106 protein-coding genes and 1 tRNA gene (2 of these 107 cut by a window edge) are annotated in these 115,343 nt (G+C 65.9%); 73 read left to right on the top strand and 34 right to left on the bottom strand.

What is annotated here, in order from left to right; genetic code table 11:
• Positions 1 to 153 carry the 5' portion of a 3-phosphoshikimate 1-carboxyvinyltransferase gene (gene aroA / locus CCK87_RS07750; RefSeq protein ID WP_086460835.1) on the bottom strand. It extends 1,221 nt beyond the left edge of the window, so the window shows 153 of its 1,374 coding nt (coding positions 1–153); its start codon is at positions 151 to 153; its stop codon lies beyond the left edge, outside the window.
• Positions 154 to 356: 203 nt separating this feature from the next.
• Between aroA and CCK87_RS07745 the strand changes: the two genes are divergently transcribed.
• The gene (locus CCK87_RS07745; protein WP_170927189.1) at positions 357 to 977 is read left to right on the top strand and encodes a sigma-70 family RNA polymerase sigma factor; all 621 of its coding nucleotides are present in this window, start codon (positions 357 to 359) and stop codon (positions 975 to 977) included.
• On the top strand, positions 974 to 1,216 hold the full coding sequence (locus CCK87_RS07740; RefSeq protein ID WP_055780631.1) for a zf-HC2 domain-containing protein: 243 nt from the start codon (positions 974 to 976) through the stop codon (positions 1,214 to 1,216). The genes CCK87_RS07745 and CCK87_RS07740 overlap by 4 nt, the downstream gene beginning before the upstream one ends.
• Positions 1,217 to 1,268: 52 nt before the next feature.
• Here the strand turns inward: CCK87_RS07740 and CCK87_RS07735 are convergent, their stop codons facing one another.
• Positions 1,269 to 5,096 carry a multifunctional oxoglutarate decarboxylase/oxoglutarate dehydrogenase thiamine pyrophosphate-binding subunit/dihydrolipoyllysine-residue succinyltransferase subunit gene (locus CCK87_RS07735; protein ID WP_170927188.1) on the bottom strand — a complete coding sequence of 1,276 codons (3,828 nt, stop codon included), beginning with the start codon at positions 5,094 to 5,096 and terminating at the stop codon, positions 1,269 to 1,271.
• Between the two features lie 190 nt (positions 5,097 to 5,286).
• Here CCK87_RS07735 and CCK87_RS07730 point away from each other — a divergent pair, with 190 nt between their 5' ends.
• The 3 genes from CCK87_RS07730 (at position 5,287) to CCK87_RS07720 (ending at position 9,226) form a co-directional block, all read left to right on the top strand.
• On the top strand, positions 5,287 to 6,726 hold the full coding sequence (locus tag CCK87_RS07730) for a GuaB1 family IMP dehydrogenase-related protein (protein WP_086460833.1): 1,440 nt from the start codon (positions 5,287 to 5,289) through the stop codon (positions 6,724 to 6,726).
• A 120-nt stretch (positions 6,727 to 6,846) separates the two neighbouring features.
• Positions 6,847 to 8,196 (top strand): hemolysin family protein, encoded by a 1,350-nt coding sequence (locus CCK87_RS07725; RefSeq protein WP_086460832.1) that lies wholly within the window; start codon positions 6,847 to 6,849, stop codon positions 8,194 to 8,196.
• The gene (locus tag CCK87_RS07720) at positions 8,189 to 9,226 is read left to right on the top strand and encodes a hemolysin family protein (RefSeq protein ID WP_086460831.1); all 1,038 of its coding nucleotides are present in this window, start codon (positions 8,189 to 8,191) and stop codon (positions 9,224 to 9,226) included. Before CCK87_RS07725 ends, CCK87_RS07720 begins: the two co-directional genes overlap by 8 nt.
• Positions 9,227 to 9,269: 43 nt before the next feature.
• Here the strand turns inward: CCK87_RS07720 and CCK87_RS07715 are convergent, their stop codons facing one another.
• On the bottom strand, positions 9,270 to 10,355 hold the full coding sequence (locus CCK87_RS07715) for an NADH:flavin oxidoreductase/NADH oxidase (protein WP_086461227.1): 1,086 nt from the start codon (positions 10,353 to 10,355) through the stop codon (positions 9,270 to 9,272).
• 86 nt (positions 10,356 to 10,441) lie between these two features.
• Here CCK87_RS07715 and CCK87_RS07710 point away from each other — a divergent pair, with 86 nt between their 5' ends.
• Entirely contained in the window at positions 10,442 to 11,335 is an 894-nt protein-coding gene (locus tag CCK87_RS07710) for an ADP/ATP-dependent (S)-NAD(P)H-hydrate dehydratase (protein ID WP_249273770.1), read from the top strand.
• Positions 11,336 to 11,369: 34 nt separating this feature from the next.
• Here CCK87_RS07710 and CCK87_RS07705 read toward each other — a convergent pair whose 3' ends face one another.
• Positions 11,370 to 12,074, bottom strand: coding sequence for a YceI family protein (locus tag CCK87_RS07705; protein WP_140162784.1), 705 nt, complete (start codon positions 12,072 to 12,074; stop codon positions 11,370 to 11,372).
• A 139-nt stretch (positions 12,075 to 12,213) separates the two neighbouring features.
• On the opposite strand from CCK87_RS07705, the gene CCK87_RS07700 reads away from it, so the two are divergent.
• Both CCK87_RS07700 and CCK87_RS07695 read left to right on the top strand, forming a co-directional pair.
• Positions 12,214 to 13,473, top strand: coding sequence for a glycosyltransferase 87 family protein (locus tag CCK87_RS07700; protein WP_249273823.1), 1,260 nt, complete (start codon positions 12,214 to 12,216; stop codon positions 13,471 to 13,473).
• Positions 13,473 to 13,784: a thiamine-binding protein gene (locus CCK87_RS07695; RefSeq protein ID WP_086460828.1), complete on the top strand. Its 312-nt coding sequence runs from the start codon at positions 13,473 to 13,475 to the stop codon at positions 13,782 to 13,784. Before CCK87_RS07700 ends, CCK87_RS07695 begins: the two co-directional genes overlap by 1 nt.
• On the opposite strand, the gene CCK87_RS07690 is transcribed toward CCK87_RS07695, so the two are convergent.
• The 6 genes from CCK87_RS07690 to CCK87_RS07665 form a co-directional block, all read right to left on the bottom strand.
• Positions 13,774 to 14,463 (bottom strand): response regulator transcription factor, encoded by a 690-nt coding sequence (locus tag CCK87_RS07690; RefSeq protein ID WP_283160431.1) that lies wholly within the window; start codon positions 14,461 to 14,463, stop codon positions 13,774 to 13,776. The two genes, CCK87_RS07695 and CCK87_RS07690, sit on opposite strands and share 11 nt — an antisense overlap.
• Positions 14,464 to 14,481: 18 nt before the next feature.
• Entirely contained in the window at positions 14,482 to 15,756 is a 1,275-nt protein-coding gene (locus CCK87_RS07685) for a hypothetical protein (RefSeq protein WP_086460826.1), read from the bottom strand.
• Positions 15,753 to 16,919 carry an ATP-binding protein gene (locus CCK87_RS07680; protein WP_086460825.1) on the bottom strand — a complete coding sequence of 389 codons (1,167 nt, stop codon included), beginning with the start codon at positions 16,917 to 16,919 and terminating at the stop codon, positions 15,753 to 15,755. The genes CCK87_RS07685 and CCK87_RS07680 overlap by 4 nt, the downstream gene beginning before the upstream one ends.
• Before the next feature lie 211 nt (positions 16,920 to 17,130).
• Positions 17,131 to 18,336 (bottom strand): homoserine O-acetyltransferase, encoded by a 1,206-nt coding sequence (locus CCK87_RS07675; protein WP_086460824.1) that lies wholly within the window; start codon positions 18,334 to 18,336, stop codon positions 17,131 to 17,133.
• A gap of 83 nt (positions 18,337 to 18,419) precedes the next feature.
• Positions 18,420 to 19,748, bottom strand: a complete 1,329-nt coding sequence (locus CCK87_RS07670) for a bifunctional o-acetylhomoserine/o-acetylserine sulfhydrylase (protein ID WP_086460823.1) — start codon at positions 19,746 to 19,748, stop codon at positions 18,420 to 18,422.
• 51 nt (positions 19,749 to 19,799) lie between these two features.
• Positions 19,800 to 20,906, bottom strand: a complete 1,107-nt coding sequence (locus CCK87_RS07665; protein WP_249273769.1) for an acyltransferase family protein — start codon at positions 20,904 to 20,906, stop codon at positions 19,800 to 19,802.
• A 133-nt stretch (positions 20,907 to 21,039) separates the two neighbouring features.
• Between CCK87_RS07665 and CCK87_RS07660 the strand changes: the two genes are divergently transcribed.
• The gene (locus tag CCK87_RS07660) at positions 21,040 to 21,828 is read left to right on the top strand and encodes an SDR family oxidoreductase (RefSeq protein WP_086460822.1); all 789 of its coding nucleotides are present in this window, start codon (positions 21,040 to 21,042) and stop codon (positions 21,826 to 21,828) included.
• Between the two features lie 6 nt (positions 21,829 to 21,834).
• Here the strand turns inward: CCK87_RS07660 and CCK87_RS07655 are convergent, their stop codons facing one another.
• Positions 21,835 to 23,319: an MFS transporter gene (locus CCK87_RS07655; RefSeq protein WP_170927186.1), complete on the bottom strand. Its 1,485-nt coding sequence runs from the start codon at positions 23,317 to 23,319 to the stop codon at positions 21,835 to 21,837.
• Positions 23,320 to 23,372: 53 nt separating this feature from the next.
• Between CCK87_RS07655 and CCK87_RS07650 the strand changes: the two genes are divergently transcribed.
• The 4 genes from CCK87_RS07650 to CCK87_RS07635 are packed head-to-tail and all read left to right on the top strand — an operon-like array spanning position 23,373 to position 25,909.
• On the top strand, positions 23,373 to 23,891 hold the full coding sequence (locus CCK87_RS07650; RefSeq protein ID WP_086460821.1) for a phosphoribosyltransferase: 519 nt from the start codon (positions 23,373 to 23,375) through the stop codon (positions 23,889 to 23,891).
• Positions 23,846 to 24,616: a peptidase S51 gene (locus CCK87_RS07645; protein WP_249273768.1), complete on the top strand. Its 771-nt coding sequence runs from the start codon at positions 23,846 to 23,848 to the stop codon at positions 24,614 to 24,616. The genes CCK87_RS07650 and CCK87_RS07645 overlap by 46 nt, the downstream gene beginning before the upstream one ends.
• Positions 24,617 to 24,619: 3 nt before the next feature.
• Complete coding sequence (locus CCK87_RS07640) at positions 24,620 to 25,321, top strand: uracil-DNA glycosylase (RefSeq protein ID WP_086460819.1); 702 nt, start codon at positions 24,620 to 24,622, stop codon at positions 25,319 to 25,321.
• Positions 25,322 to 25,330: 9 nt separating this feature from the next.
• Positions 25,331 to 25,909, top strand: a complete 579-nt coding sequence (locus CCK87_RS07635) for a GNAT family N-acetyltransferase (RefSeq protein WP_086460818.1) — start codon at positions 25,331 to 25,333, stop codon at positions 25,907 to 25,909.
• 5 nt (positions 25,910 to 25,914) lie between these two features.
• On the opposite strand, the gene CCK87_RS07630 is transcribed toward CCK87_RS07635, so the two are convergent.
• A complete protein-coding gene (locus CCK87_RS07630; RefSeq protein ID WP_086460817.1) occupies positions 25,915 to 26,439 on the bottom strand; it encodes a DinB family protein in 525 nt (174 codons plus the stop codon).
• A 29-nt stretch (positions 26,440 to 26,468) separates the two neighbouring features.
• On the opposite strand from CCK87_RS07630, the gene CCK87_RS07625 reads away from it, so the two are divergent.
• Both CCK87_RS07625 and CCK87_RS07620 read left to right on the top strand, forming a co-directional pair.
• Positions 26,469 to 27,926 carry an amidase gene (locus CCK87_RS07625; protein WP_086460816.1) on the top strand — a complete coding sequence of 486 codons (1,458 nt, stop codon included), beginning with the start codon at positions 26,469 to 26,471 and terminating at the stop codon, positions 27,924 to 27,926.
• Positions 27,927 to 27,968: 42 nt separating this feature from the next.
• Positions 27,969 to 28,379 carry an SIP domain-containing protein gene (locus tag CCK87_RS07620; protein ID WP_170927185.1) on the top strand — a complete coding sequence of 137 codons (411 nt, stop codon included), beginning with the start codon at positions 27,969 to 27,971 and terminating at the stop codon, positions 28,377 to 28,379.
• A gap of 43 nt (positions 28,380 to 28,422) precedes the next feature.
• Here the strand turns inward: CCK87_RS07620 and CCK87_RS07615 are convergent, their stop codons facing one another.
• The 10 genes from CCK87_RS07615 to CCK87_RS07570 all read right to left on the bottom strand — a co-directional run bounded on the left by CCK87_RS07615 (position 28,423) and on the right by CCK87_RS07570 (position 40,487).
• Complete coding sequence (locus CCK87_RS07615; RefSeq protein WP_140162783.1) at positions 28,423 to 29,715, bottom strand: GNAT family N-acetyltransferase; 1,293 nt, start codon at positions 29,713 to 29,715, stop codon at positions 28,423 to 28,425.
• Positions 29,716 to 29,747: 32 nt separating this feature from the next.
• Positions 29,748 to 32,255 (bottom strand): glycosyl hydrolase family 65 protein, encoded by a 2,508-nt coding sequence (locus CCK87_RS07610; protein WP_086460813.1) that lies wholly within the window; start codon positions 32,253 to 32,255, stop codon positions 29,748 to 29,750.
• Entirely contained in the window at positions 32,252 to 33,025 is a 774-nt protein-coding gene (locus CCK87_RS07605) for a beta-phosphoglucomutase family hydrolase (RefSeq protein WP_086461223.1), read from the bottom strand. The genes CCK87_RS07610 and CCK87_RS07605 overlap by 4 nt, the downstream gene beginning before the upstream one ends.
• A 141-nt stretch (positions 33,026 to 33,166) precedes the next feature.
• A complete protein-coding gene (locus tag CCK87_RS07600; protein WP_086460812.1) occupies positions 33,167 to 34,042 on the bottom strand; it encodes an SDR family NAD(P)-dependent oxidoreductase in 876 nt (291 codons plus the stop codon).
• Positions 34,039 to 34,428 (bottom strand): Fe-S oxidoreductase, encoded by a 390-nt coding sequence (locus CCK87_RS07595; protein ID WP_249273821.1) that lies wholly within the window; start codon positions 34,426 to 34,428, stop codon positions 34,039 to 34,041. The genes CCK87_RS07600 and CCK87_RS07595 overlap by 4 nt, the downstream gene beginning before the upstream one ends.
• A 5-nt stretch (positions 34,429 to 34,433) precedes the next feature.
• Complete coding sequence (locus tag CCK87_RS07590) at positions 34,434 to 35,885, bottom strand: NAD(P)/FAD-dependent oxidoreductase (RefSeq protein WP_086460811.1); 1,452 nt, start codon at positions 35,883 to 35,885, stop codon at positions 34,434 to 34,436.
• Between the two features lie 14 nt (positions 35,886 to 35,899).
• Positions 35,900 to 36,706, bottom strand: a complete 807-nt coding sequence (locus tag CCK87_RS07585) for a crotonase/enoyl-CoA hydratase family protein (protein WP_086460810.1) — start codon at positions 36,704 to 36,706, stop codon at positions 35,900 to 35,902.
• Positions 36,703 to 37,560 (bottom strand): arginase family protein, encoded by an 858-nt coding sequence (locus CCK87_RS07580; protein WP_086460809.1) that lies wholly within the window; start codon positions 37,558 to 37,560, stop codon positions 36,703 to 36,705. The genes CCK87_RS07585 and CCK87_RS07580 overlap by 4 nt, the downstream gene beginning before the upstream one ends.
• Before the next feature lie 41 nt (positions 37,561 to 37,601).
• The gene (locus CCK87_RS07575) at positions 37,602 to 38,348 is read right to left on the bottom strand and encodes a PspA/IM30 family protein (RefSeq protein WP_086460808.1); all 747 of its coding nucleotides are present in this window, start codon (positions 38,346 to 38,348) and stop codon (positions 37,602 to 37,604) included.
• A gap of 39 nt (positions 38,349 to 38,387) precedes the next feature.
• Positions 38,388 to 40,487 carry a TPM domain-containing protein gene (locus tag CCK87_RS07570; protein WP_170927184.1) on the bottom strand — a complete coding sequence of 700 codons (2,100 nt, stop codon included), beginning with the start codon at positions 40,485 to 40,487 and terminating at the stop codon, positions 38,388 to 38,390.
• A gap of 105 nt (positions 40,488 to 40,592) precedes the next feature.
• Here CCK87_RS07570 and CCK87_RS07565 point away from each other — a divergent pair, with 105 nt between their 5' ends.
• Positions 40,593 to 41,336 carry a gamma-glutamyl-gamma-aminobutyrate hydrolase family protein gene (locus tag CCK87_RS07565; protein WP_086460806.1) on the top strand — a complete coding sequence of 248 codons (744 nt, stop codon included), beginning with the start codon at positions 40,593 to 40,595 and terminating at the stop codon, positions 41,334 to 41,336.
• Positions 41,337 to 41,353: 17 nt separating this feature from the next.
• On the opposite strand, the gene CCK87_RS07560 is transcribed toward CCK87_RS07565, so the two are convergent.
• The 4 genes from CCK87_RS07560 to CCK87_RS07545 form a co-directional block, all read right to left on the bottom strand.
• Entirely contained in the window at positions 41,354 to 41,800 is a 447-nt protein-coding gene (locus CCK87_RS07560) for a MarR family transcriptional regulator (RefSeq protein ID WP_086460805.1), read from the bottom strand.
• 60 nt (positions 41,801 to 41,860) lie between these two features.
• The gene (locus CCK87_RS07555) at positions 41,861 to 43,615 is read right to left on the bottom strand and encodes a pyruvate dehydrogenase (protein WP_086460804.1); all 1,755 of its coding nucleotides are present in this window, start codon (positions 43,613 to 43,615) and stop codon (positions 41,861 to 41,863) included.
• Between the two features lie 33 nt (positions 43,616 to 43,648).
• The gene (locus CCK87_RS07550; RefSeq protein ID WP_086460803.1) at positions 43,649 to 44,344 is read right to left on the bottom strand and encodes a Pr6Pr family membrane protein; all 696 of its coding nucleotides are present in this window, start codon (positions 44,342 to 44,344) and stop codon (positions 43,649 to 43,651) included.
• A gap of 44 nt (positions 44,345 to 44,388) precedes the next feature.
• Positions 44,389 to 44,460 (bottom strand) — tRNA-Arg (locus CCK87_RS07545).
• Between the two features lie 112 nt (positions 44,461 to 44,572).
• On the opposite strand from CCK87_RS07545, the gene CCK87_RS07540 reads away from it, so the two are divergent.
• From CCK87_RS07540 to CCK87_RS07415, 26 genes are all read left to right on the top strand, one after another.
• The gene (locus CCK87_RS07540; protein WP_086461221.1) at positions 44,573 to 45,367 is read left to right on the top strand and encodes a transglutaminase family protein; all 795 of its coding nucleotides are present in this window, start codon (positions 44,573 to 44,575) and stop codon (positions 45,365 to 45,367) included.
• A gap of 57 nt (positions 45,368 to 45,424) precedes the next feature.
• Complete coding sequence (argS, locus tag CCK87_RS07535; RefSeq protein ID WP_086460802.1) at positions 45,425 to 47,104, top strand: arginine--tRNA ligase; 1,680 nt, start codon at positions 45,425 to 45,427, stop codon at positions 47,102 to 47,104.
• An 8-nt stretch (positions 47,105 to 47,112) separates the two neighbouring features.
• Positions 47,113 to 47,883, top strand: coding sequence for a DUF2993 domain-containing protein (locus CCK87_RS07530; protein ID WP_170927183.1), 771 nt, complete (start codon positions 47,113 to 47,115; stop codon positions 47,881 to 47,883).
• Complete coding sequence (locus tag CCK87_RS07525; RefSeq protein ID WP_086460800.1) at positions 47,880 to 48,794, top strand: hypothetical protein; 915 nt, start codon at positions 47,880 to 47,882, stop codon at positions 48,792 to 48,794. Before CCK87_RS07530 ends, CCK87_RS07525 begins: the two co-directional genes overlap by 4 nt.
• Before the next feature lie 120 nt (positions 48,795 to 48,914).
• Positions 48,915 to 50,348 (top strand): diaminopimelate decarboxylase, encoded by a 1,434-nt coding sequence (gene lysA / locus CCK87_RS07520; RefSeq protein WP_086460799.1) that lies wholly within the window; start codon positions 48,915 to 48,917, stop codon positions 50,346 to 50,348.
• Positions 50,345 to 51,703, top strand: a complete 1,359-nt coding sequence (locus tag CCK87_RS07515; RefSeq protein WP_086460798.1) for a homoserine dehydrogenase — start codon at positions 50,345 to 50,347, stop codon at positions 51,701 to 51,703. Before lysA ends, CCK87_RS07515 begins: the two co-directional genes overlap by 4 nt.
• A gap of 4 nt (positions 51,704 to 51,707) precedes the next feature.
• Positions 51,708 to 52,805, top strand: a complete 1,098-nt coding sequence (gene thrC / locus CCK87_RS07510; protein ID WP_086460797.1) for a threonine synthase — start codon at positions 51,708 to 51,710, stop codon at positions 52,803 to 52,805.
• The gene (gene thrB / locus CCK87_RS07505) at positions 52,802 to 53,734 is read left to right on the top strand and encodes a homoserine kinase (protein ID WP_086460796.1); all 933 of its coding nucleotides are present in this window, start codon (positions 52,802 to 52,804) and stop codon (positions 53,732 to 53,734) included. The genes thrC and thrB overlap by 4 nt, the downstream gene beginning before the upstream one ends.
• 167 nt (positions 53,735 to 53,901) lie before the next feature.
• The gene (gene rho / locus CCK87_RS07500) at positions 53,902 to 56,157 is read left to right on the top strand and encodes a transcription termination factor Rho (RefSeq protein ID WP_086460795.1); all 2,256 of its coding nucleotides are present in this window, start codon (positions 53,902 to 53,904) and stop codon (positions 56,155 to 56,157) included.
• A gap of 3 nt (positions 56,158 to 56,160) precedes the next feature.
• Positions 56,161 to 57,243: a peptide chain release factor 1 gene (gene prfA, locus CCK87_RS07495; RefSeq protein ID WP_086460794.1), complete on the top strand. Its 1,083-nt coding sequence runs from the start codon at positions 56,161 to 56,163 to the stop codon at positions 57,241 to 57,243.
• Positions 57,243 to 58,154 (top strand): peptide chain release factor N(5)-glutamine methyltransferase, encoded by a 912-nt coding sequence (gene prmC / locus CCK87_RS07490; RefSeq protein WP_086460793.1) that lies wholly within the window; start codon positions 57,243 to 57,245, stop codon positions 58,152 to 58,154. The genes prfA and prmC overlap by 1 nt, the downstream gene beginning before the upstream one ends.
• 61 nt (positions 58,155 to 58,215) lie before the next feature.
• Complete coding sequence (locus CCK87_RS07485) at positions 58,216 to 58,407, top strand: PLDc N-terminal domain-containing protein (RefSeq protein ID WP_086460792.1); 192 nt, start codon at positions 58,216 to 58,218, stop codon at positions 58,405 to 58,407.
• Positions 58,408 to 58,429: 22 nt separating this feature from the next.
• Complete coding sequence (locus CCK87_RS07480) at positions 58,430 to 59,692, top strand: acyltransferase (protein WP_086460791.1); 1,263 nt, start codon at positions 58,430 to 58,432, stop codon at positions 59,690 to 59,692.
• 35 nt (positions 59,693 to 59,727) lie between these two features.
• The gene (locus tag CCK87_RS07475; RefSeq protein ID WP_086460790.1) at positions 59,728 to 60,402 is read left to right on the top strand and encodes an L-threonylcarbamoyladenylate synthase; all 675 of its coding nucleotides are present in this window, start codon (positions 59,728 to 59,730) and stop codon (positions 60,400 to 60,402) included.
• Positions 60,403 to 60,405: 3 nt separating this feature from the next.
• The gene (locus CCK87_RS07470) at positions 60,406 to 61,620 is read left to right on the top strand and encodes an MraY family glycosyltransferase (RefSeq protein ID WP_086460789.1); all 1,215 of its coding nucleotides are present in this window, start codon (positions 60,406 to 60,408) and stop codon (positions 61,618 to 61,620) included.
• A 1-nt stretch (position 61,621) separates the two neighbouring features.
• Positions 61,622 to 62,095 (top strand): hypothetical protein, encoded by a 474-nt coding sequence (locus CCK87_RS07465; RefSeq protein WP_086460788.1) that lies wholly within the window; start codon positions 61,622 to 61,624, stop codon positions 62,093 to 62,095.
• 201 nt (positions 62,096 to 62,296) lie between these two features.
• Positions 62,297 to 63,094, top strand: a complete 798-nt coding sequence (atpB, locus tag CCK87_RS07460) for a F0F1 ATP synthase subunit A (protein WP_086460787.1) — start codon at positions 62,297 to 62,299, stop codon at positions 63,092 to 63,094.
• Positions 63,095 to 63,140: 46 nt separating this feature from the next.
• Entirely contained in the window at positions 63,141 to 63,374 is a 234-nt protein-coding gene (gene atpE, locus CCK87_RS07455; protein ID WP_035837596.1) for an ATP synthase F0 subunit C, read from the top strand.
• Between the two features lie 31 nt (positions 63,375 to 63,405).
• Positions 63,406 to 63,975 carry a F0F1 ATP synthase subunit B gene (locus tag CCK87_RS07450; protein WP_086460786.1) on the top strand — a complete coding sequence of 190 codons (570 nt, stop codon included), beginning with the start codon at positions 63,406 to 63,408 and terminating at the stop codon, positions 63,973 to 63,975.
• Positions 63,976 to 63,979: 4 nt separating this feature from the next.
• On the top strand, positions 63,980 to 64,777 hold the full coding sequence (locus CCK87_RS07445; protein ID WP_086460785.1) for a F0F1 ATP synthase subunit delta: 798 nt from the start codon (positions 63,980 to 63,982) through the stop codon (positions 64,775 to 64,777).
• 60 nt (positions 64,778 to 64,837) lie between these two features.
• Positions 64,838 to 66,475 (top strand): F0F1 ATP synthase subunit alpha, encoded by a 1,638-nt coding sequence (gene atpA, locus CCK87_RS07440; protein ID WP_055929403.1) that lies wholly within the window; start codon positions 64,838 to 64,840, stop codon positions 66,473 to 66,475.
• 3 nt (positions 66,476 to 66,478) lie between these two features.
• The gene (locus CCK87_RS07435; RefSeq protein WP_086460784.1) at positions 66,479 to 67,378 is read left to right on the top strand and encodes a F0F1 ATP synthase subunit gamma; all 900 of its coding nucleotides are present in this window, start codon (positions 66,479 to 66,481) and stop codon (positions 67,376 to 67,378) included.
• A gap of 20 nt (positions 67,379 to 67,398) precedes the next feature.
• Positions 67,399 to 68,862, top strand: coding sequence for a F0F1 ATP synthase subunit beta (gene atpD / locus CCK87_RS07430; protein ID WP_055780775.1), 1,464 nt, complete (start codon positions 67,399 to 67,401; stop codon positions 68,860 to 68,862).
• A gap of 2 nt (positions 68,863 to 68,864) precedes the next feature.
• Positions 68,865 to 69,128, top strand: coding sequence for a F0F1 ATP synthase subunit epsilon (locus tag CCK87_RS07425; RefSeq protein ID WP_044438698.1), 264 nt, complete (start codon positions 68,865 to 68,867; stop codon positions 69,126 to 69,128).
• Positions 69,129 to 69,149: 21 nt separating this feature from the next.
• Entirely contained in the window at positions 69,150 to 69,902 is a 753-nt protein-coding gene (gene yaaA / locus CCK87_RS07420; protein ID WP_086460783.1) for a peroxide stress protein YaaA, read from the top strand.
• 75 nt (positions 69,903 to 69,977) lie between these two features.
• Positions 69,978 to 70,514, top strand: a complete 537-nt coding sequence (locus CCK87_RS07415; protein WP_086460782.1) for a DUF5684 domain-containing protein — start codon at positions 69,978 to 69,980, stop codon at positions 70,512 to 70,514.
• A gap of 1 nt (position 70,515) precedes the next feature.
• On the opposite strand, the gene CCK87_RS07410 is transcribed toward CCK87_RS07415, so the two are convergent.
• Complete coding sequence (locus CCK87_RS07410) at positions 70,516 to 71,121, bottom strand: DNA-3-methyladenine glycosylase I (RefSeq protein ID WP_086460781.1); 606 nt, start codon at positions 71,119 to 71,121, stop codon at positions 70,516 to 70,518.
• A gap of 191 nt (positions 71,122 to 71,312) precedes the next feature.
• Between CCK87_RS07410 and CCK87_RS07405 the strand changes: the two genes are divergently transcribed.
• Positions 71,313 to 72,398 carry a DUF4192 domain-containing protein gene (locus CCK87_RS07405; RefSeq protein WP_086460780.1) on the top strand — a complete coding sequence of 362 codons (1,086 nt, stop codon included), beginning with the start codon at positions 71,313 to 71,315 and terminating at the stop codon, positions 72,396 to 72,398.
• Between the two features lie 7 nt (positions 72,399 to 72,405).
• On the opposite strand, the gene CCK87_RS07400 is transcribed toward CCK87_RS07405, so the two are convergent.
• Positions 72,406 to 73,788 (bottom strand): aspartate aminotransferase family protein, encoded by a 1,383-nt coding sequence (locus CCK87_RS07400; RefSeq protein WP_086461220.1) that lies wholly within the window; start codon positions 73,786 to 73,788, stop codon positions 72,406 to 72,408.
• Between the two features lie 5 nt (positions 73,789 to 73,793).
• The gene (locus CCK87_RS07395; RefSeq protein ID WP_085485723.1) at positions 73,794 to 74,261 is read right to left on the bottom strand and encodes an Lrp/AsnC family transcriptional regulator; all 468 of its coding nucleotides are present in this window, start codon (positions 74,259 to 74,261) and stop codon (positions 73,794 to 73,796) included.
• A 189-nt stretch (positions 74,262 to 74,450) separates the two neighbouring features.
• Here CCK87_RS07395 and CCK87_RS07390 point away from each other — a divergent pair, with 189 nt between their 5' ends.
• The 8 genes from CCK87_RS07390 (at position 74,451) to CCK87_RS07355 (ending at position 84,256) form a co-directional block, all read left to right on the top strand.
• Complete coding sequence (locus tag CCK87_RS07390; RefSeq protein ID WP_086460779.1) at positions 74,451 to 75,473, top strand: FHA domain-containing protein; 1,023 nt, start codon at positions 74,451 to 74,453, stop codon at positions 75,471 to 75,473.
• 75 nt (positions 75,474 to 75,548) lie between these two features.
• A complete protein-coding gene (locus tag CCK87_RS07385; RefSeq protein WP_086460778.1) occupies positions 75,549 to 76,370 on the top strand; it encodes a protein phosphatase 2C domain-containing protein in 822 nt (273 codons plus the stop codon).
• Entirely contained in the window at positions 76,367 to 76,885 is a 519-nt protein-coding gene (locus CCK87_RS07380) for a zinc-ribbon domain-containing protein (protein ID WP_086460777.1), read from the top strand. The genes CCK87_RS07385 and CCK87_RS07380 overlap by 4 nt, the downstream gene beginning before the upstream one ends.
• 107 nt (positions 76,886 to 76,992) lie before the next feature.
• Complete coding sequence (locus CCK87_RS07375; RefSeq protein WP_086460776.1) at positions 76,993 to 79,917, top strand: FtsK/SpoIIIE domain-containing protein; 2,925 nt, start codon at positions 76,993 to 76,995, stop codon at positions 79,915 to 79,917.
• A gap of 135 nt (positions 79,918 to 80,052) precedes the next feature.
• Complete coding sequence (locus CCK87_RS07370; protein ID WP_086460775.1) at positions 80,053 to 81,279, top strand: spermidine/putrescine ABC transporter substrate-binding protein; 1,227 nt, start codon at positions 80,053 to 80,055, stop codon at positions 81,277 to 81,279.
• On the top strand, positions 81,279 to 82,481 hold the full coding sequence (locus tag CCK87_RS07365; protein ID WP_086460774.1) for an ABC transporter ATP-binding protein: 1,203 nt from the start codon (positions 81,279 to 81,281) through the stop codon (positions 82,479 to 82,481). The genes CCK87_RS07370 and CCK87_RS07365 overlap by 1 nt, the downstream gene beginning before the upstream one ends.
• A 3-nt stretch (positions 82,482 to 82,484) precedes the next feature.
• Positions 82,485 to 83,399, top strand: a complete 915-nt coding sequence (locus CCK87_RS07360; RefSeq protein ID WP_086460773.1) for an ABC transporter permease — start codon at positions 82,485 to 82,487, stop codon at positions 83,397 to 83,399.
• A 71-nt stretch (positions 83,400 to 83,470) separates the two neighbouring features.
• The gene (locus tag CCK87_RS07355; protein ID WP_249273820.1) at positions 83,471 to 84,256 is read left to right on the top strand and encodes an ABC transporter permease; all 786 of its coding nucleotides are present in this window, start codon (positions 83,471 to 83,473) and stop codon (positions 84,254 to 84,256) included.
• Positions 84,257 to 84,274: 18 nt separating this feature from the next.
• Here CCK87_RS07355 and CCK87_RS07350 read toward each other — a convergent pair whose 3' ends face one another.
• Together CCK87_RS07350 and gabT are read right to left on the bottom strand one after the other, a co-directional pair.
• Positions 84,275 to 85,279, bottom strand: a complete 1,005-nt coding sequence (locus CCK87_RS07350) for an asparaginase (RefSeq protein WP_086460772.1) — start codon at positions 85,277 to 85,279, stop codon at positions 84,275 to 84,277.
• The gene (gabT, locus tag CCK87_RS07345) at positions 85,276 to 86,631 is read right to left on the bottom strand and encodes a 4-aminobutyrate--2-oxoglutarate transaminase (RefSeq protein WP_086460771.1); all 1,356 of its coding nucleotides are present in this window, start codon (positions 86,629 to 86,631) and stop codon (positions 85,276 to 85,278) included. The genes CCK87_RS07350 and gabT overlap by 4 nt, the downstream gene beginning before the upstream one ends.
• A gap of 52 nt (positions 86,632 to 86,683) precedes the next feature.
• On the opposite strand from gabT, the gene CCK87_RS07340 reads away from it, so the two are divergent.
• On the top strand, positions 86,684 to 87,148 hold the full coding sequence (locus CCK87_RS07340) for an OsmC family protein (protein ID WP_086460770.1): 465 nt from the start codon (positions 86,684 to 86,686) through the stop codon (positions 87,146 to 87,148).
• A complete protein-coding gene (locus CCK87_RS07335) occupies positions 87,145 to 87,729 on the top strand; it encodes a 4'-phosphopantetheinyl transferase superfamily protein (RefSeq protein ID WP_170927182.1) in 585 nt (194 codons plus the stop codon). Before CCK87_RS07340 ends, CCK87_RS07335 begins: the two co-directional genes overlap by 4 nt.
• A gap of 9 nt (positions 87,730 to 87,738) precedes the next feature.
• Here the strand turns inward: CCK87_RS07335 and CCK87_RS07330 are convergent, their stop codons facing one another.
• Positions 87,739 to 89,073 carry a M1 family metallopeptidase gene (locus CCK87_RS07330; RefSeq protein ID WP_086460768.1) on the bottom strand — a complete coding sequence of 445 codons (1,335 nt, stop codon included), beginning with the start codon at positions 89,071 to 89,073 and terminating at the stop codon, positions 87,739 to 87,741.
• 7 nt (positions 89,074 to 89,080) lie between these two features.
• The gene (locus CCK87_RS07325) at positions 89,081 to 93,022 is read right to left on the bottom strand and encodes a Pls/PosA family non-ribosomal peptide synthetase (protein ID WP_249273767.1); all 3,942 of its coding nucleotides are present in this window, start codon (positions 93,020 to 93,022) and stop codon (positions 89,081 to 89,083) included.
• Positions 93,023 to 93,148: 126 nt separating this feature from the next.
• Here CCK87_RS07325 and CCK87_RS07320 point away from each other — a divergent pair, with 126 nt between their 5' ends.
• The 20 genes from CCK87_RS07320 (at position 93,149) to rbfA (ending at position 115,086) form a co-directional block, all read left to right on the top strand.
• Positions 93,149 to 94,540 (top strand): DHA2 family efflux MFS transporter permease subunit, encoded by a 1,392-nt coding sequence (locus CCK87_RS07320; RefSeq protein WP_086460767.1) that lies wholly within the window; start codon positions 93,149 to 93,151, stop codon positions 94,538 to 94,540.
• Entirely contained in the window at positions 94,537 to 95,049 is a 513-nt protein-coding gene (locus CCK87_RS07315) for a GNAT family N-acetyltransferase (RefSeq protein ID WP_212638198.1), read from the top strand. The genes CCK87_RS07320 and CCK87_RS07315 overlap by 4 nt, the downstream gene beginning before the upstream one ends.
• A 110-nt stretch (positions 95,050 to 95,159) precedes the next feature.
• On the top strand, positions 95,160 to 96,167 hold the full coding sequence (locus tag CCK87_RS07310; protein WP_086460765.1) for an FKBP-type peptidyl-prolyl cis-trans isomerase: 1,008 nt from the start codon (positions 95,160 to 95,162) through the stop codon (positions 96,165 to 96,167).
• Positions 96,168 to 96,219: 52 nt separating this feature from the next.
• Positions 96,220 to 97,299: a 1-deoxy-D-xylulose-5-phosphate reductoisomerase gene (dxr, locus tag CCK87_RS07305; protein ID WP_086460764.1), complete on the top strand. Its 1,080-nt coding sequence runs from the start codon at positions 96,220 to 96,222 to the stop codon at positions 97,297 to 97,299.
• An 86-nt stretch (positions 97,300 to 97,385) separates the two neighbouring features.
• A complete protein-coding gene (locus CCK87_RS07300) occupies positions 97,386 to 98,708 on the top strand; it encodes a M50 family metallopeptidase (protein WP_086460763.1) in 1,323 nt (440 codons plus the stop codon).
• Between the two features lie 94 nt (positions 98,709 to 98,802).
• Positions 98,803 to 100,080: a sensor histidine kinase gene (locus tag CCK87_RS07295; RefSeq protein WP_086460762.1), complete on the top strand. Its 1,278-nt coding sequence runs from the start codon at positions 98,803 to 98,805 to the stop codon at positions 100,078 to 100,080.
• Between the two features lies 1 nt (position 100,081).
• The gene (locus tag CCK87_RS07290; RefSeq protein WP_086460761.1) at positions 100,082 to 100,750 is read left to right on the top strand and encodes a response regulator transcription factor; all 669 of its coding nucleotides are present in this window, start codon (positions 100,082 to 100,084) and stop codon (positions 100,748 to 100,750) included.
• Between the two features lie 46 nt (positions 100,751 to 100,796).
• A complete protein-coding gene (gene ispG / locus CCK87_RS07285) occupies positions 100,797 to 101,957 on the top strand; it encodes a flavodoxin-dependent (E)-4-hydroxy-3-methylbut-2-enyl-diphosphate synthase (protein ID WP_170927181.1) in 1,161 nt (386 codons plus the stop codon).
• The gene (locus tag CCK87_RS07280; RefSeq protein WP_086460760.1) at positions 101,954 to 102,949 is read left to right on the top strand and encodes a MoxR family ATPase; all 996 of its coding nucleotides are present in this window, start codon (positions 101,954 to 101,956) and stop codon (positions 102,947 to 102,949) included. The genes ispG and CCK87_RS07280 overlap by 4 nt, the downstream gene beginning before the upstream one ends.
• A 5-nt stretch (positions 102,950 to 102,954) precedes the next feature.
• Positions 102,955 to 103,824 carry a DUF58 domain-containing protein gene (locus tag CCK87_RS07275; protein ID WP_086460759.1) on the top strand — a complete coding sequence of 290 codons (870 nt, stop codon included), beginning with the start codon at positions 102,955 to 102,957 and terminating at the stop codon, positions 103,822 to 103,824.
• On the top strand, positions 103,817 to 104,278 hold the full coding sequence (locus tag CCK87_RS07270; protein ID WP_086460758.1) for a hypothetical protein: 462 nt from the start codon (positions 103,817 to 103,819) through the stop codon (positions 104,276 to 104,278). Before CCK87_RS07275 ends, CCK87_RS07270 begins: the two co-directional genes overlap by 8 nt.
• Positions 104,269 to 105,249 (top strand): VWA domain-containing protein, encoded by a 981-nt coding sequence (locus tag CCK87_RS07265; protein ID WP_086460757.1) that lies wholly within the window; start codon positions 104,269 to 104,271, stop codon positions 105,247 to 105,249. Before CCK87_RS07270 ends, CCK87_RS07265 begins: the two co-directional genes overlap by 10 nt.
• Positions 105,246 to 106,253, top strand: coding sequence for a VWA domain-containing protein (locus CCK87_RS07260; RefSeq protein WP_140162781.1), 1,008 nt, complete (start codon positions 105,246 to 105,248; stop codon positions 106,251 to 106,253). Before CCK87_RS07265 ends, CCK87_RS07260 begins: the two co-directional genes overlap by 4 nt.
• Positions 106,250 to 106,960 carry a hypothetical protein gene (locus CCK87_RS07255; protein WP_140162780.1) on the top strand — a complete coding sequence of 237 codons (711 nt, stop codon included), beginning with the start codon at positions 106,250 to 106,252 and terminating at the stop codon, positions 106,958 to 106,960. The genes CCK87_RS07260 and CCK87_RS07255 overlap by 4 nt, the downstream gene beginning before the upstream one ends.
• Positions 106,961 to 107,023: 63 nt before the next feature.
• Positions 107,024 to 108,343 carry an LCP family protein gene (locus CCK87_RS07250; RefSeq protein ID WP_249273766.1) on the top strand — a complete coding sequence of 440 codons (1,320 nt, stop codon included), beginning with the start codon at positions 107,024 to 107,026 and terminating at the stop codon, positions 108,341 to 108,343.
• A gap of 45 nt (positions 108,344 to 108,388) precedes the next feature.
• Positions 108,389 to 110,152, top strand: coding sequence for a proline--tRNA ligase (locus CCK87_RS07245; RefSeq protein WP_086461215.1), 1,764 nt, complete (start codon positions 108,389 to 108,391; stop codon positions 110,150 to 110,152).
• 111 nt (positions 110,153 to 110,263) lie between these two features.
• Entirely contained in the window at positions 110,264 to 111,283 is a 1,020-nt protein-coding gene (nusA, locus tag CCK87_RS07240) for a transcription termination factor NusA (RefSeq protein ID WP_055780868.1), read from the top strand.
• Positions 111,284 to 111,323: 40 nt separating this feature from the next.
• Positions 111,324 to 111,641, top strand: coding sequence for a YlxR family protein (locus CCK87_RS07235; protein WP_086460754.1), 318 nt, complete (start codon positions 111,324 to 111,326; stop codon positions 111,639 to 111,641).
• A 90-nt stretch (positions 111,642 to 111,731) separates the two neighbouring features.
• Positions 111,732 to 114,545 (top strand): translation initiation factor IF-2, encoded by a 2,814-nt coding sequence (gene infB / locus CCK87_RS07230; protein WP_086460753.1) that lies wholly within the window; start codon positions 111,732 to 111,734, stop codon positions 114,543 to 114,545.
• A gap of 46 nt (positions 114,546 to 114,591) precedes the next feature.
• Entirely contained in the window at positions 114,592 to 115,086 is a 495-nt protein-coding gene (gene rbfA / locus CCK87_RS07225; protein WP_086460752.1) for a 30S ribosome-binding factor RbfA, read from the top strand.
• 13 nt (positions 115,087 to 115,099) lie between these two features.
• Here the strand turns inward: rbfA and CCK87_RS07220 are convergent, their stop codons facing one another.
• Positions 115,100 to 115,343, bottom strand: the final stretch of a protein-coding gene (locus tag CCK87_RS07220; protein WP_086460751.1) for a 2-dehydropantoate 2-reductase. Its footprint extends 749 nt past the window's final position; 244 of the gene's 993 nt are visible here — the last part of the coding sequence; its start codon lies beyond the right edge, outside the window; the stop codon is at positions 115,100 to 115,102.

The following is a 115,343-nucleotide window of genomic DNA, read 5'->3' as shown; positions in this document are numbered from 1 at the left end:
GCTCTTCGAGCCGGGGAGATCCACCGCAGCGTCGATCGGCCCTGAGGCGGTCGGCGACGGCCACGGCGCGTCGCCGGGCGGAACGGCAGCGACCCCCGGCGTCTCGTCGTCGTAGGGGGAGAAGCGCGGATCGAGTTGATTGATGATGCCCATTGCACCTCAGATTACCGCGACGGAGGAATAAACGACGTTCCGATCGTCGTTGTTGATCGTATGAGGGTCGAACGGCCCGTCGACGATGTGCGAGAGGCAGGGGTGAGGCTGAGATGCTGACTCAAGAGCGTGTGCGGCCCCTCGTCGCAACCCCAGGCATGGCCTGGGCCGAACGCGCCCTCGCCGAAGTAGACTCTGCTCTGATGAGCAACTCCACACCTGACACTCCTTCGGCGGCCACCCCAGATCCGCGGGATCTGTTCGAGGAACAGGCGATACCGTTCCTCGACCAGCTCTACGGCGCTGCCCTGCGCATGACGCGCAACCCCGCCGACGCTCAAGACCTGGTTCAAGAGACCTTCGTGAAGGCCTATGCGGCGTTCGGTCAATTCGAGCAGGGCACGAATCTCAAGGCGTGGCTCTATCGCATTCTCACGAACACGTTCATCAACACCTATCGCAAGAAGCAGCGCGACCCCTATAAGGGCACCATCTCCGACATGGAGGACTGGCAGCTGGGCGAGGCCGAGTCGGCGACGGCCATGTCGAGCCGCTCGGCGGAGGCTGAGGCCATCGACCACCTGCCCGACAGCGCGGTCAAAGACGCTCTTCAGTCGATTCCCGAAGATTTCCGTCTGGCGGTCTATTTCGCCGACGTCGAAGGTTTCTCCTATCAGGAGATCGCCGACATCATGAAGACCCCTGTCGGCACAGTCATGAGTCGCCTGCACCGAGGCAGACGACTTCTCAGGGGACTTCTGACCGACTACGCAGCAGATCGCGGCATTCATGTCGCATCGAAGACGGGGAGCACGAAGAAATGACCGATTGCGGTTGCGACAAGGCCAAGGCCGAACTCGAAGAGTACCTGCACAATGAGCTGTGCTCGACGGATGCCGAAGATATCCGGGAGCACCTCGCGGGATGCGTCGACTGCGAGTCGGAGCTTCACGTCGGACGAGTGCTGACCGAGGCCGTTCAGCGCGCCTGTCGGGAGACGGCCCCCGGCGACCTGCGTGACCAGGTGCTTCTGAAGATCCGCACCATTCAGGCGACGCACTGACGAACGGCTGACGGTCGGTTTCTCGAGCGGCGCTCGAGAAACCGACCGATCATCACCTCTCGGTAGCGCGCTCGATCAGTTCGGTCTGCTCCACCGCATGCCGCTTGGCAGATCCGGCCGCAGGCGATGCTGCCGCAGGCCGTGAGACGACACGCACGGAGCGGCCGAGGTGCGGTGCGACCTCCACCGCCACGAACGGCCAGGCACCCTGATTCTCAGGCTCGTCCTGTACCCAGACCACTTCGGCGTTCGGATACTGATCCAGAACAGCCTTCAATTCATTGACCGGCGCGGGGTAGTACTGCTCGAGTCGCACGAGAGCGATCTGGTCGTCGGGCTTCTTCTGCAGCTCGTTGAGCAGGTCGTAGTGGATCTTGCCCGAGTGCAGCAGAACCCGGGTCACCGAGGACTGGTCTGTGACGCGAGTGTCGTCGATGACGGGCTCGAACGTTCCATTGGTGAGGTCGGGAACGTCGCTCGTGGCGCCCCGGAGGCGCAGCATGGCCTTCGGAGTGAAGACGACGAGCGGCTTGCGGGGGCGAGCGTACGCCTGCCGACGCAGCAGGTGGAAGTACGAGGCCGGCGTCGACGGGCGAGCGACGGTCATGTTGTTCTCGGCACAGAGCTGCAGGTAGCGCTCGATGCGTGCGGACGAGTGGTCGGGACCCTGGCCCTCGTATCCGTGGGGGAGGAGCAGGACGAGCGAGGACCGCTGCGCCCACTTCTGCTCCGCCGACGAGATGAACTCGTCGATCACGATCTGGGCGCCGTTGGCGAAGTCGCCGAACTGGGCCTCCCAGAGCACGAGGGCGTCGGGCCGCTCGACCGAGTATCCGTATTCGAAGCCCATCGCGGCGTACTCGCTCAACAGCGAGTCGTAGATCCAGAATCGGGCCTGGCTCTCGCTGAGGTTGGCCAGCGGCAGCCACTCTTGACCGTTCTCACGGTCATGGAGAACGGCGTGCCTCTGAACGAACGTCCCGCGGCGCGTGTCCTGCCCGGCGAGGCGCACCGGGGTGCCCTCGAGCAGCAGCGAGCCGAGCGCCAGGAGTTCGGCGAAGGCCCAGTCGATTCCGCCGGAGCGGCTCATCTCGAGGCGCTTGTTCAGCAGCTGCTGCAGCTTCGGGTGCACGGTGAAGCCCGCTGGCTTGTTCTGGAACGCGTCGCCGATCTGGTGGATCGTGGACTCCGCGACCGCCGTCGAGAACGCATCCGAACTCGCCGAGTCGCTCTGCTGCGCGTCGGGCAGCTCGAGGTCCGCGACGGCCGAGCCGTCGGCCTTGATGACGGGAATCGACGAGGTCTGCGCGGCATGAGTCTCGGCGAAGGCGCGCTCGAGGCGGTCCTGGAAGTCGCGGTGGGCTGCCTGGTACTCCTCTTCGGTGATGTCGCCACGACCGACCAACGACTCGGTGTAGAGACGGCGAACGCTGCGCTTCGCCTCGATGAGGTTATACATGAGCGGCTGCGTCATCGAGGGGTCGTCTCCCTCGTTGTGCCCGCGTCGTCGGTAGCAGATCAGATCGATGAAGACATCGCGGTGGAACTGCTGCCGGTACTCGAAGGCGAGTTGTGCGACACGCACGACCGACTCGGGGTCGTCGCCGTTCACGTGGAAGATCGGAGCCTGGATCGTCTTCGCCACGTCGGTGGAGTAGACCGACGAGCGGGACTCCCCGGGAGGGGTCGTGAAGCCGACCTGGTTGTTGATGTTGATGTGGATCGTGCCGCCCGTGCGGTAGCCGCGCAGCTGCGACATCTGGAGCGTCTCGACCACGATGCCTTGCCCTGCGAGGGCTGCGTCTCCGTGGATGAGGATCGGCAGCGTCGAGAAGGTTCCGATCGCCTTGCGGTCTTGCTTGGCCCTGACGATTCCCTCGAGCACGCCGTCGGCGGCTTCGAGGTGCGACGGGTTCGCTGCGAGGTAGACGGGGATCTCTGTGCCGTCGCTGCCGTGGAAGGTACCCTCGGTGCCGAGGTGGTACTTCACGTCACCGGAGCCTTGGACGGTGCGGGGGTCTTGAGTTCCCTCGAACTCGCGGAAGATCTGGCCGTAGGTCTTGCCAGCGATGTTCGTCAGGACGTTCAGACGGCCACGGTGCGCCATGCCGATCGCGACCTCGTCGAGGCCTTCGTCTGCGGCGCCCTGGATGATGGCGTCGAGCAGGGCGATCGTGGACTCTCCACCCTCGAGACTGAACCGCTTCTGGCCGACGTATTTGGTCTGGAGGAAGGTCTCGAAGGCTTCGGCCTCGTTGAGCTTGGCCAGGATGCGCATCTGCTCGTCGTGCCCGGGCTTGGCGTAGGGGCGTTCGACCTTGTCCTGGATCCACTTGCGCTGGGCGGGATCCTGGATGTGCATGTACTCGATGCCGGTCTTGCGGCAGTACGAGTCGCGGAGCACGCCGAGGATGTCCCGCAGAAGCGCGCTGCGCTTCGCCCCGAACTCGCCGGTCACGAACTCGCGGTCGAGATCCCAGAGGGTCAGCCCGTGATTCTCGATGTCGAGATCGGGGTGTGTGCGCTGGCGGTACTCGAGCGGGTCGATGTCGGCCATCAGGTGACCGCGTACGCGGAATGCGTTGATCAGTTCCTGGACCCGGGCGGTCTTGTCGACGGCGTCGGAGAGGTCGACGCTGATGTCGGGCGCCCAGTGGATCGGCGCGTAGGGGATGCGCAGCTCGGCGAAGATGTTCTCGTAGAAATTGCGCTCGCCGATCAGCAGCTCGTGCACCTTGCGCAGGTACTCGCCGGAGCCGGCGCCCTGGATGACGCGGTGGTCGTAGGTGCTGGTGAGCGTGATGATCTTGCCGATGCCCAGGTCATTGAGCGTCTTCGGGCTGGTTCCCTGGAACTCGGCCGGGTACTCGAGAGCGCCGGCGCCGATGATGCAGCCCTGGCCCTTCATCAGGCGGGGAACCGAGTGCACCGTGCCGATGCCACCGGGGTTGGTGAGTGAGATCGTGGTGCCCTGGAAGTCGGCCGCCGTCAGCTTGTTCGCGCGGGCGCGGCTCACCAGCTCTTCGTAGGCGTGGAGGAACTCGTTGAAGCCCATCGTGTCGGCACGCTTGATTCCGGGCACCAGGAGGGCGCGGGTGCCGTCGGGCTTCGGGATGTCGATGGCGATTCCCAGCCCGACGTGGGCGGGGGCGACGACCGAGGGCTTGCCGTCTACCTCGTCGTAGTAGACGTTCTGGCTGCGGAACTCCTTCATCGCCTGCACGAGGGCCCAGCCGATGATGTGGGTGAACGACACCTTGCCGCCGCGGCTGCGCTTGAGGTTGGAGTTGATGACGATGCGGTTGTCGATCAGCAGTTTGGCCGGGATCGATCGCACGCTCGTGGCCGTCGGCACGGTGAGGCTGGCGTCCATGTTGGTCGCCAGCGTCTTGGCCATGCCTCGCAGCGGCGTGACGGTGTCTTTCTCGACATCGTCTTCGCTGCTGGCCGACTCGGGCGTGGTGTCGCGCTTGGGAGCGGAGACCGGCGCTTCTGCCGGGATAGGAGCCTGGCGGGCCTGCACGCTCGTCGTGCGCGCTTCGGGCTGACTCTCACGCTGGTCTGCGACGGATGCGCCGGACGGCGCCTCGGTCGAGACCGTCGCGACGGGCGACGTGGGTGTCGTCGTCGCTCCGGATGCCACGGCGACCTGCTCGGATTCGGTCGCGGCGGGCGCGGCCTGCTGAGCCGTCACGGTCGATGTTGCGCCACCCTTGGACACCACCGCCGAGTGGTAGCTCTCGAGGATCGGCCACCACGACTCGTCGACCGACTTGCGGTCTACCTTGAACTGCTCGTAGAGCTCCTCGACGAGCCATTCGTTGGCTCCGAACTCCGACGCGCTCTCGTCGTTTTCCACTCCGGTCGTTTGGCTAGACAAGCCCGATCGCCCACTCTCTTCATCGTGCATCGACAATTCGCCTGAAATCAGTACATTCATGACAGTCGTCAGCGCCCTGCATCGTTGCCGGCGGGCGCCCGACACGTTCATGGTCAAGCCTAATCCCCTCAGCCTGAAGCGCCACCCGACGAAGGGTTCGCCGGGCACAGAAGCGACTACCGTTGGGGGTATGGAGTTCTATCACGCGACCGCGACCCACGACCTCACGTATTCCGACGTCTTCCTCGTGCCTTCGCGCTCACGCGTCACGAGCAGGCTCGACGTGTCGCTCGCTCCGAACGACGGCACCGGGGCGAGCATCCCGATCGTCAGCGCGAACATGAACTCGGTCACCGGTCCCCGACTCTCCGCCACCCTGGCGCGGCGCGGCGGGCTCGGCGTTCTTCCCCAGGACATGCACCTGCAAGACCTCGACGCCGCGATTCGGTGGGTGAAAGCGCAGCCCGTCGAGTTCGACACCCCCTTCGATTTCGGCCCCGACGACACAGTCGAGCAAGCGCTTCGTCAGATCCCCGCGGTCGCAGGGCACGGCATCGTCATCCATGACCAGGCCGGCGTCTACCTCGGGTGCATCGCCGCGGCACGACTGGCGTCCGCGCTGCCGGACGCGCTCCTCGGCGACCTCCTACACGGCCCGCTCACCGCCCTGTCGGCTGACGATATCGACTCGCCTCGCGAGGCGTTCGACGCGATGGTCGAGGCCGAACTCGACTTCGCGCCGGTGATGCGGCACGGATCGGTCATCGGAACGCTGAGCCGCACGAGCGCGCTCCGTTCGACTCTGTACACGCCGGCACTCGATGCTCACGGTCGCCTTCGCGTGGCCGCAGCGGTCGGTATCAACGGCGACGTCGCATCCAAGGCCCGCGCCCTGGCGTCGGCCGGCGTCGACGTGCTGGTGATCGACACAGCCCACGGACACCAGGAGGGCATGCTGCGCGCCATCGAGACGGTGGCGAACGAGAACCTCGGCCTTCCCATCGTCGCCGGCAACATCGTGACCGCCGATGCCGTGCGCGACCTCGTCTCGGCCGGGGCCACGATCCTCAAGGTGGGAGTCGGCCCTGGCGCCATGTGCACCACGCGCATGATGACGGCCGTCGGACGACCCCAGTTCTCCGCCGTGCTCGAGACCGCCGACGCGGCTCGCGAACTCGGCGCCCACGTCTGGGCCGACGGGGGAGTGCGCTACCCGCGCGACGTCGCGCTCGCGCTGGCCGCCGGAGCGTCGAGCGTCATGATCGGTTCGTGGTTCGCGGGCACGATCGAGGCGCCGGGCACCTTGAAGACGGATGCGACGGGTCGGCTGTACAAGGAGAGCTGGGGCATGGCATCGACCAAGGCCGTGAAAGACCGCTTCGGTCGTCTCGATGCCTACGAGCTCGCCCGCAAGACGCTGTTCGCCGAGGGCATCTCGTCGAGCAGCATCTACCTCGACCCCCTGCGCCCCTCTGTCGAGGATCTGCTCGACATGATCACCTCGGGCGTGCGCAGCTCGTTCACGTACGCGGGCGCGTCGGATGTCGCCGAGTTCCACGATCGCGCTCTGGTCGGTATCCAGTCGGCCGCCGGGTACGAAGAAGGAAAAGCCCTGCCCGTCAGCTGGTAGGCGCCCGGCCGTCGGGCGAGGGCAGCCGGTATACTGGCCAGACAATGGACGACCCTCCCTCAGCCCATCCATCCCTTCTTCTGAACAGCTCCGGCGGCACCCGTGCCTCTTGACTGGATCATGTTCGGCGTCGGTATCGTTCTGACCTTCGGTACCGGCATCTTCGTTGCCAGCGAGTTCGCCCTGGTCAATCTCGATCGCAGCGACCTCGAGGCGCGTCAGAATCGCGGAGACACGGGCCTCGGTCCGACGATCGCCGCGTTGAAGATCACCTCGACGCACCTCTCGAGCGCTCAGCTCGGCATCACACTCACCACGCTCCTTACCGGATACACCATGGAGCCGGCCATCTCGAACCTTCTTCGAGCGCCCCTGATGGGCGTCGGCATCCCCGAGGGCGTGGTGCCCGGCATCTCGGCGACGATCGCCATCGTCTTCGCCACACTGTTGTCGATGATCGTCGGCGAGCTGGTGCCGAAGAGCTTCGCCCTGGCTCTGCCCCTGCAGACCGCCAAGCTCGTGATTCCGGCCCAGCGCCTCTTCACCATGGTCTTCAAGCCCGCCGTCAGCCTCCTGAACAACAGCGCAAACGGGTTGCTTCGCGCGATGGGCATCGAGCCGAAAGAAGAGCTCTCCGGCGCGCGTACGGCCGAGGAACTCTCGTCGCTCGTGCGGCGGTCGGCCATGCAGGGCAGTCTCGACGTCGACACGGCGACCCTGCTCAATCGAACTCTGCTCTTCTCGGGACACACTGCATCGGATGCCATGACTCCGAGGCCGCGCATCGCGAGCGTGAAGCGCACAGACAGCGCCGAAGACGTGATCATGCTCACCCGCACGACGGGGCACAGCCGCTTTCCCGTGCTCGATGACGACATCGATGACATCGTCGGGGTCGTGCACGTCAAACAGGCCGTCAGCGTTCCGCGCAACAGACGAAACGATGTGCCCGCAGCGGCCCTTGCCTCGAACGTCATCCGCGTGCCAGAGACGATGAAGCTCGACTCGCTGCTGGGCGAACTGCGCGGCCGCGGGTATCAGATGGCGATCGTCGTCGACGAATACGGGGGAACCGCGGGCGTCGTCACGCTCGAGGACCTGGTCGAGGAGCTCGTCGGCGAACTCGACGACGAGCACGACCGCTCGCGTGCCGGAGTGGTGAAGACGCTCAACTCCGTGTCGTTTCCCGGAATCCTTCGACCGGACGAGCTCGCCGACCGCGCGGGCATCAGCGTTCCCGACGACGGTCCTTTCGAAACGGTGGCCGGATACATGATGAGCGAACTCGGACGACTGCCCGTGGTGGGCGATACGGTCGAGTTGCCGACCGGCCAACTCGCCGTCGTTCGGCTCGACGGGCGGCGTATCGACCGCATCCGATTCACCCCGATCGCCACCGACGAGGCCGCGGCCCCGATCGATGCACTTACGACCGATGACTCGAGCGCGGAGGTGAACGACCGTGGCTGATTGGCTGGGTATCGTCTGGCTCGTTGTGCTGCTTTTGGCCAACGCCTTCTTCGTCGGCGCCGAATTCGCCGTGATCTCCGCGCGCCGCTCGCAGATCGAGCCCCTCGCCGAGCAGGGCAAGGCAAGCGCCAAGACCGCGCTCTGGGCCATGGAGCACGCGACACTCATGCTGGCGATGTGCCAGCTCGGAATCACCGTGTGCTCGCTGCTGATCCTCAATGTCTCCGAGCCGGCGATCCACCACCTGCTCGAGATTCCGCTGGGCCTCACCGGTTTGCCCGAAGAGGTCATCGGCACGGCAGCTTTCGTCGTCACGCTGCTGATCGTGTCGTTCCTGCACGTCGTGTTCGGCGAGATGGTTCCGAAGAACCTGTCGTTCTCGCTCCCCGAGCGTGCCGTCCTGTTGCTCGCGCCGCCGCTGGTGTGGCTCGCGCGCGTCTTCCGGTTCGCCATCGTCGCCCTCAACGCGACGGCCAACTCGATTCTTCGGCTCTTCGGGGTCGAGCCGAAAGACGAGGCGGCGAGTGCATTCACGCTCGACGAGGTCTCGACGATCGTGTCGCAGTCGACGCGAGAGGGAGTTCTCAGCGACACGACCGGAGCGCTCAACGCAGCTTTCGAATTCACGTCGAAGACCGTCAAAGACGTGGCCGTGCCGCTGGAGTCGCTCGTGAGCCTGTCGGATCACGTCACGCCAGCGGAGATCGAGCACGCCGTGGCCAAGCACGGATTCTCGCGCTACATCGTGGTCGACGAGGAGGGTCGGCCCGACGGCTACCTCCACCTGAAAGACGTCATCGATCTCGACGCCGACGAGGTCGACCTGCCAGTGCCCGCCAAGCGCATCAGGCAGCTGGTGTCGATCTACGAGGGAACGGAGCTCGAAGACGCGTTGGCCAGCATGCGCCGCACGAACGCGCACCTCGCGCGCACCTTCTCAGAATCGGGTCGAACCACGGGCGTGCTCTTTCTCGAGGACATCATCGAGGAGCTGGTGGGCGAAGTGCAGGATGCGACTCGGCGACTCTGACGCGAGCCGGCGACTCTGACTCGACCCGGCGCGTGGCCTGCTTCTAGTTCGGCCAGGCCGCGCGCACGTACTGTGACGGCCAGTAGTCGACGGCCACGCCCAGCTCGTGAGCGGCTCTCAGCGCGAAATGTGGATCTCGCAACATCTCGCGTCCGAGCATCACGGCATCGGCACGACCCTCGTCGACGATCTGCGCCGCTTGCGTCGAGGTGGTGATGAGACCCACCGCGCTCACGGGAACGTCGCCTTTCGCGCCCACATATTCGGCGAGGGGGACCTGATATCCGGGCGTCGAGGGAATCGTGACGCCCGTGATGTTGCCGCCGCTCGAGATGTCGAAGACGTCGGCTCCGTGATCTCTGGCCCAGCCCGCCACGGTCGCGGTCTGCTGCTCGTTCCAGCCATCCTCGACCCAGTCGGTGGCCGAGAAGCGCACGAGAAGAGGAACCTCGTCGCCCACCGCGGCCCGGATATCGGCCACGACGCGTAGCAGCAGTCTTGCTCGGTTCTCGAGGCTGCCACCGTATTCGTCGCTGCGCTCGTTGCTGAGCGGAGACAGGAACTGGTGAAGCAGATAGCCGTGGGCGGCGTGAATCTCGAGCACGTCGAATCCGGCATCGATCGAGCGCAGTGCGGCTGCGACGAAGTCGTCGACGACGCCGTCTATGGCCGCCGAGCCCATCTCCGCGGGTGTCGCGTAGCCGGGGAATGCGACAGGCGAGGGTCCTTCGGTCTGCCAGCCACCGGCATCCAGCGGAACCGTGCCGCGTTCGCTCGCCCAGGGCCGATACGTCGAGGCTTTTCGGCCGGCGTGGGCCAACTGGATGCCGGTGGTCGCTCCCTGACCGTGCAGGAAGTCGGTGATGCGACGGAAGGCTTGCGCCTGCTCGTCGTTCCAGATGCCGAGGTCCTGGGGGGAGATCCGGCCTTCGGGGCTGACGGCCGTGGCCTCGGTGATCACGAGACCGGCACCGCCCTGGCCGAACGATCCGAGATGAACGAGATGCCAGTCGGTGGTCATCCCATCGCCGGCCTCAGCGGAGTACTGGCACATGGGAGCCACCCAGATGCGGTTGCGGATGGTCACGCCTCGGATGCTGAGGGGCGTGAAGAGAAGGGAGCCGCTCATGGTCATGTCTTTCGTCAGGTATCGCGGAAGGCATAGAGCTCCGCAGATCGTCGAGGGTGGGGGTGCACTCAATCTATCGTGGAGCTGTGAGCGACAAGACCGAACGCACTCCGACACAACCCACAGGCCGCACCGGCGACACGATCGAGTGGACCGCGGCAGACGCGGCGTCGATCATCAGAGTCCCTCGAGCGAGCGACGACAAGTATCGCCGCGGTGTCCTGGGAATCCGGACGGGGTCGAACATGTATCCGGGGGCGGCCGTGCTGGGCGTGGATGCCGCCGCGAGGACCGGTGTAGGCATGATCCGGTATCTCGGTCCCGAGGTTCCGACGACCCTCGTGCTGCAGCGACGCCCGGAGATCGTCACGGCCGAGGGTCGGGTGCAGGCGTGGCTCGTCGGCTCCGGCATGGATGCCGGACAGAGAACGGATGCCGAGACATCCCTGCTTCGACGCGCCCTCGGTGACGACGTGCCCTGCGTGATCGATGCGGGGGCTCTCGATCTCGTGCCCGAGTCCGGATCCCACACGATCATCACGCCGCACGCGGGCGAAATCGCCTCACTCTGGCACCGCGCCGGTGTCACCGTCGAGCGATCCAGCATCTCCGACGATCCCGTGCACTGGGCGACCGCCACGGCCGAACGTTTCGGCGTCACCGTGCTCTTGAAGGGCGCGCGCACCATCATCGCCGGACCGACGACCCGCACGATCAGCGTGACCGCGGCGACGAGCTGGGCGGCGACCGCCGGCTCGGGTGACGTTCTCGGGGGCATCCTCGGAGCCCTCGTCGCTACCAACGCACCGTACTTGGCCGACGAGGGCGCCGGCATCCTGTCACGCGTGGCGGCGACCGCCGCCTTCGTGCATCAGGCGGCGAGCGTCCGCGCATCTGGCGGCGGCCCCATCACGGCACTCGACATCGCCGACTCCGTCGGGCTCACGATCGCGGATCTGCTCGGTGGCGACCCGCGCTGATCGGCTGCGCCGGTGCTCTGAGCTCAGACCGAGATCAGCGTGGAGAGACTGCCAAGATGAAGTCGATGGAGCCCTCGTTGTCGACCCGGGCGAACCCGAGGTCGATGGGCTCGATGCCGTAATCGTCGAACGAGACGGGAACGCTTCCGGTGAGCGTGAGTCGACCGTTCTTGAGGGTGGCCGTGAGCGATACCTCGACCGCGCGGCTGACGCCATGCAGATTCAGATCGCCCGATGCCGCCACGGTGACCGGCTTGCCGCCGAGCAAGTCGTCGGTGAGCGTGATGGGTGACGAGAGCGTGAACAACGCGGTGGGGTAGTCGGCGGCGTCGAGAGCAGGGCCTCTGAAGTAGGCGTCGCGCACGGCGTTGTCTGTGGTGATGCTGGCGACCTCGACGACGATGGTCGCCCCGGTGAGCACGCTGTCTTCGACGGTCGCGGATCCGGCGACACGGTCGGTTGTTCCACTGACCGTCACCGCCGACCCGTTGACCACGGCGCCGACCGTGTAGCCCGCGCTCGATCCGTTCTCGATCGCCCAATCGCCGGACAGATCGGAGGTGTCATTCACAACGCTCTGCGGCGACACCGCGCGTACCGTGGGCATCACGCTCGGTATCGTGGCGCTCGGGCTCGCCGCGGCGCTGCCGTACATGATGGGACCGGCGACAGCAGCCATCGTGCCCAGTGCGAGCACCGACGCCGAAACGCCGATAGCAATGCTCGCAAGTCTCTTCATGATCCATCCGTGCTGGTTGGTGGGTGAACCGCAAGACAATCAGGCCGAGGTGATCCCTAGCTGGGAGCCAGCGGCGAGCAGCCTGTGCGCGTGCTCCCGCAGGACGGATGCGGCGCGGCCTAGTATGGGCGTCGTGCGGATGATGCTGGTGACGACGGTGAGGCGACCCGCGGTTCTGTGGGCGGCGTTCCTGATCGTGCACGCCTGGCTCGGATTCGTGGGTCTGACTCACCCGACCCTGCCGTGGGGCGACGTCACGCGGCAATACAGCTCGTGGGTGCAGAACGCCCTGGCCGGCGACGTGGTGGGCGTGTCCGAACCGTGGGTCTACCCGCTCGTTGCGCTCGTTCCCATGCTCGCGGCGATGGTGCTCGGTCCGGAGCTGTATGGCGTCGGCTGGTTACTCGTCGTGGTCGTCACCAACGCCGTCGTCTTGGCTTATCTGCTTGCGCGCACGGGGCCAGGAGCTCGGTTCGGGGCGCTGAGGATCACCGCGGCCTGGTGGTGGATCGGTTTTATGTTGTTCCTCGGCCCCGTTGCGCTCGGACGAATAGACGTGATGACGGTCGCCATCGCGATCATCGCCCTGCTCGTTGCTCAGCATCGACCCGTGGTGGCCGCGGCGCTCCTGGCCATCGCGACGTGGATCAAGGTCTGGCCCGCGGTTCTCGTCGCCGCGGTCGTCGTCGCCAGCCGAAGACGAGCTACCGCCGCGATCTCCTACGTGGCCAGCGCCGTCGCCATCGGGCTCGTCGTGCTCGCCCTCGGAAGCGGCGCGAACAGTCTGGGGTTCATCTCTCAGCAGTCCTCGCGCGGGCTGCAAATCGAAGCGCCGATCAGCACCGTCTGGATGTGGATCGCCTACGTCGATCCGATGTCCGCCTCGGTGAAGTACATCCAGTCGATCAACACATTCCAAGTGGTCGGTGCGGGCGTAGACGAGGCGAGCGCGTTGATGACCCCGCTCCTCGTCGTCTCGTCGGCGGCGCTGCTGGCGCTCGGCGCGATCGTCGTGCGCAGCGGGGCTCGGCCCGTTCACCTGCTCGCGCCCCTCAGCCTCGCGATCGTCGTGGGCCTGCTCGTCTTCAATAAGGTCGGTTCGCCTCAGTTCGTGTTGTGGATCGCCGCGCCCGTCGTGCTCGGGATTACCACGCAGGGACGGCGATTTCTCGCCCCGGCGATGCTGGCTCTGGGTATCGCCGCCGTGACACAGATCGTCTACCCCTTCGGGTACGACGCCCTGCTCGTTCTTCAGCCCGGGATGCTGGTCGTGCTGAGCCTACGTAATCTCGCGCTCATCGCTCTGTTCCTCCTTGCCGTGCGCATGGTCTGGCGCCTGAGACGGCGTCCAGATTCGTCCCCAGCTCGTCCTGAATCACTGGAAAGGCAGATCTCCTGATGCTCGTCGCATTCTCTGTAGCACCCTCGGGAACCGGAAGAGAGGACGGGTCGGTGCACGATGCCGTCGCCGCCGCCGTGAAAGTCGTGCGCGACTCCGGGCTGCCGAATCAGACGGACTCGATGTTCACCACGATCGAGGGGGAGTGGGACGAGGTCTTCGCGGTCGTCAAGGACGCGACCGAGGCGGTCGCCCGTTTCGGCAGTCGGGTCTCGCTTGTTCTGAAGGCGGACATTCGCGCCGGGTACAGCGGGGAACTGACGGCGAAGGTCGAGCGGCTCGAAAGCGCCCTCGGCACGCTCACTCCGTGAGGTTGGTCTCCGACGCGCGGTGGTAATCGACCTGCACGAGCAGGCCGTCCTGGATCGCGCGCTTACGCAGGGCGACCTTCGTTCCGACGTCGATGCCCGCCACGCGGTACTTCTCACGGATGCGTTTCAGGTAGGACTTCGCGGTCTCTTCTGAGATCTCGAGCGCCTGGGCGACCTGCTTGACGGGCTCGCCGCCGCCGTACAGCGCCATGACCCGGCGCTCCTGCGCCGAGAGCTTGGGCGCTCCACCGACCTCGTCGGCCGAGAGCGCGAGGTCGAGCTCGCTCGAGATGAACGGTTTTCCCGAGTGCGCTGCGCGGATCGCCTCGACGATCATCGCCGCTTCCTCGCTCTTCACGAGATAGCCCAGCGCGCCGGCCGCGATCGCCTCGCGAATGACGGCGGGCTCGGAGTAGGTGCTCATGAGCACCGTCTTGACGCCCGTGGTCTTCAGGGTGCGCAGCTTCACCGAGATCGGAAGCGAGTCCTTCAGGTCGAGGTCGAGCAGGACCACGTCGACAGGGAACTCCGGGTGTGTGAGCAGGTCGGGCCAGGTGGTGACGGCGGCGACCATGTCGATGTCGTCGGCGGCGTTACGGATCCACTCCGTCAACGCCCCGAGGAGCATTCGGTGGTCGTCGACGATCGCAAGTCGGATCGGTGCTGCGGAGTTTGTCACGGTTGTCCTCCCGGCCGTTTACGCTGTGGCGTTCTGTGCCACGGTACGAACTGTCGTCACGATCGTCATGCTGCCCCTGGTGGCCATCTCCACATGCTCACCGACACGATCGAGCGCCGGCCAGACGGCGGGGTCGATGCGCCGCCTGGGGACGCCGTCGACCGTGAGTGCGACCGGAAAGCTCATCTTATCGGCAGCATCGCCGACTTCCTCGACGGTCTGCGGGCCGATGACGATCTGCAGGGTCGGCTGCAGGCGAAACGAGTCCGCCACGAGCAGCCAGATGGCAGAGAGGAGCCCCTCGCGTTGGCTGGGATCGAGGAGACCCGCCAGACCCCGCGGATCGGTGAGAGTCACGACCGGGCCGAGAACCTCCGATTCCTCGATCGCATGGTGGAGCCAGGTATCGTTGCGCCCCGCGACCAAGAGCAGGCGCAGTTCGGTGGCGATCGACGATGCCGATGCCGCCACCTCGGCGTCGAGGGGAAGATCCATGGTGCCTCGGGCGACACCGTCGAGGATTCGTTCGGCTTCGAGGTCGAGGCGTGCGAGGTCGTCGGACGCCCGCATGCCGAAGGCGAACCGCGGAGAAAGCAGCGCGCTCTCGACCACGGAGCGATCCATCTCCAGCTGCACGAGCGCGCCGAAGCCCCTGATGATGAGGGCGCCGAGAAGCGGGGGAAGCAGGGCTGTCGCAGCAACCTGTACCGACGGGCCGGGGGAGAACGACTCGGAGAAAGCGCCGGCGACGAGCATGGCCACGATGATCACGGCGAAGACGCCGTCGGCGACCAGCAGCTGACCCGCGGGTCGCGATCCGACCAGGGCGAGCAGCGTCGCCCCCACTCCGAACACGGTCGACGAATGCAGAATCGGCTGAGACGCGCCGACGTTGACGATGGTCTCCAACAGCAGGGAGAGCGCCATGAGCACGGTGCCCGCCGCGAAGACGACAGCCGGGATGCGGCCGTGGAACCTGCGCGAGAGGAGACACGACCCGAGGAGGGCCACCGAGAGCAGAGCCCAGGCGATGACGCGGAGCGCGACGGATTCGTCTGCGGGACCGGTGATGGCGTCGATGACGAACGTGATCAGGCCTCGCAGAAACAGGCACGACCCGAGCACGATCGCCGCAATGCCGAGATACCCGTAGCCGAGCCTGGTGTCGCCGGCGAGGTCATCGTGCAAGGCAGAGACGGCTCGCGGCCCGATGTGCCGTGCTCTCACAAGGCGGCTCAGGACGTTCGGATCCTCGCCGGGCAGCGGATCGCGGTGAGGGAGCGGATCGGTCACAGCTTCGGAACCTCCAGAACGACCGTGGTGCCCGATCCTGGTGCGGAGAAGAGCCGCGTTCGACCACCCACCTCGCGGATGCGGGCGATCACGGATTCTGCGAGACCGAGCCTCGCGGAGTCGACCTGGTCGAGATCGAAGCCGACACCGTTGTCGGTCACCATCGCTCTCACCGTCGTGTCGTCCTGGGTGATGGTCACCTCCGCGTCGCTGACCCCCGAGTGTCGTCGAACGTTCTCGAGGCACTCCGCCAGCGAGAGCAGGAATGCGTCGAGCACGTCGCTGGGCAGCAGGAGGCGCCCCGCTCCGTGCCACGAGACGGTCAGGCCCATACGATCGAAGCGCTGCTTGACCGACTCGAGCGTGTGTCCCAGATCGCTGGTCTCCGTCGCTTCGAGCGTGTAGGCGCCCGAGGACCGTGGCATCGGGGTGCCCCCCAGGCGCAGCTGCCTCAGAAGACGCGCGTCTTCCGATGCCTGGGCTCTCAGAGCGTCGGGGCTCACGCCGACTCCGGAGTGCGCGAGGAGTGTCAAGGTGGCGAGGACGGTGTCGTGCAGGAGTCGGGCGCCCTGTCGGCGCTGAGCCTCGGTTTCCGTGGCGTGGCGTTCAGCGAGATGCGCCCGCCCGAGTCGGGCGATACGGGCGAGCGCGCGAGAGATGCTGACGGAGAGCCAGATGGTGACGCCGATCAGCGCGGACCAGCCGACGATGACGGAGAGAAGAGTCTCGACCACAGTCAGGGTGCGGGTGGTGGTCACAAGGGTCGCGGCGAGAACAAGTGCCGCTCCGACGGCCAGGACGATGATGCGGGCGGGAGTATCGAGGTTGCAGACCAGAAGAGCGGGAAGGGCGGCCGATCCGAGGAGGAGTGCTGCTGTTGCCGTCGATCCCGCGTCGCCACCCAGCGCGTCGGTGCCGAGGAGCAGGATTGTTGCGACCCCCGCCAGCAGCACGGTCGCGCTCCAGCCCAGTGACCTCGTCCTGCCGATCATCGTGAAGCCCGCAGCCATGAGCCCGTAGAGAGGAAGCGTGGCGACGAGCACGTCGAGGTCGGATGCGACGTCGAGCAGGAGGGCGACGAACGACGCGGAGAGAAACGAGAGACCCACGAGCCGCGTCGTGCGGGCGAGGAATCGCCGCTGGCCGCTCGCGCTCAGCGGCATTGTCGGCGCCGGACGACTGCGGAAATCCGGCGTTCTGTCACGAGAGTCATGCTAACCGCTCTGTGCCCTGAAGTGGGGGAGGTGCACATATTGTGTTGCAGATGGGAGGAGCGTAGCCTGGGTCAACTACTTGGGGGGAACCGCCGGGAGTGTCGTTGGCAAGGCGATACTCCCGGCTTTTTTGTGTCGTGCGCCAGCCGGACGGCGCGTGTCACGCATCCAGCAGTCGCCTGAGTTGCCGTCCTACGGCCTCGTTCTCGATCAGAAAACCGTCGTGCCCGAATGGCGACGACAGCACGACGGCGTCGGTGCCGTCGATGTTTCCCGGAACGTGACGGGCGATCTCGAGCTGATCCTCTATCGGAAAAAGGCGGTCGCTGTCGATGCCGATGATGATCGTGGGCACCGTGACCTTCGAGAGAGCGTCGGATAGTCCGCCTCGCCCCCGACCCACGTCGTGCGAGTTCATCGCCTGCACCAGGGTCACGTAGGAGTTGGCGTCGAAGCGGCGGGTGAACTTGTTGCCGTGAAAGTCGAGGTACGACTCGACGGCGAATCGCCCGTCGCTGCCGAGAGGGCTGATGCCCGACTGCCAGCTTCTGCCGAATCTGTCGTTCAGCTCGGATGGGCTGCGGTAGTTGAGGAGGGCCATCCGACGAGCCAGAGCGAGACCGCGGTGCGGGCCCTCCCCGTCGGCCGCGTCGTAGTAGTCGCCGCCGGCGAATCGGGGATCGATGTGGATGGCCTCGACCTGCACGGAATTGAGCGCGACCTGATCTGCATTCGAGCGGGCGGGGGCGGCGATCACCGCGAGCCTGTCGATGCGCTCCGGGCGGGAGACTCCCCACTCGATCGCGTGCATTCCCCCCATGGACCCACCGATGACCGCGGCCCACCGATCGATGCCGATGGCGTCGGAGAACGCCGCCTGGGCACGCACCTGGTCGGCGATGCTCGTGTACGGGAAGGACGCGCCCCATTCGATCCCGTCGGGCCCGAGCGACGCCGGCCCCGTGCTTCCCTGGCAGCCTCCCAGCATGTTCGGGCTGACGACGAACCACCGGTTCGTGTCGATGGCCAGGCCCGGTCCGACGATGCCGCTCCACCATCCGTCGGTCGGATGCCCCGGCGCGGCGTGTCCGACGAGGTGGCTGTCGCCGGTCAGCGCGTGAAGAACGAGAACGGCGTTGTCTCGTTCGGGCGAGAGCGTGCCGAGCGTCTCGTAGGCGATGCGCACATCGGGAATGCGCGCTCCGGTCTCGAAGTCGAACGACCCGATCGAGACGAAGCTCCGGCTTCCGACCGGGTCGCCGTCCCGCCAGGCGCCGGATGCGGGCGGCTTGCCGAGAATCGATCTGATCTGCGCGTCGGTGATGAAGCCGCTCGGAACGGTGTCTTCGGGTGTCTGCCAGTCCATATCACTTCATTCTGGCGTGCAGCAGGCGACCAGGTCCGATTGTTACGTCGGACCGAGTCGCCTGCCGCGTCGGGAGTGCTGGACTACACGGCGGCGTTCGCGCGTGCCACCTCGCGCGCAGCGCTGAGGCCTGCCTCGAGATCGGCCTTGATGTCGTCGATGTTCTCGAGCCCCACGGAGAGCCGCACGAGTCCCGGGGTGACGCCGGACGTGAGCTGCTGCTCGGGCGTCAGCTGAGAGTGCGTCGTCGACGCGGGGTGGATGACGAGACTGCGCACGTCGCCGATATTGGCCAGGTGGCTGAACAGCGTGAGGTTGTCGACCAGCGCGCGCCCCGCATCCACCCCGCCTTTCAGCTCGAACGACAGCACGGCGCCGACACCCTTGGGAGCGTACTTGTTCGCTGTGGCGTACCAGGGGCTCGTGGGCAGGCCCGCGTAGTAGACAGTGGCGATGTCGTCGTGCGCGTCGAGCCATTCCGCGACGTCCTGAGCGTTCTGCACATGGCGTTCGATGCGCAGGCTCAGGGTCTCGATGCCCTGGATGAGCTGCCACGCGCTTGCCGGAGCGATCGACGAGCCCAGGTCGCGGAGCAGCTGCACGCGCGCCTTGATGATGTAGGCGATGCCATCTCCGAGTGCCTCGGAGTAGTTCACGCCGTGGTACGAGGGATCGGGCGATGTGAGACCGGGGAAACGGTCGGGGTTCTTGCTCCAGGCGAACTTTCCTCCGTCGACGATGACGCCGCCGATAACGGTGCCGTGGCCGCCCAGGAATTTAGTGGCGGAGTGCACGATGATGTCGGCGCCGTGCTCGAACGGGCGGATCAGGTAGGGCGTCGCGATCGTGTTGTCGACGATGAGCGGCACGCCCGATTCGTGGGCGACGTCGGCGACGAGCTCGATGTCGAGGATGTTGATCTTCGGATTGCCGATCGTCTCGGCGAAGAAGAGCTTCGTGTTGGGGCGCACCGCACGGCGCCACTCCTCGGCGTCGTCTTGATTCTCGACGAAGGTGGTCTCGATACCGAGCTTGGCGAGCGTGTACTTGAAGAGGTTGTAGGTGCCTCCGTAGATCGATGCGCTCGACACGATGTGGTCGCCCGCCTCGGCGATGTTCAGCACGGCGAACGTCTCTGCGGCCTGACCCGAAGCGACCAGCAGGGCTGCGGTCCCTCCCTCGAGGGCGGCGACCCGCTCCTCGACGACGTTCTGCGTCGGGTTCTGGATGCGCGTGTAGATGTTGCCGAACTCGGCGAGGGCGAACAGGTTCTTCGCGTGGTCGGAGTTGTTGAAGACGTACGAGGTCGTCTGGTAGATCGGTGTGGCGCGGGCGTTGGTCACCGGATCGGGGGCCGCCCCGGAGTGGATCTGCTTGGTCTCGAATTTCCAGCTGGCGTCGTTGTCGCTCATGAGTCCTGCTTTCTTGGGGCGGGTGCGAGAGCGGATCGCTCTCAGGCGAGCCTAGGAACCGGGTGCACGAGCGTCAACGGGCGTGGACACACGACGTAACAGCCACCGCGGATGCGGCTCGACCAGGGGTCTGAGGAGTCTTCGCACGGGCTTCGACGCGAGCAGGAACGTGACGACGATCGCGAACACGATCATGCCCGGTAGATACCAGAAGGGCACATCGCCTTCGAGGACGCCGGACTCACGGAACGGATACAGCACGAAGGTATGCAAGAGGTAGATGTAGAGGGTGGCTTGGCCGAGGTCGGTGAAGACCGTGCGACGCCGGGGAACCAGGACCAGAAAAGCGAACGACAGGATGACGGCGACGCCGATCACCGCGAGACGTATGCCGCCGGCCCACCACTCGCCATACCCCATGTCCGCGTACGACTCGTCGAACAGCAGGAAACGCCGGATTCCGATCTGCCGCCAGAAGTCGATCCCCGCGAAGACGGCGACGGCGACAGCGCCGAACACGGCAAGAGCGCCGACGCGCCACCAGAGAACCGTCGAGGGCGACCACGACAACCACCGACGTGTCAGGTCGCTGCCTCGAAGCCGCCAGCCGAGCACGAAGAAGGGCAGCAGACCGAGAGTGCGAGACACGGCCAACTCCGACGTGATCGCCCCGAGGTATCCCGCCCACACCGAGACGACGATGCTGATGACGAGCGGATAGCGCAGTTGCGCGAGGTACGGGAGAGCGATGCGCCAGGCGATGAGAGAGAGGATGAACCACAGGGTCCAGGACGGTTGCGCGAGATCGATGTTCAGTGTGCCGACGATCGCCCAACGAATCAGGGTCCAGATCGTCTCGAAGATGAGATACGGCAGCACGAGGTCGGTGACAAGCCGCTTGAGTTGTTTCGCGCCTGGAGGGCTGGACTTGGCGAAGTAACCGCTCACGAGCACGAAGACGGGAACGTGGAAGGCGTAGATGACGAGGTAGACGCCGTACGAGGTGTCGGAGGCGTCGATGAGCCGCAGGATGGCGTGACCCACCACGACGAGGGTGATCGCCATGAAGCGAGCGTTGTCCCACAGTGGCAGTCGCGCCTTCGATCCGGTGGCGGGCGCGGGGGTGCCCGGCTGGTCTGGCTGAAGCGGTGACGTCACGGCGACAAGCCTAGCTTCGGCTCGACAGCCCGGCTTCGGAGAGGCAGCCGCCTCGCATCAGGCGGTCAGGACGGCGGTCTCGAACGCACTACCGTGGAATCGGAGTTCTAACCCTGTCGGAAGAGGTAGGTCAATGAGTCGTCGTGCGGTCGTCACCGGAGCAAGCTCGGGGATCGGAGAGGCCACGGTCGTCGCGCTCCGTGCCGCCGGTTGGGATGTCGTGGGAGTAGCGCGACGCCGGGACCGGCTCGAAGCGCTCGCGGAGCGCACCGGTGCCGAGTACTTCGTCGCAGATCTGACGGTGCAGAGCGAGGTCGATGCGCTCGCGGGGTATCTCGCGGAGACCGGTGGTGTGAGCACTCTGGTGAACAACGCCGGCGGTGCACGCGGTCTCGACTCGATCGAGAACGGTGAGGTCGACGACTGGGCCTGGATGTACGAGGTCAACGTACTCGCCGTCAAGAGAGTGATCACGGCACTTCTGCCTCTTCTTCGCGACTCGATCGGAGACGGCGGCGTCGCCGACATCGTCACGGTCACCTCGATCGCGGGCCACACGGCTTACGAGGGCGGGGGCGGCTACAACGCGGCCAAATTCGCCGCGCACGCCATGCTCGACGTGCTGAGGCTCGAGGTGAGCGGCGAACCGATCCGTGTGCTCGAGATCGCCCCCGGCATGGTGTACACCGAGGAATTCTCGCTGAACCGTTTTGGAGGCGACAAGGAACGCGCGGAGAGCGTCTACGCGAATGTGCCTGATCCGCTGGTCGCCGACGACGTCGCGCGAGTGATCGTGTCGATGATCGAGCAGCCTCCGCACGTGTCGCTCGACCTCGTCGTCATCAAGCCGGTGGCGCAGTCGGCACCGCACAAGGTGCATCGGGGAGCCCTGCGTGTACGACCCGACGATCACCGGGTCTGATCCGAGCTAGTCCTTCGCGTCGACCGGAACGACCGGGTCTGCGAACGCAAGACGGGGCACGAAGAAGAGCAGAACGGTCGCGGCCAGTGCGCCGAGGCCGCAGATGATCCACACCTGCATGTAGCCGAGAAGGCTCGAGGCGGTGGATGTGACGGTGGAGGCCCCGGCGAAGAGCACCACTCCGAAGATCGCCGAGGCGAACGAGCCGCCGATCGTCTTCGTGGTGTTCGTCAGCGCGGCCGCGACGCCGGTCTGGCCACGAGGCGCCGCGGCGGCAGCGGCGCTGGGGAGCGCGCCGACCAGCGCACCCGACCCGAGCCCGGCCAAGACCATATTGGCGACCACCTGTGTCGCAGTGTCGTGGAAGGGAAGGAACAGGAGGTAGCCGACCGCCACCAGTAATGCGCCACCGATGAGGGCGACTCGAGGCGTGGCCCAGGTCGAGATGATCGGAAAGAGGATCGCTCCGATGATCATCGACACGAGATACGCCCCGATGAGGTTGGAGATGTCGCTCGCGGCCAGGCCCAGGCCGTACCCGTTGAGGGGATCCGTTCCGGCGAATGTGCTGAGCGGCGCCTGTGCTCCCAGGAGGCTTATCCCGATGAGTGCGGCGGTGAGCTGCACCGGCCACATGGTGGGCTGGGCGAGAACTCTCATGTCGATGGCCGGGTCGGACTGTCGCCGCTCGTAGCGCACGAACGGCACGAAGACGAGGGCTCCGATGACGATGAGTGCCCAGACCCACCAGGTCTCGGGGCCGTTTATCCTCAAGAAGGTCAGCCCTGAGGTGATGAGCAGCAGGCCCACGGTGAGGATCGCGAAGCCGGCGAGGTCGAGGGAACGACCCGGTTGGGGTGATGATTCCGGAACGCCGAGCAGAACCACGAAGAAGACGAGGGTGACGGCGATCGCCGGAATCATCAGGGTCGGAGCGACGGCGTCGCCGAACGCGGCGAACACTCTGCCACCTGCCAAGGCGCCGAGGATCGCGCCCGCCTCGAGGGCGACGACGAGCAGGCCCGCCGCACGTCGGGTCTGCGATGCGGCGCGGCCGGTGCGGCGCCCCCGCTCGAAGATCAGCGCGACCTCGAGAGGTAGCCACACCACGTAGAACCCTTGCAGTGCCCACGCGATCAGAAACGACACGAAGTCGCCTGCGAAGACGAGCCACCAGCTCGCCGCAGCCGTTAGAACGGTCGTGAGAAGCAGCATCCGCTTGTGGCCCCACATGTCGCCGAGCTTCGCGATGATCGGCACGACGAGGGCCGCGACCAGGAGTTGACCGGCCTCGAACCAGTTGAAGTCGGCATCGACGATGTTCAGATGCTTCACGAGGTCGGGTATGAGAGGGATGTAGTACCCCTGAAGGATGCCGCTGGTGATCTCGACGAGGAAGAGATAGCCGATCAGGCTCGCCGTGACGCCCATCGACGTCGTGCCGAGAGATCGCGTCTGGCCACGTCTCGGCCTGCCAGGTTCGGTCGTCATGAGCGGATGTTACTCGCGCTGTGCCAGGTGAGAAAACCGGTACCGTATGAGGCATGGTTCGAAGTGACGAGACGACAACTGCAGACGTGGCCCCCGTGGCCGAACCCGAGAGGGAGGTGCTCGGTTGGCTCGAATTCGGTGATGCCTCTCGCGACCTCGCGAGAGACGTCCTCGGAAGCGGCTTCGTACCCGACTTCGTGATCGCGATCGCCCGCGGTGGTCTCCTCCCGGCCGGCGCGCTCGCCTACGCCCTCGGAACCAAGAGCTGCGGCAGCCTCAACGTGGAGTTCTACTCCGATGTCGAGACCACTCTCGCCGAGCCCATTCTGCTGCCGCCGATGCTCGACAACACAGCCCTCATCGGCAAGAACATCCTTCTGGTCGACGACGTGGCCGACTCCGGCCGCACGCTCGCCATGGTCGTCGGACTTCTCGAGAACGTCGGAGTCATCGTCAAGACGGCGACGCTGTACTCGAAGCCTCGTTCCGTGATCGAACCCGACTTCTTCTGGCGCAAGACCGACCGATGGATCGTCTTTCCCTGGTCGGCGCATCCTCCCGTCAGCGTCTGATGTCCATCCACCTCTGCGGCGGCGGCTGGCCCTTCGATGCCGACGGTGCCGTCTTTCGTCCCTTCCTCGACGAGGCGACGGGGCGGGCCACCGATGCGGGTCGTCTCGACGGCCCGCGCATCGCCATCGTGCTCGTGCGCGACGGCGACGGTCCGGAGAAGTTCGTGGAGCTGTCTGCCGTGTTCGGAAGTCTCGGCAAGATCGAGCCGATCGCCGTACTCGCCCCGGAGGGCGCATCGATCGACGACTCTCTCCTCGTCGACATCGACGGGTTGGTCGTGTGGGGCGGGCTCGTGCCGGCCTACCGCGAGAGCCTGCAGTCGTCGTTCGCCACGATCCGGGCACTGGTGGAGTCGGGCGTTCCCTACTTCGGGATATCGGCCGGCGCCGCTGTCGTCAGCGATGGAGCCCTGATCGGCGGGTGGAAGATCGGCGACGTGCAGGTCTGCCCCGTCGATGCCTCACAGGAGATCGAGCAGGTGACCGTCGCCGCGGGAATCGGCCTCATCGATACCGCGATCGACGTCCATGCGGCGCAGTGGGGCACGGTGGCGCGCCTCATCGCTGCGACGGAGGCAGCGGTCGTCGACGGCGGTCTGGCTATCGACGAACATACGACGTTGATCGTCGGCGACGGTTCGCTGCGGGTCATCGGATCGGGCAGCGTCTGGTCTGTGTCGCGTGACAGCGGCTCCGTGCGTGTCTCGACCATCGGTGTCGGCTGAGCGATGACGGGATCGCTGCCCACACTCGTGTCCGAGGGCCTGATCGACCCGGCATGGGCGGAAGCGCTGGCTCCAGAGGAGGAGACCATCGTCGCGCTGGGGGAGTTCTTGCGCGCCGAGGTCGCTGCGGGGCGCGGATATCAGCCGAGCGGCCGAAACGTGTTCCGGGCTTTCCGGCGACCTCTGTCGGAGGTGCGGGTACTCATCGTGGGGCAGGATCCTTATCCCACGCCGGGGCATCCGATCGGCCTCTCGTTCGCGACCGATGCGCACGTGCGCCCGCTGCCGCGGAGCCTCCAGAACATCTATCGCGAGCTGCGTGACGACGTCGGAGTGGAACCTCCACCCCACGGAGATCTGAGCTCGTGGTCCCGTTCCGGCGTCATGCTGCTCAACAGGGTGCTCACGGTTCGCGCCGGGGAGGCCGGCTCGCATCGCAAGAAAGGCTGGGAGCGCGTGACCGACCTCGCCGTGCGCACTCTCGTGGCTCGCGAGGCACCGCTGGTCTCGATCCTGTGGGGCCGAGACGCCGCGTCGCTCACGCCGCTCCTCGGAGACACCCCGATCATCGAGTCGGCGCATCCCAGCCCGCTCTCTGCGAGCCGCGGATTCTTCGGATCCCGACCCTTCAGCCGTGCGAACGCGCTGCTCGAAGCCCAGGGGGCTCAGCCCGTCGACTGGTCGCTTGCGTCGACGGCGGAATAGGCTTGCACAATGCTTGAAGAGGAGTACCAGCCCCGCCGCAGACTGCCGCCCGCTCTGCGTCCGAAGTCGCCGCCGCCGCCGAAGTTCGAATACGTGATTCGTGACGCGACGACGCGCGACCTCCCCGATATTCGCGAGATCTACAACCACTACGTGGCGAACAGCACCGTCACCTTCGACGAGGACCCGATGTCGCTGAAGGCGTGGCGCTCTAAGTTCGCCTGGGTCGCGAAGCTCGGATTTCCCTTTCTCGTGGCGGTGTCGCCGAGCGGGAACGTTCTCGGCTTCGCCTATGTCGCCCCGTGGAAAGAGAAGGCGGCCTATCGACGTACCGTCGAGAACTCGATCTACCTCGGGCCGGCCGCCACGGGCAAAGGCCTCGGCAAGGCGCTGATGGGCGAGCTTCTGACTCGGGCGAAGGCTGCGGGCATCAAAGAGGTGCTCGCCGTGATCGCCGACCAGGGCGCAGAGGCATCGCTCAAGATGCACGAGGGCTTCGGATTCAAGGAGGTCGGTCGTCTCGGACGGGTCGGGTTCAAGTTCAATCGCTGGCTCGGAACCGTCATGCTGCAGAAGTCGCTGAAGTAGCCCGCCTACTCGCCGGTGGCGCCGTCGAGCATCTCGCGCAGGATGTCGATGTGGCCGATATGGCGTGCCGTCTCCTCGATGAGATGCACCGTGATCCACCGCAGGGTGAATCGCCCATCTCGGCCGCGACAGACCTCGTCGAGCGAGTGCCTCAGCTGCACTGCGCGTGACTCGGCGACGGCGGATACGTAGTCGGCGACGATGTCTGCGAGGGTGTCCCCGTCGGTGATCCTGAACTCGCCGTCCGGATCTTCGTCGGACCATCGGTACGAGAGATTCGACTCCCCGTCCATCACCTCGCGGAACCACGAGCGTTCGACATCGGCGAGGTGCCGAATGAGCCCCGCCACCGTGGTGAGCGAGGGCAGGAGGCGGCGCGCTGCGTCCTCATCGCTCAGTCCTGTCGCCTTGTAGACGACGGTCGCGCGCTGCAGGTCGAGAAAGCCCTCGAGGAGCTCGCGTTCGTCGCCCCGGTCGGGCGGTTGAGGGCGGTTGTCGGCGGGAAGCGTTCCGGTGCTTGTCGAGGTCACGGTCTCCAGCCTAGAACTAGGCTCGATTCATGACCGCCCCGCACGAGTTCTCGGCCCTCGACCAGTACCGCCTCCTGCAGCGAGGAGAGCTCGGCGTCGTCGAGCTGACCCAGCACTACCTCGACCGCATAGAGGCACGCAATGGCGAGCTCGGCGCGTTCTTTACCGTGACGGCCGAGCGCGCACTCGAACGGGCCCGACACGTCGAGTCGCACATTCCGCGGTCCACGCGCCTCTGGGGGATGCCGTTCGCCGACAAGGACCTGTGGAGGAGGGAGGGGGTGCGCACGACATTCGGTTCGCGCGCTTTTGCCGACTACGTGCCCGAGACGAGCGACGAGCTGCCCCGAGTCCTCGACGAAGCGGGAGGCGTCAGCCTCGGCAAGACGGCGACGCCCGAATTCGGTATGACGAGCCACAGCGAGACCGCTCTGGCGCCGGCCGCCCGCAACCCGTGGAATCTCGATCTCGGTCCGGGAGGGTCGAGCGGGGGAGCGGCTGCCGCCGTCTCGGCCGGGCTGCTCCCGTTCGCGCCGGGGTCGGACGGCGGCGGATCGATCCGCATCCCCGCAGCGGCCTGCGGTCTCGTCGGCATCAAGCCGTCTCGTGGCAGGGTGCCGGCCCTGTCAGGTATCGATGCTCTCGGCGGTCTGCCCGTGGCCGGACCGATCGCCCGCAGCATCGCAGACGCGGCCTTCCTGCTCGACGGAATGATCGGGCGCCGCGGCTCGCTGATCGACGATCACTTCGCTCTGCGTGCTCCGAGTGAGGATGACGGAGACTTTCTGGGCTACGCCATCAGGGGAGAGGGCCGCTTTCAGATCGGCGTCTGTGTCGACTCTCCGTGGTCGACATCCCACGAGATCGTCGTCGACCCCGAGATCACCGCAGTGCTCGAGGATGCCGTCACGCTGATATCCGAGCTGGGGCACGGAATCGAGGAAGTCGATCTCGCACCCGCGCCCGCATACGGCGCCGCGTTCACAACCGTGTGGCAGGCCGGTGCTGCCCAGATTCGGCTTGGTTCAGACGCAACGGTGCGGGCGAGCGATGCGGATGCCGATGGTGACGTCGAGCCGCTCACCCGCTGGCTTCGACGACGCGGCCGGGAACTGTCGGCCGTGCAGCTCGCGGAGGCACTGGCCGAGCTGTCCCGCTTCGAGCGCCGAGTCATCGGCGACTTCTCCGGATTCGATGCGATCCTCACTCCGACTCTCGCCCTGCTTCCGCGACCCATCGGGTGGTACGACGCCGTCGATCCCGAAAGCAACTTCGCTCAGCAGGTGGAGTATTCGCCGTTCACGTCGTACGTCAACGCCTCCGGGCTTCCGGCGGTCTCGCTGCCGGTCGGCATGAGTTCGGGCGGTCTCCCGATCGGCGTGCAGCTCATCGGTCGGCCAGGGGGAGAGGGCATTCTGCTCGCGCTGGCGCGTCAGATGGAACGCCGGTTGCGGTGGGATGTGCGGCATCCGCCGACCTGGGAGTGAACAGATTCTCTTCGCAGGTTAGGTATGCCTATACTAAGTCCGATGAGAGTTCTGATGACCGAGGCGGGAGCCATGCCCACGACCGCCGGGCGCGTACTGCTGGCAGGCGATTCGTCGATCATTCCCGTCATCCAGGGGCTGATAGAGACTCTTCCTGATACGGCTCGCGGGCAGATCTTCATCGAGGTCGAGACGGCACTCGACATCATTGCGCTCGAGACTCCCGAGCGCATCACCGTGAGTTGGCTGGCGCGCGATGTGCGTGCCGGTGCTCCTGGGCAGGTACTCGGTCGTGCGGTCCGAGCGTGGGTGAGTGAGATGACCACCGGCGATGTCGTCGCCGATGGGGCCGAACTCTGCGTCTGGCTCGGTGGCGAGGCCGCTCGAATCGACGATCTTCGTGCAGACCTGGCAGAACGGCTCGGCTCCAGCCGCGAGACACTCGCTCGATAGTCCGAGTCCGACGGCGTTCCGGTTCTCGAAGGCCGGCCCTCGTCTAGAACGCCGTGTTGCAGTAGACCGGCATCGCCGGGGCGAGTAGACGCTGCAGCATCGTCGCGGAGCCGGGAACGACCTCTCGCAGGGCGCCCGCTGCTGCAGCTACGCGGGCATCCGCGCCGCCGAGGTACAGGGCGCCGAGCACCCACGCATCCATCTCGATGTCGACCGAAGCCGAGCCGAGCCGCTCGAGGCGCCCCACGCCCGCTTCTACCGACAGTCTGAACGAGCCCTCGGCGAACCCGAGCGAGTCTGTCACTCGGAACGAGACCGTGCCGTCTTCGACGTAACCTCGAGTGCTGAACGCCGCAATCGGGTCGAGGATGCGAAGCCAGATTCGGTCCTCCACGGTGCTGACAGTCACCACGCGCGGGTCGACCAGAGCCCACCGCAGCGCGTCGTCGGGCATGCCAGACGAGAAGGTGACGCGCGTGGTCAGGTCGATCGATGCGAGGTAGTGCCAGAGGGACAGATAGGCATCGGGGGAGGCGGCGACGAGGTCGTTGACCTCGATCGCCGGAGGCTTCGACTCCCATCCGGTGAAGCGGTAGGTGACGTAGCCGTCGACATCGCCGGCCTCGCTGTAGTGCACGGCGGCCCGACGAGCACTGTCTTCTTCGCCCTCGTCGTTCAGCCTTCCGGAGATGCGATCGGGGTACGCGGCGTGCCGGCCGATCGAACCCGGCTGCGCGTCGTGGAAGGCGTCGAACACCGCCGTGGCGATCGCGGGGATATCGCGAGGATCGACAACGCTGCACTGGCCGGAGGGTGTCTTCGCAAGTGCGAAACGCGCGTCGGTCTCGACGGTAAGTTCGTGGATCCACGTCGCCGCACCAAATCCGAAGCGTCGGTAGATCGATGCCTCTGACGCGGTGAGCGCAGCCACCGCGAACCCCGCCCCAGCCGCGCGACTGAGATCGTCGGTCATCATGCGCCGCAGGATCCCACGCCGCCGATGTGTCGCGCGAACGGTCACCGACGAGATGAGGTGGGCGGGAATCTGGACTCCGGGGCTCACCGTGAGGGGCTTCTCGAACGAAGCGAAGGTGGCCACAGGAATATCGGAGCGCAACGAGTGCTCGGGCGACCCGGTGTCGTACACGCCCGTGAGCTGCTGACCGTCTTCGACGAGGTATCCCGCCAGGGCGGCGGCATGTGCCTGCGTCGGCCGGCGACCCAGAAAACCGAGGAAATCCGCCTCGAGCCAACCGGCGGTGGGCCCGTCGGCGGTCTCGCCATCGCGGCCTGCCGGAAAAGTACGGAGTTCGAGGGACTGTGTTGAGGTGCTCACACCCTCCACGTTAGCGCCCACCGCGCCGCGTCTCAGTCGATGGGCTCGAGCAGGCCGGCCTCCGAGGTGTCGAGCGAGATGGTCGGGAGCGACGATGTGATGACGCTTCCATCTGCCCTGAGGTTGCCCTCGACATCTGCCGCCCGGGGAGCGCCCGGCAGCCGGGGCCCCTGGTGATCCAGCCCGATGAGAACGGGCTCGCCCGCCTGCACGGTGACACGCTCACCACGAACGAAGACCGTGGCCCTGTCGCCGTCTTCGACCGTCAGCTCGACGTCTGCCTGCCGCACGTCGACCCGGACCCGAGTGTCGCGCAGGGTGATGCGGTACGTGAGCCCCTGCCATTCTTCGGGCAGACGCGGATCGATCGTGATGCGTCCGCCGTGGTCACGGAAGCCTCCGAAGCCGTAGACCAGAGCGCTCCAGACGCCACCGGTCGACGCAACGTGCACTCCGTCTGCGGTGTTGTTGTGCAGATCTGCCAGGTCGACGAAGAGGCCCGAGGTGAAGTACTTGAGCGCCAGGCTCGAATACCCGACCTCGGCCGCGATGATCGACTGCACCACGGCCGACAGCGTCGAGTCGCCCGTGGTGATCGGATCGTAGTAGTCGAAGTCGGCGCGTTTCTCGGCCGCCGTGAACTGATCGCCCTGCAACAGCAGCGCCAGAACCACGTCGGCCTGCTTCAGAACCTGGAAGCGGTAGATCACCAGCGGGTGGAAGTGCAGAAGCAGAGGGCGCTTCTCGGGCGGGGTGTGCGAGAGATCCCAGCGTTCCTTCTCGAGGAACTGGGCGTCCTGAGGGTGGATCCGCAGATTCTCGTCGAACGGAATGTGCATGGCCTCGGCGGCACGCGACCACTCGTCGATCTCCGCCTCGTCGAACTTGACCCTCGCGACCATGCGGTCGTACGCCTGCGGATCCTCTTCACGGATGCGGGTGACAGCCGCGGCGGCGGAGCGCAGATTCGATCGCGCCATGACGTTGGTGTAGAGGTTGTCGTTGACGACGGTGGTGTACTCGTCGGGCCCGGTGACGCCGTGGATGTGGAAGATGTCACCACCGTTCGCGCGCCAGAATCCCAGGTCGGCCCACATACGCGCGGTCTCGACCAGGATGTCGATCGCCTCGCGAGCCAGGAAGTCCTCATCGCCCGTTGCCGAGACGTACTGGGTGAGGGCGTGAGAGATGTCGGCATCGATGTGGTACTGCGCCGTTCCGGCGGCGTAGTACGCGCTGGATTCGAGGCCGTTGATGGTGCGCCACGGGAACAGAGCGCCGAGCTGATTGAGTTCGGTCGCACGCATGCGGGCGTGGTCGAGCATCGCGTGCCGGAAGCGGAGAGCGTTGCGTGCGGCGATCGGAGACGTGTAGGTGAGGAACGGCAGTACGTACACCTCGGTGTCCCAGAAGTAGTGGCCGCCGTAGCCCGATCCACTGACGCCCTTCGCCGAGACTCCCTGGCCGTCGGCGCGCATCGACGCCTGCGCGAGCTGGAACAGGTTCCATCGCGTGGCCTGCTGGAGAACCGGCTGGCCGGGCAGTACCACGTCGGTGCGGGCCCAGAACTCCGAGAGCCACTCGCGCTGGCGCTCGACGAAGGACTCCATTCCCTCGTCACGTGCACGGTCGAGAGTGCGATCGCAGCGGTCTGCCAGTTCGCGCGTGGGGACGCCCGACGACGTGTGGTAGCTCACCGTCTTCGTGATGCGAATCGTCTTGCCCTGGTGAGCGCGGATGCGATAAACGTGCTTGGCCAGATCGTCGCCGATCTGGGACGACTCCTCGAACTCGTTCTCGGTCTCGATCGTGTGGTCTGCCCCGCAGGCGATCGTCATGCCCGAGTTGGTACAGCGGTAGCCCAGCACGTAGCGACCATCTTCGTCGCGCTTGTAGCGCGGCTGGAGGACGCGATCGGTGAACGCCTCGGCTTTGCGGGGGTCGAAATCCTTCGACGCGGCGGTCGGTGCGTGGTACTCGTCGATGCCGTCTTGTCTGTTGAGGATCTGGCTCGAGATGACGACAGAGGCGTCGGCGTCGAGCAGGGTCACCTCGTAGTCCATGAACGCCAGATGGCGATCAGTGAAGGAGACCATGCGACGCGAGTTGATGAGTACCCGCTTGCCGGAGGGCGTACGCCATTCCAGAGAGCGGCGCAGGATGCCGTCGGCGAAGTCGAGCCGTCGCTCGTACATCGGCAGATCGGCTTCGGTCAGGACCAGCGGCTCGTCGTCGACGTAGAGCCGGATGATCTTGGCGTCGGGGGCGTTGACGATGGTCTGGCCGACCCGGGCGAAGCCGAAGGCCTCTTCGGCGTGCCTGATGGGCCAGGTCTCGTGGAACCCGTTGATGTAGGTGCCGTGCTCGTGGCCGTCGCGCCCCTCGTCGACGTTGCCGCGCAGACCGAGGTAGCCGTTGCCGATGGCGAAGAGGGTCTCGGTGCGGCCCATGTCTTTCGAGCTGAAGTCCGTTTCGACGAGTGCCCACTCGTCGAGCGGAAAACGGTTGCGGTCGAGCGGATCGCGGGAGATCAGATTCATGAGGGCTGCCCTGGTGTAGAGGTCGAAGACGAAGAAGGGGAGAGGGGAAGCAGTTCGTCGAGGTCGTCGACCACGATGTCGGCACCGCTTGCGAGAAGTTCGGGTGCGCCGGCGCCGCGGTTCACTCCGAGGACGAGACCGAATTTACCATCGCGTCCGGCCTGCACTCCCGAGTGGGCGTCCTCGACGACGACGCACTGCTGAGGCGTCAGCCCGAGCAGCTCCGCGCCGTAGGCGTAGGTCGCCGGTGACGGCTTGCCGGCCAGACCCTCCCGGGCAGCGACGAGGCCGTCGACGACCACGTCGAAACGATCGCGGATGCCCGCGGCACGCAACACGGGTTCGGCGTTGCGCGAGCTCGACACGACAGCCACCAGGATTCCCTCGTCGGTGACGGCATCGAGAAATCGCAGGGATCCCGGGTACGGTGCGACGCCGTCTGACTCGAGCGATTCGGTGAAGGCGGAGTTCTTGCGGTTGCCGAGGCCGCAGATCGTCTCGAGCTCGGGCGAGTCCTCCGGTGTGCCCTCCGGAAGGGTGATCGAGCGCGAGGCTAGAAACGATCGCACGCCGTCATAACGGGGCTTGCCGTCGATGTACGCGAAGTAGTCGGCGTCGGTATACGGCTCGTCGATGCCGCGTGAGGCGAGATACGGGGAGAAGAGGCGGGCCCATGCCGACATGTGCACGTCGGCGGTCGGTGTGAGAACTCCGTCGAGATCGAAGAGCACAGCTTTCAGCGACGTGAGTCGAGCGCGCGCATCAGTGATGGAGAGCACCGGGATCGGGGCAGAAGTCACAGGTATCCTCGGGGGGTTTCTGAGGGGAAGAAGAAAAGGGGGAAGACGTCGGGTGAAGCGGGTAACTCCGCCATAGTAGCGGCTGCATGGAAACGTTTCCGCACCGCCGGGTCAGTCCGTGACGACCTCGAGATCGACGAGTTTCTCGGATGCCGCCCAGAGCCGTTCCGCGAGGGCGTCGTCGCGCGCGGCGCCGCTCGTCCTGCCGTTCGGGACCAAGCCGTCAAAGTATGTTCCGCTGGGCACGGGATGCTCGGCGACAGACGCCAGTTCGATCAGCGGCACCGCCCCGGTCTCCGGAGTGATTCCGAGTCCACCGTTGCCGAGCGCATTGCCGAGCCGGAGCATCCACGAGTCGGCGCCGAACGAGGTCGTGACGAACCCCGGATGAAACGCGTAGGCGGCGATGCCGCTGCCCTGGGTTCTGCTCGCGAGCTCTCGCGTGCCGAGCAGCACCGCGGTCTTGGCCGAGCCGTAGGCCCGCCATCCGCCGAGCCACAGCCCCTTGCGCGAATCGAGGTCGTCGAGTCGAAGCCTGCCCCACCGATTCGCCACGCTTGCGGTCGCTATCACGGTGACCGGATGCCCCGCGGCGGCCGTTTCGCGCAGTCGCGGCAGAAGCAGGCGGGTGAGGAGGAAGGGCGCGAGATAGTTGACCTGAAAGGTCGTCTCGTGGCCGTCGGTCGTTTGGGAACGGCGTGAGAAGAGTCCGCCGGCGTTGTTCGCGAGCACGTCGATGCGGTCGAATCGCTCGAGGAGCTCGCCCGCCACGCGGCGAACGTCGGACAGCGACGCGAAGTCGGCGACGAACGGCTCGGCATTCGTGATGGATGCGGCGACGTCGCGCGTGCGGTCGGTATCGCGTCCGAGAACAGCGACCCGGGCGCCGCGACGCCCCAGCTCTTCGGCCGCGGCCCGCCCGATTCCCGAGCTGGCGCCGGTGATGACCACCGTCGCGTCGACCGTGGCGCGACCGGATCGGGTCATCGGTAGTTGCCCTTCTCCAGGCCGGCTTCGATTTCGAAGCGGTTGGTGAGGGGGTTTCGACCCGCGAGAAAGTACAACACGGGAAAGACCATGCCGTATGCCTTCCACTGGGCGCGGTGCACGGCCTCGTGTTCGAGCACGAGAGGTTTCGTGTTCGTGTCGGTGAGGTAGACCCCGCCTACGCACGATCCGCCGCGGGAGAACGACCATGTCGGCATGCCCTCGCAGACGAAGAGACCGTCGACGCGCCTCACCTTTCCGGTGCTGAGAGAGAAGCCCCAGATCAGCGCGACGGACGTGGCGTAGAGATAGCCGATGCGGGCCAGCGGGGGAGCGAGTACGACCGACTTGACTGCCCTCGTCAGGGCGCTGTCGGGTATGGCGATCGGCTTCACGCGCCGACGGGCCGTCCGTAGGTCTCGAGCAGGCGGAGCCAGATCTCGTTCATGGTCGGGTAGGCGGGAACCGCGTGCCACAGACGGTCGAGGGGAACCTCGGCGGTGACAGCGATCGTGGCCGCGTGCAGCATCTCTCCCACATCCGGGCCGACGAAGGTCACTCCCAGGATGACGCGGCGATCCTCATCGACCACCATGCGGGCCGTGCCCTTGTACCCGTCGGCGTGCACACTCGCGCCGGCTACATTGCCGATCTCGTAGTCGACGACACGGGTGCGGTAGCCGGCCTTCTCCGCGGCGGCCGCGGTCAGTCCGACCGACGCGACCTCGGGGTCGCTGAACGTCACCTGAGGAACGGCCTGATGGTCGGCCGTGGCGACGTGAGCGCCCCACGGCTCGTCGAGCACCTCGCGACCTCGGGCACGAGCGGCGATCACGTCGCCGGCGGCCCGAGCCTGGTACTTACCCTGGTGGGTCAGGAGAGCACGGTGGTTGACGTCGCCCGTGGCGTAGAGCCACCCTCCGTCGAACGGTTCACCGTTGTCGTCGACGACGCGCAGGGTGTCGTCGACCCTCAACCATTCGCCCGGTGTGAGCCCGATGGTCTCGAGTCCGAGGTCTTCGGTGCGGGGCGTGCGCCCGGTGGCCACGAGGAGCTCGTCGGCTATCACGGTCGATCCGTCGTCGAGATGAACGACGACGTCGCCGCTCGCGAGTCGGTCTACCGATGCCGGTGAGGTGTGCAGGCGCAGAGTCACTCCGAGATCCGTGAGCGAGGCGCCGACGAGCTCACCGGCGAACGGCTCCATGGCCTCGAGGATTCCGCCGCGAGCAATGAGCATGACGGCCGAGCCGAGAGAGGCGTACGCCGTGGCCATCTCGACCGCGACGACGCCGCCGCCGATGATCGAGAGCCGAGGCGGGATCGCCTGCGCGCTCGTCGCTTCACGGCTGGTCCATGGACAAGCCTCCGCCAGACCCGGAACATTCGGGAGCAGCGCGGCTGAGCCGGTGGAGACGGTGATCGCGTGTTTCGCCGAGTACCTGGTGGTCGTACCGTCGGCACCCGTCACCTCGATCTGCCGGGGGCCGACGAAGCGCGCGTACCCGCGGATGAGATCGATGCCCGCGCTGGCGACCCAGTCGGCCTGGCTCTCGTCATTCCAGTCTTTCGTGAACGAGTTGCGCCGCTTCAGTACCGCCGCAACATCGAGGTCGCCGGTCACCGCCTCCTTCGCGCCTTCGACCGACCGGGCTGCCCGCAGCACCGATCCGCTTCGGAGCAGAGCCTTGGACGGCATGCACGCCCAGTAGCTGCACTCGCCCCCGACGAGTTCGCTCTCGACCAACGCGGTTCGCAGGCCGCCCTGCACCGCGCGGTCTGCGACGTTCTCGCCGATGGCGCCGGCCCCGATGACGATGAGGTCGTATTCGGTCGTGGTCATGATGGTGTCCTTCGTCAGTGGCCGGTGAACTGAGCCGTCGTGCGGGCGGCGAATGCCTCGAGACCGATTCGCGCGTCGTCGCTCGAGGCGAGGCGAACGAGAGCGGGTTGGAGTTCGGCCTCGGCCGCCGCATCGCCCGCGCGCACGGCGAGTCTGGCGTTGGCGAGCGCTGCCTGCACGGCGAGCGGCGCCTGGGCCGCGACGCGCTCGGCCAGCTCGAGTGCACGGTCGAACTGCGTTCCATCGGGAACGGTCTCTTGAACCAGGCCGATCCGGAGCGCCTCGGCCGCGTCGAACATGTCGCCCGTCAGAATCCAGCGCATGGCGTTCCCCCATCCCACGGCGCGAGGAAAGCGCAGGGTGGCGCCACCGAAGGGCAGGATGCCGCGGCTCACCTCGAGCTGCCCGAAGCGCGTCGATTCCGCCGCGACGACGATATCGCTGGCGAGCATCAATTCGATCCCGAGGGTGAGACAGATTCCCTGCACGGCCATCACGACCGGCTTCCTGAGGCTGCGCCCGGAGACCTGCCACGGATTGATGCCGTCGGCATCGACGTAGTCGATGCCCGATTCCGTGATGCGCGGGCCGATGTCGGCGAGGTCGAGTCCGGCGGTGAAGTGGTCACCGGCGGCGTGCACGAGTCCTACACGCAACTCGGGATCGGAGTCGAGTTCGCCGTACGCAGCGGAGAGCTGTTGCAGCATCGAGAAGTCGGCCGCATTGCGCTTGTCGGGCCTGTGAAGCTGAATCAGCAGAACGTGCCCACGGCGCTCGGTCACGATCCGGATCTCGTCTGGTCTGCCGTCGGATTCGGTCATGGCGTGCTCTCTTCTGATCTCACCACGGGGCGGGTGAGTGCCGAGATGATACGGAGGATGCTGGGCAGATCGTCGGACGCCGATTCCGGCGCCGATGGAGCGAATTCCGTGATGCCGGCGCCGACGAGCGAGAAACGGGCGCGGATCGCAGAGATCGCCTGCACGAGCTGCTGCACGGTCAGTCCGAACGGTTCGGGATAGCCGACGCCGTCGATCTCCGCAGGATCGATGACGTCGAGATCGACGTGGATGTATACGGAACGCGCTCCCGTCTCAGCGATCGCCTCGACCACGGCCTCGGGTCGTTGAAGCTGCTCGACCGAGACGACTCGAAGGCCCGCAGCATCGATATAGGCAGCCTCGTCGTCGTCGAGCGATCGTGTGCCGGCGAGCACCACTCGGGTGCTCTGCAGGACAGTGGCAGGCACAAGCGCCTCGGGACCATCACCGAGCAGACTCCGCAGCACCATTCCGTGGAACGCGTGAGATGGCGAGGTCTCGGGCGAGTTGAGATCGCCGTGAGCGTCGAACCAGACGACCGCGACAGATTCGCCAGACGACTCGAGGGCGTGCGGGATAGCTCCCAACTCGACGGCGCAATCTCCGCCGATCGTCACGACCGGCCCGACAGTGGACGCGAGCACTCGTCGTTGATTCGCGAGCACCGACTGGATGGCCGTGTAGCGGAGGACGCCGGTACCCTGCGACTCGCCTGCACCGACGGGTACGTCGACGACTCTGGTCGCTGCGGCGGGCAGATCGCCCTGGATGGCCGACGCCCCGTCGACCAGGCGCATAGCCCTCGACGAACCGGAGCCCTGCCACTGGGGCACGATCACGAAAGTAGCTGGCACCTGCTCAGTCTTCCACGGTCTTCGGGACGTCGGACCGGATGCTATTCGACCGGCGCGTCGATCGGCCGTGCCGGCTGGTTCTTCGCTTTCAGCTGCGCGAGACGGGCGTCGACTTCGGTGAGTTCCCCGAGATCGTCGAGGCTCTCGAACTGGGCATCGAGGCTCGAGGCAGTGAGCTCCTCTTGACCGCGCACTTTTGCCTCTTCGCGTCGGATCTTGTCCTCGAACCGACCGAGGTCGCTCGTGGGGTCGAGGAGGTCGATGCTCTTCAGCGCATCCTGCACGGTGCTCTGCGCCTCCACGGTCTTGGCGCGCGCCGCGAGCTCGTCACGCTTGCGCGTGAGCTGGCCGAGCTTCTCTTTCATGGCGTTGAGGCCGGCCTTGAGCTTCTCGACCACCTCGGTCTGCGATGCGATCGACGGCTCCGCGTCGGTCGCCTCCTTCTCGCTCTGTAGCTGACGCGTCAGAGCCACCTTGGCGAGGGCGTCGAACTTGTCGGCATCGAGGGTGTTGCCGGCGACACGGAGCTCGTCGCCTTTCTGGCTCGCGGCGAGAGCCTTGCGACCCCAGTCTTCTGCCGTCTTCACATCTTCGCGGTGATCGTCTTCGAGCAGCCGCAGGTTGCCGATGGTCTGCGCGATGGCGCTCTCGGCATCGGCGATGTTGTCGCTGTAGTCACGAACGAGCTGATCGAGCATCAACTGGGGATCTTCGGCCTGATCGATCAGAGCGTTGATATTCGCCTTAGCAAGCTGCGTGATGCGACCGATGATGGACTGCTTTGCCATTGTCTTCTCCTTGGGTTGTGACCGTGGATCGTGCGTGTACTAGAAACGCCCGCCGCCGCCGCGACGCCCGCCCGACCGTGATGACGATGAACTCCGACGGGAGCCTGAAGACCGCGAAGATCTCGACGAACCGGAGGAACGTGAACTTCCACCCCAGCTCGACGATCCTCCGAACAAGCCCCCAGAGTACGAGCGCCGCGACGAGCCGCCGCCCGAGAACAGGCCCCCGAGAAGGCCGCCGAGCGCGGCGGAATCCTGGTTGTCGTCTGGCCAGCCCTGGCTCGAGGGTGCGCTGTAGGCGTCGACGTCGCTGTGGGCGGACTGATCGGCGGCCTGCGCGAAGCTGTTCGCCTGCGTCGCGGAGGCCAGTGCCCGTTCCGGGTCGGTCGTCTGCAGGCTCTGAGCCTCGGTGAGGAGCCGCTCGGCTTCGGCTATGCGCGTGCGGGCGTCGACGCTGACGGCCCCGCGGCGCGTGACGACATACTCCTTGACCGCAGAGATGGTGCCGGATGCGGCGGCGAGAGTTCTCGAGAGCTGCTCCTGTACGCGCGCCAGCCGTTGTGCCTGCTCGCGCTCGGCGGCGAGCGCGGCGTCTAGCGGCGCATTCGCCAGCTGGAGCGTCTGCAGCGCGGCGATGGGGTCGGAGGGGCCGGAGGCCTGTGCATGGGCGACGGTCGCCTCGACCTGAGCGATCAACGGACCCAGCTCCGCGCTGCGGGCTGCTCCCTGAGGAGTCGACAGCAGTGCTCGCGCCTCGGTCGTGTCACTGGATGCTTCGCTGACCGCTGTTGCCAGCGCGGCGACGGCGTTCTGCAACGCGGTCGTCAAGGTGTCGATCGCTGAGAGGAGGACTCCGGCCTGTGCGACCGCGGCCTGCGCGCGTTGGATGCTCACGGCCGCCTCGCTCGCGCGACCCCCGGCGATGAGACCGGGTACGGCACGGGCCGTGGCATCGGCGTAGGACAGGAGTTTCTCGGCTTGAGAGGGGTTGTCGCTGACCGTCGCGAGCGCCTGTGGCGCGAACCGCGTGTTGAGAGACGCGAGGGCGGCGGTTCCTCTCGGCGCGTTCGCTCGGGTCGCCGCTACGCCCGATGCGATGGCGTCGAGCGCGGGCTGCGGATTCTTCTCGAGCTCGCGCAGCGCGGCGAACGCCTCCGCCTGGGCGTCGAGCTCGGCGTCGGCACTCGTGCAGAGCTCGATGATCCTCAGTGACCATGCCCTCCTGTCCTCCGCGCTGTCGGGGCTGCTGTCGTCGAGGCGCTGCTTGAGCGCGAAACTCTCACGCACCTTCTGCTTGGCGCTGTCCACGGTCTGGACGAATGTCGCGGTCGCGTCATCGCCGAACTGAGCGATCGCGAATCCCAGTTCCTGTTCGCTGCTCGAGACCGCGTCATCGAGTTCGACGAGGAGCCTCCCGACCTCTCGGTCGAGATCCTTCTGGTTCGGGCCCGTCTCGCCCGAACGAACCGCGGCAGCGGATGCTGTCCTGCGTCGGCGCAGGAAGACGATTCCGACGACGGCTGCAACGATGACGACCGTGCCGCCGAGAACCCAGGTCAGGGCGGTCGGGCCCCCGCCACGGACGGTCGGTTTCGCATCACCCGGAGTGATCACGGGAGCGGAGACGACGTCTCCTCGGAGCAGATCGCCCAGACCGGTCGCTGCGTTCACAGCGGCTCCCGCCCAGTCGTTCTGGCGCAACGACGGCTCGATCGAGGACGCTTCCAGCTGCGCAAGTTGAGCGTCGCTCAGGGCGAAATCGGGATCGACGGAGACCTGGTAGAGGCGATCGTCTGTGGCAACAGCAAGCAGCACATCGTTGACGCCGAGATCGTTCTTGATGGCCGTGTCATCCGCCCACGCCTGCCTGTCGTCGGCGCCCGTGAAGTCGTCGACGTAGACCACAAAGAGGTTGACACCCTCTTGTCTCGACAACTCGTCGAGCGCATTCTGCACTTCGGCCGCGCGAGGGCCGAGTACGCCCGTGCGGTCGACGATATACGCACCGTCGAAGTCGACGGGGTCGGTCGCTGCGGCCGACAGGGGCGCTTGGATGGCGAGCAGAGCGAAGAGCAGTCCGATCCCGGCGAGGAGGCCGGATCGGAGGCGGAAGAATCGTCGGCGATCGCTACTGGACATCGCAGGCAGTCTAGAACAGCGACGTGTCTCGGCGGTATCGACTCTGTGTGTCGCTTCGTTACGAACGCGCTGGGGTGCGTGCCTCGGAATCACCATGATGGATGCATGCTCACCCGCACCGAGAAGCGACTCAGCGTCGTCGAGGTAACCCGGTACCGCCCCCGCGACGTCGAGTATCACGCCTACGTCGAGGTGCTCAACTCTCGCGCCGTGCGCGCTGCCGAGGATGCGGGCTGGCTCGTCAATCGCGTAGCCGCCGCCGATGTCGGAACGGCATCGCTGCTCTCTCTCACCGATGCGAGCGACGCCATCATGCTCATGGGTGGCGAAGACATCTCGCCTCGGTTCTACGGCGGAGAAGGGGATTACCCCTTCGAGAGCCAGCACTTCGAGACCGCCGACGAGGGTCAGATCTCGCTCGTTCACCGAGCGCTCCGCCGGGGAACGCCCCTTCTCGGCATCTGCCGTGGCCTCCAGATCATCAACGTCGCTCTCGGCGGAGACATCGTGCAAGACCTCGGCACCGAGACCATCCACAAGAACCTCGGCGCCCCCATTCGAGACATCATGGCTGCTCACACCGTGGCCCTCGACTCCTCGAGCAGACTCTCTGCAGATCTCGGCGTCAGCGAGATTCTCGTGCAGAGCGCCCACCACCAGGCAGTCTCACGGCTAGGCGAGGGCCTGGTCGCGATCGGCACGGCCCCGGACGGCGTCGTCGAAGCGGTCGAGCATGTCGACGCGCGGATCACGGGGGTGCAGTTCCACCCCGAGGACCCGAGCGCTCCGGCGGGGCAGCTCGCCGAACTGGTGGCCCGCCTCAGTGTTCGGGAGCGCGCACTGGCCTGAGAGTCGAAGCGGTCGTCTCAGTCGCTCGACCGCGTTGCTGCGGCGATGATCGCCGTCAGCGACGCCTGCATCGACTGAAGCTCCGCGATGGGCATGCCGAGCTGTTCGATCATCGTCTGCGGGATGCTCTCGGCCTGCGCCCGCAGCGCCCGGCCGGCCTCGGTGAGGGTCACATCGAGGCGGCGCTCGTCGGCCGCGCTGCGCCGTCGATCGATGAGACCGGATGCCTCCAACCGCTTGAGCAGGGGCGAGAGAGTCGCGGGTTCCAGCTGAAGCGCTGCTCCGAGCTCTTTCACCGACCTCGGGTCCTGCTGCCAGAGCGCGAGCATCACGAGGTATTGCGGGTGCGTCAGACCGAGTGGCTCGAGAACGGGCCGATAGAGCCCGATCACGCTGCGCGATGCTACGGCCAGGGCGAAGCACACCTGATTCTCGAGCGCGAGCACGTCGACGTCCTGCGGCATGCACGCTTCCCTTCGCCCGTGCGATGCGCACGAATCAATAGGGCACTAAGTATAAGAGGCTCAGAGCCCCGGAACGTGTTTGATGTTCGAGCGCGCCATCCGAACGGCCTCGCCGACGCCGCCGTTCAGAACGAGCTTCGACAAAGCCAGTCCGAATCCGGTGACCTGCTTTACCGTGATGTTCGGTGGCAGCGACAGCGCGAGCGGATCGGTGGCGATGTCGACCAGCGCCGGGCCGTCGTGGGCGAACGCCTCGCTGAGGGCCCCGCGCAGATCCTGGGGATCGTCGACGCGACGGGAGAAGAAGCCGAGCGCAGCGGCGACGGCGGCGTAGTCGACGCCGGGCACATCCACGCCGAAGTCGGGGTAGCCGTCGACGAACATCTCGAGCTTCACGAGGCCGAGGGTGGAGTTGTTGAACACGACCACCTTGACGGGAAGCTTGTATGCGGCGATGGTCACCAACTCGCCGAGCAGCATCGACAGGCCCCCGTCACCCGAGATGGTGACGACCTGACGACCCGGATAAGCAGACTGGGCTCCGATGGCCTGGGGGACGGCGTTGGCCATCGAGCCGTGCAGGTACGACCCGATCAGCCGGCGGCGCCCGTTGGGAGTGATGTAGCGCGCCTGCCAGACGTTGCCCATGCCGGTGTCGGCTGCGACGATGGCGTCGTCCGACAACAGCTCGTCGAGCACGGTGACGGCGAATTCGGGGTGGATCGGCATGGTCTTGTCGACGTCGGTGTACTTTCCCACGACGGAGTCGAGCAACCTGTGGTGCCGCTTGAGGGTCTTCTCGAGGAAGCTCCGGTCTCGCTCGCCCCGGATCAGCGGAGTCAGGGCGGCCAGGGTCGACGCGACGTCACCGTGGATGGCATGCGTCACGCTCGCGCGCCGACCCAGGTGCGACGCGTCGGCATCGATCTGTGCGATCTGCACCTTGGTTCCGTCGGGCAGGAACGGCTCGTACGGAAAATCGGTGCCGAGCAGGATGAGCAGCTCTGCATCGTGCATTCCAGCGTGTGCTGCGCCATAGCCGAGAAGACCCGTCATGCCGACGTCGAAGGGGTTGTCGTACTGAATCCACTGCTTGCCGCGTAGCGTGTGACCCACGGGGGCGGCGAGCAGATCGGCGAAGGCGACGACCTCGTCGTGCGAGCCCTCGACACCCGCGCCCGCGAAGATGGCCACGGTTTTTGCTTCATTGATCGCGCTGGCCAATTCAGCGATGTCGTTCGCGTCGGGCACGATCGCGGGAGGCCGGGGGAGAACGAATGCCGGGGCCGAGCCGACGGCATCCAATTCGGCGATATCGCCGGGCAGTGTGACGACGGCCACGCCGCCGAGTCCTGTCGCGTGCCGGATGGCGGAGTTCACGACGCGCGGCGCCTGAACGGCCGTCGAGATCAGCTCGCGATAATTCGAGCACTCGACGAACAGACGGTCGGGGTGGGTCTCTTGAAAGTAGGAGCTGCCGATCTCGATGCTCGGAATGTGACTTGCGATCGCAAGAACGGGCGCGCCCGATCGGTGGGCGTCGAACAGGCCGTTGATGAGGTGCAGGTTTCCCGGGCCGCAACTGCCGGCACACACCGCGAGCTTGCCTGTGAGCTGCGCCTCGGCTCCGGCGGCGAACGCCGCAGCCTCCTCGTTGCGCACGTGGATCCAGTCGATGCCTCCCTTGGCCGATCCTCCGGTACGGCGAACAGCGTCGACCACCGGATTGAGGCTGTCTCCGACGATGCCGTAAATGCGGTGGACTCCCGCGTCGACGAGTTGTGCGATGAGCTGATCTGCAACGGTTTTAGCCATGGCTCCAGTTAACCCCGCTGCGGCGCAGCCAGGCTAGGACGCTTGTCGAAACTCGGCACGGGCGACGCCTCCGCGCCGAGAGATCCAGAGCACGCCGGCGGCCGTGAGACCGATGACGGCGGCGATCAGCACGACGTAGAACGCGACCGAGATGTAACCCTGAGCAGAGGTGTTGGGATTGAGAAAAGGGTACGGATACCAGTAATCGGTCTTGTACACCTGATCGGTGACGAAGGGCGCGCGAACCAGTGTGTAGACCACCCAGACCAGGGGATAGACCAGGATCGTGCCGATGCGACGGGCCGGGATCGCCCGGCGACCCGGAGCGAGGATCCAATCGAGAAGGAGATAGGCGGGCGCCACGGCGTGAACGATCTCATTCGACCAGCCGAGCGTCGCACCCTGCGGCAACTCGATGCCCCGGAGCAGCAGGTTATACACGACGCCGGTCACGACCATATAGCTCACGACGGCCGCGCGGGTCACCTGGAACCACTCGGGATCGTCGCCGGATCGAGTTGCGAGTAGGCCTGCCCCGACCGCCAGCACGGCGACGGCGGCGACGTTGGACTCGATCGTGAAGAAGCTGAAGAAGTTCACGACGTTGCTGCCGATGTTCGTGACGCCTCGATCCGACCAGAACGCGAGGCTCGTCAGCAATTGGCCGACGATCGCGGCGACGATGGCGATGGCGACAGCGGCCCGAAGTGCGGCGAAGAGAATCCTCATGGCGATCCGACCCCCGGATGTGCGCGGCCGACGAAGCGCCGGTGTGCCCTCGACTGGATTTGAACCAGCGACCTATTCCTTCGGAGGGAAGCGCTCTTCCGCTGAGCTACGAGGGCGTACTCCAGAAAACCTACCAGAAGCGGCACACTGTAGCGCGCGTGATCGTCCGCTGGCGATGACCGCCCGCGCAACACGAACTCGAAACATTCGGATGGCATGATGCATGCCATGAAGCGCTCCGTCTCAGCACATATCGCCGTCCGAATCGACAGCCCCGTGACGATGGTCTTCGCCGCGTCGGTGGCCGAGGGGATCACGAAGGAGGTCGAGACGATCGACTTCCGCTACGGCGACAGCAGCATCACGCCGGTCGAGATCAGTGATCTGCACGGAACGAGGCTGCACCAGTTCACCGTGGGCGCCGGAACGCTCACCATGGATTACTGGGCGACGGTGACGGGAGACGCGGTGCCCGCCGCCATCACGGCGATCGATCGCATCACCTATCTCAAGCCGAGCAGGTACTGCGAGTCCGACATCCTGCTGCCCACGGCCGTCTCCGAGTTCGCCGGCCTCAAAGGCCGTGCTCTGCTCGACGCGGTGAGCTCCTGGGTCGGGGACAAGCTGAGCTACGTTCCGGGCTCGAGCCTGCCCACCGACGGCGCCGTCAGAACCCTGCTCGCCAGGCAGGGCGTCTGTCGTGACTACGCGCACCTCGTCGTGGCCCTCCTGCGTGCCCTGGACGTGCCCGCGAGACTGGTCGCCGTGTACGCACCGGGGCTCGATCCCATGGACTTCCACGCCGTTGCCGAGGCCTTCGTCGACGGCGCGTGGTACATCGTGGATGCGACTGCGCTGGCCCCGAGGCAGAGCCTCGTCAGAATCTCGACGGGACGCGATGCCGCGGACACGGCATTTCTCACGAACCACGACGGCCTCCTCACTCTGACCGAGCTCGAAGTGACGGCGACGGTCGACGAGCTGCCGACCGACGATGTGACGCGGTTGGTGCAATTGCGCTGACGCGGCCATCGCCCACGCACGGCGGCCGGTGCGGGCTGAACGGTAAGATCGACGCTCGTGACTCCCGAACAGCTCTCCCTGGCCCTCTTCGACATCGTGACCGCTCGTATCGAGCAGCGCCGAGCCGCAGGAGAGTCCGTTCCCGACTTCGGCATCACTCTCGCAGACCTGGCCCTCGAGCGCCCGCGCAACCGCGACCACGGCGACTGGGCCTCCAACGTGGCGATGAAGTTCGCGGGCAGGCTCGGAACGAACCCCCGCGCCTTCGCCGCAGAGATCACTCCCGAGATCGAGGCCATCCCCGGCGTCGCGTCGGTGGATGTCGCGGGCCCCGGATTCATCAACATCACGCTCGACGTGGCGGCGGCCGCCGAGATCGCCCGCCAGATCGTCGACGCCGGCGACGCCTATGGGCGCAACGACTCGCTGGACGGGCTCTCCGTGAACATGGAGTTCGTGTCGGCCAACCCCACGGGGCCGCTGCATCTGGGGCACACCCGGTGGGCCGCTCTCGGCGACGCGATCGCTCGCGTGCTGCGCGCATCCGGTGCCGTCGTCGCGACCGAGTACTACATCAACGACGCCGGCAACCAGATGGACAACTTCGGCCTCTCTATTCTCGCGGCCGCCAAGGGCGAGCCCACGCCGGAGAAGGGGTACCCGGGCGCATACATCGGCGAACTCGCCAAGCACGTGCTCGAGAACGTGCCGAACCTCCTCGAGCTTCCCCTCGACGAGGCCGTGCCGCTCGCCCGAGACCTCGGATATCTGAAGCAGCTCGAAGAGATCAAGGATTCCCTCGAGCGCTTCCACGTGCACTTCGACGTGTTCTTCTCCGAGCGCACGCTGCACGCGGTCGATCCTCAGACGGGTCGCAGCCTCATCGACGATGCGGCAGACCGGCTCCGCGCTCAGGGCCACGTCTTCGAGGCCGACGACGCCGTATGGGTGCGCACCACAGACTTCGGAGACGACAAAGACAGAGTCCTGACCCGCGGCAACGGTGTCGTCACCTACTTCGCGGCCGACGCCGCCTATTATCTGAGCAAGAAAGACCGCGGATTCACCGAGAAGATCTACCTTCTCGGTGCCGACCACCACGGCTACGTCGGGCGCCTCAAGGCGCTGGCAGCGGCGGCCGGCGATGATCCGGACGTCAGCATCTCTGTGCTGATCGGCCAGTTGGTGAACCTCAACGGCGCCAAGCTCTCGAAGCGGGCTGGCAACATCATCGAACTCGACGACCTGCTCGAATGGGTCGGCGCCGATGCGCTGCGGTACTCGCTCGCCCGCTATCCCGCCGATTCGCCCCTCTCTCTCGACGGTGACGTGCTGCGCTCGAAGACCAACGACAACCCGGTCTTCTACGTTCAATATGCGCACTCGCGCACCCGATCGGTTGCACGGAACGCACTGGCTGCGGGCGTCGACCGCTCCGTGTTCGACCCCGCGCTGCTGTCGCACGAGTCCGAGACCGAGCTGCTGGGTTCGTTGCAGGAGTTTCCCCGCATCGTGCAGAAGTCGGCGGAGCTGCGCGAGCCGCACCGCATCGCCCGCTACCTCGAAGAGGTCGCCGGCCACTACCACCGCTGGTACTCGCAGGCGCGCGTCCTGCCGTTGGGCGACGAGCCCATCAGCGATCTGCATCGCACCCGTCTGTGGCTGAACGACGCGACGGGACAGGTCATCCGCAACGGACTCGACCTCCTCGGCGTCTCGGCTCCGGAACGGATGTAAGCGGGCTTGTGACGGAGTCCGTGATAGCCCCTGAGCAGAGCGCTGCTCCCCGCCGACGAAGGAGGGGGATCGTCGTCGTTCTGATTGTCGTTCTCGTGCTCGCGGTGGTGGTCGTGGTCGCCGATGTCGGGCTTCGCGCGTACGCAGAGGATCGGGCGAAGGCCGAGATCGCGGCGAGTCTGCCCGCCACTGTCGACGGAGACATCGACGTGACGATCGGCGGTTTCTCTTTTCTGCAGCAGTATCTGTCGGGCACCCTCGATCAGGTCACCATCGATGCGCCCCAGCTGTCGGTCGACGGGGTCCCCGTCGAGGCTCACGTCGTGGCTACGGGGGTTCCCACCGATCTCTCACAGCCGGTCGGCGCGGTGTCGGCACGTCTGTCGCTGAGCGGAGACGCCGTGAACAGCGTGATCCAGGTTCCGGGGGCGGCCACTCTGACTCTCGACGACCAGACGGTGGGTTACGACGGGTCGATCACCGTTCTCGGGTTCCGCCTCCAGTACCTGGTGACGGCCGGGGTGTCGGTGACCGCAGACTCCGTGGTTCTCACGCCCGAGACGGCCAAACTCACTGCGGGCTCCACCGTCGTCGACGCATCGAGCGCCCTCAGCTCGATCCTCGACGAGTCGATTCCTCTGTGCGTCGCCGACCGACTGCCGAAGGGTGTCGACCTGACATCGCTCTCGATCGACCCCGGCTCGGCGACGGTCACGCTCGACGCGTCGGACTTCACGATCGACGAGACCAGCCTGCGCACGATGGGAGCCTGCCCGTGACCGACTCGTCTTTCGTCGTCCACTCGGTCGACGGCTCCGAGGCCGGCGCCCGCGACCTCGTGGTCACCGACGACGGCGCCGTGTGGTGTGTGTTCGCCGCTGCAGGAGTCGTTGTACGGGTTGCCCCCGATGGCCGGCAGCAGAGGATCGCGCTCGGCGGAGAGTCCTCCGAACCCCACTCGGTAGCCGCGGCGACGCACGATTCGGTGTGGGTCACCGATCGGGCATCGGATCGCATCCTCAGACTCGATTCCTCCGGGGTCGTCTTCTCGGCGGCGGTCACACCCGGTGCTGCGCCAGCCGGCATCGTCGGGCAGCATGACGGCAGCGCGTGGTTCGTCGAGGAAGGAGCGGATGCCGTGGGGCACGTGGACATTCTGGGCCGGGTGAGCGAGTTCGACACGGGCGTGCCCGGAGGGGCGCCGGCATCCATCGCGTCGAACGGCTCGTCTCTCTGGTTCGCGCTTCCCGGCGCCGGACTGCTCGCCCACGCACGCGGGGGCGACTCGCTGCCCTCTCTCGTGGAGTTCGACGACCCCGCGGCCGCGCCGGCGACGGTGAGCATCGGCGACGACGGATGTGTGTGGTTCGCCGATCCCGCCCGTCACGTCGTGGGTCGCATCAGCCGTGGCGGCGTGGTCATCGAGTTCGTGCTGCCCGAGCGGGAGTGGCGACCGGTTCGCGTTGCCTCCGATGCTACGGACGGGTGCTGGTTCACGGTCGACGGCGTCGAGGCGATCGCTCGCCTCGACGGCGAGGGCCGCTCGGCCATGATCGCCGTGCCCGTGAGCGACGGAGGCGTGCCGACATCGATCGCGCTCTCTCGCGACGGCGAGCTCTGGGTGGCCCTGGAATCAGGCGAGCTCCTGCAGATCCCCGACCCCGAAAGCCTGACGGCGGACATCCAGTAGTATTCTGCTGTCGCCCTGTCTGTGGGCGCGCGAAGGCTTCAGGAACCAATCCGGGTTCGCTCGCCCCCACCCGACCATCGGTCCCGTGACGGGACGATCGATCTCACGTCAGGATCCTCCATGACCTCTGTCGCACATCCGCTCGCCCCCGACTGGCTGTCTGTGCCTCTCGACGCGAACGAGCTGTCTCCGGCCGTCTGGCCGTCGAGCGCGCTTCGCGACCGGCACGGAGTGCTTTCTCTCGGGGGAGTGCCCGCCTCTGATCTCGCTCGTCAGTTCGGAACCCCGCTGTACGTCGTCGACGAGGAGCACGTCCGTTCGCGCGCACGCGAGACTCTCGCGGCGTTCTCATCGCAGTTCGAACGCATCGGAACCCGGGCGAAGGTCTATTACGCCGGCAAGGCGTTCCTCAGCACGGCTGTGGCTCGCTGGGTCAGCGACGAGGGTCTCGGCGTCGACGTGTGCTCGGGCGGAGAACTGGCCGTCGCGCTGGCCGGCGGTGTCGATCCCTCTCACATCGGCATGCACGGCAACAACAAATCGGTCGACGAGATCGAGCGCGCCGTCGCTGCAGGGGTCGGCACGATCGTGATCGACAGCGAGATCGAGATCGAACGCGTTGCGGATGCCGCGGCCCGGCTCGGCAAGGTCCAGGCTGTCAGACTGCGGGTCAACAGCGGAGTGCACGCCCACACGCACGACTTTCTCGCGACTGCGCACGAAGACCAGAAGTTCGGGTTCCCCCTCGAGCGGGCCGAGGCCGCCGTGCGAACGATCCGTTCGCATGCCGGCCTGACGTTCCTCGGGCTGCACTGTCACATCGGCTCGCAGATCTTCGGAGCCGACGGCTTTGCCGAGTCGGCAGCCCGTCTCCTCTCGCTGCAGGCGAAGCTCCTCGAAGACGGCCCGGTGCCCGAGCTCAACCTCGGGGGAGGATTCGGCATCGCGTACACGACGGCCGACGATCCCACGCCGATCGCCGAACTGGCCGCACGCATCGCCGACATCGTGGCGGCGGAGTGCGCACGGCTGGGCATCGCTCTGCCCGTCGTGGCGTTCGAACCGGGCCGCACGATCGTGGGCGGCGCGGGAGTGACCCTCTACAGCGTGGGCACGATAAAAGACGTCGACGTCACTCTGCCGCAAGACGAGTCGGGAGCGACGGCCGTGCGGCGCTACGTGAGCGTCGACGGCGGCATGAGCGACAACGCACGCCCGGCCCTCTACGGTGCCGACTATTCCGTGCGCATCGCGAGCCGCGCATCCGATGCCGACGCCGCGCTCGTGCGGGTCGCGGGCAAGCACTGCGAGTCGGGAGACATCGTCGTGTACGCCGACTACCTCCCCGGCGACGTGGCTCCCGGCGATCTGCTGGCGGTTCCGGCCACCGGCGCGTACTGCTGGGCGCTGGCGAGCAACTACAACATCGTGGGTCGCCCGCCCGTCGTGGCCGTCGCGAACGGCGAGGCACGACTGCTCATCCGTGGCGAGACCGAGCACGACCTTCTTGCACGCGACACGGGTGTCGCATCCGACGAACCAGGAGCATCATGATCGCCTACCGCAACCTCCGAGTAGCACTGCTGGGCGCGGGTTCCGTCGGTGCCCAGGTGGCGACGCTGCTCACAGAGCACCACGACGAACTCGCGTCGCGAGTCGGCGCCGGTCTCGACCTCATCGGCATAGCCGTGCGCGATGTCGACGCGCCCCGTACGGCGCCCATCGACCCGGCGCTGTTCACCACTGACGCGATGGGGCTGATCGAATCGGCCGACATCGTCATCGAATTGATGGGCGGCATCGAGCCCGCGCGCAGCTACATCCTGCACGCCCTCAACTCGGGCGCCGACGTGGTCACGGGCAATAAGGCGCTGCTAGCGGCTCATGGACCCGAATTGCAGGCCGCCGCCGAGCAGGTGGGCGCGCAGGTGTACTACGAGGCAGCCGTCGCGGGCGCCATTCCCATCATCCGTCCCCTCCGCGACTCTCTCGCCGGCGACCGGGTGAAGCGCATTCTGGGCATCGTCAACGGCACCACGAACTTCATCCTCGACAAGATGGATGTCGAGGGCGACACCTTCGAGAACGCCCTCGCCGTGGCGACCGAGCTCGGTTATGCCGAGGCCGACCCCACCGCCGACATCGAGGGCTACGACGCGGCTCAGAAGGCGGCGATCCTTGCGCGCCTCGCTTTCCACACCGACGTTCCCGTCGAGGCGGTGCACCGTGAGGGCATCACGAAGATCACCGCCGCACAGGTCTCTCAGGCCCAGAAGGCCGGCTACGTGGTCAAGCTTCTGGCGATCTGCGAGCGGATCACCGACCCCTCCTCGGGTATCGACGGCGTCTCGGCCCGCGTCTACCCCGCCTTGATCTCGCGCCAGCATCCTCTGGCCGCGGTGCACGGAGGCAAGAACGCCGTGTTCGTCGAAGCCGAGGCCGCCGGAGACCTCATGTTCTACGGCGCCGGAGCAGGCGGGATCGAGACCGCGTCGGCCGTACTCGGCGACGTCGTGTCCGCCGCGCGTCGTCACGTCGCCGGCGGGCCGGGTGTCGCGGAGACGACACACGCCAATCTGACGATCCTGCCGATCGACAGTGTGAGCACCCGCTACCAGATCACGCTCGAGGTGTCGGATGCGCCGGGCGTGCTCGCCCGCATCGCCTCGCTGTTCAGCGAACACGGCGTGTCCGTAGAGACGGTGCAGCAGTCCATCGCGTCGGTGGAGTCAGGAGCGGTGAAGTCGGACGCGCTGAGCGCCGGAACGTCGGAGTCCTCCGGCACCGCTACCCTTGTCATTGTCACGCACGTGGCCAGCGAGCGCGCCCTATCGCGCACGGTGGCCGACATCGCAGACCAGCAGGTCGTCGTGCGGGTCGAATCCGTCTTGAGAGTTGAAGGAGCATAATCCCGTGAGCACCACACGAGCATCCCGCCAGTGGCGCGGAGTGCTGCACGAGTACGCGGACCGTCTCAACATCTCGGAGGCGACCCCTATCGTGACCCTGGGAGAGGGCGGAACGCCCCTCATCCCCGCGCCCGCGCTGTCTGCTCGCACGGGCGCCCAGGTCTATGTGAAGTTCGAGGGCATGAACCCCACCGGCTCCTTCAAAGACCGCGGCATGACCATGGCCATCTCGAAGGCGGTGGAGCACGGCGCCAAGGCCGTGATCTGCGCCTCGACCGGAAACACCTCGGCATCTGCCGCCGCCTACGCCACGCACGCCGGCATCACTGCAGCCGTTCTCGTGCCCGAGGGCAAGATCGCTCTGGGCAAGCTCAGCCAGGCGATCGCGCACAACGCCGAACTGCTGCAGGTCCGCGGCAACTTCGACGACTGCCTCGACATCGCGCGCGATCTGGCAGAGAACTACCCCGTGCACCTCGTGAACTCGGTGAACCCCGACCGCATAGAGGGCCAGAAGACGGCCGCATTCGAGGTCGTCGAGGTTCTGGGAGACGCTCCCGACTTCCACATCGTTCCCGTCGGCAACGCCGGCAACTACACGGCCTACTCGCGCGGCTACTCCGAAGAACTCGTTCGGGGCGAGACCACGAAGCTGCCACGCATGTTCGGGTTCCAGGCCTCGGGCAGCGCACCGATCGTTCGCGGAGAGATCGTTCGCAACCCCGAGACGATCGCCTCCGCGATCCGCATCGGAAATCCGGCGTCGTGGGAGCTCGCACTCGCTGCTCGCGAGGCCAACGACGGTTACTTCGGCGCCATCGACGACGACAAGATCCTCGAGGCCTACCGCATCCTCTCTGCCGAGGTCGGCATCTTCGTCGAGCCCGCCTCGGCGATCAGCGTCGCGGGACTGCTGGAGCGCGCCGACGCCGGAGTGATCGGCAAGGGCGCCGTCGTGGTGCTCACGGTCACCGGCCACGGCCTCAAAGACCCGCAGTGGGCGCTGAAGACCGCCGACGGCTCCGATGTGACTCCCACCTCGGTCGCCGTGGACACCGACGAGATCGCCGGTGTGCTGGGTCTGTCGAAAGCCTCGTCGTGAGCCTTGCCGGCCGTTCGGTGACGGTCAAGGTCCCCGCCACGACCGCGAACCTCGGCCCGGGGTTCGACACCCTCGGCCTGGCGCTTGCGCTGTACGACGAATTGACCGTCACCGTCAGGGAACAGCCCGGGGCCACCGTGCAGGTCACCGGCGTCGGCGAGGGCGAGGTTCCCACCGATGAGTCCAACCTGGTGGTTCGTGCGATAGCCCACGCCTTCGCCGCCTACGACCAGCCCATGCCCGGTCTCGACCTCGTGGCGCACAACGTCATTCCTCACGGACGCGGACTCGGCTCCTCGGGCGCCGCCATCGTGTCCGGCATAATGGCGGCCAAAGGGCTGCTCGACGGAATCGTCGACATCGATGCGCTCGGTCTGCTCGCCCTGGCCACCGAGATGGAGGGACACCCCGACAACGTCGCTCCCTGTCTCTTCGGCGGGCTCACCATCGCGTGGGTCACACCCGAGGGCCCGCAGTTCAAGAAATTGATCGTCCACCGCGGCGTTTCTCCGCTCGTACTCGTGCCCCAGGCGACGATGTCGACCGCACTCGCTCGCAGCCTCCAGCCGGAGTCGGTGCCGCACGCCGACGCCATCTTCAATGTCTCGCGCTCGACGCTTCTGATCGCGGCGCTCATTCAGAGCCCCGAGCTGCTGCTGGCTGCGACTGAAGACCGGCTGCACCAGAACTACCGCGCGGAGGCCATGCCCGACACGTCACGACTCATCGGTCTCCTGCGCGAGCAGGGATTCCCGGCCGTCGTCTCCGGAGCGGGCCCGAGCATCCTTGTGCTGTGCAGCGACCCGGCCCAGCGTCTCGCCGCCGTCGAACTCGTCGAGTCGGAATCGGCCGCGCCGTGGACGTCGCTCGTTCTGGCTGTCGACTTCAAAGGTGCTACAGTGGTCACGCATCCGGTTGAAGCGGCTTGATCCAAGCTCGTACCCGGTAGCAATCTCACACTCATCGCTGCCCCGCGACTTACGCGTACTGGCTCAGCACCTCTCGCCCATACGCCTCGTACACGGACAGCTCTCTGCGTAGTACCACCCCGGCCTAAGGCTCGGAGCGGACAGCAGTGGAAGGAAACCCCACACACGTGACTGACGTCAATCTCCGCGCCCCGGGCGCGGAAACCCCCACAGTTCTTGCCGGCCTCAAGGTCGCAGAGCTCCAGGCCCTCGCACAGTCCCTCGGCATCAACGGTGCCGCCAGACTCCGCAAGGGCGAACTGGTGCAGGCGATCACCGAGCGCCAGGCATCCGACACGGCCGACTCGGCTGCGGCCTCAGACGACTCCGTCGTCTCTGCCCCCGTCGAGGCGTCGGCGGAGCAGCCGACGCTCGTCGAGGTCTCAGAGCCTGCAGAGAATGCAGACGATGCGGTCGTCGATGGCGGCGTCGATGCCGCCCTGGTCGACGCTTTCGTCGCTGCACCGCTGAACGACATCGTTCCCGTAGACGAGATCGTCGAGGCAGAGCGGCCGCAGATCGATACCTCTGCGCCGCGCAAGCGGGCCCCGCGCCGGGCGAAGTCCGTCGACGGTGCCGGTGCCGTCGAGTCTGAACCCCGTGTCCAGGCCGTCTCGCACGTGAACGCGAAAAGCGACGAGCTCTCGGCGCTTCTCCCGCCCGTCACCCGCGGCCGCGCAGCCGATAAAGACGCTCGTGCGTCGGAGCCGCGCGCGACCGAGAATGCTCAGGCGGGTGACGCAGACGAGTCTCGCTCGGACCAGCCTCGTGAGCAGGGCGGTCGCCAGGGTCGCAACCGCAATCGGAACCGCGATCGTGATCGCAACCAAGACAAGCAGAACGGCGCGGATCAGTCCGCCGACACCCAGAACCCCGACCGCGCGTCGACCGAGCGATCGGGCGCAGCCCGCGGGCAGGGCGATCGAGCTCAGGCAGAGAACGGCCAGAACGGTCGTAGCCAGAACGAGAACGGTCGCGGAGGTCGTGCACAGGACGACAACGCGCAGAACGGCCGTGGCCAGAACGGCCGCAACCAGAACGAGCGCGCCCAGAACGAGCGCCCGCAGAACGAGCGCCCGCAGAACGATCGCGGCGACTCGAACGGACCCGTGCTCGACGAAGACGGTCGTGGCGACCGCAGCGCGCGCAACCGCTACCGCGACCGCAAGCGTCGCGGACAGACGGGCAACGACGACCTCGAGCCCGAGATCAGCGAAGACGATGTTCTGATCCCGGTGGCCGGAATCCTCGACATCCTCGACAACTACGCCTTCGTTCGCACCAGCGGCTACCTGCCGGGCAACAACGACGTCTACGTCTCACTCGGCCAGGTCAAGAAGTACAACCTGCGCAAGGGCGACGCCGTCGTCGGTTCCATCCGCCAGCCACGCGAGGGCGACGGCAACGGCCGTCAGAAGTACAACGCGATCGTCAAGATCGAGTCGATCAATGGGCTTCCTGTCGACGAGGCCGCGAACCGCGTCGAGTTCAACAAGCTGACGCCGCTCTACCCGCAGGAGCGTCTGCGCCTCGAGACCGAGCCCGGCAAGTTGACGCAGCGCATCATCGACCTCGTGGCCCCCATCGGAAAGGGCCAGCGCGGCCTGATCGTGGCGCCCCCGAAGGCCGGAAAGACGATCGTTCTGCAGCAGATCGCCAACGCGATCTCGACGAACAACCCCGAGGTGCACCTCATGGTCGTTCTCGTCGACGAGCGCCCCGAAGAGGTCACCGACATGCAGCGCACGGTCAAGGGCGAGGTCATCGCCTCGACCTTCGACCGCCCTGCCGAAGACCACACCACGGTTGCCGAACTCGCTATCGAGCGCGCCAAACGCCTGGTCGAACTCGGACATGACGTCGTCGTGCTGCTCGACTCGATCACCCGACTCGGACGCGCATACAACCTGGCGTCACCTGCCTCCGGTCGTATCCTCTCCGGCGGCGTCGATGCCTCGGCTCTCTACCCGCCGAAGCGCTTCTTCGGTGCAGCGCGCAACATCGAGAACGGTGGATCGCTCACCATTCTCGCCACCGCACTCGTCGAGACCGGCTCGAAGATGGACGAGGTGATCTTCGAGGAGTTCAAGGGAACGGGCAACAGCGAGTTGCGCCTGTCGCGCCAGCTCGCAGACAAGCGCATCTTCCCGGCGGTCGATGTCAACGCATCCTCCACGCGCCGCGAGGAGCTGTTGATGGGCGTCGACGAGACGAAGATCACGTGGAAGCTGCGCCGCGCCCTCGCGGGTGTCGACCAGCAGCAGGCGCTCGAGATCGTTCTAGGCCGTCTGAAAGAGACGACGTCGAACGTCGAGTTCCTCATGCAGGTGCAGAAGACGATGCCCAATCCGACGGGTCACAACGGACGCGACCTGGAGAAGTAGGAGATGTTCGAGTCAGTCGAAACACTGCTGACCGAGCATGACGAGTTGCAAGAGCAGCTCGCCGATCCTGCATTGCACTCGGATCCTGCCCGGTCGAAGAAGGTCAACCGCCGCTACGCGGAACTCAGCCGCATCATCGCGGCCTACCGCCAGTGGCAGCAGCTCGAGAGCGACCTCGCGGCCGCTCAGGAGATGGCGTCCGAGGACGCCTCGTTCGCCGAAGAGGTGCCCGGAATCACGGAGGACCTCGCGGTGGCCGAAGAGCGTCTCCGCCGTCTTCTGATTCCGCGTGATCCCAACGACGGTCGCGACGTGATCATGGAGATCAAGATGGGCGAGGGCGGGGCTGAATCAGCCCTGTTCGCGGCCGACCTCTTGCGTATGTACCTGCACTACGCCGAGAGCAAGAAGTGGAAGACCGAGATCATCGAGCAGACCTCGAGCGACCTCGGCGGCATCAAAGATGTTCAGCTCGCCATCAAGGGCTCCTCAACCGACCCGGCACAGGGAGTGTGGGCGCACCTGAAGTACGAGGGAGGCGTTCACCGCGTGCAGCGCGTTCCCGCCACCGAGTCGCAGGGACGCATCCACACGTCTGCGGCGGGTGTACTCGTCTTCCCCGAGGTCGACGAGCCCGAAGAGGTCGAGATCAGCCCGAACGACCTGAAGATCGATGTGTATCGCTCGTCCGGTCCCGGGGGGCAGTCCGTCAACACGACCGACTCCGCCGTGCGCATCACCCACCTTCCCACCGGAATCGTGGTGGCGATGCAGAACGAGAAGAGCCAGCTGCAGAACCGTGAGGCCGGCATGCGCGTTCTGCGTGCCAGGGTGCTCGCGCGTCAGCAGGAGGAGATCGACGCGGCGGCATCCGTGGTTCGCAAGAGTCAGATCCGCACGATGGACCGGTCCGAGCGCATCCGAACCTACAACTTCCCGGAGAACCGCATCGCGGATCACCGCACGGGCTACAAGGCGTACAACCTCGACGGTGTCATGAACGGAGCCCTCGAGCCCGTCATCGAGTCGTGTATCGCCGCCGACGAGGAAGCTCGTCTGCAGGAGCTCGGGGGAGCGGCCGAATAATGAGCGCGGTCGTCCTCGAACCCACGGGAACGCTGGGCCCCCCGACGGTCAGAAGCCTCCTGGAGCACGGCGTCGCCGTGCTCGCTCGAAGCGGCATCTCAGATCCCCAGGTCGACGCGGAGCTGCTTGTGGGCTTCGTGCTCGGAGCGAGCCGCGGACAAGTGCAGGCGATGACGATCACAGACAAGACGCTCGGCGTCGAGGATGCGGTCGCGATCAGCGAGGCCATCGAGCGTCGGGCCGCGCGAGAACCGCTTCAGCACATCACGGGTGTCGCCTGGTTCCGCAACCTCGAACTCGAGGTCGGCCCCGGCGTGTTCGTGCCCAGACCCGAGACGGAGTTCGTGGCGGGTCTGGCCATCGACTCCCTTCGCTCGATCGTCATCGATCCTCGACGCGAAGACGGACCGATCGCCGTCGACCTCGGAACGGGAAGCGGGGCCATAGCCCTGTCGCTCGCGACGGAGGTTCCCCACGCGCAGGTCGTCGCGGTTGAGAACAGCTCGGCCGCGTTCGTCTGGACCAAGCAGAATTTCCGCCGAGTCGACGCCCCGAACGCTCGTCTGGTCTTCATCGATCTGCTCGACGCAGTGCCGGAGCTCGACGGCCGCGTATCGGTCGTCGTGTCGAATCCGCCGTACATCCCTGCGCAGGCGATCCCGCGCGACCCCGAGGTGCGTCTCTTCGACCCCGAGCACGCGCTCTACGGGGGAGAAGACGGCCTCGACGTCGTCAGGAACGTCTCCCGCACCGGTCTTCGACTGCTGCACTCGGGCGGTGTCTTGGTGATCGAGCACGGCGAGTTGCAGGGCGACGAGATCAGACGACTTCTGGATGCCGACGGCTGGCACGCCACCGCCACTCACCGTGACCTCACGGGGCGCGACCGGGCGACGACCGCGCTGCGCTGACGCCGCAGCTATGCTTGGTCGGCGGCATCTCACCGCCGTCCCCCGAACATCAGGAGTGATCATGGAACCGATCAGCGCAACCATCGGAAGCATCGTGCTGTTCGTCATCTTCGTTGCCACGGTCATCTCCATCGTCCGAAACCCGAATCACGGTTTCGTCGGCAAGCTGGTGTGGTTGATCGTCGTTCTCCTGACCTCAGTCATTGGCTCGATTCTGTGGCTGCTCTTCGGCCGCGGCAAGGTCAACCGGTAGGGCCCGGCCCCTCCCGAATACGATGTCGAGAGTCGAGTCTGCTATCGATCCACCTGTTCGTCGGGCGCCGCTGATCGGTGCGCTGACGGGCATCCGTGCCCTCGCTGCGTTCTGGGTCTTTCTCCGGCACTTCCGCACCGAGATCGTCGATGCCCTCGGTCCTGGCCCCTTCACGCAGTTCGTCATCCACCTGTCGTCGGCGGGATATCTCGGGGTCGATCTCTTCTTCATCCTCAGCGGATTCATCCTGACCTACACGCACATGTCGACGATGACGAGTGCATACACCTGGCGCACCGCCGTTGGATTCATCTGGCTGCGGCTGGCCAGGGTGTGGCCCCTCACAGCTTTCGTGCTCATGCTGTTCGGGGCATATTTCATCTTCCAGGCTCTCTCGTCCGGCGATCCCTCGTTCCTCGGACAGGCTGACCCCGGGCGACTTCTCCTGCACCTGACGCTCCTCAACGGCTGGTTCCCATCCACGCTCGACTGGAATGGCGTCGACTGGTCTGTCAGTGCTGAGTGGATGGCGTATCTGACCTTCGCCGTCGGTGTCGTGGTGCTGGCTCGGTTCGCCGCCGTCGCATCCCGTCGTGTCATGGTCACGGTCATCGTGCTGCTGATGCTCCCTGTACTCATCGTCGGAGCGAGCATGCAGGACGACACGATCTTCCTGTTCGCCAACGACAGCTACGTGACCGCTGCGGGGGTGCTCCCCATCCGGGTTCTGGGTGAATTCTGGATCGGTGCAGTGCTCTCGTTGCTGCTGCGTCGCTTCCTCGACGGCTCGACTGTGTCTCCGGCATCCGGTGGAATCCGGCGTTGGCCTCTCGCGACACTGACCGCGGCAGCCTCGATAGGCGTTCTTCTGCTCGTGGCCTACAACGATCCGCTGCACAACATGCGCGCCGGTCAGGAGGAGTTCCACTCCGGCATCGACATGATCGCTCCGGCCGAATCGATCGTCGTCCTTCCCCTTCTGGTGCTCCTCATCGCGACTCTGGCGATCTGTCCTCGAGATCCTCTATCCCGGCTCCTGTCGACGAGACCGCTCCTCCTGGCCGGCCGGGCCTCCTTCGCTTTCTATCTGGTGCATCCTCTCGTCATCGGGGCGGGTCTCTTGGTCGCGTCGAAACTCCACGCCACGTCTGGGCCGGTGCTGCTCGGAGTCGTCATCGGCACCGCCGCTGCAGCATGGCTCAGCGCCTGGATCCTCTGGCGATTCATCGAGGAGCCGTCCCGGAGACTGCTGCGACGGATGCTTCCTCCGAGCGTCATTGTCTGAACCCCCAGGGGCCACGCACTATCATTGGGGTCGATATGGCTGCCCTCTATGACTGCTCGGTTCCGTCCGAGCTCCTGACGGGAATGCGACTCGCCCGCGCCGCTATCGGTCGCGGCGCGCTTGTCGTCATTCCGACGGACACGGTGTACGGCATCGCCGCCGATGCCTTCAACCCGGCCGCCGTGCAGGCGCTGCTCGACGCCAAGGGACGCACGCGTAGTTCGCCACCTCCGGTTCTCGTACCCGGTGTCGCCACACTCGACGCTCTCGCGGAGACCGTGAGCCAGCCAGTGCGAGACCTCGTGGACGCCTTCTGGCCCGGGGGCCTGACGATCATCGTTCCCGCGCGGTCGTCGCTCGCCTGGGATCTCGGCGACACCCGCGGCACGGTGGCACTGCGTCAGCCGTCCGACCCCATCGCCCTGGAGCTACTCACGGAGGTAGGGCCTCTGGCCGTGTCGTCGGCGAATCTCACCGGTGAGCCTGCCGCGACCACGGCATCCCTGGCTCTCGAGAGTCTCGGTGACAGCGTCGACGTCTATCTCGACGGCGGAGTCACCGAGACCGTGACGTCGACGATCGTCGATGCGAGCACGTTCGGCGACGACGGTTCTCTCCGAATCGTGCGTCACGGGGCGGTGTCGGAAGAACAGCTGCGGTCGATTCTGGGGGACGTGCTCTCTTTGCCCGATCATCGACTGAACGGCTGATCCGTGCGGATCTATCTGCTGGTCGCCGCCATCTCTGCGGTCGTCACGTTCGGGCTGGCGCTCGTCGTGTACAAGCTGAGTCATCGGTTCAGGCTCTACCCGAAGATCCGCGAGCGGGATGTGCACACCCGACCCACGCCCCGGCTGGGCGGCGTCGCCATGTTCATCGGCATGGTCGTGGCGTTCGCCGTGGCCTCGCAGGTCGACGGGTTCAGGCTGGTCTTCGTGAATCCGGGTCCGGTGTTCGCCATTCTGGGCGCCGCCCTGATCATCGTGGTGATCGGGGTCATCGACGACCTCGTCGACCTCGACTGGACCATCAAGTTGGCGGGGCAGATCATCGCGGCCTGGCTGCTCGTCTGGCAGGGAGTGGCGATCGTGTCGCTCCCGATCGCGGGCACGCTCGCCGTCGGCTCCGGTGTGATGTCGCTGATCATCAGCCTGTTCGCGGTCGTCCTGGTGATGAACGCCATCAACTTCATCGACGGGCTCGACGGGCTCGTGGCCGGCGTCTGCCTCATCGCCAACGGCGTCTTCTTCCTCTACACGTTTCTGCTCATCCAAGAAGGGTCGGCGACCGACTACTTCAACCTCGCGGCGCTCATCACCGCGATCCTGATCGGCGCGTGTGCGGGATTCCTTCCCCTGAACTGGCATCCGGCGAAGATGTTCATGGGCGACGCCGGCGCCATGCTCGTCGGCCTGTTGATGGCGACCAGCGCGATCGCCGTGACCGGTGTCATCGACCCGGCGACCCTCGGCCGACGCGAACTGCTTCCCGCGTTCATTCCGATTCTCCTGCCGTTCGCGATCCTCGTGCTCCCGCTTCTCGACTTCGGACTCGCTGTCTTCCGCCGACTTCGTGCCGGCAAGAGCCCGTTCAGCGCAGACAGGAAGCACCTCCACCACAGGCTCCTCGACATGGGGCACTCGCACTTCCACGCCGTCCTCATCTTCTACGCCTGGACGGCCGTCGTCTCGGTCGGGTGCCTGTTGTTCTTCCTCGTGCCCACGGGCTACGCGGTCGTCTTTCTCCTCGCGGGACTCGTGGTGTGCACGGTGCTGACCCTGGCGCCGCTCAGCCGGCGCAAAGTCGTCGAGGCGACCGCCCAGTCGACCGAGGCAGAGAGCCCGGAGGCGTCGATGGCAGCCTCGCTCGACCCGCTCGACGCAGCATCCGAATCCGTGTCACCTCCCGCAGAAACGAAAGGCGCCTAGCGTGTCGACCCCCACCCCCCGTGCCTCCTCGGCCGCCACAGGCTCCTCCGCGCGGCCGGTATTCCTGCGCATCCTGAAATGGGGAGGGTTGCTCTCCCTCGCCATCGCCGTGATCGGGGGAGTGGTGGGCTTTCTCGTCGACTCCGAGCGCGGTCTCGTCAGCGCCCTCGTGGGAACCGCCATGGCCATCCTGTTCACCGGCCTCACCGCAGCGTCGATCCTCGTCGCCAACCGCTTCTCGGGGACGGACTTCTTCACGGCCATCTTCTTCGCCGTGGTCATGGGTGCGTGGATCGTCAAATTCGCGATCTTCCTGGTGCTCGTGTTCCTTCTGCGAGATCAGCCCTGGATCAACCCCGTCGTGATGTTCCTCTGCATCATCGCGGGTGTCCTCGGGTCGCTCATCGTCGACGTGGTGGTGGTCGCTACATCCCGCATGAGCTATGCAAGCGACGTCAAATTGCCGGGCGAGTAAGAATATGTCCGATCCGGCACATTCGGGCCACCAATAGGCGTTCTCGATTGGTCAGGGGGGCCTAACTCTTGATAGGCTTCATAAAGATCGTTCCGCTGCGTCACTCGGGTTGTCACCCAGAAGCAGCACCCCCCATCATTCGTCGTCGCGAGAGCCTCGCTCCACGCCCCGAACCAGGAGATAGCGCTGTTAGCTAACGCTCTGAACTTGCTTGTGCCGTTGGCTGCCGATGATGGTCAATTCCACGGTCCGTCCATCGAGGAATTCTTCCCAGAAGTCATCTTCTTCCCCGGTACCCCCTTCGAGATCAACCGGGTCATTCTGATCCGTTTCATCGCGGTCGCCGCGATCCTCATCCTGTTCTGGCTGGGAACGCGCAAGATGAAGCTGGTACCCACACGGGGCCAGAGCATCGCCGAGATGGCGCTCGACTTCGTTCGGGTGAATATCGCTGAAGACCTGCTGGGCAAGAAAGACGGCAAGCGCTTCCTGCCGATTCTGACGACGATCTTCTTCATGGTCCTCGCAATGAACCTCACGGGCATCGTGCCGTTCTTGAACCTCGCGGGAACCTCGGTCATCGGTGTTCCCCTCGTGCTGGCGGTCGTCGCGTACGTCACCTTCATCTACGCGGGCTTGAAGAAGCATCCGGGAGCGTTCTTCAAGAACGCACTGTTCCCGCCCGGAGTCCCCAAGGGTCTCTACATCATCGTGACGCCGATCGAGCTCCTCTCGACGTTCATCCTGCGTCCGGTCACCCTGACTCTCCGACTTCTCATGAATATGGTCGTGGGACACCTTCTGCTGGTGCTGTTCTTCGGAGCCACCTGGTTCTTCTTCTTCACGGCGAGCGGATGGTTCACGCTGTTCGGTGTCGGCACGCTGGCCTTCGGCTTCGTGTTCACGCTCTTCGAGATCCTCGTCGCCGTGCTTCAGGCCTACGTCTTCACCCTGCTCACCGCTGTCTACACCCAGCTCGCGCTGGCTGAGGAACACTAAACGAATTAGGCGCCCGCCTCGTTCGACATCACGGAAGGAAACACACGTGGACGCAACAACCGTTCTCGCCGAGATCAACGGAAACATCGCGACGGTCGGTTATGGTCTCGCAGCCATCGGCCCGGCCATCGGCGTCGGTATCGTCGTTGGAAAGACCATCGAGGGTGTCGCCCGCCAGCCCGAGCTTGCAGGCCGCCTGCAGGTTCTGATGTACATCGGTATCGCCTTCACCGAGGCCCTGGCCTTCATCGGTATCGCGACCTACTTCATCTTCGTCTGATCCCGCTTCGCTCAAGAGATAGGAGGCTGGAATGCTTCACGCAGTTCTAGCTGCCGCAGAGGAAACGGCCGAGACGACGAATCCGCTCATCCCAGAGATCTACGACATCGTCTGGTCGCTGCTCTGCTTCGTCGTCATCCTGTTCTTCTTCTGGAGAATGGTGCTTCCTCGTGTCAAGACGATGCTCGACGAGCGTTCGGCTGCGATCGAGGGCAACATTGCCAAGGCCGACGCGGCGCAGGCGCAGGCCGAGGCTGCTCTCGAGCAGTACACGGCTCAGCTCGCCGAGGGTCGCGCCGAGGCCGGCAAGATCCGGGAGCAGGCTCGCGCCGACGCTCTGAAGATCGCTGCCGAGCTCAAGGAGCAGGCTCAGCTCGATGCGGCTCGCATCCAGGCACAGGCGACCAGCCAGATCGAGGCCGAGCGCCAGGCGGCCGTCGTGTCGCTGCGCGCCGAGGTCGGAAGCCTCGCTCTCGACCTCGCGTCGGGTGTCATCGGTGAGTCCGTCAAGGACGACGCCAAGGCTGCCGGCATCGTCGACCGCTTCCTTGCTGACCTCGAGGCGTCCGAGGCATCCGCCCCGACCGCCGGAAACAAGTAAGCACATGGGATCAGCGACAAGAGAAGCGATCGCCGGCGTTCGAGCCAGACTCGCCGGGCAGGGCGGTTCCGCCACTCTGGCCACGGGGGAGCAGCTGCTCCTCGCCGGCCGGGTCATCGGCGATTCGTCTGCGCTGCTGTCGCTTCTCGCTGACCCCTCAGCAGATCAGGCATCGAAAGCCGGAGTCGTTTCAGAACTCTTCGGATCGAAGCTCGATGCTGAGGCCGTGCGCATCCTGAGTGACGTTGCAGCCAGCCGTTGGTCACGCCACGACGACCTGCTCGAAGCCATCGAAGAGCTCGGCTTCCGGGTTCTCGCCGATTCGGCAACGAACGCCGAATCGATCGAGGACGAACTCGCTCGTTTCGGCGAGGCGGTGTCCACGAGCGACGAGCTCGAGTTGGCGCTCGGTTCGAAGCTCGGAGCGGTCGACGCGAAACTGGCACTGGTCGATGCTTTGCTGCAGGGCAAAGCGTCCGCGCAGACTCTCGCGATCGTGCAGCAACTCGTTGCCCAGCCTCGCGGTCGGCGCATCGGAGAGCTGCTTCGGGTTGCGGCGAATATCGTGGCAGATCAGGCCGGCAAGTCCATTGCCACGGTCACCAGCGCGGCTCCCATCGCTCCCGCACAGCTGGAGCGTCTGGAGAAGGGGCTCTCGTCACTGTATGGACGACCCCTCTCCGTCAACCAGCAGATCGATCCCGCCCTCATCGGCGGTCTTCGCATCCAGGTGGGAGATGATGTCATCGATGGCAGCGTCTCCGCCCGCATCAACGATTTGAGACTTCAGCTCGCTGGCTAGCCCCTTGTGGTTGGCTTGCTACACGCCGGAGCGAATCCTTCGGCAGAAAAAGGAAAAACGATGGCAGAACTATCGATCAGCCCCGACGAGATCCGTGGTGCTCTTCAGGACTTCGTGAAGTCCTACGAGCCCGGCAAGGCGACCAAGACCGAGGTCGGATACGTCACCGACGCCGGTGACGGCATCGCTCACGTCGAGGGTCTTCCCGGCGTCATGGCCAACGAACTGATTCGTTTCGCCGACGGAACTCTGGGTCTTGCTCAGAACCTCGACGAAGACGAGGTCGGTGTCATCATCCTGGGTGAGTTCTCGGGAATCGTCGAGGGCATGGAGGTGCAGCGCACGGGCGAGGTCCTCTCGGTTCCCGTCGGTGACGCATACCTGGGTCGCGTCGTCGACCCCCTGGGCAACCCGATCGATGGTCTCGGTGAGATCGCGTCCGAGGGTCGCCGCGCACTGGAGCTGCAGGCTCCCGGAGTCATGCAGCGCAAGAGCGTGCACGAGCCGATGCAGACCGGTATCAAGGCGATCGACGCCATGATCCCCGTCGGCCGTGGCCAGCGTCAGTTGATCATCGGCGACCGCCAGACGGGTAAGACCGCCATTGCGATCGACACGATCATCAACCAGAAGGCCAACTGGGAGTCGGGTGACGTCAACAAGCAGGTTCGCTGCATCTACGTCGCCATCGGCCAGAAGGGCTCGACCATCGCTTCGGTGAAGGGCGCGCTCGAAGACGCAGGAGCGCTCGAGTACACGACGATCGTCGCGTCTCCGGCCTCCGACCCCGCCGGCTTCAAGTACCTCGCACCGTACACGGGCTCGGCCATCGGCCAGCACTGGATGTACGGTGGCAAGCACGTTCTGATCATCTTCGATGACCTGTCGAAGCAGGCCGAGGCATACCGCGCCGTATCGCTTCTTCTTCGCCGTCCGCCGGGACGCGAGGCATACCCCGGTGACGTCTTCTACCTGCACTCTCGTCTGCTCGAGCGCTGTGCCAAGCTCTCCGACGAGCTGGGCGCCGGCTCGATGACCGGTCTGCCGATCATCGAGACCAAGGCCAACGACGTGTCGGCTTACATCCCGACCAACGTGATCTCGATCACCGACGGTCAGATCTTCCTGCAGTCCGACCTGTTCAACGCCAACCAGCGTCCCGCAGTCGACGTCGGTATCTCCGTGTCGCGAGTCGGCGGTGACGCTCAGGTGAAGTCGATCAAGAAGGTCTCCGGAACGCTCAAGCTCGAACTCGCCCAGTACCGCTCGCTCGAGGCCTTCGCGATGTTCGCATCCGACCTCGATCCTGCGTCGCGTCGCCAGTTGGCGCGTGGTGCGCGCCTCACCGAGCTGCTCAAACAGCCTCAGTACTCGCCGTACCCCGTCGAAGACCAGGTCGTCGCGATCTGGGCGGGAACGAACGGCAAGCTCGACGAGGTGCCGGTCGAAGACATCCTCCGTTTCGAGCGCGAGCTTCTCGACTACCTTGCCCGCAACACCGAGGTGCTGACGACTCTGCGCGAGTCCAACGTCCTGTCGGACGAGACGGCGTCGCTTCTCGACTCCGAGGTCGACAAGTTCAAGCTCGAGTTCCAGACGGGCGAGGGCAAGCCCCTCGCATCGGTCGGACGCGAGGAGTTCACTGCGACCAAGGTTGAAGACGTCAACCAGGAAAAGATCGTGAAGGGTCGCCGCTAACTTATGGGAGCGCAACTCCGCGTCTACCGGCAGAAGATCAAGTCTGCCCAGACGACCAAGAAGATCACCAGGGCCATGGAGCTCATCTCCGCCTCGCGCATTCAAAAGGCGCAGGCGCGAGTAGCAGCCTCCACCCCGTATTCGCGGGCGATCACTCGCGCAGTGTCTGCGGTGGCGTCGTACTCGAACGTCGATCACATCCTCACAACGGAGCCCGAGAAGGTCGAGCGCGCTGCGATCGTCATCTTCTCGAGCGACCGTGGTCTGGCGGGTGCGTTCAACAGCAACGTGCTCAAGGAGTCGGAGCAGCTGGCCGAGCTCCTGCGCAGCCAGGGCAAAGACGTCGTGTACTTCTTGGTCGGACGCAAGGCGAATGCGTACTTCGCGTTCCGCCGTCGGCCTTCCGAGAAGACCTGGCAGGGCGGCACCGACAACCCCGAGTTCGAGACCGCGAAAGAGATTGGCGATGCCATTCTCGAGTCGTTCCTGAAGCCGGCCGCCGAGGGTGGGGTCGACGAGATCCACATCGTTTACAACCGCTTCGTGTCGATGCTCGTGCAGGTTCCCGAGGTCGTTCGTCTGCTTCCTCTCGAGGTCGTCGAAGGTGTCGAAGAGCCCGATTCGAAGGCGGTACTGCCGCTCTACGAATTCGAGCCAGATGCTGCTTCCGTTCTCGATTCGCTGCTTCCTGTCTACATCGAGTCGCGCCTGTTCAACGCCATGCTGCAGTCCGCAGCCGCTAAGCACGCTGCTACGCAGAAGGCCATGAAGGCTGCCAGCGACAACGCGGATGGCCTCATCCGCGACTACACCCGACTGGCGAACAATGCTCGCCAGTCCGAGATCACCCAACAGATTTCCGAGATCGTCGGCGGCGCCGACGCGCTGAGCTCGGCAAAGTAGCGCGAAAGAAGAGAGAAGCAATGACACTGACCGCACCTGAAGCTGCGACGACGACTGCGCCCGGCGCTGTCGGCCGCATCGCCCGCGTCACCGGCCCTGTCGTGGACATCGAGTTCCCCCACGACTCGATCCCGGGTATCTACAACGCCCTCAAGACCACGATCGCCATTCCGGGCGCTCCCGAGACCGTGCTGACCCTCGAGGTCGCCCAGCATCTCGGAGACGACCTGGTCCGCGCGATCGCCCTGAAGCCGACCGACGGACTCGTCCGCGGCCAGGAGGTCACCGACACCGGAGAGCCGATCACGGTTCCCGTCGGCGACATCACCAAGGGCAAGGTCTTCAACGTCATCGGCGAGGTGCTCAACGCTGAGCCGGGCGAGAAGATCGAGATCACCGAGCGCTGGCCCATCCACCGCAAGCCCCCGGCGTTCGACCAGCTCGAGTCGAAGACGGAGCTGTTCGAGACCGGCATCAAGGTCATCGACCTCCTCACCCCCTATGTGCAGGGTGGAAAGATCGGACTCTTCGGAGGCGCCGGAGTCGGCAAGACCGTTCTGATCCAGGAGATGATCCAGCGCGTTGCTCAGGATCACGGTGGAGTGTCGGTGTTCGCCGGAGTCGGCGAGCGCACCCGTGAGGGCAACGACCTCATTGCTGAGATGGAAGAGGCGGGTGTCTTCGACAAGACGGCCCTCGTATTCGGCCAGATGGATGAGCCGCCGGGAACGCGTCTTCGCGTCGCTCTGTCCGCCCTGACGATGGCAGAGTATTTCCGCGACGTGCAGAAGCAGGACGTGCTGCTCTTCATCGACAACATCTTCCGGTTCACGCAGGCGGGTTCCGAGGTCTCCACTCTTCTCGGTCGCATGCCGTCCGCGGTGGGCTACCAGCCCAACCTGGCCGACGAGATGGGCATCCTGCAGGAGCGCATCACCTCGACGCGTGGTCACTCGATCACGTCGCTGCAGGCGATCTACGTGCCTGCCGACGACTACACCGACCCGGCGCCGGCAACCACATTCGCCCACCTCGACGCCACCACGGAGCTGTCGCGTGAGATCGCGTCGAAGGGCCTCTACCCGGCCGTCGACCCGCTGACCTCGACCAGCCGCATCCTCGACCCCCGGTACTTGGGTGAGGATCACTACAACACGGCCGTGCGCATCAAGGCGATCCTTCAGAAGAACAAGGAACTCCAGGAGATCATCGCGATCCTCGGTGTCGATGAGCTGTCTGAAGAAGACAAGATCACCGTGTCGCGGGCTCGTCGCATTCAGCAGTTCCTGTCGCAGAACACCTACATGGCCAAGAAGTTCACGGGCGTGGAGGGTTCGACGGTTCCGTTGAAGGACACCATCGAGTCGTTCTCCGCCATCGCCAACGGTGACTTCGACCACGTCGCCGAGCAGGCCTTCTTCAACGTCGGTGGCATCAACGACGTCGAAGAGAAGTGGGCTCAGATCCAGAAAGAGAACGGCTAGTCATGGCTTCGCCGCTTACGGTGAGTGTCGTGTCGGCCGACCAGGAAGTCTGGTCGGGCGAGGCGACGATGGTCATCGCCAAGACGGTCGAAGGCGAGATCGGCATCCTGGCCGGTCACGAGCCGCTCCTCGCCATCCTGGCCGAGGGCGAGGTTCGCGTGACGCAGGCTTCGGGTGCGCGAATCACTGCTCAGGCCGATGACGGATTCCTTTCTGTAGAGAACAACACCATCACGATCGTCGCGCGCAACGCGGCGCTCGTCTGACGCAAGCGGGTCGTCCACCTCGTGCTCATCCTCCTTCCGCCGTCCGAGACGAAGCGGGAGGGGGGTGACGCGGCGAGGCTGGATCTGGCCCGCTTGCGTTTTTCGTCGCTGACGGCGACTCGTCGCCGCCTGGTAAGAGAACTGCGTGCTCTCTCTCGCGATGAGGATGCGAGCCTCAAAGCTCTGAAGATCAGCGTTCGTCAGCTCTCGGAGGTCGAGCGGAATCGCACCGTCACCACCTCGCCGACGATGCCCGCTATCGACCGGTATACGGGCGTGGTGTTCGATGCTCTCGACTCGGCCAGTCTCCCTCAGGAGGCCAGAGCGTTCGCGGCATCACACCTGGTGATCCAGTCAGCGCTTCTGGGGCCGATCGGCGCTTTGGATCCTATTCCGGCGTACAGGCTGTCGCACGATTCCAAGCTGCCGGGAATCCATCTGGCCAAGACCTGGGCACCCGTCGCGCCGCTCGAGATCGGTGCGGGCGAAGAACTCGTGCTCGACTTCAGATCGGAAGCGTACGTCGCTCTGTCGCCCGTGCGCTCAGGCGCCAACTCTTGGTTCCTGCGAGTCGTCACCGAGTCCGACGACGGCACCGTTCGGGCCCTGAATCACTTCAACAAGAAGTCGAAGGGGCTGCTGACCCGAGCGCTGTTGATGCACGCGCGCGATTTGTCGACGATCGACGAGGTCATTGCGGTCGCGGGGGCAGCAGGTCATCGGATGGAACTCGGCGAGCCGGGCGAAGTCCGGCTCTACTCGTCAGGCGTGTGATCGCGTCGGTGCCGAGACCCGCTGGCTGACCCGGTGGCGCCGCGCGTTGTTGCGGGTTGCCGCTAGTCTTCTTGCATGATCTCGACATACGACTCGGATGGCACCGCGGCCGGTGCAGCGGCCGGACTTATTCTGACGCTGATTTTCAGTGCGTTCTACGTGGTTCTGATCGCCGCTATCTATGTCGTCAGCTCGTGGTTTCTGAGCAAGATCTTCGTGAAGGCCGGAGAGCCCGCCTGGAAGGGATGGGTTCCGATCTACAACTCGTGGGTATTTCTGGAGATCGGGGGACAAGCGGGGTGGTGGGCCCTTGTCGCCTTCGTGCCGGTCGTCGGGATCGCGTCGAGTGTATTCATCTGCATTGCCGCCTACAACATCGCTCTGCGCTTCGGTAAGACGGCGGCGTGGGTCGTGCTCTACATTTTTGTTCCCTACGTCTGGTGGGGCATCTTCGCGTTCGACCGATCCGTGTGGAACCCTCAGCCGATCGCTGGCATCTTCGTCGCCCCCGACTGGGCGAGACCGACCAGCGCTGTGCTTCGATACGTGCCGCAAGCGCGGCCGGTCTACGCGCCTCAACCCCCGGCCGGGCCGCAGAACCCCGGCTACTGATTCAGCTCGACGCGACGGCGAGTTGATCGCCGCGCGCGCAGCCCGACGCGTGATCGTTGATCAGCCCCGCTGCCTGCATCAGGGCGTGCATCGTCGTCGGTCCGACGAAGGTGAGTCCGAGACGTCGCAGTTGTGCGCTGAGTGCTCGTGAACTGTCGGTCACCGTCAGCATCTCGTCGACGGTTGCGGGGCGTTGGTGCGATGAGGGAGCGTGGCTCCAGATAAGACGATCAAGGGATCCCGGGTCATCACGCACCAGCTCGTGAACGATTCGAGCGTTCTTAATGGTGGCGGCGATCTTTTGGCGATTGCGGATGATCGACGCGTCGAGGGCCAACTCGTCGATCTTGTCGTCATCGAATCGAGCGACTCGTTCGATCGAGAACTGGTCGAAGGCGGCGCGGAAAGCGGGACGTCTTTTCAGGATGGCGATCCATGACAGGCCGGCCTGGAACCCTTCCAGTGCGATGGTCTCGAAGAGTGCGACGTCGCCGTGCAGGGGCGTGCCCCATTCTTCGTCGTGATATCGCCGATATTCGGAATCGTCGGAGACCCAGCCGCATCGTGCGATGCCGTCGTCTCCCGTCTGGAGGAGTTCTCGTGTCATGACTCCGACAGTATCCCCGCACACGAGAGTGCGGAGCCTTGCTCACCTCGGCTGGGAAGCAGGGGCGGAGCCCACGGGTGTGGACAGTGTTGCTCCCATCCCTTCCTTCACAGGAGGCCCGTCTGAATCGCTTCTCCACAGACTGACGGCCCGCCCTCGCCGCGATCCGCGGCACACAGCAGTCTCTCGTCATGACTTCCTCGGTTAAAGCGAAACGCCCAGCAGATTTCTTGATCGCCCTGCCTCGCGTCATGGGGTACACGCCCGTGAACAGCATTGTCGTGCAGACGTTTCAGAACCGGCAGACCGCGGCCTCGTTGCGAGTCGATCTGCCCCCTGAAGACAGCCGGGCGAACCCCCGGCTGGTCGCGGACGCCATCATCCGTCTGATCAGCCGTGTTCCGGGTGTGGATGCCGTTCTGATCGCCGTCTACACGGATGAGGCGTGGACCGCAGAGGACCGACCTCCGCGTCCGCAGCTGGTCGAGGCGATCGTCACCCGGATGGCGTCGGCGGGACTGGGTATCGTCGATGCGCTGTGCTGTTCAGGCAGGGTCTGGGCGTCGTACCTCGATGCTGAGCGCGGCCGCTTCGATGAAAATGAAAAAACACGCATCGATGCCGAGCTCGACGGCGTCGGTGCGCCCCGCGATGTGGAGGCGCGCGCTCAGGGAGCGCCGCCGATCGATGAGGCCTCGAGTGCACAGCGCGACGAGGTGTCGCGCGCATCGGCCGCGATCATGCACGATGCCGGCGAGAGAGAACGGCTCTGGGAATGGTCCGCGGCGCACGTCCTCTGGACTGACGCGATCGAATCCACGCCCTCCGATATTCCGCCGGAGGCCGTGGCTGCCATGCTGTGGAGCATCAGAGACAAGGGCGTGCGCGATTGCGTATTGATGCTCATGGCCTGGGGTGACGATGCCGGAGACCGGACCGCCGCGGACACGGCGATGCTTCGTCGAGGGGCGGCTGTGCCCGACGGTTCGATACTCGAGACCTTCGTCGGTGAGGGCCGGAGGTGCCCAGACGGACTGAGGATAGAGGGAGCAGTGCGTCTACTCCGCCATCTCATCTCCCTCGCCCCGCTACCGTGGCAGTTGGCTCCTTTCACGATGTTGGCCTGGTTCGAGTGGGCACGAGGGCAGGGCTCCTCCGCGGGTGACTATCTCGAGCAGGCTCTGGCGATCGGTCCGGGGTACGAGCTGGCACGACTCTTCGAGCAGCTGATCAGCACGGGCCGTGTGCCTGACTGGGTAGGCAGGCAGGCGGTGTGAGAGGTGGTCAGAGCCTGCTCCACGCCTCCGTTAGCACTCCGCGAAGGATCTGCTCGATCTCGTCGAACTCTGCCGCGCCGATGGTGAGGGGCGGCGCGAGTTGGATCACGGGATCTCCCCGATCGTCGGCGCGGCAGTAGAGGCCGGCGTCGAAGAGCGCTTTCGATAGGAAGCCGCGAAGAAGCCTCTCGGACTCGTCGTCGTCGAACGTCTCTTTGGTGACCTTGTCTTTCACGAGTTCGATCCCGAAGAAGTATCCATCTCCCCGCACATCGCCCACGATCGGCAGATCATTCAACTTCTCCAGAGTGGAGCGGAAGAGGGGCGAGTTGGTCCTGACGTTCTCGTTGAGCTTCTCCTCTTCGAAGATATCGAGGTTCGCCAGGGCAACCGCAGCCGATACGGGATGTCCGCCGAAGGTGTACCCGTGCGCGAACGACGTCTGACCGTGTTTGAAAGGCTCATAGACCCTGTCGCTCACGATGGTCGCGCCGATGGGGGAGTATCCGCTGGTCATGCCTTTGGCGCAGGTGATCATGTCGGGGACGTAGCCGTACTCGTCGCACGCGAACATGTGGCCGATGCGGCCGAATGCGCAGATCACTTCGTCGCTGACCAACAGAACGTCGTAGCGGTCGCAGATCTCTCGAACTCGCTGGAAGTATCCGGGTGGTGGAGGGAAGCATCCACCGGAGTTCTGTACCGGTTCGAGGAACACGGCTGCAACGGTGTCGGGGCCCTCGAACTGGATCATCTCCTCGATGCGATCGGCGGCCCAGATTCCGAAGGCAGTCAGATCGTCACCGTGTTCTGGCGCACGGTAGAAGTTCGTGTTCGGCACACGGAAGCCACCCGGCGTGACCGGCTCGAACATGGCCTTCATACCCGGGATGCCCGTGACCGCCAAGGCTCCCTGTGTGGTGCCGTGATAGGCGACGGCGCGAGAGATGACTTTGTGCTTCGTCGGCCGTCCTTGCAGCTTCCAGTAGTACTTGGCCAGCTTGAACGCGGTCTCGACAGCCTCTCCGCCCCCGGTCGAGAAGAACACGCGGTTGAGGTCTCCGGGCGCGTAGTGTGCGAGCCTGTCGGCGAGTTCGATGGCGTTCGGATGGGCGTAGGACCACACGGGGAAAAAGGCCAATTCCTCGGCCTGACGTGCCGCGGTCTCGGCCAGCCGCCGACGACCGTGTCCCGCGTTCACCACGAAGAGCCCAGACAGTCCGTCGATGTACTTCTTGCCGCGACTATCCCAGATGTGATGGCCCTCGCCACGCGTGATGATCGGCACGCCGTCGCCCGACTCCATCACGGACTGCCTACTGAAGTGCATCCACAGATGCTCCTTGGCCTTGCGTTGCAGCTCGCTCTCGGCGGCGTCGGAATAAGTCATGTCATTCATCGGGTACCCCAGTTGTAGAGCTGCTTGTGCAGTTTCAGATAGACGAATGTCTCGGTGGAGATGACACCGTCGAGGTGTCGAATCTGCGAGTTGAGCAGAGCGATGAGATCGTCATCGCTCTCGCAGACGACCTCGGCCATGATGTCGAACGTGCCCGCGGTGAGCACCACATAGTCGACAGCTGGTATCGCCGCAAGCGCGTCGGCAACGACGCGGGTGTCTCCCGACACCTTCAGGCCGATCATCGCTTGACGGTAGAAGCCGAGCTGCAGAGGGTCGGTGACGGCCACGATCTGCATCACGCCCGACTCCGTGAGCTTCTGCACTCGTTGTCGCACCGCCGCCTCGCTCAGTCCCACAGCCTTGCCGATCTCGGCATATGACCGTCGTCCATCGACCTGCAGCTGCTCGATGATCGCCTTCGATGTGTCATCCAGATGTGATTGACGCGGCTTTGGGCTCATGCCTGGATTCTGTCAGGATCTACCGCTCCGGGCAAGCGATTCCGTCGCAAAGCGCGATCCGCACCACGAAATCAGTTGAATACTCCCGAATTTCATGCGTGCTGAATGCACCCGGCGCTGAGCGAGCGTCTCCCGTCGACACGTGCCGGCCGTCTGTCGATGTGACCGAACGGCGAATAAGCTCGACGGGTGAACGCGCCCACTCAGACCACAGGCCGTGTCGTGTACGACGCGGCTTCGCCGTCTGGATCCCAGCTGGCTCTGGTGGTGCCGGGTATGGTCGCGCTCCTCGAGGGAGCCAACTCGCCGACCGTGCTGTCGCGACTGTGGGGCGAGATGTCGAGCGGCTCCGTATCGCTCGAACGCGTGGTTCAGGCTGTTCCGTCGCTCGGTGCCGATGCCGTGTCCTCGTTCGCCGTGGCAGCACTCGAGACAGACAGCGCCGGCGCGGCGGTGCTCTCCGTCGTGGCCAGAGGAACCTCTGTCGTCGACGTGTACGCAGCGGATTCTGCGCCGCGGCGGTTCTCGTCGCAGGGTCTCCGGCCGTGGCATCTCGCGTCGTTCTCGAGAGTGACCGGACTTCGCTTCGGCGCGAGCTCCGACGCCGTCGGTCCCGCGGAGATGTTGACCGTCTCGGGTGCCGAGCTTCCGCTCGTGCTCGGTGTCGCATCCGTCGATTCGGTGTTCTGGATGCTCGACGAGGGTCGAACGGTCGTCGACGCGTCGGCGAGACGCCAGATCCTCGAGCCGCGGGCCGCTACGCACGCGGCCGACGACGCCGAGATCACACTGGAGCGGGTTCCGGTTCGGCGCCTGGGCAGACACGGAGGAACGCACGAAGCCGACGGTGCGTCGACGGACCGTATTCGGCCCAGCCGCGTACGGATCGGGATGCAGGCCCCGTTCGAATTGCATGTGCCCGTGTATGTCGGCCGCAGGCCTCGAGGCCCACGGCAGATCGCCGGTGACCAGGTTGTCCTCGTCGAGGTGCCGTCGCCCACTCGGGAGGTCTCGGCGACCCACCTGCATATCGTGCAGCGAGGGCGCGAGGTCATCGTGACGGATCTGCAGTCGACGAATGGCACGGGCGTCACTCTGCCCGGCTCACCTCGGATAAAGTTGAAACAGGGGGACTCGATAGTTCTTCCCCCGTACAGCAGGGTCGACATCGGCGACGGCAACGTCATCGAGATACTTCCCGGAGCGGATTGACCGTGAGAGACGGTCTGCGCACCGACAGAACCGTGCGCGCCCGAATCCGAACAGCATGTCGAGGAGAAGAGTCCCGTGACCCAGATCGGTGACAGCAACGCCCACGTGAGCGTTGTCCTTCCCGGCGCCGCAGACACCCTGACCCTCACCTGGTCGCTCTTGTCGGACCGGGGAAACAAGCGCGCCGTCAACGAAGACAGCGTCGTCGCGAATCCGCCCCTGTTCGCCGTGGCAGACGGCATGGGTGGTCACTCCGCAGGCGACATCGCCAGCGCTGCGGTCGTCACTCGCCTCGGCGATATCACCGGCCGGGCGTACATCGATGCCGACACGATCGATCGAGCCCTCGAATCTGCGCGAGCCGACATCGACAGAGTCGGCGATGAGAGTGTTCTCGGAACCGGAACCACCGTGACCGGCGTCGCGCTCACGGTCGTCGACGGCGAGGCGCAGTGGGCCGTGTTCAATATCGGCGACTCGCGGGTCTACTTCTTCGCCGATGGCGAGCTCGAACAGATCACGACCGACCACTCCGTCGTGCAGGAGATGGTCGCGGCCGGGTTGATCACCCGCGAGCAGGCCGATGTCCATCCCGACAGCAACGTGATCACGCGGGCCGTCGGGTTCCACGACAAGCCGGTTCCCGATTACTCGCTCATTCCCGTCGAACCGGGCCAGCGCATCCTGATCTGTTCCGACGGGTTGACGAAGGAACTCACCGATCACGGCATCCGGCATTACCTGGCGACGACCGAGTCGGCCGAGCGCGCCGTGAGCGAACTCGTCGCTGCCGCCCTGGCCAACGGAGGCCGAGACAACGTGACCGTCCTGGTCGTCGACGTCTCCGTCGCCGTCGACGAGACCGAATCGACCCGTCCGAGCGCGCGGACCCCATGAGCACGGTGAGGTGCAAGACCTGCGGAACCGCGCTCCCCAGCGGCGCGATGTTCTGCGGCGAGTGCGGCAGTTCGGTGCTGGCCGCGTCGGCCATGAGTGACACCCAGCACGTCGAGCCCCTGCCCATGCCCGGTCGACACGAAGCATTCACGGCTCCCGCCAAGGCTGCTCCGCGATCGCCGGCGGCACCGGCGGTCTTCCGGCTCATCTTCAGCACCGGAGAGAATGCGGTCGTCGCCGGCCCAGGACTCATCGGCAGAAACCCGGTCGTCCGAGAAGACGAAGGTCGACTCGAGATCGTGCGCGTCGTCGATCCGCAGCTGAGCGTGTCGAAGACGCATCTCGAGTTCGGCATCGAGAACGGGATGTTCTGGGTCAGCGATCGCCATTCGGGCAACGGCACATCGATCTCGGTCTCGGGCGAAGAATCGGTGGAGGCCCTACCCGGGGAGCGCTACGGGGTGGCGCGAGGAACGCGCATCCGCATCGGAGAACAGTACTTCGACGTGCTGTAGAAGCGGCACGCCGCCGAGGGTCGCTCACACAGCCGGCCCTTGCGGATCTCTCCACCAATGGCAGCGGCAGCACACGCGGGAGCGCGTGCACGAGGTCTACTCGGTACATGCGTCGACGTCACTCCCTCTCGTCTGACGAGTCGCCGCCTCATCGAGCGCCGAGCACTCTCGACATCGCGATGGATCTCGACGAGGTCCTCGTCGTTCCTCGGCGCTCGGATCCGCCCCCGAAGACTCCCTTTCCGCTCATCGGATCGTTGGCCCCCTTGGCGATGGCCGGCGTGGTGTGGTTCGTGCTGCACTCGCCCCTCGCGCTCGTCTTCGCTCTGCTTTCGCCGGTGATGGCCGTCGCGACGCTCCTCGACGGTCGGGTCACCGCACGACGCGCCCTGCGACGAGACGACGTCGACCTGGCGCGGCGTAAGCGGGCTTTCGTCGATCGCGTAACGACTCTCCACGCGCACGAGCTCGCAACCTTGAGGCAGGGCGCGCCCTCGGCACGATCGATCCTCGGGCGCGCCTCCAACCCGTTCACGGCGACCGCGGCTGCGCAGGTGACCATCTGCCTGGGTGCCGGCCCGGCGAAGAGCGCCCTGAGGGTGGAAGGAGGAACCGATGACGATGAGGATTCGCGACGCCTGCGATCCGTCGCTCTACGCTTGGCTCACGCACCGGTGCTCGCGCCAGCTCCTGCGCGCATCGCTGTCGTCGGAGCGTCGACGCTCGCGAATGCCATCGCCCGAGGCTACGTCGTGCAGCTCGCCGCGGCCGTGTCACCCAGCGCCGTCACTTTCGTGACCTGCAGCGCGGCAGAGGACTCGAGTCCCGGTGCCTGGGCGTGGGTGGAATCCCTTCCCCATTCCGGCCACGACGACGTGTCGGTCGGATCACTCGCCGACGCCCGACGACCTCTCTGCGCGTCGTTCATCGTGGTCGCGAACTCGGTCGATGTCGTTCCTGCGGAAGCCGATGTCGTCATGGCCGCCGATTCGGTGGCGAGGGTCACCGTGCTGCGGCATCCTCGGCTGTCGACCCCTTTCGAGATCGAGGGGGAGCTCGTGTCGATTCTCGAGGCCGTGGAATTCAGCGACAGACTCGGTCAGCAGACCCCCGACGCCGAACGAGTGCACTTCGCTTTGCCGTCCCGCGTGTCCGCAGCCGAGGTCGAGGCTCTCGTCGGCGCGGGTGACGGGGGAGTCTCGCCGTCGCCGAAAGGACTCAGCGCGGCCATCGGTTTAGGGGAACAGGGCGAGGTCGTCAGTCTCGACCTCGTCGAGCAGGGGCCGCACGCGGTCGTCGCCGGTACGACGGGAAGCGGGAAGAGCGAGCTTCTCGTCACGTGGGTTGCGGCGCTCGCTCGCGCGTACGACTCGACTGCATTCTCTGTTCTCCTCGTCGACTTCAAGGGTGGGGCAGCGTTCGATCCGCTGACCGGCCTCGAACAGTGCGTCGGGCTCATCACGGATCTCGACCCCAGAGGGGCCGAGCGAGCGCTGTCGAGCCTCAGAGCCGAGGTCCGCTGGCGAGAGCGCGTGCTTCGCGAGGCGTCCGCGCGCGACATCTCGGACTCCCGCCTCGCCCCACGGATGCCCCGTCTGCTGATCGTCGTCGATGAGTTCGCCGCGATGCTGTCCGAGTTTCCTCAGCTCCACGACGTGTTCGCGGACATCGCCGCGCGGGGGCGCTCGCTCGGTATGCATCTCGTCCTCTGCACCCAGAGGCCCGCCGGGGTCGTCAAGGATTCGCTGCTCGCCAACTGCGAGCTTCGACTCTCTCTGCGCGTGAACAACGCGGCCGATTCGACCGCCATCATCGGCAGCCCAGCCGCATCGATGCTGTCGCCCGCACAACGCGGTCGCTGCCTCATCTCGGTCGGCGGGCGGCCCCCCGTGGTGGTTCAGGTGGCTCAGACGGATGCCGCGGATCTCGTCCGAGACGGTCCCTCCACGCGTCCGGCTCCGCGTGCTCCCTGGCTGCCGGCCCTTTCTTCGAAGGTCCTCCTGGACGACGTTCCGAGACCGTCCACCGGCATCGTCCTCGGTCTTCTGGATCTGCCCCATGAACAGCGCCAGCCACCGGCCTGCTACCACCCGGGCGAACAAGGGCCTCTGCTGACCCTCGGTTCGTCGCGCTCGGGAAAATCGACGCTTCTCTCGACGATCGCTCATCAGGCATCCGCGGCGGTGTTCGTCGGCCCGGGCATCGAGCGGGCGTGGGACACGGTGCACGATGTCGTCGAGCTGTGCCGGGAGAGACAACGCGGGGGAGACTCCCACGATCCGATCCTCGTCTTCATCGATGACCTCGACTCGGTGGTGCGCCGCTTCGAGGCCGACTATCAGAGCGCGTTCGTCTCAGCGCTCGCCACTCTTCTCCGCGACGGCCCACCCTGCGGCATCACAGTCATCGCGACGGCCCAGCGGCTGGCCGCACCAGTCACGGCCCTCGCGCCCCTCTTTCCGGAGCGCATCCATCTCAGATTCGCGAGTCGCCAGGAGTACATCGTCGCCGAAGGCATAGCCTCCGACCACGACCCCGGCCTTCCGTCCGGAGCGGGGCACTGGCGGGGAGCACGGCTCCAGGTCGCGCTCGTTCCGGGCCTCGCGGCGACCCGCCCCTCGACGCCGTCGCGCCACGTTCGCACGCGGGAGGAATCACCGCCGTCGACCTTGCTCGTCGTCACCTCTCGACCCGCACGGTTTCTCGATCGGCAGGTCGACGCTATACCCGACGCGGTGACGCTGATCGACGTGGGCGACCGCGCGGCTCTCTCGGCATTCGCTTCCGCGACCGGCGTGCCGACCTGGCTGGTCGGCGCGCCTGACGCCTGGATGGCCGCCTGGAGCACCTTCTCAGCACTGCGGAGCCGCATCCCCGTCTATTTCGACGGCTGTTCTCTCAGTGACTTTCGATCGCTCACCCGACGGCGAGACCTGCCGCCGCCGTTCGATCATGGTCGGAAGCCTCGGTGGCTGCTCGCACCCGATGACACGATCGCGCGATTCGACCACGCGGAGGATTCCCGCCGATGACCGTGCGGATCACAGCGCATTCCGTGAAGTTTATGTTTCGGTATCGATGCTTTCGTCGTATTTCACCCCACAGCAGCGTGTGCTGTGCCACTATCAGACCACCCTGATACCGGAGAGTTCGGAGATCCACCCGACATGAACGCGCCACTGCCCCGTGACCCGCTGATCCAGCAGGCGATCGCCCACACACGATCCCTGCAGAGGGCGAAGCAGATCGCGGTGTCTCGGCGTTCCGTGCTCGCCGGAGCGGGGCTGGGCCTCGGTGCTCTGGCGCTGGCCGCCTGTTCGACGGGCCCCCGCCCTGCGCCCCTGGCTGCGGTCGATTCGTCGGCATCCGACAAATCAGTCGTGTGGGACAACTGGCCGGCCTACATCGATGAAGACGACGACGGCAACTATCCCACGGTGATCGGTTTCGAGGAACAGACCGGCATCAAGGTCACCTACAACGTGGCCGTCGACGACAACAATTCCTACTACGGCAAGGTCAAGGACCAGCTCGCACTGGGTCAGGACATCGGCGCTGACGCGGTATGTCTCACGGAGTGGATGGTTTCTCGACTGATACGCAAGGGATACGTGCAGGAGCTCGACGCGGCCAACATCCCGAACAAGAAGAACGTGCTCCCGTCGCTGGCGAACCCCGATTTCGATCCCGGCCGCAATCGTTCGCTTCCCTGGCAGGGGGGATTCGCGGGAATCTGTTGGAACAAAGAGCGTCTCCCCAAGGGTCTTCGATCCGTCGACGATCTCTGGAAGCCAGAGCTCAAGGGGCGTGTCGGTGTTCTCAGCGAGATGCGCGACACCATCGGCGTCATCATGCAGTCACAGGGCGTCGACGTCTCGAGCGACTGGACCGAGAGCCAATTCATGGATGCGATCGATCTGTTCCGCAAGCAGGTCGACGATGGGCAGGTGCGCAACATCAAGGGCAACGCCTACCTGAACGATCTGCAGAACGAGGACACGTTGGCGGCGATCTGCTGGTCGGGCGACATCACGCTGATCAACGCAGAGGCGGGCGACAAGTGGGAGTTCATCCTCCCCGACTCCGGCGGAACGCTCTGGAACGACACCTTCGTGGTTCCCATGGGCTCGACGCGCAAGGCCAATGCAGAAGCGCTCATGAACTACTACTACGAGCCCGAAGTCGCCGCGGAGGTCGCAGCCTGGGTCAACTACATCACACCGGTCGTCGGTGCCCGCGAGGCGATGGACTCGATCGATCCGGAGCTCGCGAACAACCAGCTGATCTTTCCCGACGAGAAGACTCTCGAACAAGCGCACGTGTTCCGAACATTGACAGCAGAGGAAGAGAAGACCTTGGGCACCGAATTCCAGAAAGTGTTGTTGGGCATCTGATGAAGACGATGAGCACATTCGCCGAGGCCGGCGCCGACCTCGAGTTCGTCGACATCAGCAAGAGGTTTCCGGGTTTCACCGCCATCGAGAATCTCAACCTGACGATTCCGGCCGGGTCGTTCTTCGCGCTTCTCGGACCATCGGGTTGTGGCAAGACGACGACGCTCCGGCTCGTCGCCGGCCTCGAGGATCCGTCTGAAGGGCGCATCCTCATCGGAGGCAACGACGTCACGAACACCAAGTCATTCCAGCGGCCGGTGAACACGGTCTTCCAGTCGTACGCGCTGTTTCCGCACATGACGATCCTCGAGAACGTCGCCTTCGGGCTCCGTCGGCGAAAAATCGACGACCCGCTGAGCAAAGCCCACGAGGCACTGCGGCTCGTCGAGCTCGACCACCTCGCTGCTCGACGGCCGGCACAGTTGTCTGGAGGACAGCAGCAGCGTGTCGCGCTCGCACGGGCGATCGTCAACCGCCCCGCCCTCCTGCTGCTCGACGAGCCTCTCGGGGCGCTCGACCTGAAACTGCGGCGCCAGATGCAACTCGAGCTGAAGAGCATCCAGACCGAGATCGGGTTGACCTTCCTCCACGTGACCCACGATCAGGAGGAGGCCATGACGATGGCCGACATCGTGGCGGTCATGAACAAGGGCGAAATCGAGCAGATGGGCGCTCCCGAGCAGCTCTACGAACTTCCCCGCACGGCGTTCGTCGCCAATTTCCTCGGTCAGTCCAACCTGTTCACCGGGCAGGTCACCGAGTCGGTCGCCGATTCCATCACAGTGGCTGTGGCGGGCAGGGGCATCGTGGTTCCCCGAACTCGAGCGCAGCGCCACGCAGGCGAGGTCACGATCGGTGTGAGACCAGAGAAGCTGCTGCTGCACACGGAGGCGCCGACCGACAGCGCGGGGATCAACATCCTCGGACCCGGGCGCGTCACCGACGTCTCGTTCTCTGGTGTCAGCACCTCCTACATCGTTCAGATGCCCGGACTGGGAGCCGTGACGGTGTTCGCGCAGAACATGGTCTTCGGCCCCGTCGTCAACGAGGGCGCCGAGGTCTGGGTCAGCTGGACGGTGGATCACGGTTTCGGGCTGGAAGACGAACCCACGCCCGGCTCGCGCTTCCCGGCCGATGCGTCGACCAGCGCCATCGCCATCCAGCGCAGGGCCGCGCTCGAGACCGAACTGGAAGGGGCATAACCCATGGCCTTCGCCGCATTCGCGTCGAGTGACGCGGCCGTGACGAAACCTCCCCGGCGAAAATCCACGATCGCCCTGGTTCTGCTCCTTCCGGGCATTCTCTACATGGTGCTGTTCTTCCTCACTCCGCTCATCTCGCTCGTCATCACCTCGTTTCAGGCGGAGCTGCCCGGAGGCGACATCGGCGATTACATTCCCGGCCTGCAATGGCAGAACTACGTCGACGGTGCCAGCGAGTATCTCCCTCACATCCTTCGCGCGTTCGGCTATGCCCTCGTGGCCACGGTGTTCGCCCTGATCATCAGCTATCCGATCGCCTATTTCATCGGAGTGAAGGCCCGACGATGGCCCCTCTTGCAGAGCATGATGCTCACCCTGGTCATCGCGCCGTTCTTCATCAGCTTTCTTCTGCGCACCCTCGCGTGGAAGCAGATCCTCTCCGACGAGTCTCCCGTGGTGCTTGCGCTCAAAGCGGTGGCCATCCTGCCCGCCGACGGCCATCTCACGGGAACGCCGTTCGCGGTGATCTTCGGACTCACGTACAACTTCATCCCGTTCATGACCCTCCCGCTCTATACGACTCTCGAACGCCTCGACATCCGCTTTCTCGAGGCGGGCAGCGACCTCTACGCGAGTCCCGCAACGACGTTCGCGAAGGTCACGGTTCCGCTGTCGATGCCCGGAATCATCTCCGGCACGCTGCTCACATTCATTCCGGCCGCCGGCGACTACATCAACGCGAGCCGCGACTTTCTGGGATCGAGCAAGACCGCCATGCTCGGAAATGCGATCGAGGCCAACTTCCTCACGCTGCAGAACTATCCCATCGCGGCGGCGCTCTCCATCATCCTGATGGCCGTGATACTGGTGCTCGTCGGCGTCTACGTGCGCCGCAGCGGAACGGAGGACCTGCTGTGACCGCCCTACCCCTCGACCGCAAGAGCCCCTCGGCGGCGCCGGCGGCGACGCCGCCCGCTCGTAGGAAGCTCGTGGGTCTCGGACTTCCCATCTACGTTGCGCTCGCCCTGGTTTTCCTGCTGATCCCCATCGTCTACACCTTCGTGTTCTCGTTCAACGACTCGGTGAAGTCCAACATCGCGTGGAGAGGATTCACCTTCGACAAGTGGCTCTCCGTATGCAACGAGCCCGGACTCTGCGAGGCCTTCGGTAACAGCATTCTCGTCGGAGTCGTAGCCACCGTCCTCGCGACGGCGCTCGGCACCGCGATCGCGATCGCCCTCGTGCGATACCGCTTCCGCTTCCGCTCCAGCATCAGCCTGTTGTTGTTCTTGCCGATGGCGACTCCCGAGGTCGTGCTGGGCGCGGGCCTCGCGGCACAGTTCTTGGCACTCGGCACGCAGAAAGGCATCGTGACCGTGATCCTCGCTCACACGATGTTCTGCATCAGCTTCGTCGTCGTCACTGTGAAGGCTCGCGTCGCGAGCCTCGACCCCGCCCTCGAGGAGGCCGGCCGAGACCTCTACGGTTCGGCAGCCCAGGTGTTCTGGCGCATCACATTTCCCCTGCTGCTGCCCGGAATTCTGGCGGCGGCGTTGCTCTCGTTCGCGCTGAGTTTCGACGACTTCATCATCACGAACTTCAACTCAGGCGCCGTCGACACCTTCCCGAAATTCATCTACATCGCAGCGGCGCGGGGGATTCCCGCGGAGGCTAACGTGATCGCCTCCGCCGTCTTCATCCTCGCGATCCTCATCGTCGTGGTGGCCCAGGTCAGCCGATCGGCCAGACAGAAGAGATTGGCGAGGCTCAGCTAGGCGACACCAGAGGCGACGTCAGACGGTCACGCGGATGCTGCCGACGGGCTGGCCGCCGCCGAGAACGGCGAGATCGAAGGTGCTCACCAGGGAGTCCACGTCGCTGCGCTTCACTGCTCCTGCTCGAACGAGGAGCTCGAGCGCCACGATCGCTGCCGCGCGCAGGCTGCCGTCGAGAATCTTGAGGGCGACGGCCACACCCGATCTGGTGGACATGACCATGACGCCCTCAGCACCGAGCTTCGCGAAGAGCTGGAGTTCGTCGATGACGAGCGTGTTCTGTTCCTTCGGCGAATCGACGGCCCAGCCGTTGGCCAGCACCGAGTCGACGAGCCATTCGGCATCCGGTGTCTCGCCCTGGGCGATGCGCGACACGCCTCGGGCGAGTGCCCGGAGAGAGATCGCGTGCACGGGCGCACCGCAGCCGTCGACGCCGGATGCCGCGATCTTCTCTTCGGTCTGCTCTTCGATGAGGTCACGAATGCGACGCTGCAGGGGATGCGCCGGGTCGAGATAGTCGGCCGTGCTCCAGCCCTGCTGGACACACGCGAGCAACATCGCCGCGTGCTTGCCGGAGCAGTTCATGTAGACGCGCTCTGCGGAGCCTCCCGCTCGGACGACCGCGTCGCGGGCCGCGCGGTCACCAGGCCAGTCGGCCGGACACCCGAGGGCGGTCTCGTCGAGTGAGGCGAGCTGGAGGATCTGGCGCACCACGTCGACGTGCTCAGGCGTTCCGCCATGGCTCGCCATGGAGAGCGCGGTCTGCAGGGGATCCAGTCGCACTCCCGCCTCTCGGATGGCCAGCGCCTGGAAGGGCTTGAGGCTGGAGCGCGGGAAGACGGGCGCAGCCGCGTCACCGAATTCCTCGAGGATCGTGCCCGACGGATCGAGCACGACGGCGGCACCCACGTGGCGGGACTCGATGAACCCGCTGCGCTCGAGGACGGCCAGTTCGACAGCCCCGTCGATGGAGAAGGTGCCGAGCGAGGCGGCCTGCGAGGCAGGAGTCGCCGTGGAGGTCATCGAAGCGTCGCCATGGCGTCGTCGATGACTCCCAACGCGTCGGTCAGAAGCGCGTCGGAGATCGCCAGGCTCGGAAGGAATCGCACGATGTTGCCGTATGTTCCGGCGTTCAGAACGAGAACTCCCTGCGACGCCGCGTAGGCCACGATCGCGTCGACGGCCTTCGGGTTGGGCTCCTTCGTGGTGGCGCCCGTGCCGGGCTGAACCAGCTCGATGGCGATCATCGCACCGATGCCGCGGATGTCGCCGATGATGTCGTACTTCGATGCCAACTCTTCGAGACCCGCGACGAGCGTCTGCTCGATGCGCGTGGCCTCGGCGAGCAGGTTCTCGCTCTCGATCTGCTCGAAGACGGCCACGGCCGCAGCAGCGGCCACGGGGTTTCCACCGAAAGTGCCGCCCAATCCGCCCGGAAGAGCGGAGTCCATGATCTCTGCGCGTCCGGTGACGCCCGCGAGGGGGAGCCCGCCCGCGATGCCTTTGGCGCTCAGAACGAGGTCGGGAACCAGGCCGAAGTGCTCGCTGGCGAAGTAAGCGCCCGTGCGCGCCATGCCGCTCTGGATCTCGTCGGCGATGAAGACGATGCCGTTCTCGGTGCACCACTGCTGCAGGGCGGGCAGGTAGCCGTCGGCCGGTACGACGAATCCGCCCTCGCCCTGGATAGGTTCGACGACGAGGCATGCGAGGTCGTATGCGCCGACGGTCTTCTCGAGGTAGCCGATGGTGCGGGCCGCGGCCTCGGCGCCCGTGAGGCCGTCGTGGTAGGGGTAGGAGTTGGGTGCGCGGTAGACGTCGCTGGCGAAGGGGCCGAAGCCGGTGGAGTACGGCGCCGCCTTGAAATTCATGGCCATGGTCAGGTTGGTACGACCGTGGTAGGCGTGTTCGAGCACGGCCACACCGGTGCGGCGCGTGTACTTGCGCGCGATCTTGACAGCATTCTCGACGGCCTCGGCGCCCGAGTTGACGAGAACCGTCTTCTTGGCGAAGTCGCCAGGCGTGTGCTGGGCGAGAAGCTCGGCGACCCGAACATATTCCTCGTAGGGGGTGACGGTGAACAGCGTGTGAGTGACCTTGCCGAGCTGCGCCGCGGCGGCCTCGACGACGCGAGCGGAGGTGTGACCGACGGTCGTGACTCCGATGCCCGCGCCGAGGTCGATGAACTGGTTGCCGTCGGCATCGACGAGGATCGCGCCGTTGGCCTTCTCGATGTAGATCGGCAGTGCCGTGCCGACACCCACCGGCACGACGGCCAGTCGTCGCTCGTGCAGTGCGATGCTCTGCGGACCGGGGATGGCCGTGACGACCTTCCGCTCCTGGGCGACGGTGTACGAGGAATTCAACGTGTCTGTCATGATGACATCGAGTTTACCGTCGTGCCGTCTCAAGCCCGGTTAGGCTGATCGCGTGAAAGCGCAGCATTCCTACACCGTGACCGTAGAGTGGCTTGGAAATCGGGGGACGGGCACCAGCGGCTACCGAGACTACGGGCGCGGCCACCTCGTGACGGCATCGGGAAAGCACCCCATCGAGGGAAGCGCCGATCGCACCTTCCACGGCGACACCGACCGGTGGAACCCCGAGGAGATGCTGCTCGCCGCGTTGAGCCAGTGCCACATGCTCTCGTACCTTCACGTGGCGGTCCTGCACGGCGTCGTCGTCACCGGCTATCGAGACGAGGCGACGGGAACCCTCGCTCTCGACCGCACGGGGGGAGGGCGCTTCACCTCCGCGACGCTTCACCCCAGGGTCGAATTGGCCGACCCCTCACAGGCGGAGCTGGCGCAGTCACTGCACGGCGAGGCGAGTGAGAAATGCTTCATCGCAAACTCGGTCAACTTTCCGGTGCTGCACGAACCCCAGGTCGGATGACGCCCAGGCGCGTGGTCGTGGCCCTGCGAGAGGCGCCCGCACCAGACATGATCGAGCGGGCCGTCGCATCCGCCGTCGGTGTCTTGCCCTCTCAGGTGATCATCGAGTCGACGTGTGATGAGTGCGCCCGTCCTCACGGCAAGCCGCGCGTGCTCTTTCCGCGCGCGCACGACGGCTCCGAGATCGTGGTGAGCAAGAGTTCGGCCGCAGGGTGGGTCGTGGCCGCCGTATCGACCGACGCCCGAGGGGGTGACCTCGGAGTCGACATCGAGTCGACGGTGCAGATGTCGAGAGCGCGAGTCGACGAAGCCGCCTTCTCCGACGCAGAGCGCGATCTCATCGACGACGAGGATGCGGCAAGCCGCGCTTCGCTCCGCACACGGCTGTGGTCACGGAAAGAGGCGTATCTCAAAGCGACGGGTCGCGGTCTTCGTCTCGACCTGACGACGGTCGATCTCGCATCCGGAGTGGCCCCCGATGCTGTGATCGTGGAGGTGCCGCTCGCCGACCCGACGCTCGTTCTCACGGTCGTCATGCTGGGGCCGGACCCGGTCGTCGTGGAGTTGCTCGACCAGCCGTAGCGCGCGTGCTCAGCCGGGAAGAACCGGCAGCCGCTCGGAGAAGAGCCAGCTCTCGAAGAGCGCGTCGAGGTCGACGCTGCTGCGTTCGCTGGCGTGCAGATAGAAGCCTTCGGTCGTCACGTTGCCGTAGCGATTCTCGGTCGCCCACGAGCTCAGGAGTTCGAAGAAAGCATCGTCGCCAAGGGTGATACGCAGAGCGTGGAGCGTGAGCGCCCCCCGTTTGTAGACCCGGTCGTCGAACATCTTCTCTGGGCCTGGATCACCGATGGTCAGGTCTTGCGGGAGATGCGAGAGGCGCGCCCAATGCTGGTGCGCAAGCCTGTCCGTGGTCGGTCCTCCGGACTCCTCCGACCAGAGCCATTCGGCGTAGCAGGCGAAGCCCTCGTGCAGCCAGATGTCTTTCCACGTCGTGGCCGTGACGCTGTTGCCGAACCAGGAGTGCGCGAGTTCGTGGGCGATGAGCCGCTCGGATCCGCCCAGGCCGTCGATGTGGTTTCTTCCGAAGACGGCGAATCCGTGGGCCTCTACCGGGATCTCGAGGTCGTCGTCGGCGACGACGACCGAGTACTCGCCGAAGGGGTACGGTCCGAACGAGCGCTCGAAGAGAGCGAGCATCTTCTCCTGGTCGGCGAAGTCCTTCTGCGCGCGGGCCACGACCGAGGCGGGTGCGAGCACGGTCTGCGGCACGGGCACCCGCGAGAGCACCAGCTCGCGGTAGACGCCGATCTGAATACTGGCCAGGTACGTGGCCATCGGTTCGACGGTCTCGAACGTCCACGTCGTGCGGCTCGCCCGTCGGACTTTCGAGACGAGTCGCCCGTTGGCGAGCACCGAGTACGACGACTCGACTGCGATGCGGATGCGGAACGAGGCCTTGTCGCTGGGGTGGTCGTTGCACGGGAACCAGCTGGGCGCACCGCTGGGCTGCGAGGCGACGAGCACACCCTCGCTGAGTTCCTCCCAGCCGAGTTCGCCCCAGGGGCTGCGAACGGGTCGGGGCGATCCTCCGTAGCGCACGGTCACGACGAACTCCTGGCCTGCCGGGATGGCCTTCGCCGGTGTGATGGTGAGCTTTCTCGCGGACTCGATCATCTTCGAGGGCGCCACACCGTCGATAGTGACGCGCGTCGCGACGAGTCCGCAGAAATCGACGCTGAATCGGGTCAGCTCGTGGGTCGCCGTGGCCGTGATGACGGCGGTGGCGGCGAGACGGTTGTTCGCGACCCTGTAGTCGAGATCGAGGTCGTACGACGAAACGGCGTAGCCGCCGTTGCCGCTGGTCGGAACGTAGCTGTCACCGATGGTCAGGGAACCGTGATTGGGGTGTGAGGGAGTGTGCGGCATCTGTCGCTCAAGTATTCCACGGCGCGATGGGGTTGCCGGTCCAGCGGCTGGATGCGGGAACGACTTCGCCGCGCATCACGAGTGACGCCGGGCCCACTGTGGCGCCGTCGTCGATCCGTGCCGCGGGGAGGATCACGCTGTGCGGACCCAGGGTTGCTCCGGATGCGATCACGACGGTGTCGAGCGACATCACGCGGTCGTGGAACAGGTGGGTCTGGACAACGCAGCCTCGGTTCACGCTCGATCCCTCGCCGAGTTCGACGAGGTCCGCCTCCGGCAGCCAGTAAGTCTCGATCCACGAACCACGACCGATGCGGGCGCCGAGCGACGCGAGCCACAGCGCGAGCGCGGGCGTTCCTGTCGCTGCTCGCGCGAACCAGGGGGCGGCGACCATCTCGACGAAGGTGTCCGACACCTCGTTGCGCCAGATGAACGACGACCACAGCGGATGCTCGGTGGCCCGGATTCTGCCCACGATCGTCCACTTAGCGACGGTGGTGACTGCTGCAGCGACGGCGCCCGCGGCGAGCATGACCGGTCCGGAGAGGACGATCATCCAGCCGAGGCCGAGCTCGACCAGCAGGAATTCGAGCGCCAGCAGCACGCCGAGCCCGATGCCGACGGTGATCATCACGGGAACAAGGCGGCCCAGCTCCCAGAGCGCTCGCGCCACCCTCAGCGTGGCCGGAGGCTCGTAGGTGCGACTCTCGTCGAACTCGGCGACCGCGCGGCGCAGACGCACAGGGGGATTGCCGAGCCACGACGACCCGGACTTCGCCTTGCGCGGAGTGGCTGACAGCACTGCGACCAACCCGTTCTTCGGAACCGTCCTTCCAGGACCGGTCATTCCGCTGTTGCCGAGGAACGCCCGACGGCCGATCTTTGCTTCGTCGATACGCATCCAGCCTCCGCCGAGCTCGTACGACGCGACCATCGTGTCGTCGGCGAGAAAGGCGTGGTCTCCGATCGTGGTCATCGCGGGCAGGAGCAGCACCGTCGAGGCTTCGACGTTCGTTCCGACCTTGGCTCCGAGGAGACGGAGCCAGATCGGGGTGAAGAGGCTGGCATAGAGAGGAAACAGCATGGTGCGTGAGAGGTCGAGCAGACGCTCGGTGGCCCAGACCTGCCATCCGACGCGGGAGCGCACGGGATAGTGACCGGGAGCAAGACCGATGCCGAGAAGTCGGACGCTGACCACCACGAGCGCCGCGAAGACGACGCCGGCCGCGATCGTCGCGAGGGGCACAGCGGCCAGGGCCCTCAGCGCGAGTTCTCCGAGAGATCCCGAGCCGTGCACCATGGCACCGGTGACGAGCGCTCCGACCGCGAGTGCCGCGAGAGGCAGAAGAGACAGCAGCACCGAACCCGCGCCGTACGCGGCGACCCAGACGGATGCGCGCGGCGGCCGTTCCGCCGGCCAGCCCGGGCGGGCCTTGCCCATCCGCTCGGCCGGAGACCCTGCCCATCGTTCGCCGCCCGGAACGCGGCCCGACACGCTCGAGCCCGCGGCGATCTCTGCGCCCCGGCCGACCCTGGCGCCGGGCAGGAGCGTGCTTCGCGAGCCGATCGTCGCATCCGCCCCGACCGTGACGGTGCCGATTCGCAGTACATCACCGTCGATCCAGTAGCCGGAGAGGTCGACCTCGGGCTCGATCGCGACGCGGGCGCCGAGCTTGAGCATGCCGGTGACCGGCGGAAGCGAGTGCAGGTCGACGCCCTCGCCGATGGTGGCTCCGAGAGCGCGTGCGTAATAGGCGATCCAGGGGGCGCCGGCGAGGCTGGTCGCGCCCACCAGCGCCGCCACCTGTTCGGCCATCCAGAGCCGAACGTGGACCTGACCTCCGCGCGGGTACGCACCGGGCGCGAGGCCGCGGAGCAGCAGGCGCGCCGCGACCACCGAGATGCCCATGCGACCGAAGGGGGTGACGAGAAGCACGAAACCCGCGAGCAGCCACCACCACGAGACGGCAGGGAGCCAGTCGATACCGGCGAAGGCGAGAAGCAGCGCGTTGGCCGCGACGAGGTAGACGCTCCAGCGCGCGCCGACGATGATGTGCAGCGGAATCCCGAGGAGAGTCTGGGCCCACTGGGTGGAGCGCGGCGTGGGTGTCACGTGTCGTGGTTCCGTGGTTGCGCTCGGTGCCCGGGAGTCGAGTTCGGTGGCGAGCGCCCCGATGCGCGGATGGTCGTAGAGATCGGAGACCCGCGCTTCGGGGAAGCGCGCTCGGATCATGCTCGTGAGCTGCGCCGCGGCAAGACTGCCACCTCCGACCGCGAAGAAGTCGTCGGACGCGTCGGTGATGGGTGTACCGAGAACCTCTGTCCAGAGTTCTGCCAGCCATCCGGCTGTTCCGCCGAGTTCGACCGCAGCACCGGAGGGTGCGCCCGCAGCGGATGCGAGCGGCCAGGGGAGCGCAGACCTGTCGACTTTTCCGGAGATCCGAGTGGGTATCGACTCGACGATGGCGAGAAGGGGGACCAGGGCGGCCGGTAGTTCTTCTCGGAGCCGGGCGACAGCGGCGGCTCGGTCGAAATCGGATTCGGCGATCGCCGCGTCGAGGGCGAGATAGCCGACGAGCACCTGATTGCCCGCAGTCGTGGTCTGCACAACGGCGGCTGCGCCCGCCACACCGGGCAAGGCCTGCAGGGCCGCTTCGATCTCGCCGAGTTCGATGCGCCGTCCGCCCAGCTTGATCTGGTCGTCGGCTCTGCCCTGAAAGACGAGTCCCTCGCGCTCGAAGCGCACGAGGTCGCCGCTTCGGTATGCGCGGTCCCATCCCAGAGTCGGCATGGCTGCGTACTTCTCGGCATCCTTCGCCGGGTCGAGGTAGCGGGCCAGCCCGACGCCGCCGATGATCAGCTCGCCGACCTCGCCCTCGTGCACCGGCTTTCCCGACGCGTCGACGACGGCCAGGTCCCAGCCGTCGAGGGGGAGCCCGATGCGAATGGGTGTCGTTCCATCGAGAAGTGCGCCGCACGCCACCACGGTCGCTTCGGTCGGACCATAGGTGTTCCAGAGCTCTCGGGCGGGCGTCGCCAGGCGTGCGGCGAGCTCCGGCGGGCAGGCCTCGCCGCCGAAGATCAGCAGGCGCACGTTCTCGAGCGACTCTGCCGGCCAGAGACCCGCGAGGGTCGGAACCGTGGAGACGACCGTGATGCCGTGCGCGATGAGCCACGGCCCCAGATCGGCACCCGAGCGCACGAGAGATCGGGGAGCAGGAACGAGACAAGCCCCGTGCCTCCAGGCGAGCCACATCTCTTCGCACGAGGCGTCGAATGCGACCGAGAGCCCGGCGAGCACGCGGTCGGTCTGGTCGAGCGGCTCCGACTGCAGGAACATACGCGCCTCGGCGTCGACGAACGCGGCCGCAGATCGGTGCGTGACGGCGACGCCCTTCGGCACGCCCGTCGAGCCCGAGGTGAAGATGATCCAGGCATCGTCGTCGATGGTCGGCGCACCGAGGGTGGTGATGGTGCCTGTGCCGGTGCGCACGGGTTCGAGGCCCACGCTCTCTCTGCCGTCGAGACGTCGGGTTCCGTCGGCTGAGACGCGCGGCACGATCGTGCCGTCTGCGCCGATGTAGCCCACGACATCCGCCTCGCCGAACACCAGCTCTGCTCGCTCCTCAGGATCGTCGGCGTCGACGGGCACGTAAGCGGCACCGAGCACCAGCACGGCCAAGATCGAGACGTAGAGGGTGCGGCCACCCGAGGGGATGCGAATGCCCACCCGGTCGCCGCGGCGGACGCCGGCGACCGACAGTGAGACGGCCGCTTGAGACACCAGACGCATCAGTTCGCGGTAGCTGACCGACCCGTTCGCGTCGGCGAGGGCGGCAGATTCTGGATGCCTGTCGGCCGAGTCTCGCAGGATGTCGACGAGGGTGCGCGGGGCCGGGGTGCGCTCGCTGCCCAGGAGGAGTCCGGGTTCAGCGGGGGAGTCGGTCACGAAAGTCTCCTGAAGAATCGATCGCCGCGTGTCCACACAGCGATCGAACCGTAGGGTGCCGAGGTGGACGAGAGGTTAACGAGCGCAAGGGGAGCGAATTCGGCGCCGGTGCAGTTAGCTAGGACTGTGCCCACACCGCCCACCCCTGTTCTACAGCGACTCGTACTCATCGTCGCCGTCCTCTCCGCCTTCGTCGCGTTCCTCGACGGTACCGTGATCACCGTCGCCCTGCCCGCCATCACGCGCGAATTGGGCGGTGGCCTCGCGACCCAGCAGTGGGTGATGGACGCCTACCTCATCACCCTCGGCTCCATCATCCTGCTCGCCGGAAGTCTGTCCGACGTGTTCGGCCGGAAGAAGGTGCTGTTCTGGGGTCTCGTCGGGTTCGGCGTCTCATCGTTGATCTGCGCGATCGCTCCGACCGCAGGTGTGCTCATCGCTGCACGAGCGGTTCAGGGCGTCGCCGGAGCGCTCCTCGTGCCGAGCTCGCTCGCTTTCATCCTGTCGACATTCTCCGGCCCCGCTCAAGCCAAGGCGATCGGGTCGTGGACGGCCTGGACGAGCACCGCATTCCTCGCCGGACCCCTCATCGGCGGCCTCCTCGTCGACCTGGTGTCGTGGAGGCTCGTCTTCGCCATCAACGTCGTTCCCATTGCGGTGACATTGCTGTTCTTGGCGCGGCTTCCGCGCGATCTGCCCGCCGCCGCCGGTTCGCGGGTCGATGTGATCGGGGCGGTGCTCGGGATCGTCGGACTCGGACTGCCCGTCTTCGCACTCATCGAGCAGTCCAATTTCGGCTGGACGAGCCCGGTGATCCTCGTTCCCGCGGTCGTGGGTGCCGCGTCGTTCGTGCTCTTCATCCTGCACGAGCGCCGCACGAAGCAGCCGATGATGCCGCTGTCGCTCTTTCGCGTGCGCAACTTCTCCGTGGGCAACGTCTCGACCCTGTTCGTCTACGGCGCCCTGTCGCTCGGCACCTTCCTTCTGGCCGTCTTCCTCCAGCAGGTTGCGGGCTATTCGGCCACGCTGGCCGGGTTGAGCACCCTGCCCACCACGATCATCAGCATCGCGCTGTCGACTCAGATCGGTCGACTGGCGGGCAGATTCGGCTCCAGACTCTTCATGTTCGTCGGCCCGATCGTGTCTGGCACGGGATTTCTATTGCTGTTACGCGTCACCGACACCGCCGATTACTGGACCGAGGTCTTTCCCGGCATCGTCGTCTTCGGTCTGGGCATGACGATCACGGTCGCGCCGCTGACCTCGGCCATCCTGGGCTCGATCGACCAGGCGCGGGCCGGCATCGCCTCCGCTGTCAACAACGCCGTGTCGCGCGTCGCCGGTCTCATCGCGGTGGCGGCAGCGGGGCTCATCGTGGGTTCGAGCCTGGATGTCGCGGGATTTCACCGGGCGGCCATCGTCACAGGAGTGCTTTTGGTCATCGGCGGCGTGATAGCCGGCATCGGCATCGTCAACCCTCACACGACGGATGCTCGGAAGAGCGAGGCACGACCGTGACGAGACCACGAGTGCGGCTGGCGTTTCTCGGCGACGAGGTCTATCGGCTGTTGCAGGCGAAAGACCTGTCCGGGGCCTCGCGACTCTCCCTCCTCGATCTGCCCCAGGCCTTCGTCACCACCGAGTCGTGGCTGTGGCCGATCTTCAGCGCCAAGATCGCCGCAGATCCGGCAGCTGAGTCGTTCGTGATCCGAGCGATCGTCGACGCCGAGACGAACGTCGTCGTCGGGCACGCCGGCTTTCATGCGCCCCCGGATGCCCGGGGCATGCTCGAGGTCGGATACACGGTTCTCGAGGCGCATCGCAGACACGGCTACGCCTCGTCGACCGTCTCATTGCTGCTGCAGGAGGCCGCGGAGCGCGGTGCGTCGGTCGTGCGGGCGAGCATCAGTCCTGACAATGCCGCATCTCTCGCTGTCATCCGCGGTCTCGGCTTCGTTCACGTGGGCGAGGAGCTCGACGACGAAGACGGCATGGAACTGATCTACGAGCGGCCTCCCAGCCGCTGAACAGGAAGGTGCGGCCCCGGTAGTCCAGACTGGATGGGAATCATTCCCGGTCTTCGCGCGCTCCGTGCCGCGCGTCCACGTCATCTCCCGTCATTCTGTGAGGCCCTCCCGTGCGCAAACTTCCCGTCATCTTCGCCGCCTCGGCGGCGCTCGCCCTGACCCTCGCGGGCTGCGCAGGGTCTCCGGCTCCCAGCTCGTCGCCGACCTCGGGTGCGACGGCTGCCCCCCAGGCAGCTGCCGGATCCTGCACCGACACTCCCAGTGGCTCGGCCTCCGACTCCGTGAAAGTGACGGGCGACGCCGGCTCGGTGGCCGCTGCCACCTTCGACTCGCCCGTCAACATCGACGCGACCCAGCGCACCGTGCTCTCGAACGGCGACGGCCCCAAGGCGAACGTCGGCGACTTCGGCATTCTCAACTTCACGATGTTCAATGGCACGTCGGGAGACAAGGTCTTCTCGACCTACGACCAGGGATCCGCGTCGCTCAGCATGGTCGTCGATGCCACACAGTTCCTGCCCGGCCTGGTCAAGGGCGTCGAGTGCCTGAACGGTGGATCGCGAATCGCCGTCGCAGCTCCCGCCTCCGAAGGCTTCGGAGAAAAGGGCAACTCGGCGCTCGGGATCACCGCGACCGACCCGCTCGTCTTCGTTGTCGATCTCGGGCAGGTGCTTCCGGCGAACGACCCGTCGCAGCTCAAGGCGAACGGCGAGGCTCAGCCCGCCGTCGATGGTGTTCCGACCGTCGTCGATGCCGAGGACGGCACGCCGACCGTGACCATCCCCGACACTGCTCCGCCCGCCGATCTCACGGTCACCGTCCTGAAGAAGGGCGCCGGCAAGGTCGTCGAATCCGGCCAGCCGTCTGTCGTGCAGTACCAGGGAAGCATCTGGGGAACCAAGGCCGTGTTCGACCAGAGCTGGGGCAAGCAGCCGTTCGCCGTGCAGCCCGGCAGCACCGTGCAGGGCTTCGAGGCCGCTATCGCCGGCCAGACCGTGGGTTCACAGGTCATCGTCTCGATTCCGCCGGCGCAGGGCTACGGAGACAAGGGCCAGCCGCAGGCGGGCATCTCCGGAACCGACACCCTCGTCTTCGTCATCGACATCCTGGCGGGCTGACCCGCGGCGCCTGCCGCCGGTTCGACCGCGCGGCAGGTGCAAGGATAGCGATGTGAAACGCGTAGTCATCCTTGGTTCAACCGGCTCGATCGGCGTGCAGGCGCTCGATGTCGTTCGCTCGAATCCCGAGAGGTTCGAGGTGGTCGGCCTCGGCGCCGGGCGTAACCGCGATCTGCTCGACGAGCAGGCTGCTGAGTTCGGAGTCGTCGACACGGCGCTGGGCACCGACGAGGCGTCGCAGCTCGTGCGAGACGTCGAGGCCGACGTCGTGCTCAACGGAATCACGGGTTCCGTCGGGCTCGGACCGAGCGTCGCTGCACTGAAGGCGGGGCGCGTCCTCGCTCTCGCCAACAAAGAGAGCCTCATCGTGGGCGGCGACCTACTCAAAGACCTCGCTCGCCCGGGCCAGATCGTCCCCGTCGATTCCGAGCACTCCGCGATCGCTCAAGCCCTCCGCTCGGGCACGCCCGAGGAAGTCGAGCGCCTGGTACTCACCGCCTCGGGCGGGCCCTTCAGGGGTCGCAGCCGCGAGTCACTCGCCGATGTCACGCCGCGCGAGGCGCTCGCGCATCCGACCTGGGATATGGGCCTCGTCATCACGACGAACTCGGCGACGCTGGTCAACAAAGGTCTCGAGGTCATCGAGGCGCATCTGCTGTTCGACGTCGCCTACGGCCGCATCGACGTGACGGTGCACCCCCAGTCGATCATCCACTCGATGGTGGAATTCATCGACGGCTCCACGATCGCTCAGGCATCGCCGCCCGACATGAAGCTGCCCATCTCGCTTGGCCTCGACTGGCCCAATCGGGTGCGCGGCGTCGGGCGCCCTCTCGACTGGACCACGTCGCAGACCTGGACGTTCGAGCCGCTCGACTCCGACGCCTTCCCGGCCGTGCAACTCGCCAAAGAGGTCGGACGTGCCGGCGGCAGCTATCCGGCGGTCTTCAACGCCGCGAACGAGCAGGCGGTCGCCGCGTTCCACGCGGGAACGATCGGATTCCTCGACATCGTCGACACGATCCGCCGGGTCATCGAGCAGCACGAGGCTCCTGCCGAGATCTCTCTCGACTCGCTGGCCGACGCCGAGCAGTGGGCCAGACGCACGGCTGACGCTCTCATCGCGAGCTGATTCGCGCGGGCGACTGACGGCGGCCATACGGCGCGCGTCCAGCGAACGGACAGCGGCGAGCTGGGGGAGCGCTGTAACGTGTGCACGTGGAAACGGTCCTTCAGTTCATTCTCGGCGTGCTCGTCATCTTTGTAGGGCTCGTGGTCTCTATCGGTCTCCACGAGGTCGGTCACCTGGTTCCGGCAAAGCTCTTCGGTGTGAAGGTCACGCAGTACATGATCGGATTCGGCCCCACGCTGTGGTCGAAGCGTCGCGGAGAGACCGAGTACGGGCTCAAGGCGATCCCACTGGGCGGCTACATCTCGATGATCGGCATGTTCCCGCCCGCGAAGACGGGCGGCGCCGTGCGTACCGCGAGCACCGGCTTCTTCAACACGCTCGTGCAGGATGCGCGCGAGGTGAGCGCCGAGACCATCGGAGATGAAGACGATCGGGCCTTCTACCGCCTGCCCGTGTGGAAGCGGATCATCATCATGGCCAGCGGCCCCGCGATGAACTTCGTCATCGCCATCGTGGTGTTCGCCATCGTGCTGTGCGGTTTCGGTGTGGCGAAGACCTCGATCGGTTCGATCAGCCAGTGCGTCCTGCCGGCGACGAGCGAGCGACAGACCTGCGAGCCGGGCGACAATCCGGGCCCGGGCGTCACGGCAGGTTTCGAAGAGGGCGACATCATCACGGCCATCGACGGCAAGACGGTCTCCAACTGGGACGAGTCGACCGCGATCATTCAGAAGTCTCCGAACAAGACGCTGAGCGTCGAGGTTCAGCGAGACGGCCAGACGAAGACACTGACCGTGGTGCCGCTGCTCGCGGAGCGCTACGAGCAGGATGCCTCGGGCAACAAGGTGCTCGACGAGTCGGGACAGCCCGTCACTCAGGAGGTCGGCTTCGTCGGCATCGGTCCGAAGCAGGAACTCGTGCCGCAGGGGCCGGATGCTGTGCTGCCTTTCGTGGGCGAGAACATCGCCGGCGTCGTGCACATCATCGTGAACCTGCCTCAGCGCATGGTCGATGTCGCGAACGCCGCCTTCGGCCCCGGCCAGCGCGATCCGAATGGCCCCATCAGCGTCGTCGGCGTCGGCCGTGCCGCCGGTGAGATCGCGAGTATGGACGAGTTCACCGTCCAATCGAAGGTCGCGACGCTCCTCGGCCTGATCGGCTCGCTCAATATCGCGCTCGGCGTCATCAACCTCGTGCCCCTGATGCCTCTCGACGGCGGTCACATCGCAGGAGCGCTGTGGGAGGGCATCCGGCGATTCTTCGCGAAGCTCTTCAAGCGTCGAGACCCGGGCCCCGTCGACACGGCCAAACTGATGCCTCTGACCTTCGCCGTGGTCATCGTTCTCGGCGCCATGAGCGTGCTGCTGACGTACGCCGACATCGTCAAGCCGATCAACCTCTTCGGCTGATCCCGATCGGGGTTCCGGTACTCCCGGGGGAGTACCGGACGTTGCAGCGTGGGGGCGACGCGTTGTAGGTGCGGCGCTCGCTAGCATCAAGACCATGAACCTGCGTAGACCGCCGCTCGACGGTGGCCGTGACGGCTGGGGCGGGGCGCACGATCATCGGCATCATCGTCACGGGCCGCGATCCGGATGGCGAGGCGCGTACGGAATCGGTCCGCGAGGCCCGTTCGTTCCGCCGCAGGCGCGCCTCTGGCTGCCTGTGATCATCTCGCTCGTCGTGCAGGTGGTCGCTGTCACGGTCCAACTGCCGGGTGTATCCATATCGCCAGAGACCGCTGGCCTGGCATATCTGTTCGCCGTGCTCGGTCCCTGCGCTCTGATCGCTGCACGGCGGTTCCCAGGACCGGCCGTGGTAGCGGTCGCCGTGGTCTCCGTCGCCGACGTCCTCCTCGACCCGTCGATCTACGCGGCATACGCCTCGGTGCTCTTCGCTGTGTGCCTCGCCGTGGTGCGGGGCGCCGGTGTCTGGGCCGTGGCATCCGTCGTCGCCGGCTGGATCGTCGCATTCGTCGCGAGCGGTCTCGCGGGAGTCGGATGGGAACCTGTACCCGCCGTGCTGCTCACCACCGGAATCATCGTCGCGCTCGGCTTCGGATCGTCGATCAGGACTCGACGCGAGCGATTCGCGCAGCTGCGCAGCCTGCAGAGCCGACGGCGCATCGACGCCGCGCAGCAAGAGCGGGTGCGTATCGCCCGCGAGTTGCACGATGTACTGGCCCACTCGCTGTCGTCGATCAATGTGCAGGCGGGAGTCGGGCTGCATCTTCTGGAGTCTCAGCCGGAGAAGGCGGGCGAGGCACTCGCCAGTATCAAGGCCACGAGCAAGCAGGCACTCGACGAGGTTCGCGACGTGCTCGGCATCCTCCGGGGCGACTCTGTCGATTCCGCCGAAGCGCCCCTCGTTCCCGAGGCCGACCTCGAGAGTCTTCCCCGTCTTGTCGAGAACATCAGAGCGGGCGGCGTCGACGTCGAGCTCGACTCGCAGATCGGCCCGGCCCCGTCGGCCGCAGCTCAGCTCGCGCTCTACCGCATTGCTCAGGAGAGCCTCACGAATATCGTGCGGCATTCGGCGGCGACGAAAGCCCACGTCGAACTGCGGGAGAGCGACGGCGCTATCGTGCTCCGAGTGACCGACAACGGCAGGGGAGTGACGGACGACGTCGACTCCGTCGCGGGCAAAGGCCTCCTCGGCATGCGCGAGCGCGCGGAACTGCTCGGTGGACATCTCGAGGCCGTCAACCTGTCACCCCAGGGTTTCGCGATCACCGCAACGATTCCGCGTTCCGCGAGACCTTCGATGAACGGAACCTCCTGACATGATCCGAGTGGTGATCGCCGACGATCAACAACTGATCCGGGCCGGTTTCACGGCGCTGCTCGCGAGCGAGCCCGACATCGACGTCGTCGGGCAGGCAGCGACCGGTGCCGAAGCCGTGGCGTCGGTGGCCCGGCTGCACCCCGACGTCGTGCTCATGGACATCCGGATGCCCGACGGCGACGGCATCTGGGCGACGCGCCAGATCGTGGCCGACCCGCAGAACTCTGCGACGCACATCGTGATCGTCACGACCTTCGAGCTCGACGACTACGTCATCGACGCCATTCGCGCCGGGGCCTCCGGCTTTCTCGTGAAGGACACCGAGCCGGTCGAGCTCATCCGGGCGGTGCGCGTCGCGGCCGCCGGTGACGCGCTTCTCTCTCCGGGTGTCACGAGACGGCTCCTCGGACGGGTCTCCGGAGGTCTATCAGCGGTCGTCGATACAGAAACGCTCTCGGTGCTGACCGACCGGGAACGCGAAGTACTGGCCCTCGTCGGCCACGGCCTCACCAACGAGGAGATCGCGACGAAACTGTTTCTCAGTCCCCTGACAGCCAAGACGCACGTGTCGAGGATCATGCAGAAACTCGGTGCGAGAGACCGCGTGCAGTTGGTCGTCACCGCCTATGAGACCCACCTGGTGCGCACCGGCTGGAACGACGGTTAGCGTGGCACCGGCTGCACCCCTCCGGTCGACGCCTACACTGGGAGACGTGGCTGCTATCAATCTGGGAATGCCGAAAGTGCCTGAAACCCTCGCACCTCGGCGCAAGTCCCGTCAGATCAAAGTCGGCAAGGTACTCGTAGGCGGTGACGCTCCCATCAGCGTCCAATCGATGACGACGACCCCGACTCCGAACATCAACGCGACTCTCCAGCAGATCGCCGAACTCACCGCGTCGGGATGCGACATCGTGCGTGTCGCCGTGCCGAGCCGAGACGATGCGGAGGCTCTGCCGATCATCGCGAAGAAGAGCCAGATCCCGGTCATCGCCGACATCCACTTCCAGCCCAACTACGTCTACGCAGCCATCGATGCGGGATGTGCGGCGGTTCGCGTGAACCCCGGCAACATCCGCAAGTTCGACGACCAGGTCGGCAAGATCGCCGCGGCGGCCAAGGCGGCGGGTGTGTCCATCCGCATCGGCGTCAACGCCGGATCGCTCGAGCCCTCGCTTCTTCAGAAGTACGGAAAGGCCACCCCCGAGGCGCTCGTCGAGAGCGCCGTCTGGGAGGCCAGCCTCTTCGAGGAGCACGACTTCCACGACTTCAAGATCTCGGTCAAGCACAACGATCCGATCATCATGGTCAAGGCCTACCGTCTGCTCGCCGAGCGCGGCGACTGGCCGCTGCACCTCGGTGTCACCGAGGCCGGCCCCGAGTTCCAGGGCACCATCAAGAGCTCCACGGCGTTCGGCATCCTGCTCTCCGAGGGCATCGGAGACACCATCCGCGTGTCCCTGTCGGCCCCTCCCGCACAGGAGATCAAGGTCGGGCTGCAGATCCTGCAGTCGCTCAACCTGCGCGAACGCAAGCTCGAGATCGTGTCGTGCCCCAGCTGCGGGCGTGCTCAGGTCGACGTGTACAAGCTCGCTAACGACGTGACTGACGGCCTCGAGGGCATGACCGTGCCCCTGCGCGTCGCCGTGATGGGATGCGTCGTGAACGGACCGGGCGAGGCCCGCGACGCCGACCTGGGCGTCGCATCCGGCAACGGCAAGGGTCAGATCTTCGTCAAGGGCGAGGTCGTCAAGACCGTGCCCGAGTCCGAGATCGTGGCCACGCTCATCGAGGAGGCGAACCGTCTCGCCGCAGAGATGCCTGCCGCAGACACCTCGACGGGCAGCCCCGTCGTCACGGTCGGAGCCCGATGAGGCTGGAGCCTCTGACCGCACAGGAGATGGAGCGCGCGGGAACGATCGTTCGCGCCATCGAATCGTCGTATTCGGCCACCGTTGTGGGGCAGGTGACTCTGCGTCGTGCCCTTCTGGTGGCGCTCGTCGCTGGCGGGCATGTGCTCCTCGAGAGCGTGCCCGGGCTCGCCAAGACGACCGCGGCGACCACGCTCGCCAGAGCCATCCACGCGCAATTCACGCGCATCCAGTGCACCCCCGATCTGCTGCCGAGCGACATCACGGGCACTCAGGTCTACGACGCGCGCACCAGCACGTTCGAAACCCAGCTGGGACCGGTGCACTCGAACTTCGTGCTGCTCGACGAGGTCAACCGCTCCAGCGCCAAGACGCAGAGCGCGATGCTCGAGGCGATGCAGGAGCGCCAGACGACGATCGGCGGAACCGTCTACCCGCTTCCCGAGCCCTTCCTGGTGATGGCGACGCAGAACCCCATCGAGCAGGAGGGCACGTATCAGCTGCCCGAGGCGCAGATGGACAGATTCCTGCTGAAAGAGATCATCGACTACCCGACGATGGAGGAAGAGCTCGAGGTCTTGCGGCGCCTCGACGCCGGAGTCTTCGATGCATCGAGCCAGCACGAGGGCACGGTCGCGCTCGACGACGTGCGATTCCTGCAGCAGGCCGCGTCGCGGGTCTACGTCGACGACGCGATCCGCAACTACATCGTGTCGATCGTGTACGTGACGCGCAATCCGCTCAATTACATCGGCGAAGAGCTGGCCGGCTACGTCGAATACGGGGCGAGCCCTCGCGGCACCATCGCCTTTATGCAGGCCGCGCGTGCGCTGGCGCTTCTGTCGGGTCGTGCCCACGTGGTGCCCGACGACGTCAAGGCGATCCGGCACGCCGTGCTGCGGCACCGGGTCATCTTGAACTTCGACGCCGACGCGGAGGGCGTGCGCCCCGAAGCCGTCATCGACGCGATCTTCGCGTCTGTTCATACGCCCTGAGCGCTATGGACAGCCTTCTCGTGCGTATCAAGTCGCGGATGTTCATCCACGCGCATCGCAAGGCGCTGCACCTGCTCGACGGAGAATACGGCTCGCTCGTCACGGGTCGGAGCATGGACTTCGAGGACTTGCGCAGCTATGTCGCCGGAGACGAGGTACGAGACATCGACTGGAAGGCCACCGCGCGTCACGGGGCCACTCTCGTCAGACGCTATACGGCTCTGCGGAGGCAGACGGTGTACTTCGTGCTCGACACCGGCCGCAATATGGCGGCGAGGGCAGCCGACGGTGAACGGAAGAGCGATATCGCCCTGGCGGTCGTCGGGGTGCTCGGCTACCTGGCGGTGCGCCACGGTGACGAGGTGGCGCTGCTCTCGGGTGACGCCGAACGCACGATCCGTCTCCCTGCCCGGTCGAGCGAGGATCACCTCGAACGGGTTCTGAGAGCGATCGACGCGGCGCACCGTCTTGATTCGCCGCAGAGCGATCTCGACCGCACCCTCCGAATCGTCGCCCGCACTGTGCTTAGGCGTGCGATCGTGGTGGTCGTGACCGACGACGCGGTTCTCGGGCCTGAGCAAACGAAGCTGGTGCGTCGTCTTCGCGCCCAGCACGAACTGGTCTGGGTGACCGTGGGCGACATCGATCCGCTGCGGTTCACCGGTGCGACCGCGGTCGACGACGGATGGCGGATTCCCGAGGTGCTTCGCACCGACCGACGGCTCACCGCCGAGCTCACGCGTTCGATCGAGGAGGAGGTCCTGGGGCGCCAGACGACGTTCGACGACCTCGGAGTCCCGCATAGGCGCGTGGGGCGTGTCGACGACGTCGTGCCGTCACTTCTTCACCTGTTGAAGGCCAGGTCGCGTGCCTGACACAGAACTCATTCCTCCCGTCGGCTACGGCGGCGCATGGCTCGTCATCGGCATCGCGCTGCTCGTGCTGGTCGTCGCGACCATCCTCGTCATTCTTCTCGTGCGCGCACGAAAGCACGCCGCCTCGCCTGCGCCGTTGCCACCGGGCGGGATCGCCGGCCTCCGCGCCGGATACCATGCGCGAATCACAGAGATCGAGGCCGGCTTCGCGGCACAGCGGATCTCCGCGCGTTCCGCGCATCAACGCCTCAGCGCGGTCGTGCGCGAGTACGCTCACGCGGTTAGCGGAGTCGACGCCCCGGTGATGACGTTGACCGAGTTGCAGTCATCGTCACTGCCATCGGTCACCGCGGCGGTGGCCGAGTACTACCCGGCGTCGTTCGAATCCGCCGACCGTATCGAGATCTCGTCGGCCGTCGCGAGGGCGAGGCAGGTGATCGAGTCATGGAGCTAGCCAACCCGTGGATTCTCGTCGTCCTGGTGCCGGTCGTCGTCGCCGTCATCGTGCTGCCCCGGTTCGTTCGCCGACGAAGGTCATCGGATGCCGCAGTTCCGGTCGCCCACACGGAGCGCCTCACGAGGCTCCCTGGTTTCGTCGCCGCCGTCTCGAGGATGCGCGGACTCAGTGTCGTGACCCTCGTCGTGGCGTCGCTGTTCATCGCGACGGCTGCCCTGCTCGCTGCTCGGCCCGTCGTCACCACCACTGAGAAGCCCGCGAAATTCACCCGCGACGTGGTGCTCTGCCTCGACGTGTCGGGCTCGATGATAGACGTCGACATCGACGTGCTCGAACGATTCAAGGAGCTCTCCGAAGGATTCGAGGGCGAGAGGCTCGCGCTCGTTATCTTCAACTCGTCCGCCGCCCAGGTCTTTCCCCTCACCGACGACTACGACTACATCGCCGAGCAACTCGAGACCGTGCGTTCGAGTCTCGACGGCACCGGAGAGTTCGGCGACGCGTTCGGTGGAACTCTCACGGGGGAGGGAGCGTCGCTCATCGGCGACGGCCTCGCGTCGTGTGTGCTCACCTTCGACAGGAGCGATGAGAAACGATCGCGTTCCGTCGTGCTGGCCACCGACAACGACATCAACGGAACACCGATCATGACACTCGACGAGGCCGGCGCCTTTGCGAAGTCTCGCGACGTGCGGGTCTACGGGATCGATCCGAGCGTGACCAACCCCGGCGATTCCGAGGACTCGGCGGAGTTTCAGCGGGTCGCCGATTCGACCGGCGGCGACTACTTCGTTCTCGAGTCGGCCGACACTGTTCCGACGATCGTCGACGGCATCGAGGCGACGGAGGCGGCGCTCGTCGATGACGAACCGAAACTGATCGTCTCCGACCAGCCCACCCCACTCGTCGTGCTCGCGATCGTGCTTCTCGCAAGTCTGCTCGCTCTCGCGTGGAGGGCCCGGCTGTGAGATTCTCTCCTGTTCTGCCGCTGCCCGCGCTCATCGCGGTGTTCGCCGTGTTGGCGGCGTTCGCCATCTGGCAGCTGATTGCGCGCGAGAATCGTGCGCGTCGGCTGTCGTGGGCGGTGCGCGCTGGGATGGTCGTCTTGTTGCTGCTCGTCGCCCTCCGCCCGGGAATCCCCGGAGCGGGCGGCGAGAAGGCCACGACCGATGTCGACGTCTTCTTCGTGGTCGACACCACCACGAGCATCATCGCCGAAGACTTCGACGGCTCCCAGCCGAGACTCGACGGCGTGAAGAGCGACATCGTCGACCTCGTCGACGCGTATCCGGGTGCGAAGTTTGCTCTCCTGTCGTTCGACAGCTCCGCAGTGCTTCGCGTGCCGCTCACCTCCGATGCCACTGCGGTCTCCAACGCGGCGGATGTGCTGGCGCCCGAGATCACGCTCTACTCGAACGGCAGCAGTATCACCCAGGCGAAAGACCTCCTCGCATCGACACTGCAACGAGCAGAGGCCGCAGAGCCGGATCGTTCGCGTCTCGTGTACTACTTCGGCGACGGTGAGCAGACGTCGTCGGCGCCCGTCGAGAGCTTCGACGACTCCGCTCGGTTCGTCAGCGGGGGATACGTGTTCGGCTACGGCACCGACGCCGGAGGGCAGATGCGGGTGCAGACGGGATACTACGACGATGACAAGACCGACGACGGGTATGTGACCGACGACACGGGTGCGCCCGCTCGCTCTGTCATAGACGAGAAGAATCTGCGCACGATCGCAGACCAACTGGGCGTGGAGTACGTGCACAGGACCGCTCCCGGCGATGCGCCGGCATCCGATGTCGGGCCGTCACAGGCCCTGTCCACGTCGAACGAGTCCACGGGGGGCACGACGGAGCTGTACTGGATACCGGCCGCGGCGCTCATGCTGCTGCTCGCATTCGAGGCAATCGTGATCGTGCGGCGTCTCCGCGAGCTCCGCGCGGCGGCCATCCGGCATGGGGGCGAGGAATGATGCGTCGTCGTACGAAAGCCGGCCTCGTCGCCTTGGCACCGACCGTGCTCGCGACGGTCGTGGCGGTCAAGCTCGTCGGACTCGCGATCGTCTCCGGCCAGGTGTCGGCGGCCTACGAGCGCGAGGACTTCGAATCGGCCACCTCGCTGGCGAGATGGCTCACCGTCGTCAACGTGATCGATCCGTGGAAGGCGCACTTCGCTGTCGGCGACGGGCTCGCGGCGCAGGGGCTCGACGCGGATGCGCAGGTCGAGTTCGAGCGTGCGCTCGGCTTGGCGTCCCCCGCCGAGCAGTGCCCCGTGCGGGTGAATCTGTCACTGGTGCTCGAACGTCAGGGTGACGCCGTCGTTGCAGCCGACCCGACGAAGCGTGACGAGGCATCCGCGTTCTACGATGAGGCGCTCGACGTGATCGACAAGGCCGACGAGTCGTGTCGCCAGCCGCCGCAGAACGGAGAAGAGGGCACCGACGACGAGCTCTCCGATTCGGAGAAGCGGGTGACGGAGAAGAAGGATGCGCTCGCCGAGCAGCCTCCCGAGGACGAGGGCGACTCGAGCGACGATCAGCCGAAGCCAGATGATTCGCCGAGCGATGCCACGGTCGAGCAACTCGAGGAGAAGCTCCGCGATGCGGGTCAGGATCGTAGCGACCAGCAGACGGCAGAGCGCACCCCTTCCGATCCGGACTACGTCGACAAGCCCTGGTGACGCCGGCGTTCAGCAGAATCCGCCTGGGAACACAGCAAATTCCGAAGTTCTCTCGCTAGTTTCGTGAGCCTTGCCGAAACCCTCCGGGTCAGACAAAGGAATTCGATTCTCATCAGCTCGTTACGCACCTCCTCATCCATCGCTCCCCGACACGGTCGCCTCGGCAACCGCTCGGGCGTCTGGGCTGTCATCCGGATCGTCGCGATCACGGCAGCCGTCGCGGTCGTGAGTGCGGTGTCGATCGTCGCGATCGCCGTCAACGGGCTCGCCTCCACCGTGCAGGCGAACACCGTGGCGCTCAGCAACGAGTCCGACGTTCCGCAGCTCGTCGATGTGGGGGCGATCGAAGGCGGCGTCAACCTCCTCATCGTCGGCAGTGACACGCGCATCAATCAGCTCTCGACAGAGGGCGACGACACCGAGGGCGCGCGCAACGACGTGACCATGCTCCTGCACATCAGTCAGGATCATCAGAACGTCAGTGTCATCAGCTTTCCGCGCGACACGATGGTCGACATGGCGAAGTGCACCGATCCCGACACGGGGGAGGTCTACGGCGAGACGTCGTACCAGCAGCTCAACACGGCCCTCGGGCGTGGCGGGCAGCGCGGCGGCCTCGGCTGCGTCGTCGCGACCGTCGAGCAGATCACGGGCCTGAAGATTCCGTACGCGGGCGTCATCTCGTTCGACGGTGTTGCGGCCATGACCTCGGTGATCGGCGGCGTCGACGTCTGCATTTCCAAGCCGATCGACGACCCCTACAGCAACCTTCACTTGGGTGCGGGCAACCAGACCCTCTCCGGCGAAGACGCGCTTGCGTTCCTCCGCACGCGAGAGGGCGTCGGCGACGGCAGCGACCTTGCGCGTATCAGCTCTCAGCAGGTGTACCTCTCCGCCCTCGTCCGCAAGATGCTCTCCGACGGAACGCTCTCCAACCCGGTGACGCTGTACGGTCTCGCCAATGCAGCCCTCAGCAACATGTTCCTGTCGACGGAACTCGGCAAGGTCGACTCGATGGTCTCGATCGCGAAGGCGCTGCAGGGCGTGCAGCTCGACAAGGTCGCGTTCCTCCGGTATCCGGTCAGTGGCGATCCCGACGATCCGAACCGTGTCGTCGTGAACGAGGCAGACTCGGAGATCCTCAACGCGGCCTTGGCAGCCGACACACCCCTCGACCTCAGCCAGGTGGGAACGGCGGACTCCGCGACCAGTGCCGATGGCACCGGTGACACGCCGACGGGCGATCCGGCGACCGAGGCTCCGACAGATCCGGCGGCCGACCCCGCCGCGACGACGGCGCCGGATGCCGGTGGCGCGACCGTTCTGCCCGACTCCTTCACCGGACAGACGGCCGCGAAGGTCACCTGCTCCGTCGGCAACTGACCCTACTGTCGGGTCGACACCGCTTCGATCAATAGACTGGTGAGCGTGTCAGTTCGCCTCAGCAACTATTTCCTCCGTACCCTCCGCGAAGATCCCTCCGATGCAGAGGTGGCGAGCCATCGCCTCCTCGTGCGCGGCGGCTACATCCGTCGCCAGGCTCCGGGCATCTTCGCGTGGCTGCCTATCGGGCTGCGCGTCAAGGCTCGGATCGAGAACATCATTCGCGAAGAGATGACGGCCGCCGGTGCGCACGAGGTGCACTTTCCGGCGCTGCTGCCGAAGGAGCCCTACGAGGTCACGGGGCGCTATACCGAGTACGGCGACGGCATGTTCCGACTCACCGATCGACACGAGGCCGACTACGTCCTGGCGCCGACGCACGAAGAGGTCTTCACCCTTCTGGTGAAAGACCTCGTCAACAGCTACAAAGATCTGCCCCTGTCGATCTATCAGATCCAGGACAAGTATCGCGACGAGGCGCGCCCCCGCGCGGGTCTGCTGCGTGGGCGCGAATTCACGATGAAAGACGCCTACTCGTTCGACGTCACCGACGAGGGCCTCGAGGCCTCGTACCAGGCTCAGCGTGCGGCGTACGAGCGCATCTTCACGCGGCTCGGCCTCGAGTACGTCATCGTCAAGGCAGACGCCGGAGCGATGGGCGGCTCGAAGAGCGAGGAGTTCCTGCACCCGACTCCCATCGGTGAAGACACTTTCGTGCGCAGCGCCGGAGGCTACGCGGCGAACGTCGAGGCATTCACGACCACGCCGCCCGCGCCGCGCCCCTACGAGGGGCTCACGCCTCCCGACGTGCATGACACCCCGGACACTCCCACGATCCAGACCCTGGTCGACCTCGCCAACGCGAACCATCCCCGACCCGACGGCCGCTCGTGGACCGCGGCGGACACGCTGAAGAACGTCGTGCTTGCACTTCGAAACCTCGATGGCACGCGCGAGCTGGTCGTCATCGGCCTTCCCGGCGACCGCGAGGTCGACCTGAAGCGCGCGGAGGTCGCCTTCGCACCCGCTGAGGTCGAGGCCGCGATCGAGAAGGACTTCGTCGCTCACCCCGGCCTGGTCAAGGGGTACATCGGACCGTGGTCTGCTGAGGGCGCTGTTCTCGGAACGACCGGTTCGACCGGTATCCGCTACCTGCTCGACCCGCGCGTCTCCGACGGCAGCGGCTGGATCACGGGATCGAACCAGCACGGACGACATGTGTTCGGACTCGTAGCGGGACGGGATTTCACCTCCGATGGAACCGTCGAGGTCGCTCAGGTGCTCGCGGGCGACGAAGCTCCCGACGGCTCCGGGCCGGTCGAGCTCGCGCGCGGCATGGAGATCGGTCACGTCTTCCAGCTCGGTCGCAAGTACGCCGAGGCTCTCGGGCTGAAGGTGCAAGACGAGAACGGCAAGCTCGCCACGGTGACGATGGGCTCGTACGGCATCGGCGTGACCCGCATCCTGGCGATCATCGCCGAGCTGAACAACGATGACAAGGGCCTCATCTGGCCGAAGGCCGTCGCCCCGTTCGATGTGCATGTCGTGGCCACGGGTCGCGACGCGGCGGTCTACGAGACGGCCGAGACGATCGTCGAGGCGATCGAGGCATCCGGGCTCGAGGTGCTCTACGACGACCGGCCCAAGGTGTCGCCCGGCGTCAAGTTCGGCGATGCCGAACTGCTGGGTGTTCCGACGATCGTGATCGTGGGTCGCGGCGCCGTCGACGGCGTCGTCGAACTCTGGGATCGGGCATCCGGAGAGCGTGTCGAGGTGCCCATCACCGAGCTCGTGCCCCGCCTGCGCTGATTTGCGTGTGCGGTACCGCGGAGTCGATCCGTCGGGTAAATTGGTCTGTTGGACCCGACGCCATCCGCGTCGGGGGACCACGAACTTAATACAGAAGAAGGAGGCCGGGTTATGGACATCGACCTCAGCGTGCTCAGGCTCTTGGAGCGCGAGCGGGAGATCCCGTTCGACGAACTGGTAGAGATCATCGAACAGGCGATCCTGACCGCCTACATCAAGCACACGACACCGGTTCTGCCGGTCGACGCACCGAAAGACACGCCGGCGCCTGTCGCTCCGAACGCGCGCGTGCACCTCGATCGCAAGAGCGGACACGTGAGCATCTACGTGCCCGAGCTCGACGACGACGGTGCCGTGATCGGCGAGAGCGAAGACAGCCCGAGCGACTTCGGTCGAATCGGAGCGTTCGCCGCCAAGCAGGTCATCAACCAGCGTCTTCGCGATATCGCGGATGACGCGGTTCTGGGCGAATTCAAGGGTCGCGAGGGCGACATCGTCGCCGGAATCATCCAGCAGGGACCGAACCCTCGCATGATTCACGTCGACCTCGGAACGATCGAGGCCATCCTCCCTCCCGAGGAACAGGTACCGGGTGAGGACTACTCGCACGGCTCACGCATCCGCGTCTACGTCACGAGCGTGTCGAAGGGCACCAAGGGCCCGTCGATCACGGTCTCCCGCACGCACCCCTCGCTCGTTCGCAAGCTGTTCGCGCTCGAGGTTCCCGAGATCGCGTCGGGCGCCGTCGAGATCGTTTCGCTCGCCCGCGAGGCCGGACACCGCACCAAGATCGCCGTGCGTGCCACCGAGCCCGGAATCAACGCCAAGGGCGCCTGCATCGGCGAACTGGGTCAGCGGGTTCGCGCTGTCACGAGCGAGCTGGGCAACGAGAAGATCGACATCGTCGATTTCTCGACCGATCTGCCCACCTTCGTCGCGAACGCGCTGTCGCCCGCCAAGGTGTCGAGCGCCTTCGTCATCGACGAGTCGCTGAAAGCCGTGCGCGCACTCGTTCCCGACTACCAGCTGTCGCTCGCCATCGGCAAAGAGGGGCAGAACGCCCGGCTTGCCGCGAAGCTCACCGGCGCCAAGATCGACATCCAGCCCGATTCGGTGATGGACGAAGCCTGACGCCGCGTCACCACGGGGATCGATTCGGCGGAGGTGTAGTATGGAACCCGTAAGAACGTGCGTCGGTTGCCGCGCGCGCGCCGATCGATCCTCACTTCTGAGGGTCGTCGCCCGGATTCCAGTCGTGGTCGTCGATGAGACGGCCGTTCTGCCCGGTCGGGGCGCGTGGGTGCATCCACGCATCGAGTGCGTCGAGAAGGCGCAGACACGCAAGGCTTTCGGCCGTGCGTTGCGCATCACGACCGCACTCGACACGTCTTCCGTTCTCTCTTTTCTCGAGCGGCAGGCGACTCATCCATCAATCCGCAGACATTCAGTTTCTAAAGAACAGGCTGAAACGTACATCGTGACCAACTAATGAGTGACAACTAATGAGCGGCTCCAAATGAGCCCCGCGCACAACTAATGGTCTGCCCCTGTTTGGGAGCGGATCCCAGACAGGAGAATTGTGGCTGCAAAACCACGCGTACACGAAGTCGCCGCCGAACTCGGCGTCGACAGCAAGATCGCCCTCGCGAAACTGAAAGAAATGGGTCAGTTCGTCAAGGGCCCCTCATCGAGCATCGAGCCGCCCGTCGCTCGTCGCCTGAAGGAAGCCCTTCTCGCTGACGGCGCCGGAACGGCTGCTGCGGCACCTGCCCCGGCCAAGGCCGCCCCGTCGCCCGCCCGCCCGGGTGGCGCTCGGACCACGGCGACCCCCGGTCCCGCACGTCCTGCAGCGCCCGCCGCACCCACCCCCGCGGCACCCGCTGCTCCCGCCGTCGAGACCCCCACTCCCGCTGCAGCACCCGCTGCACCGGCTGAGGCACCCGCGGCGACCCCGACACCGACACCGGCTGTCGAGACCAACCAGCCCGCGGCTCCGGTCTCTACGGGCGAAACCGCTCCGGCAGGTGGCGCGCCCCGTCCGGGCGCTCCGCGTCCCGGCAACAACCCGTTCGCCAGCCAGCAGGGCATGCAGCGTCCCGGCGCCCCGCGCCCGGGCAACAACCCGTTCGCGAGCCAGCAGGGCATGGGCACCACGCCTGCCCCCCGAGCGGGTACCGGCGGAGGCTCGACCGGCGCGATCCCGCGTCCGGCAGCCCCTCGTCCGGGTGCTCCTCGTCCGGGCGCTCCGCGTCCCGGCGGCGCAGGCCAGGGCGCACGTCCCGGCGGCTTCGGCCAGCGTCCCGCAGGTGCCGGTGGCGGATTCCGCCCCGGCGGCGCGGGTGGCGCTCGCCCGGCAGGCGGCGGTTTCCAGCGCCCGGGCGGCGCTCCCGGAGCGACGCCCGGTTTCGGTGCGCCTCGCCCCGCGGGCGGTGGCGGCCGCGGTCGTGGCCCCGGCGGAGGAACGGCCGGAGCTTTCGGTCGTGGAGGCGGTCGTGCCAAGGCGCGTAAGTCGAAGCGTACGAAGCGGGCCGAATTCGAGCTGCGGGAAGCCCCGTCGCTCGGAGGCGTCAGTGTTCCCCGTGGTGACGGCTCGACCGTGGTGCGACTGCGCCGCGGTGCATCCATCACCGACTTCGCCGACAAGATCGACGCGAGCCCCGGAAACCTCGTCACCGTGCTGTTCCACCTCGGTGAGATGGCCACGGCGACGGAGTCACTCGACGAGGCGACGTTCGACATCCTGGGTGAAGAGCTCGGCTATAAGATCCAGATGGTCTCTCCGGAGGACGAGGATCGCGAGCTGCTGAGCGGCTTCGACATCGACATCGACCAGGAGCTCGAAGACGAGACCGACGAGGTCCTCGAGATCCGTCCGCCCGTCGTCACCGTCATGGGTCACGTCGACCACGGTAAGACGAGGCTCCTCGACGCGATCCGCAGCGCGAACGTCGTCGCGGGCGAAGCCGGTGGCATCACCCAGCACATCGGTGCCTACCAGGTCTCGGCCGAGCACGAGGGCGTCGAGCGCAAGATCACGTTCATCGACACCCCGGGTCACGAGGCGTTCACCGCCATGCGCGCCCGTGGTGCGCAGGTCACCGACATCGCGATTCTGGTAGTCGCGGCCGACGACGGCATCATGCCGCAGACGGTCGAGGCCCTCAACCACGCCCAGGCGGCCAACGTGCCGATCGTGGTCGCGGTGAACAAGGTCGACAAGGTCGGTGCGAACCCCGCCAAGGTGCGCCAGCAGCTCACCGAATTCGGCCTCGTCGCCGAAGAATACGGTGGAGACGTGATGTTCGTCGACGTCTCGGCACTCAACAACATCGGTATCAAGGAACTCCTCGACGCCGTGTTGCTGACCGCCGATGCCGGTCTCGACATGCGCGCAAACCCGAACAAGGATGCCCGTGGTGTCGCCATCGAGGCGAAGCTCGACAAGGGCCGTGGTGCGGTTGCGACCGTGCTCATCCAGTCGGGTACGCTGCGCGTCGGAGACCCGATCGTCGCCGGAACCGCCTACGGCAAGGTGCGTGCCATGCACGATGAGGATGGAAACATCGTCACCGAGGCAACGCCCGCCCGCCCCGTGCAGGTGCAGGGACTCTCGACGGTGCCTCGCGCCGGCGACACGTTCCTGGTCACCGAAGACGACCGCACCGCCCGGCAGATCGCCGAGAAGCGCGAAGCCGTCGAGCGCAACGCGCTGCTGGCCAAGAGCCGCAAGCGCATCTCGCTCGAGGACTTCACCCGCGCACTCGAAGAGGGCAAGGTCGAGTCGCTCAACCTCATCATCAAGGGTGACGTGTCCGGTGCCGTCGAGGCACTGGAAGAGTCGCTGCTCAAGATCGAGGTCGACGATTCGGTTCAGCTGCGCATCATCCACCGCGGTGTGGGTGCTGTCACGGAGTCCGACGTCAACCTGGCCACGGTCGACAACGCGATCATCATCGGGTTCAACGTGCGTCCCGACACGAAGGCGCGCGAGCGCGCCGCTCGTGAAGGCGTCGACGTGCGCTTCTACTCGGTCATCTACTCCGCGCTCGAAGACATCGAGAACTCGCTCAAGGGCATGCTCAAGCCCGAGTTCGAAGAGGTGCAGTCGGGTGTGGCGGAGATCCGCGAGGTCTTCCGTTCCTCCAAGTTCGGAAACATCGCCGGTGTCATCGTGCGCTCGGGAACCATCACGAGAAACGCCAAGGCGCGGGTCATCCGCGACGGCGTCGTGGTCGGAGACAACCTGGCCATCGAGTCGCTGCGTCGTTTCAAGGACGACGTCACCGAGGTTCGTACGGACTTCGAAGCCGGTATCGGCCTCGGCAAGTTCAACGACATCCAGATCGGCGACGAGATCGAGACCATCGAGATGAAGGAGAAGCCGCGCGTCTAGTCCTCACGGATCTAGATCGCAGCTTCGAAAGAGAACGGAAAGCACCATGGCTGATCCCGCACGTGCCAGAAAAATGGCAGAGCGAATCCAGGTCATCGTCGCGAAGACGCTCGAGCGGGGGTTGAAAGACCCCCGCCTGGGCTTCGTCACCATCACCGATGTGAGAGTGACGGGCGACCTGCAGCACGCATCGGTCTTCTACACGGTGTACGGCTCAGACGAGGAGCGCGCAGACAGCGCAGCGGCTCTGAAGAGCGCCACGGGAATGCTGCGGAGCGAGGTGGGCAAGAACATCACGGCCCGCCTCACTCCGAGCCTGGAGTTCATTCCAGACGGCATCCCTGAGAACGCCCAGCTGATCGACGGCCTCCTGGCCGAGGCTCAGCAGCGCGACGCCGAGACTCTTCGGCTCGCTCGCGAGGCGAAGTACGCCGGCGACGCCGACCCGTACATCAAGCCGCGACAGCCAGGCGACGACGAGCTCGATGAGCTCGACGACGATGAAGACGACGACGAACCGGTGACGGCTCCGCGTCACTGACCGCGCTAACCGGTCAAGCGAATTCAGCGGCGACTTCCTCTACTCCGAGGAAGTCGCCGCTTTTTTCTACCCTGTGCACCAGCTCGGTGAGTTTCTCGTTGATCGGTGCCGTCAACCCCGCGGCGGCGGCCGCACGCACGACGGCGCCGTTGAGAAAGTCGATCTCGGTCGGCTGGCCCCGCCGGATGCTCTGCAGGGTCGAGCCCGGATTCGGAGTGTCGCCCATTCTCGCTGCCATCACTCGCGGAAGCACGCGG

The organism is Agreia sp. VKM Ac-1783 (assembly GCF_900177765.1).
GTDB lineage: Bacteria > Actinomycetota > Actinomycetes > Actinomycetales > Microbacteriaceae > Agreia.
The sequence above is the reverse complement of the archived record's forward strand: the minus strand, read 5'-3'. Positions and strand labels throughout refer to the sequence as shown.

Excerpts from the sequence above, each read along its gene's own strand:
- CCK87_RS07745 (WP_170927189.1), top strand. The coding sequence starts at position 357 with ATGAGCAACTCCACACCTGACACTCCTTCGGCGGCCACCCCAGATCCG.
- CCK87_RS07740 (WP_055780631.1), top strand. The coding sequence starts at position 974 with ATGACCGATTGCGGTTGCGACAAGGCCAAGGCCGAACTCGAAGAGTAC.
- CCK87_RS07730 (WP_086460833.1), top strand. The coding sequence starts at position 5,287 with ATGGAGTTCTATCACGCGACCGCGACCCACGACCTCACGTATTCCGAC.
- CCK87_RS07725 (WP_086460832.1), top strand. The coding sequence starts at position 6,847 with ATGTTCGGCGTCGGTATCGTTCTGACCTTCGGTACCGGCATCTTCGTT.
- CCK87_RS07715 (WP_086461227.1), bottom strand. The coding sequence starts at position 10,355 with ATGAGCGGCTCCCTTCTCTTCACGCCCCTCAGCATCCGAGGCGTGACC.
- CCK87_RS07705 (WP_140162784.1), bottom strand. The coding sequence starts at position 12,074 with ATGAAGAGACTTGCGAGCATTGCTATCGGCGTTTCGGCGTCGGTGCTC.
- CCK87_RS07700 (WP_249273823.1), top strand. The coding sequence starts at position 12,214 with ATGATGCTGGTGACGACGGTGAGGCGACCCGCGGTTCTGTGGGCGGCG.
- CCK87_RS07695 (WP_086460828.1), top strand. The coding sequence starts at position 13,473 with ATGCTCGTCGCATTCTCTGTAGCACCCTCGGGAACCGGAAGAGAGGAC.
- CCK87_RS07680 (WP_086460825.1), bottom strand. The coding sequence starts at position 16,919 with ATGCCGCTGAGCGCGAGCGGCCAGCGGCGATTCCTCGCCCGCACGACG.
- CCK87_RS07675 (WP_086460824.1), bottom strand. The coding sequence starts at position 18,336 with ATGGACTGGCAGACACCCGAAGACACCGTTCCGAGCGGCTTCATCACC.
- CCK87_RS07670 (WP_086460823.1), bottom strand. The coding sequence starts at position 19,748 with ATGAGCGACAACGACGCCAGCTGGAAATTCGAGACCAAGCAGATCCAC.
- CCK87_RS07660 (WP_086460822.1), top strand. The coding sequence starts at position 21,040 with ATGAGTCGTCGTGCGGTCGTCACCGGAGCAAGCTCGGGGATCGGAGAG.
- CCK87_RS07655 (WP_170927186.1), bottom strand. The coding sequence starts at position 23,319 with ATGACGACCGAACCTGGCAGGCCGAGACGTGGCCAGACGCGATCTCTC.
- CCK87_RS07650 (WP_086460821.1), top strand. The coding sequence starts at position 23,373 with ATGGTTCGAAGTGACGAGACGACAACTGCAGACGTGGCCCCCGTGGCC.
- CCK87_RS07645 (WP_249273768.1), top strand. The coding sequence starts at position 23,846 with ATGGATCGTCTTTCCCTGGTCGGCGCATCCTCCCGTCAGCGTCTGATG.
- CCK87_RS07640 (WP_086460819.1), top strand. The coding sequence starts at position 24,620 with ATGACGGGATCGCTGCCCACACTCGTGTCCGAGGGCCTGATCGACCCG.
- CCK87_RS07635 (WP_086460818.1), top strand. The coding sequence starts at position 25,331 with ATGCTTGAAGAGGAGTACCAGCCCCGCCGCAGACTGCCGCCCGCTCTG.
- CCK87_RS07625 (WP_086460816.1), top strand. The coding sequence starts at position 26,469 with ATGACCGCCCCGCACGAGTTCTCGGCCCTCGACCAGTACCGCCTCCTG.
- CCK87_RS07620 (WP_170927185.1), top strand. The coding sequence starts at position 27,969 with ATGAGAGTTCTGATGACCGAGGCGGGAGCCATGCCCACGACCGCCGGG.
- CCK87_RS07610 (WP_086460813.1), bottom strand. The coding sequence starts at position 32,255 with ATGAATCTGATCTCCCGCGATCCGCTCGACCGCAACCGTTTTCCGCTC.
- CCK87_RS07600 (WP_086460812.1), bottom strand. The coding sequence starts at position 34,042 with ATGACCCGATCCGGTCGCGCCACGGTCGACGCGACGGTGGTCATCACC.
- CCK87_RS07590 (WP_086460811.1), bottom strand. The coding sequence starts at position 35,885 with ATGACCACGACCGAATACGACCTCATCGTCATCGGGGCCGGCGCCATC.
- CCK87_RS07585 (WP_086460810.1), bottom strand. The coding sequence starts at position 36,706 with ATGACCGAATCCGACGGCAGACCAGACGAGATCCGGATCGTGACCGAG.
- CCK87_RS07575 (WP_086460808.1), bottom strand. The coding sequence starts at position 38,348 with ATGGCAAAGCAGTCCATCATCGGTCGCATCACGCAGCTTGCTAAGGCG.
- CCK87_RS07570 (WP_170927184.1), bottom strand. The coding sequence starts at position 40,487 with ATGTCCAGTAGCGATCGCCGACGATTCTTCCGCCTCCGATCCGGCCTC.
- CCK87_RS07565 (WP_086460806.1), top strand. The coding sequence starts at position 40,593 with ATGCTCACCCGCACCGAGAAGCGACTCAGCGTCGTCGAGGTAACCCGG.
- CCK87_RS07560 (WP_086460805.1), bottom strand. The coding sequence starts at position 41,800 with ATGCCGCAGGACGTCGACGTGCTCGCGCTCGAGAATCAGGTGTGCTTC.
- CCK87_RS07555 (WP_086460804.1), bottom strand. The coding sequence starts at position 43,615 with ATGGCTAAAACCGTTGCAGATCAGCTCATCGCACAACTCGTCGACGCG.
- CCK87_RS07550 (WP_086460803.1), bottom strand. The coding sequence starts at position 44,344 with ATGAGGATTCTCTTCGCCGCACTTCGGGCCGCTGTCGCCATCGCCATC.
- CCK87_RS07540 (WP_086461221.1), top strand. The coding sequence starts at position 44,573 with ATGAAGCGCTCCGTCTCAGCACATATCGCCGTCCGAATCGACAGCCCC.
- lysA (WP_086460799.1), top strand. The coding sequence starts at position 48,915 with ATGACCTCTGTCGCACATCCGCTCGCCCCCGACTGGCTGTCTGTGCCT.
- CCK87_RS07515 (WP_086460798.1), top strand. The coding sequence starts at position 50,345 with ATGATCGCCTACCGCAACCTCCGAGTAGCACTGCTGGGCGCGGGTTCC.
- prfA (WP_086460794.1), top strand. The coding sequence starts at position 56,161 with ATGTTCGAGTCAGTCGAAACACTGCTGACCGAGCATGACGAGTTGCAA.
- prmC (WP_086460793.1), top strand. The coding sequence starts at position 57,243 with ATGAGCGCGGTCGTCCTCGAACCCACGGGAACGCTGGGCCCCCCGACG.
- CCK87_RS07485 (WP_086460792.1), top strand. The coding sequence starts at position 58,216 with ATGGAACCGATCAGCGCAACCATCGGAAGCATCGTGCTGTTCGTCATC.
- CCK87_RS07480 (WP_086460791.1), top strand. The coding sequence starts at position 58,430 with ATGTCGAGAGTCGAGTCTGCTATCGATCCACCTGTTCGTCGGGCGCCG.
- CCK87_RS07475 (WP_086460790.1), top strand. The coding sequence starts at position 59,728 with ATGGCTGCCCTCTATGACTGCTCGGTTCCGTCCGAGCTCCTGACGGGA.
- CCK87_RS07450 (WP_086460786.1), top strand. The coding sequence starts at position 63,406 with ATGCTTCACGCAGTTCTAGCTGCCGCAGAGGAAACGGCCGAGACGACG.
- CCK87_RS07445 (WP_086460785.1), top strand. The coding sequence starts at position 63,980 with ATGGGATCAGCGACAAGAGAAGCGATCGCCGGCGTTCGAGCCAGACTC.
- atpA (WP_055929403.1), top strand. The coding sequence starts at position 64,838 with ATGGCAGAACTATCGATCAGCCCCGACGAGATCCGTGGTGCTCTTCAG.
- CCK87_RS07435 (WP_086460784.1), top strand. The coding sequence starts at position 66,479 with ATGGGAGCGCAACTCCGCGTCTACCGGCAGAAGATCAAGTCTGCCCAG.
- atpD (WP_055780775.1), top strand. The coding sequence starts at position 67,399 with ATGACACTGACCGCACCTGAAGCTGCGACGACGACTGCGCCCGGCGCT.
- CCK87_RS07425 (WP_044438698.1), top strand. The coding sequence starts at position 68,865 with ATGGCTTCGCCGCTTACGGTGAGTGTCGTGTCGGCCGACCAGGAAGTC.
- CCK87_RS07415 (WP_086460782.1), top strand. The coding sequence starts at position 69,978 with ATGATCTCGACATACGACTCGGATGGCACCGCGGCCGGTGCAGCGGCC.
- CCK87_RS07410 (WP_086460781.1), bottom strand. The coding sequence starts at position 71,121 with ATGACACGAGAACTCCTCCAGACGGGAGACGACGGCATCGCACGATGC.
- CCK87_RS07405 (WP_086460780.1), top strand. The coding sequence starts at position 71,313 with ATGACTTCCTCGGTTAAAGCGAAACGCCCAGCAGATTTCTTGATCGCC.
- CCK87_RS07400 (WP_086461220.1), bottom strand. The coding sequence starts at position 73,788 with ATGACTTATTCCGACGCCGCCGAGAGCGAGCTGCAACGCAAGGCCAAG.
- CCK87_RS07395 (WP_085485723.1), bottom strand. The coding sequence starts at position 74,261 with ATGAGCCCAAAGCCGCGTCAATCACATCTGGATGACACATCGAAGGCG.
- CCK87_RS07380 (WP_086460777.1), top strand. The coding sequence starts at position 76,367 with ATGAGCACGGTGAGGTGCAAGACCTGCGGAACCGCGCTCCCCAGCGGC.
- CCK87_RS07375 (WP_086460776.1), top strand. The coding sequence starts at position 76,993 with ATGCGTCGACGTCACTCCCTCTCGTCTGACGAGTCGCCGCCTCATCGA.
- CCK87_RS07370 (WP_086460775.1), top strand. The coding sequence starts at position 80,053 with ATGAACGCGCCACTGCCCCGTGACCCGCTGATCCAGCAGGCGATCGCC.
- CCK87_RS07365 (WP_086460774.1), top strand. The coding sequence starts at position 81,279 with ATGAAGACGATGAGCACATTCGCCGAGGCCGGCGCCGACCTCGAGTTC.
- CCK87_RS07360 (WP_086460773.1), top strand. The coding sequence starts at position 82,485 with ATGGCCTTCGCCGCATTCGCGTCGAGTGACGCGGCCGTGACGAAACCT.
- CCK87_RS07350 (WP_086460772.1), bottom strand. The coding sequence starts at position 85,279 with ATGACCTCCACGGCGACTCCTGCCTCGCAGGCCGCCTCGCTCGGCACC.
- gabT (WP_086460771.1), bottom strand. The coding sequence starts at position 86,631 with ATGACAGACACGTTGAATTCCTCGTACACCGTCGCCCAGGAGCGGAAG.
- CCK87_RS07335 (WP_170927182.1), top strand. The coding sequence starts at position 87,145 with ATGACGCCCAGGCGCGTGGTCGTGGCCCTGCGAGAGGCGCCCGCACCA.
- CCK87_RS07330 (WP_086460768.1), bottom strand. The coding sequence starts at position 89,073 with ATGCCGCACACTCCCTCACACCCCAATCACGGTTCCCTGACCATCGGT.
- CCK87_RS07295 (WP_086460762.1), top strand. The coding sequence starts at position 98,803 with ATGAACCTGCGTAGACCGCCGCTCGACGGTGGCCGTGACGGCTGGGGC.
- CCK87_RS07290 (WP_086460761.1), top strand. The coding sequence starts at position 100,082 with ATGATCCGAGTGGTGATCGCCGACGATCAACAACTGATCCGGGCCGGT.
- CCK87_RS07280 (WP_086460760.1), top strand. The coding sequence starts at position 101,954 with ATGAGGCTGGAGCCTCTGACCGCACAGGAGATGGAGCGCGCGGGAACG.
- CCK87_RS07275 (WP_086460759.1), top strand. The coding sequence starts at position 102,955 with ATGGACAGCCTTCTCGTGCGTATCAAGTCGCGGATGTTCATCCACGCG.
- CCK87_RS07265 (WP_086460757.1), top strand. The coding sequence starts at position 104,269 with ATGGAGCTAGCCAACCCGTGGATTCTCGTCGTCCTGGTGCCGGTCGTC.
- CCK87_RS07255 (WP_140162780.1), top strand. The coding sequence starts at position 106,250 with ATGATGCGTCGTCGTACGAAAGCCGGCCTCGTCGCCTTGGCACCGACC.
- nusA (WP_055780868.1), top strand. The coding sequence starts at position 110,264 with ATGGACATCGACCTCAGCGTGCTCAGGCTCTTGGAGCGCGAGCGGGAG.
- CCK87_RS07235 (WP_086460754.1), top strand. The coding sequence starts at position 111,324 with ATGGAACCCGTAAGAACGTGCGTCGGTTGCCGCGCGCGCGCCGATCGA.
- rbfA (WP_086460752.1), top strand. The coding sequence starts at position 114,592 with ATGGCTGATCCCGCACGTGCCAGAAAAATGGCAGAGCGAATCCAGGTC.